Genomic DNA, 92,137 nt, shown 5'->3' with positions numbered 1-92,137 from the left:
GCGGTGACGCGCTTCTGCCCCTCGGCACGCGCCAGCCCGACAGTGTCGCGATCCTCACCATCCAGATCAAGGCGGGTGGGCCTTATCTGGCAGAGAATGCGATCGAGGACATGGCTCTTGCCATGGCCTGATTCGGGCGGGGAGGGTCTGGTTCTTTTTTGAAAAAAAGAACCAAAAAACGTCTTCGACCTTGGCGGCGGAGTCTCCCGGCGAGACTCTGTCGCCAAAAAATCAAAAGTCTTTTTGCTTCTTTTTCTTCAGAAAAAGAAGAACAGCCCCCCTCCCGGTCCTGTCAGGTATCGAAGACGTTTGCGATGGCGGTCTGGGCTTCGATCTGGATGGTTTTCAGATGTTCGGGGCTTTTGAAGCTTTCCGCGTAGATCTTGTAGACGTCCTCGGTGCCGGAGGGGCGGGCGGCGAACCAGCCGTCCTTCGTCGTCACCTTGAGGCCGCCGATGGGCGCGCCGTTGCCGGGGGCTTTGGTGAGCTTGGCGGTAATCTTTTCCCCAGCGAGTTCGTCGAGGGGGAATTGCTCGGGGGAGAGGCGGGCGAGCTTCGTCTTCTGCTCCGCGTTGGCGGGGGCGTCGATCCGCTCGTAATAGGGCGTGCCGAGGCGGGCGGTGATCTCGTGGTAATGCGCGCTGGGGTTCCTGCCGGTTCTGGCCGTGATTTCGGCGGCAAGCAGGCCGAGGATGGGGCCGTCCTTGTCCGTGGTCCAGACGGTGCCGTCCTGACGCAGGAAGGTGGCGCCCGCGCTTTCCTCGCCGCCGAAGCCGAGGGTGCCGTCCATCAGCCCGGGGACGAACCATTTCAGTCCGACCGGCACCTCCACCAGCTTGCGCCCCATCTCGGCGGCGACGCGGTCGATCAACCCGGAGCTGACCAGCGTCTTGCCGACGCCCAGATCGGGCCGCCATCCGGGGCGGTTGCGGAAGAGATAGGAGACGGCGACGGCGAGGTAGTGGTTGGGGTTCATCAGGCCGTCAGGCTCGGCGACGATGCCGTGGCGGTCGGAATCCGTGTCATTGGCGAAGGCGACGTCGAAATCCTTGCCCAGCCCGATGAGGCGGCGCATCGCGTAGGGCGAGGAGCAGTCCATGCGGATCTGGCCGTCCCAGTCCGCCGTCATGAAGCCGAAGCGGGGATCGACGGCGGTGCTGATCACCGTGGCGTTCAGGCCGTAGCGGTCGATGATCGGCTGCCAGTAATCGACGACGGCGCCGCCCAGCGGGTCGATGCCGATCTTCACCTTCGCGTCGCGGATGGCGGCCATGTCGATGACCGATGCGAGATCGGCGACGTAGGGGGTGACGAAATCATATTCCTGCACGCAGGCCGCCTTCACGGCCCGCTCGTAGGGGATGCGTTCGACCTCCTTCAGCCCGTCCTTGAGGAAGCCGTTGGCCATGTCCTGGATGGCCTTCGTGATGTCGGTGTCGGCCGGGCCGCCATTGGGCGGGTTGTATTTGAATCCGCCATCCGTGGGGGGGTTGTGCGAGGGGGTGACGACCACGCCGTCCGCCAGGCCGCTCGTGCGGCCTTTGTTCCAGCCCAGAATGGCGTGGGAGATCACCGGCGTCGGCGTGAAGCCGCCGCCCGCCGCGACGCGCAGCTCGACCCCGTGGGCCGCGAAGACTTCCATCGCGGTGCGCTGCGCCGGGCCGGAGAGGGCGTGGGTGTCGATGCCCATGAAGAGCGGGCCGTCGATCCCCGCCGTCTTGCGGTGGCGGCAGATGCTCTCGCAGATGGCGAGGATATGCGCCTCGTTGAAGCTGGCGTGGAGCGAGGAGCCGCGATGGCCGGAGGTGCCGAAGGAGACGCGCTGGGACGGGACGCCGGGATCGGGCCGGCGGGTGTAATAGGCGTCGATCAGCGCCGGAATGTCGGGCAGGGATTCCGGGTCGAGAATCTTGCCGGCAAGGGGGCTGACAGTGGTGCTGACAGTGGACATGGGGGTTCCAACTTCCTGCGGTTCGTCAGGGTCCGAACGTAGGAGACCTCGCCCGGAGAGGGGAGAAGACCATTCGCGGACGGGTTCGTCCAGCCCCGGACGCGCGGCATCGGGGCGCGGGGGTCATGAGCCGGAGGTCGCGGGCAGCGGGGAGGCGGGCTGCCAGGCGGCCGGGGCCGGGAGGCGGGTGGCGGTGTCCGCCGGTGCCGCGTCTCCGCGGATGACGCCGAGCATGACGGTCGCCAGATCCCGCCAGCTTTGCCGCCAGTCCCGAATCGCGGGGGCGGTCGTCCCGCCCTCGCGGAGTGCCGCCGCCAGGGCCAGAAGCGCCTCCGCGATGGCCGGCGCGGTCGGGGCGCAGAGCATCGCCCCTTCCACGCCGGCGAGTTGCTCCGGCAATCCGCCCACCGCCGTCGCGAGGATGCGCAGCCCGGCCGCCAGCCCCATGACGGCGACGCCGGACTGGCTCGCCTCGCGATAGGGCAGCACCAGCGCGTCCGCCCAGGCGAAGAGCGCGGGGAGTTCCGTCTCCGCGAACCAGCGCGCCTCCACCTGCACATGCCGCATGGCGCGCAGGCGGCGGAGCGCGGCGGAATCCGGTCCTTCCCCGCAGATTCTGATGTCGAACGGCAGGTCGGGGCCGAGCCGTTCGAGCGCGTCCGCCAGGAGGTCCAGCCCCTTATAGGGCAGGAGCCTGCCGAAATGCAGCACTCTGGGCCGCCGGTCCGGCCGCGCCGGAGCTCGGGTGGTTCCGGCGCGTGCGTCGGCGTCGAGGCTCATCTCGACGCCCATATAGGGGAGCCAGAGCTTGGTGAGCGTCTGGCCGGACTGTCCGAATCCGCGTGCCCGCAGGCCGTTTTCCACATGGCCCGACAGGCAGAAGAGGTGCCGGGCCCCGTGCAGGAGATTTTCCTGACCCATGAGACGGAAACGGAACGCGTCGCCCGGATGCGCCTCGGCGTCATGCACGACGACCGCGTAGGGAATGTGCCGCGCCGCGAGGGCGGCCGTCATCGTGCCGTCGAGCAGGGCGGGCATGGCGCAGATCGCGATGTCGGGCGCGAGGATTTCCAGCCGCCGGATCGCCTGCCGGACCCGCATGGGCGCGGTCAGCCGCCGTGCCGCGTAGCCGAGCCGCGTCTCGTAGGTCGGCTCGCGCCAGTCGCAGGGCGGGGCGTCCGGTCCGGCGAGGAGTTCGGCGCGGGCGGCCAGGGACAGGCACGCCTCCTGCCCCGCGATCGCGTTCAGGGCCTCGGTCAGGCGGACCGCGAAGAGAGGTCCGGCTCCGCGTCGGCCCCAATGCCAGACGAGCGGCTTCATGCGACGCCGCTCGCCGCCAGCGCCGCCGCGAAGGGCTCCAGCCCCAGAGTCGCGCGCGCATGGGCCTCTCCGGCGCGCGCCAGCCGGGCGCGGAGCGCGGCGTCGTCCGCCAGACGCCGCAGCCAGTCCGCCGCCGCCTCCACATCGGGCTCGGCCCAGAGCGCGCCGGGCAGGTCGTAGGTTCCGCGCGGATCGTGGGCGGGCACGAGGCGACAGGGGACGAGCGCGCTGCTTCCTTCGGTCATGAAGTCGAGATTGCCCGACCAGCCCGTCGCCACGACGGGACGCCCGAGCAGCAGCGCCGTGGCGGGCACCAGCCCGAACCCCTCGGAGCGGTGCAGGGACAGCACGACGTCGCTCGCCCGGATCAGGCCGCGCAGGCGGGGTTCGGTCCATGTTTCCGTGATCAGCCGGACATTCGCGCCGGCGGCGGCCTCGGCGATCCGCGCGAGATCCTGCCCGTATGCCTCGGCGCCGGTGAGTTTCATCACCAGGAGATGATCCCGGCTCGCGCCGAACGCGGCGCGGAAGGCGGCGATCGCGCCGAGGGGGTTCTTGCGTTCCATCGAGGAGGCGAGGTTGAAGATCACCGTGACGGTGAACACGCCGTCCGGCAGGTCGAAATCCGCCCGATCTCCTTCGACCGGCATGTCCAGCGCCGCGAGAGGGAGCGGCACGCCGCGCACCCGGCCCGGCGCGAGCGGCTCGAATGCCGCCGCAGCGAAAGAGGACGGCGCCCAGATTTCATGCACGAATTTCGCCCCGTCCCGCCATGAGGGCGGCACGGCGGACAATTCCCACGCCCAGAAGCCGATCACGCGCCGTCCGGCGAGGAGGTCGCGCGGCGCTCCCAGCAGGGCCGCGGGCAGCCAGGGCGCGTTCACCGCCGCCAGCAGCGCGGCGCCCGGCGCGTGGGGCGGGCGGTCCCGCGCCACGAGGCCGGGCAGGCCGAGGCGCAGCGTGCCGCGCGCCTTTCCCAGGGTTGCAGCGGCCTGATTCAACAGGCGCGCGGCCTCGCCCAGCCCGTTGGCGCTGTCCATCTCGCCCGCGACGAGGACGCCGTCGCTGCGGGCGGGAGGGTGTTTGTCGGGCTTGCGCGCCAGAACCGCTGAGGCCCCGGCCAATCCGCGCCGTCGGGCGTCGCGGGGAAGCAACCGCCAGACGCGGTGAGCGAGCCGGGTGGCGGAATGAGGAAGCGGCGTCATTATCGTCAGACTATTCCGGCGCGCATTTTATGTTGTCAATGTCGATGTGACATTATTCACGATCGTATAGCTGTTCGGCGTTCGGCATGCGGGGCTGCGTCCTGTGTCGCACTGCGTCCTGCCGCCGGGTCCGGCGGGGTGCTTCGCGAGGAGTTGAGGCGTCCGCGGGCGCTTCGCCTGTCACAACACGGTGAACGAGCGGGGGATGCCATCCCTTTACGCAACGTGAAATGCGTGAAATGCTTGGCAATCCTGCCTTACATTCGGTTTCGACACAGGTTTTTTCTTTTTAATTCAATATATTGTCCCGCCCGCGCCGGTTTTTCGGGGGCAGCCGGGTGATGGGAACGGGAGGGCCGGTCCGGGCGTTTGCGTCTCCCTGGAGCAATAGTCTAACAAACAACAGTTATATGAACCACTGATCCGCGCCGGGTTCGCGCGCCGGGCGGATGGCGGGCGGAGCAGCCAGAGAGTGTCCACATCCCCGATGATCCTCGTCCATTCGGAATTCGACGCCGCCTCGGTCCGGACGGCTCTCGGCGCACCGCAATACAGCTATCATTTCGTCCTGGAGGGGTATGCGCCGATTCTCGGCCGGATCGGCGAGGTCGTGCATGTGGCGTCGCCCGAGGACGAGGTCGATGCGCTGTATGACGCCTGTCTGGCGGAGGGGCGCGCCTGCGTCTTTCTCTGCTTCGCGCCGCCGCATCTCGTGCCCGTCACCCTGCGTTGTCCGACCATTCCTGTCTTCGCCTGGGAGTTTTCCTCCCTGCCCTGCGAGCAATGGAGCGACGATCCCCGCTCCGACTGGCGCGTCGTGCTGCGCCATTGCGGACGCGCCATCACGCTCTCCACCCACACGGCCGATCTGGTCAGGGAGGCGATGGGCGCGGATTTTCCCGTCTTCGCGATTCCGACGCCGAGCTATGACGCGATGGCGCCGCTCTTCGACCAGCGGGCGGAGGGCGGCGGCTTCGAGGAGGAGCGTGTCTTCGCCTTTCGTGGCGCGGTGTGCGACAGCCATGCCGATCCGCTGTTTCGCGGCCCGCTGCCGTGGCCGATGACGCCGCCGCCGCCCGTCGCGGCGGAGGAGCCGCCTCCGGCCGCCGACTCTCAGGCGCCGATGCCCGATCCGGAGGGGGTTCCGCCGCCTTTGCTCCTGCCGGCGCGGCGCGGGGCGCGGGAGAGGGTGTCGCTCAGTCTCGGTTATGCCGAGGCGTGGTATCGCGACGTGCTGTTCGACATGCTCCCCGACCGGCTGCGGGTGATTCTGGCGCGGCTCGCCCGCGTGGGCCGTCGCGTCTATCGCGCGCTCCTCCCGCGCCCCGCCATGCAGGAAACCGCGCCGCCGGAGATGCCGGAGGCCATGCTCGAACCGGAACCCGAGCCGGAGTTGGAGCCGGAGCAGGTCGTGCGTCTCTCGGGGGTCGTCTATACGGCGGTGCTGTCACCGGCGGACGGGCGCAAGAACTGGCTCGATCTGGTCACGGCCTTTCTCTGGGCCTTCCGCGAGGAGCCGCGCGCCACGCTGGTCCTGAAGATGCCGCGCAGCGCGCGGGAGAGCATGCATTCGCATATCTACCACGCGCTCAGCCGGTTCACGCCCTTCGCCTGCCGGGTCGTGCTGGCGTACGGCTTCCTGGAGGACGCCGAATACGCCGCCCTCGTGCGGGCCACGACGTATTACGTCAATGTTTCCCATGGCGAGGGGCTCTGCCTGCCGCTGATGGCGTTCCTCTCCGCCGGGGTGCCGGCCATCGCGCCGGATCATACCGCGATGGCCGATTATGTCAGGCGGGACGCGGCTTTCATTCTCCGCTCCGGGCTCGAACACAATGTCTGGCCGTTCGACCCGCGCGATCTCTTCACGACCATGCGCTACCGGCTGGACTGGTCCTCCATCGAGGAGGCGTTCCGCGCCAGCTTCCGCGTCGCGCTGTCCGGCGACGGCGCCTATGACGCCATGGGGCGGGCGGCGCATGCGGCGATGCGCCGGTACTGCGCGGGCGGGCGGGTGCGGGATCTGCTCGCGGAAGCGCTGGATGTCCGGGGGGAGATGCCGCGGATCGGTCCCGAGCCCGCTCCCGCCTTCGACCCGGATTGCGAGATCGCGGCATGATCTTCCTGATCCATTCGGAAACCACGGACGGCACGATCGACGCCAATCTCGGCCTGCCGGAATACAGCTATTACTTCGTCCTGAGAGCCTTCCGCCCGCTGCTCGAGGAGATGGGGCTGACCGTCGCGGTCGCGGACCCGGAGCGGGAGGTCGATCGTCTGGCCCGCAACGCGCGGCGGCATGGCGAGACCTGCGTCTTCCTGAGCTTCTCGCCGCCGCACCGGACCTATGTGGCGCGCGACTGCCCGACCATTCCCGTCTTCGCCTGGGAATTCGACGCGATTCCCACCGAAAGCTGGGACGACGATCCGCGCAACGACTGGCGCACCGTTCTGGCGGCCACGGGCCGGGCGATCACCCATTCCCGCTTCGCGGCGGAGGCGGTGACGCGGGCCATGGGCGCGTCCTATGACGTCGCGAGCCTGCCCGCGCCGGTCTGGGACGAGTATGCGCCGCTTCATGTCCCGCACGGCGTTCCCGAGCTGGGGCGGGAGCGGACGCTGCGGGTGCGGGGGCGGGTCTATGACAGCCGTTCGATCGATTTCGCGCCCTATGCGCCGCTCCGTTGCCCCAAGCATGTGCATCCGGCGCTTCCGGATCATGCGGGGAGCCGGGAGACCGAGCGGGACATCACGCTGGACGGGGTGATCTACAGCGCGGTCTTCTGCCCGCTCGACGGGCGCAAGAACTGGTTCGACATGATCTGCGCCTTCTGTCTCGCCATGCGGGAGCGGGCGGATGCGACGCTGGTGCTGAAGCTGACCCATCATCGCTGTGACGAGGTGATCGGCGCGATGATGAAGGATCTCGCCAAGCTGCCGCCCTTCGCCTGCCGCGTCGTCATCATCGACGGCTATCTCTGCGACGACTCGTACCGGCGTCTCGCCGCGTCCAGCCATTACACGCTCAACGCCTCGCACGGGGAGGGGCAATGCCTGCCGCTGATGGAGTATATGAGCGCCGGGAAGCCGGCGGTGACGCCGGTTCACAGTTCGATGCGGGATTACGTGACGGAGGAGAACGCGTTCCTCGTCCGGTCGCATCCCGAGCCGACATCCTGGCCGCACGATCCGCGCCAGATGTATCGGACCCTCCGTCACCGGATCGATTTCGAGTCCCTCATGGCGGCGCTGGACGAGAGCTATCGCGTCGCCCGGACGGACCCGGCGCGCTATGCCCGCATGGCGAAGGCCGCGCATGAGGGCCTCCGCCGCCATTGCTCGCGCGCCGCCGTCAGGGATGGTCTGGTGTCTCTTCTGACGGCCCTGCCGTCCGTGGGCTCCGGGCTCGCGAAGGTGCGCGCATGAACATGCTGGCGGCGGAGCGCGCCCCGGCCGGTGAGGCGGGGACGGGCGAGCGGGCGAGCGGGCGCATCGGCGAGATCGAGGTGCTGCGCGCGCTGGCGATCCTGATGGTGCTTGTCGCGCATGTGCCGTTCAACCTCGTTTTCTGGTCCACCCGCCTGGGCGACCTGATCTTTTTTTCGAGCCTGTGGAGCGGGGTCGATCTCTTCTTCGCCATTTCCGGCTTCGTCATCGCGCGCACCCTGCTGCCGAAGCTGGAGGGCGTGCGGGACATCGGCCGTTTCGTGCCGATCGCCACGGTCTTCTGGATCAGGCGGGCCTGGCGGCTTTGGCCCGCCGCCTGGTTCTGGCTGCTCGCGCCGCTGGTGCTGTGTCTGATCTTCAACCGTTCCGGCGCCTATAACAGCCTGCGCGACAACTGGAGCATGGCGGTGGCGGGCTTCACGAACCTCGCCAATTTCTATCTCGCGCATCTGAAGTCGCCCGGCGACAAGGGCACGGCCTTCGTGCAGTGGAGCCTCTCCCTCGAAGAGCAATTCTACATCATCCTGCCCTTTGCGATCTTCTTCCTGCGTCACCGGCTCCGTCTGGTGCTACTCGGGCTGTTTGCCGCGACGTTCTTCCTGCCGATCAATCCGGTGCTTCTCGTGATCCGCGTCGGGGGTCTGTGCGCGGGCGTTCTGCTGGCCATGGCCGCGCGCTCGCCGCTTTATGCGATGTGCGCGCCGGTCTTTCTCGGCACGCGGCGGGTGGCGCGCATCGCGCTTCTCGTGGGGGTCGTGGCGCTGCTTTCGAGCCTCGGCTCCATGACGCTGGACATCGTGCCGTATTTCCAGGGGCCGATCGCGGCGCTTTCCGGGGCGCTGGTCTGGGTGGCGTCCTATGACGGCGGATATCTCTGGCCGCCCGGTCCGGTCCGGCGGCTCGCGGAGCTGATCGCCGCGCGCTCCTACAGCCTTTATCTCGTCCATATTCCCGTTTATTTCGCCATGCACGAACTCTGGTACCGAATTTATGACATGGCTGTTCCCAGCAGGGTCCAGGCGGTGGCGTATCTTACTGTTACCTTGCTGCTGCTCGCCATCGTCACGGAGATGAACTACACCTTTCTGGAGTGCCCGTTGCGCGAGCACGGCAGGATCGCCGCGCGGCGCTTCGCCCGGAACGCGCAGGTCGCGACCCAAGGCGAAATCCGGGCAAGACCTCAGGCTCAGGATGCATGACCGTATCACCTTCTTCAGGCATCACCTCTTCCCGCGACACCCTTCCGACCGGAGCGGCCCCTCGGCCCTTCTCGATCGTCTCCTCGCCGGACAGCCGGTCGCTCGACGGAAAAAAATCCCGGACGCGACTGTGGATCGACGTCGAGGATCTGTTTCAATACGCCTCCAACACCAGCCGCCCGAGCGGCATCCAGCGCCTCGCCTTCGAGGTGCAGAGGGCGCTGGTCGCGCTGGCGCCGGGCGAGGTGCGTTTCGTCCGGCACAGCGGGTCGGGCAAGGATTTCGTCAGCGTCCGCTTCGCCGAGATCGAGGCGCTGTTCGACGGGCTGACCGACGCCGTCACGACGCCTTCCGCGCCGCCGCCGCCGGAAACGCCTGAAGAGGCGGAGGAGGAGACGGCGGCGTACGAGCCGCCGCCGCTCAGTCTCGCGCGCCGCCTGCGCCACCGCATCATGACGCGCCTGCCGCCCGACATCGCGCGGGGGTTGCGCCATTATCGCGTCCATCAGCTCGAGGCGATCCGCTATCTCCGCGACATGATCCGCGACCGCCTCCGGCGGCGGCAGGCGCTCGCCGCCGCGTCGGCCCTTGCCGCGACCGCGTCGGGCGAAGCGGCGTCCGGGCCGTCATCGGCGAGCGCGGAGGCGCATGCCCGGCAGGATACGGACATCCCGTTCCGCACCGGCGTCGCGCCCGGCGACTGGCTCGTCTGCCTCGGATCGCCATGGTTTCTCGACGGTTACGCCGATCTCGTCGCGGGCACATGCGCCCGGCACGACATGCGCTTCGCGCTGCTTCTCTACGACATCATTCCGCTCCGGCGTCCGGAATGGTGCGACCGCAATCTCGTCAGGGCGTTCCGGAACTGGTTCCAGAACGTTCTTCCGCTCGCGGACGTGCTGCTCTCCATCTCCCGCACCACCGCCGGAGATGTGGAGCGTTATGTCGCGGAAACGGGGCTGTCCCTGCGCGACCGCGTGCGGACCATTCCGCTGGGGACCGGCTTCGGCCGGCCGCCGGTTCCCGAATGGACCGGGCGTCTGCCGCCGCGCCGCTCCTTCGCGCTCATCGTCTCGACCATCGAGGCACGCAAGAACCATCTGCTGCTCTTCCGCATCTGGCGCAAGTTGCTGGATGTGATGCCGCGGGAGAAGGTTCCGACGCTCGTCTTCGCCGGGCGGGTGGGGTGGCTGGTCGCCGATCTCATGCAGCAGCTCAAGAACGCCGACTGGCTCGACGGCAAGATTCTCCTCATCGAGGCGCCCAGCGACGGCGAGCTTGCGGCGCTCTACGAGGATTGCCTCTTCACCCTCTATCCCTCGCTGTACGAAGGCTGGGGGCTGCCGGTCACGGAGAGTCTCGCCCATGGCGCGCCCTGTCTGGCGGCCGACAAGACCTCGATTCCCGAGGCGGGGGGCACGCTGGCGCGCTATTTCGATCCCGACAACCTGCATGACGCGCTGCGGGCCGTCCGCGAGATTCTGGACAATCCCGCGACGCTCGAGTTCTGGCGGGTCCAGATCCGCGAGACGTTCCGCGACACGCCCGGCTGGAACGACAGCGCCGCCGCGATTCTCGATCTTCTGCACGGTGCGGGCCTCGACGCCGGGGCGGCCCTCGACGCCAGGACGGAGCCGTGCTGACCCTCGCCCATCGCGCCTGGCGGCTCCTGCCCGAAACGGTCCGGCGGGCGGCCATGGCGCGGGTGGCCTCGGCGGTCGCCGTCGCGCCCGGTCCCGCGCCGGGCCGGAGCGACGGCGCGATCGTCGCCGGCGATCTCGACGGGCGCAACGGCATCGCCGCCAGCGGGCGGCTCTACGGCAGCGCCCTGGCCGCGCGCGGGTTGCTGCGCGGGACGATGCCGCTGGGCCTGCCGAGCGTGGCGGCGGACTACGTCGGCAGTCCCGCGCCGGGCGCCGCCGTCATCGCGGTGGTCAACGCGCCGTTCCTGCCCGTCGGCCTCGCGCGGCTGAAACCGCGCGGCCTGTTGCGCGGGCGGCGGATCATCGGCGTCTGGGCCTGGGAATTGTCCCGCGTGCCGAAGGACTGGGCGATCGGCGCGCGGTTCGTCCATGAAATCTGGGCGCCGACGCGGTTCACGGCGGAGGCTTTCGAGACGGTCGCGCCGGGGCGGGTGCGGCGCGTTCCCTATCCCCTGCTGGCCCGGCTGCCCTTCACGCCCGTGGGCGACAGGGCGGCGTTCGGCCTGCCCGGGGACTGCTTCGTCGTCCTGACCGTGTTCAATCTCTCGTCGAGCTGCGCGCGGAAGAACCCGCAGGGCGCGATCGCGGCGTTCAAGGCGGCTTTCGGGACGCGACGCGATGCGCTGCTCGTCCTCAAGCTGACCGGGGAGAAGGATTATCCGGAGGATTTCGCCGCGATCCGTGCGGCGATCGGGGGGGCGGCCAATATCCGCGTCGTGACGCAGAGTCTGGAAGAGGACGCGTTGCACGGATTGATGGCGGCCAGCGATGTCGTGCTCTCCCTGCATCGGTCCGAAGGGTTCGGCCTCGTGCCCGCCACGGCGGCGCTGCTCGGCATTCCCGTGGTGGCGACCGGCTATTCGGGCACTCTCGATTTCATGGATGCGCGGTCGGGCGCGCTGGTCGGCTATCGTCTCGTCCCGGCCCGCGACGGGCATGACGTCTATGCGCTGCCCGGCGCGGAATGGGCGGAACCGGACACGGAGGAGGCCGCCGACTGGCTTCGCCGTCTCGCGGACGATCCCGCCCTGTGCGCCGCGCTCGGCGCGGCGGGGCGGGCCCATGCGTTGCGCGCGCTGGACGACAGCCAGCTCGACGCCGCGCTCGACGCGAACGGGATCGCATGACATTTTTGCCGCGTCCTGCGTTCCGTCTTCTGTCAGCCGCTTCCGGGCGTCATGGTCCGGCGGGGGTGTTTTTCATTCCGTTCAATGTCCAGAGGTTCTCATGCCCGTCGCTCTCATCACCGGAATCACAGGCCAGGACGGCGCCTATCTGGCTCGGCTGCTGCTCGGGAAGGGCTATCGCGTCGTCGGATTGCTGAGGCGTTCCGCCTCGTCGGACGTCATCGGCGAGCGGCTGCGCTGGCTCGGCGTGCTCGATCAGGTGGAGCTTGTGGACGGCGATCTGATCGACCTCGCCAGTCTCATCCGCGTGCTTCAGAAGGTCCGGCCCGATGAGATCTACAATCTCGCCGCCCAGAGCTTCGTCGCCACCTCGTGGCATCAGCCGCTCCTGACCAGCGAGGTGACGGGGCTCGGCGCGGCCCGGATGCTGGAAGCGATCCGCATCACGGAGAGTGCTGCGCGCTTCTATCAGGCGTCCTCCTCGGAAATGTACGGTCTGATCCAGGAACCGTCGCAGAGCGAGAAGACGCCCTTCTATCCGCGTTCCCCCTATGCCGTCGCCAAGCTTTACGCGCACTGGATGACCGTGAATTACCGCGAGAGCTACGGGCTGCACGCATCCTCGGGCATTCTGTTCAATCACGAGAGTCCGTTGCGCGGCATCGAGTTCGTGACGCGCAAGATCACGGACGGCGTTGCGCGCATCAAGCTCGGCCTTGCCCGCGACCTGTCGCTGGGCAATCTGGACGCCACGCGCGACTGGGGCCATGCGCGGGATTACGTGCGCGCGATGTGGCTGATGCTCCAGCAGGACAAGCCGGACGATTACGTGATCGCGACGGGTCGGACGACCAGCATCCGCGAGTTCTGCCGGATCGCCTTCTCTTATGCCGGGCTGAACTACGAGGATCATGTCGTCTCCCGCTCCGATCTGCTGCGTCCCGCCGAGGTGGATGTGCTGCTCGGCGACGCCTCCAAGGCGCGCGGGACGCTGGGATGGCAGCCGGAAACCTCGCTGGAGGAGATGGTCGCGGAGATGATCGAGGCCGATCTCGTCCGGCACGGGGCGGCGCGCCGTGGCTGAGGGGGGCGCGGCGTCTCTGTCCCTTCCCGGTCCGCTTCTGATCACGGGGGCGGGCGGTTTCGTGGGTCGTCATGTTCTGGCGGCGCTGGCCCGTCTCTCGCCCGGGACGCGGGTCCTGACGCCTGCGACCGACATCACCGATCGCGACGCCGTGCGCGCGCTGTTCGCGGCGGAGCGGCCCGCCGCCTGTCTGCATCTCGCGGCGATCGCGGCCATCGGCGTGGCGCGTGGCGATCCCGCGCTCGCCTGGTCCGTCAATCTGCACGGCACGCTCGCCATCGCCGAGGCGATCCGCGATCTCGCGCCGGCATGCCGGTTGATCTTCGTCTCCTCCTCCGATCTCTACGGCGCGAGTTTCCGCTGTGGCGAAGCTCTGGACGAACAGGCCCTGCCCGCGCCGCTCAACACCTATGCCGCGACCAAGGCGGCCGCCGATCTGGCGCTCGGGGCGATGGCGGCGGAAGGGCTGTCCGTCCTGCGGCTGCGTCCCTTCAACCATACCGGCCCCGGTCAGAGCGATCATTTCGTCGTCCCCGCCTTCGCCCGGCAGATCGCGCTCGCCGAGGCCGGGCGCGGGCCCGCCGTCATACGGGTCGGCGCGCTCGCGCCGGAGCGTGATTTCCTGGATGTGCGCGATGTGGCGCGGGCCTATCTCGCCGCCGTCGCGCAGGCGGAGTCGCTGGCGTCGGGGACGGTTCTCAATATCGCCTCCGGCGTGCCCCGGCGGATCGGCGACGTGCTCTCCTCCCTTTTGGCCCGCGCGGCCGTTCCCATTCAGGTCGAGGAAGACGTCGCCCGTTTGCGGCCCGCCGATATCCCCCGCGCCGTCGGCGATGCGCGTCAGGCACGGGACTGCCTCGGCTGGGCGCCCGCCATCCCCTGGGATGTGACGCTGGGGGATGTTCTGGATGACTGGCGTCTGCGGGTCCGGGGGGATGTTCTTTTTTGAAAAAAAGAACCAAAAAACTTCTTCGCCCTGGCCTGGGAGTTTCCCTGTGACGTTCCGTCGCTAAAGGATCAAAAGTCTTTTTGTTTCTTTTTCTTCAGAAAAAGAAGATCTCTTCCTCAAGGCCGAACGATGATCATGATGACGATCAGGGCCATCAGCAGGGTCGGCACTTCATTGGCGAAGCGATAGAAGCGCTCGGCATGCGGGCGGCGGTCGGCGGCGAAATCGCGGCGCCAGCGGGCGCAGGCGCCGTGGAAGATGAAAAGGCCGAGCACGCCGGCGAGCTTGGCCCACCACCAGGGGGCGGACCAGTCGATCACATGGGGGATGGAGGCCAGGGCGCCGCCGAAGAACAGCGTGGCGAGGGCGGCGGGGGTGGTGATCTGCCGCAGAAGGCGACGTTCCATCAGCTTGAAGCGTTCGCTTTCCGGCGAGCCGGGAACTGTCTGGCAGTGGTAGACGAAGAGTCGCGGCAGGTAGAACAGCCCGGCCATCCACGCGGTGAACGACATGATGTGGAAGGCGAGGAACCAGGGAAAAACGGCGTTCATGACGTCTGTGTCCGTTTCACGCGGGCGAGCAGGGGGACGAGTTCGTCGAGATGGCGGATGTGGACGAGGCCGGGCCAGTCATGCGGCGGCATGGGGCCGTGCGGACGGAGCAGGATGCAGGCCATCCCGGCGTCATGGGCGGCCTGAACGCCGGGATCGGAATCCTCGACCACGACGCATTCCGAAGGGCTGACGCCTTCCTGCGCGGCGGCGTGGAGATAGACATGCGGGTCCGGCTTGGGACGGCCCATCTCGCGGGCCGAGTGGACGCGATCCTCCGGAAAATGCGCCGTGAAGCCGACGCGGCCGAATTTCGCCGTCATCTCGGCGCGGGAGGAGTTGGAGCCGACGCGGAAGGGCAGGCCGAGCGGGCCCATCGCCTCCAGCATGGCGGGCGCGCCGGGAACGGGCTCGGCCTCCTCCCGCATCAGGGCGACGAGATCGTCCTGGATGCGGGCCACCCAGTCCATGCCGAGCGAGACGCCGTATTCCGCCTCCAGCTCGTGCTGGATATGGCCGAGCGCCTTGCCCGCGTGGCGCTCCATGGCCTCCTCGAAGGAGAGCGGTGCGCCCCGCTCGGCGGCGCGGCGGGCGATCAGGCGGATGGCGGGGGCCTCGCTGTCGATCAGCACGCCGTCGCAGTCGAACAGGACGAGGCGCAGCCTGCCCTCCGGATCGAGCGCGTGGGGCTGTGTGTCAGACATCGCGCACGGCCTCGACCAGGGCGGCGACATGCTCGGGCGGCGTGTCCTGCATTACGCCGTGACCGAGATTGAAGACATGTGGCCGTCCGCGCAGGCCGTCGCGGATGGCGCGGGCCTCGCGGCGCAGGGTCTCGCCGCCGGTCTTGAGGATGAACGGATCGAGATTGCCTTGCAGGACCAGCGTGTCCGGCACCATGCGGGCGATCTGGGCCATGTCGGCGCTGGTGTCGCAGGCCAGCGCGTCCACCCCGGTTTCACGCGCATAGGCGGGGGCCATGACGCCCGCGAGGCGGGGGAAGCCGATGATCCGCGTGCCGGGCCGCGCCGTGCGGAGGCGCTCGACGATCCGCCGCGTCGGGGCGATGACGTGCCGGCGGAACTGGGAGGGCGGCAGGAGCCCGGCCCAGCTGTCGAAGAGCATGACGGCCTCCGCCCCGGCGTCGATCTGGCCGATCAGCATCTCGGCGGTCGAGTCCGTCAGCAGGGCGATCAGGCGGCCGAACAGTTCGGGGTCGGTCAAGGCCATCTCGCGCGTGGCGCCGAACTCCCGCGAGCCGCAGCCCTCGACCATGTAGCAGGCGACGGTGAAGGGGCTGCCCGCGAAGCCGAGCAGGGTCGTGGCGGCGGGCAGTTCGCGGGACAGGCGGCGCAGGGTTTCGCGCACCGGCTCCGTGGCCTCGGCGACGCGGGCGGGGTCGAGCCGGGCGAGATCGGCGGCGGAGCGCAGCGGGTCCAGCACCGGGCCGCGCCCTTCCTCGAAGGCGAGGCTCTGGCCGAGCGCCCAAGGGAGGATCAGGATGTCGGAAAACAGGATCGCGCCGTCCATGGCGTAGCGCCGGATGGGCTGGAGCGTCAGCTCCACCGCCATGTCTGGCGTCAGGCAGCGGGTCATGAAGTCCGCCTTGTCGCGCATGGCGCGGAATTCGGGCAGGTAGCGCCCCGCCTGGCGCATCAGCCATACCGGCGGCGGCCAGAGCGCCTCGCCAGCAAGGGCGCGCAGCAACGGCTTGGCGGGCGGCGTCGATGAAGGCGGGACAGCGGACGGAGAGGAGAGATCGCGAACCATGACGCTCACTAACCACGAAAAATAAAAATAAGAAATCCTGTCGGGGTGATTGATGCCTGTGGATGTCGGGGTACCCGTCTTTCCGAAAATGTACCCCGAGTTCCCCACACTGTGTACAACGCGCGACTCGCGGATAGCCGCGGGTCGGAGCGGTTTATCCCGAATCATCCCCCGACAGGCTGTGTACAACCCCCCGGTACGGACGGGCGGCGTACCATCCACGGTACTCGGTACGTCGGCCGGGGGAGAGGCGTACCATCCCCATGTACCCCGGTACTCCCGGTACTCGTCCACAGGTGGGGGAGGGGTGCTGTTCTTTTTTGAAAAAAAGAACCAAAAAACTTTTCCGACCTGGTTACGGAGTCTCCCGGTGACGCTCCGTCGCCAAAGGATCAAAAGTCTTTTTGCTTCTTTTTCTTCAGAAAAAGAAGGTGAACTGCCTCAAAACGAAAAACCGGGAGGGTTCGGTGATGACGCGTCTTGTTCTGGCCAGCGGGTCCGTGACCCGGTTGGCGCTGCTGCGGGAGAGTGGCGTCGCGGTGGAGGCGTGCCCGGCGTTTGTGGATGAGGCCGGGTTGCGGGAGGCTTTCCTGCGGGAGGGGGTCGGAGCCGGGGAGATGGCGTTGCGTCTGGCGCGGGCGAAGGCCGAGGCGGTTGCGCTTTCCGATGGGCTGGTGATTGCCGGGGACCAGATTCTGGTCTGTGACGGCGAGATTTTCGGCAAGGCGGCGACTCGCGCGGCGGCGCGGGGGCAGCTTCTGGCGCTGCGCGGGCGGACTCATACGCTGCCGACGGCGGTGACGCTTTACAGGGACGGGCGGGAAATCTGGTCACATGTCGAGACGCCATGCCTGACGATGAGGGCGTTTTCCGAGGCGTTTCTGGATGACTATCTCGCGGCGGAGGGCGATGCGCTGCTTGCCTGTGTGGGCGCGTATCGCCTGGAAGGGCGGGGGGTGCAGCTTTTCGCGGCGGTCGAGGGGAGTCACGATGCCATTCTGGGCCTGCCCCGGCTGCCCCTGTTCGGCGCGTTGCGTGAGGCGGGGGCGCTGGCGACGTAAAAAATCCCGATTTGCCGCTTGTCAGGACCGGACGGCTTGGCTATACGCCTGCCACGGTTTCACCCCAAGGAAACCATGACGATACGGCGGGGCCATAGCTCAGTTGGGAGAGCGCTTGAATGGCATTCAAGAGGTCGTCGGTTCGATTCCGATTGGCTCCACCAATCTCCCTGCAAGGCTCCATCCCTAAAGCCTCGAAAGTCTTTTTGCTTCTTTTTCTTCAGAAAAAGAAGAAACACCCTCGCAAGAGCGGGGTTCACTCAAATCAAACGCCCTCTGACGCTGCCTTTTTCCTGCTTCTGTGGCTGTCCGCGCCCGTCACGATTCGTGAAACCGTGCCCGGGCTGATGCCGAAGGCTTCCGCGACGGTTTTCAGTGCTTCTCCGTCCTGACGTCTGCGGGTGATTTCATATCTTTGAGCCTCGGTGATGCGGGCCGGACGGCCCATTTTGATTCCCTGCTTCATCGCACGCGCCCGGCCTTCCGACGTTCGTGTGCGGATCAGATCCCGTTCCACATCCGCGAGACCGCCGAGGACGGCCAGCATCAGACGGCCTGTACTGGTCGTGGTGTCTGTCCATGGTTCTGCGAGGGAATAGAACTGAGCGCCTTTCCGGGTGATTTCCTTGACGATCGCGAAGAGGTCGAACGTGCTGCGGGCGAGACGGTCAATCCGGGTGACAATGATGACGTCGCCCTCGGCGAGACTGCGGAGCAATCGGCGAAGCTGGACCCGTTCCGCATCGGCGCCGCTGGCTTTTTCCTGGAAAATCCGTTCGCAGCCATGTGTTCTGAGCGTCTGGATCTGCATATCCAATGTCTGCCCGATTGTACTTACCCGGGCGTAGCCGATCTTCCGCGTCATATTTTGTCGTCATGTCTTATAGTGACAGAATCATATAAAAACCTGGAAAGTATGCGTACTCCATGATTGGCACAAGATCACTAATAACACAGCTTCAAGTTTGTCAATATGAGATTCGTATCCTGCTTTCTGATTCTATTCACGAGCGTCGTGCATCACCTATATCGTTTTTCATGATATAGACAGTTGTGACAGGAGGTAATCCTTCGTTAATACCGACGGAAATTTACGCCAGCCTTGGCGTTGTTCATTGTCGGATCGAACAGGACTTTCAGTGAACCGGGAGGTCTTCGGGGTGGAGTGCGGGGTAAAAAAAAACCGGCCTCGAAGGCCGGTTTTCCCTGGAACGTGATCCGCGCGTGGAGCGGTCAGACGGAGTAGTACATCTCGAACTCGACCGGATGCGGCGTGTGCTCGAACTGGTACACTTCCTTCCACTTCAGCTCGATATAGGCCTCGATCTGATCCTTGGTGAACACGCCGCCCTTGAGCAGGAACTCGTGATCGGCCTCGAGCGACAGCAGGGCCTCGCGCAGCGAACCGCAAACCGTCGGAATCTTCGCCAACTCGTCCTTCGGCAGTTCGTACAGATCCTTGTCGATGGCCTCGCCCGGATGGATCTTGTTCTGAATGCCGTCCAGGCCCGCCATCAGCATGGCCGAGAAGGCCAGATAGGGGTTGGCGGTCGGATCGGGGAAGCGCACCTCGACGCGCTTCGCCTTCGGCCCCGACCCGAACGGGATACGACAGGAAGCGGAACGGTTCGCGGCCGAATAGGCCAGCAGCACCGGCGCCTCGAAGCCCGGGATCAGACGCTTGTAGGAGTTGGTGGAAGGGTTGGTGAACGCGTTCAGCGCCTTGGCGTGCTTGATGATGCCGCCGATATAGAACAGCGCCGTCTCCGACAGCCCCGCATATTCGTCGCCCGCGAAAGTCGGCTTCCCCTTGTTCCAGATCGACTGGTGAACGTGCATGCCCGAGCCGTTATCGCCATAGATCGGCTTCGGCATGAACGTGGCCGTCTTGCCGTAGGCGTGGGCGACGTTATGGACGCAGTATTTATAGATCTGCATCAGGTCGCCGGCATGAACGAGGGTGGAGAATTTGTAGCCCAGCTCATGCTGGGACTGCGCCACCTCGTGATGATGCTTCTCGATCGGCAGGCCCATCTCGCCCATCGTGGACAGCATCTCGGCGCGCAGGTCGCCCTCGCTGTCCACCGGCGCGACCGGGAAATACCCGCCCTTGACCACCGGGCGATGGCCCATATTGCCTTCCGGATAATCCTTCAGCGATGCGCCCGGCCCCTCGATGCTGTCGAGTTCGTAGGTGCCGAAATTCGGACCCGTGCCGAATTTCACGCTGTCGAACACGAAGAATTCCGCCTCGGGGCCGATGAACGCCGTGTCGCCGAGCCCCGTGGTCTTCAGATAGGCCTCGGCCAGCTTCGCCGTCGCGCGCGGATCGCGGTTGTAATATGCGCCGGTGCGCGGCTCGATGATGTCGCAGATCAGGATGAGCTGCGGCTTGGCCGAGAACGGGTCCATCACGGCCGTCGTCGGATCGGGCAGCAGCACCATGTCGGATTCGTTGATGGCCTTCCAGCCGGCGATCGACGATCCGTCGAACATGAAGCCTTCGGTGAAGACCTCTTCCTCGATGGTGGAAACCCACTGCGTCGTGTGCTGCCACTTCCCCTTCGTGTCGGTGAAGCGCAGATCGACGAGTTCGACCGCATGTTCCTGAATCAACTCGAAGACGCGCGCGACGGCTGCGGCGTCCGGTGCGGCGGGCTTCGTCAAATCGCTTGCCGCCGCAGCACGCGAGGGGGATTTCTTCGCCGCCGGAGCTTTCGGGGCCGCGGGTTTTCTCGCCATCTCTCGGATACCTGTCCTTGCCACTGAATCTAACTGACCGAGACGTCCTGTTGACCTGACGCCACCATCGCCGCATCTCTAACGGCTGCAAAACGACTACGGGAGATTTATGGCGTTGTCGAGAGCGGGACGGGGCGGATTCTGCAAATCCCCGCCTCGTCCCGCCCGCCTCTCTCGGAAATGTGCTCCTTCAGAAATGCGCCCGCATGGTGAACATGGCCTGGGCGGGCACGCCGGGAATGCCGTCGCTGAACTGTGTCGAGCAGTTGTAGATGTTGACCGGCTGTCCCGCGAAGCCGTTGAAACCCGGCGGGTTCGACGCGAAATTGCCGCAGCCCGAGCCGTTCGGGGAGATCTGCTTGTATTTATACTGCCAATAGAACGTATTGAAGAGGTTATAGACGTTCATGTTGAAGTCGATGGACTTCAGCGGGCCGAGATTATGGACCGGCAGATGGTAGTCGACGTTGATGCTGAAGATCATGTACGGCGCGATGCCGCCTTTCGGGTCCATCGTCGTGCTGCCCGCGACGGCGTTGTAGTAGTTATAGCTGCCGTACCCGTTGCTAGTGCCGCTCGTCACGCCGGGAAGAGGGCCGACATTCTCGAACCCGCCAAGATCATATGTGGTGTACTGATGCCCCGTATACTGGCCCGTGAACCGCACGTTCAGGTCGTCGTCATTCAGGAAGAGATTGTTCTTGTGGTAATCCACGCCGAAGGTCGAAAGCCAGGACGGAATGCCCGTGACATGCGATCCGCGCGACGCGATGCCGAACTGATCTTCCTGCACCGTGACGAAGGCGAAATAGGTCTTGAGGTAGCGCGCGCTGTTGTAGGACCAGTTGCCGAAAAGCTGCCAGTTCTTGTTGATCTGGTAGATCACGTTCATTTCGACGCCGCGCATCAGGCGCTCGCCGTCATTCGTGTAGAGGCTCTTGCCGTAGAGCGCGGTGTTCGGGGTCTGGTCCGAGAAATAGCCGAAATCCCGGTCCACCTTCTGGTAGTAGTAATCGGCGGAGACCGCGAGCTTGCCGGTGTTGTATTTGATGCCGCCCTCATACATGTGAACGATCGAGGCGCTCGGCGGAGCGGTGGCGAAGGTCGGACCGAAATCCGTCACCGGCGCGTAGAGCGCGGATGTGCCCATGCTGCCATAGGCGGACAGCCCCCGGAGCACGGGAGAAATCTTGTCGAAATCGAAGGTCACGTTCGCGAAAGGCAGCCAGTTGCGGTCCCATTTGCGGGATTTGTAAGGGCCGTAGGAGCAGGAATACTGATTGCAGTAGGCTGAATTGGCGGCGAGATACGAGGCAGGCGGGCTGTCGCCGTCATAGACCCACGGCGTCGTGTAGCCGGACTTCGTCCCCTGAATCGTGAAGCCGCCCGTGATGTGCAGCGAATTATGCAGCAGATCGATACGATCCTGCGCATATCCGGAATAGATATTGCGGAAGGTGCCGCCATAGCCGGGAATCCGGTTCTGCTCGTCATGCGGGATATAGGGTGTGACGCCCGCATAGCTGGCCAGATTGTTCTGCGTTTCGCGGGCGATCAGCGCGCCGACGTGAATGGTGTTGCGGATGCCGAAAATATCCGGCGGCGTGATCGAGATGCGCGGCTGGATTCCGTAAGTATTCGTGTGAATATATTGTTGTTCCGAGTTATATCCGCACGGCGTGGGGGCGCCCGCATATTGCGCCACATAGGACGAGGGGCAGGATGAGGTGTTGTTGTAGAGCGCGTTGCCGTCATAAGTGACGACGCCGGGCTGGTAATAGGGGTTGCCGTAGCCGTAAACCTGCTGATAGGCGAAATTTGCAAGCGTCTGGTTGAACAGCGTCACCCCGTTCATGGAATAGGCCGGCCACTGCCCGGCCGGGGCGAAGGTGTTGATGTTGCTGTAATAATCGGAATAGCTGTTGTTGTAACGATAGAATCCGGAAAGACCGACGGAAATATAGTCGTTGATATAGGTGTCGTTCTTCAGCATGATCGTGAAATAATCGTTACGCGTATAGGCGTATTGCTCGCTCTTGGGGTAATTGAAGTAATTTCCGTATTTCTGCTGATAGATGCTCGGAATCGGCTCCGGAATGTAGTTCGAGCTGCCCGTGTTGTAGAGCACGGTGGCCTGGAACATCGACTGGCCCGAATCATACGGCTTGTCGAACGCCGCCTCCATCGAGTTGAAGCGCGCAGGCGTGTTCTCGATATAGCCCTTCGTCTGCATGTTGGAATATTGCAGCATCAGGCGTGGCGCATCGACGCCGCGGCCGAGCGCGCCGTCCAGACCGCCGGAATCGACCTTGAATCCTTCCTTCCAGGTGCCGAATGATCCGACCCCGCCGAACACGTCGAGCCCCCGCTTCGTCGAAGGCCGCATCGACTTGTAGGCCACCGTGCCGCCGATCGTGCCGAAGGTGGACTGATCGGGGTAGGCGACGCCCGGATAGAGCGAAACGCCGCTGATCTGATCGGTATTGAAATAATATCCCGCGATGCCTTGCAGATAGCTGCCCGATCCGCCGTTCAGCAGATCCTGCATCGGAATGCCGTCGAGCGTCTGCGCGACTTCCATCCCGCGCGTGCCGCGGATGGTGAAGACCGGCTCGTTGTTGCCCGGCCCCTGCTGATAGACATAGACCGAAGGCGCCTGACGCAGCAGCGTCACGATGCTGCCCATCGAGCCGTTCGCGGAGATCTGCTTCGCTCCGAGTTCGGTGACGGCGGAGGGGCTGTCCTTCTCGCGGATCAGGCGGCGCAAGGCCCGGACCTGGATGCTTTCCGGGCTGCTGTTGTCGATCGAGGCCTGGGCCGCGGCGTTGCGCTGTGTCGTGACGGGAGGAAGGGTCGTGGAAGTCTGCGCCGTGGCGGCAGGGGCCGGCGTGGCGGTGACCGGTGCCGCTTTCGCATGGCGGGATTTATGATGTGACGTCGCGGCCTGCGCCGTGACGGGTGGGAGCAACACACAGGAGCCGATCGTCGTGACGCAGGTCAGCAGCGCGCGACGATAGGTCGTTCGTTTCGGGTAAGTCATGAAAAATACCATTACATAATCGGTGTGTTCGGATCGTTATCCGGAATGTTTCGACGCTATTATGTGCATCGGCGGCAACAAATTAAATTGGATTTTAGAACCCCCGATTGGGTCGATATGTGACATCTCGATCACACTTCGTCATGGGCCGGGGATGACAAGGCGGCCGGGCGCGATAGAATTAATTTTAATTCAGCTTCTGCCCTCTTCTCCTTTTTTGTTGTCTGTTTCTCGATCTTTTTTTATCCCGTTCCATCCGCCTTATGCCCCGGAAACACGCCATGCCCGCCCCCAACGCCTATCTCGCCGGTCTGCCGACGACGATCTTCACCGTCATGTCGCAACTCGCCGCCGAGCACGGGGCCATCAATCTGGGCCAGGGCTTTCCCGATACCGAAGGGCCGAGGGAACTCATCGAGGCCGCCGCCGCCGCCTTGGGCGACGACCGCAACCAATACGCTCCCCTGACCGGCCTGCCCGAACTGCGCGAGGCCGTCGCCCGCGGCAATCGGGAGTCCTATGGACTCGCCGTCGATCCGGCCACGGAGGTCGTCGTCACCTCCGGCGCGACGGAAGCCATCGCCGCCTGTCTCATGGCCGTCGTGGAACCCGGCGACGAGGTGGTGCTGATCGAGCCTCTTTATGACACCTATCTGCCGGTGCTGCGCATGATCGGCGCGACGCCTCGCTGCGTCCGTCTGCATCCGCCCGGCTGGTCGCTCGATCCCGCCGAGTTGCGCGCCGCTTTCGGTCCCCGCACCAAGGCGATCCTGCTCAACTCGCCGATGAACCCCAGCGGCAAGGTCTTCACCCGCGAGGAACTCGGCCTCATCGCCGGGCTGGTGACGGCGTTCGATGCCTATGCCATCTGCGACGAGGTGTATGAGCATCTCACCTTCGGCGTGAAGCACATCCCGCTGATGACGCTGCCGGAGATGCGCGAGCGCTGCATGCGGATCGGCAGTGCGGGCAAGAGTTTCTCTCTTACCGGATGGAAGGTCGGCTACGTCACCGCTCCGGCTCCGCTCGCCGCCCTCGTCGCCAAGGCGCATCAGATCCTCGTCTTCTCCACCGCGCCCAACCTCCAGCGCGCCGTCGCCGTAGGGTTGGGACTGGGCGAGAGCTACTTCCGGGCGCTGGCGGAGGAATTGCGCGCCAGGCGCGATCTGCTGGCGGATGGCCTGCATGGTCTCGGCTTCCCGACCCTTCCCGCCGACGGCAGCTATTTCCTCGTGACCGATATTTCCCGCCATGCGAACGGCCGCGACGATGTGACCTTCTGCCGCGATATGGTCAGGCAGGCGGGCGTCGCCGCCATCCCGGTTTCCGCCTTCTACGCCCCTGACGGGCCGGAACCGCCGCGCAACCTCATCCGCTTCGCCTTCTGCAAAAGGCACGACGTGCTGCAGGACGCTCTCATCCGCCTGCGCGCCGCTTTCGGCTGAACGCTCCCAAAAACGTCGGGCGCCGTCGCCAAACCCTTGGCGGCTGTCTCGAAAGTCGTTGGGTCATGGGGGCGGCGCTGCCGGGGCTCTGCCCCGGACCCCGCCAAAGGGCGGTCGCCCTTTGGAAACCCTTTAATTGAATTTGTTGAAATTCATGGGGGGAAGGGCAGAGCCCTGATCGGCGTGGGTCGCGATTTCTGAAACACTCTCTATAAAGGCTGTCTCGAAAGTTGTTGTATCATGAAGGCGACGCTTCCGGGGCTCTGCCCCGGACCCTGCCAAAGGGCGGTCGCCCTTTGGAAACCCTTTAATTGAATTTGTTGAAATTCATGGGGTGAAGGGCAGAGCCCTGATCGGCGTGAGTCGCGATTTCTGAAACACTTTCTTTTAAAAGTCTTTTTGCTTCTTTTTCTTCAGAAAAAGAAGAACACTCCCGAACGGCCCGGGGACTCCCGTCGGCGCCATCGCGCGGTTGCTTCCCCGCCGGGCGGGAGTTACCCTCCGGCCCGGCGCGACACTGCTCTGGCGCGCGACCCGGCCACGGAAGACATCAGGACCGCCATGAAGCTGCGCAGCATCAACGATCACTATGCCGTCTCCCCGCAGATCACGGTGGCGGATCTGCCCGCCGTGAAGGATGCGGGCTTCGCGGGCATCATCTGCTTCCGCCCTGACGGCGAGGACCCGGACCAGCCGACCGCCGCCGAGATCGGCGTCGCGGCGGAGACGCTCGGCCTTCAGTTCGTGCATGTGCCGGTGCGGTCCGGCGGCGAGCCCGACGCCTATGCCCTGCGCGCCACGCGCCGCGCGCTGGAGGACATGCCCGGCAAGGTGCTGGGCTACTGCAAGGGCGGCGGCCGCGCCGAACGCGCCTATATGCTCGCGGCCACCACGCCCGCCGAAGCCCCGGCCGTCCGCCATTTCGACGTGGTGATCGTCGGCGGCGGGGCGGGTGGGATCGCTGCCGCCGCCAGCCTGCTCAAGCGCCGCCCCGGCACCACCATCGGCATCGTCGAGCCGTCGCTCGAACATTATTACCAGCCCGGATGGACGCTCGTCGGCGCGGGCGTCTTCACCCCGGAACAGACGCGCCGCTCCGAGCTGAAGATCATGCCGGCGGGCGCGAACTGGCTCCGAAACGCGGCGAAGACCTTTCATCCCGACACGCACAGCGTCACCCTCGACGACGATACCTCCGTGACCTACAGCGTGCTCGTCGTGGCGCTGGGCATCAAGCTCGACTGGGACGGCATCGAAGGGCTGGCGGACACGCTGGGCCGCAACGGCGTGACCTCCAACTACCGCTACGACCTTGCCCCCTATACCTGGGAGCTGGTGCGGAGCCTGCGGAGCGGTACGGCGCTCTTCACCCAGCCGCCCATGCCCATCAAATGCGCGGGCGCGCCGCAGAAGGCCGCCTATCTCTCCTGCTCCGAATGGGAGCGCCGCGGGGTGAAGCACGCGATCGACGTCGCGTTCGACACCGCCACGCCGGCCCTCTTCGGCGTCGCCGACTACGTTCCCCCGCTGATGGACTATATCCGGAAATACGACATCGCCCTGCATCTCCGGTCGAAGCTGGTCAGGGTCGATGGTGAGCGCCGCATCGCTACTTTCGAGCGCACGACCGGCGCGGGGCCGGAGTCACGCACCGAGACGGTCGAGCGTTCCTTCGACATGCTCCATGTCGTCCCGCCACAGACCGCGCCGGACGTATTGCGCGAGAGCCCGCTGGCCGGGGCGGACGGATTCCTGAGCGTCGATCCCGCCACGCTGCGCCATACCGCCTATGAGGATGTGTATGGTCTCGGCGACTGCATCGGCGCGAGCAACGCCAAGACCGCCGCCGCCGTGCGCAAGCAGGCTCCCGTCGTCGCGCATAACGTCGTCCGCCGCCTGCGCGAGAAGGCCGGTTTCGCGGTGAAGGAGCCGGTCGCCCTGTACAGCGGGTACGGCGCGTGTCCGCTGACGGTCGAGAAGGGGAAGATCGTGCTCGCGGAGTTCGGCTATGGCGGCAAGCTGATGCCCACCTTGCCCGAGTGGATTCTGAAAGGCACGACGCCGACGCGCCTCGCCTGGTTCCTCAAGGAGAAGGTGATGCCGCTGCTCTACTGGTATGGCATGTTCCGGGGACATGAGATCCTCGTGAAGCCCGATTTCCGGCAGGAGGACTGAGCTGGTGAGCGCGCCTTCCGAACGTCTCGCGCCTGAGGACCTCGTCGCCGCCATCGGCTCGGTGGTCGGGAGCGAGCGGGACCTGATCGCCACCATGGCGAATGTGTCCGCGATGATCTACGAGGCGCTTCCCGATCTGAACTGGGCCGGGTTCTATCTCTTCAAGGAGGGCGAACTCGTTCTCGGCCCGTTCCAGGGCCGCCTCGCCTGCACACGCATCCCGCTCGGGCGCGGCGTCTGCGGCACGGCGGCGGCGCGGCGCGAGACGATCGTGGTCGAGGACGTCCACGCCTTTCCCGGCCATATCGCGTGTGACGCCGCCTCCGCCTCGGAGATCGTCGTTCCGGTCATTGCCGGCGAGCGCCTCGTGGGCGTGCTGGATGTGGATAGCCCGCGCAAGGCGCGCTTCGGCGATGCGGAGCGGGAGATGATGGAGGCGATCGCCGCGATCGTGGCGGGGGTGGATCTCTGAACTCGTTCTTTTTTGGAAAAAAGAACCAGAAAACGTCTTTTGGTTGGCGTCGGAGGCTTCGGGTGGGGCGTCGTGCGTGATGACACGCGCCCCGTGCCGGTTACTTCGCCAGCGCGTCCTTGACGTGCTTGGCCGGCGAGAAGGCCAGCTTCTTCGACGCGGCGATCTCGATCGTCTCGCCTGTGCGGGGGTTGCGGCCCTGGCGCGCGGCCGTCTCACGAACCTCGAACTTGCCGAAGCCCGGAATCGAAACCTCATCGCCCTTCACGGCGGCTTCGACGATGCTGCTGAACACCGTGTCCAGAGCAGTCTTGGCGTCAGCCTTGGTGCTGCCGGTGGCTGTGGCGATGCGGTCGATCAAATCGGTGGACTTCATGTCATTCCTCTTTGTGGTGTAACCTCCGCGCAGCCATAGGCGCAGATCGGGGCCGAAACAAGGCGTTAGCGCAGAAAAACGGCGGTGCGTGGCAGATGTCGCCATCGCCTGCTGATTACAGATACTTTAGGAATCTCCCAGCGTAAAGCCCGCGCGCTCAGGCGTCGCTTGCGATCCTGCCGTAAAATTCGATCTGGTCGAAATGCAGGCAGGATCGTCCCGGAATGGTGAGGCGCACGCAGCGCGCCCGGATTCCGGTGACATTGAGCCAGACATAGGGGGAACCGTCCGCACCGCCGAACACGAGGGAATCGTTCTTGATCATGATGGCGAACCATTTCTCGCCGTCCGGCGATGCTTCCAGCCGGAAATTCGCCATGCGATCCAGCGCGTCGTCCAGCCTGTTGAACAGCCGCATCTCATGCACGAAGCAGGTCTGGCCGAAATCGATCATCCACCAGGGATTGTCTTCCAACGCCGTATGGTTCTGCGCCTTGCCGCAAATCGCGCCGTTGATCAGGGCGCGCGCGTCCTCGTCCGTGGTGCGATCGTGAATCGTGGAGGACTGCGTGACCCTGAGGGCGATCCGGCACAGATTGGACCAGCGCGACGGGGGAAAGAGCGCCGCGCGCCAGCCCTGGGCGAGGATCCGCGACCAGTAATCGGCCAGATACGTGTCCTCCACCTCATTGGTGAGGCGGATGAAATTCTGCCGCTCGTCGGAAGACAGGTCGCCCCAGATCGACTGCGAGGCGAAACACCCCGAGAGACTGCGCTTCACGCGCAAATCGAAATCTTCCTCCGATTTGATGTTGTAATGGGCGATGAACGCCTTATCGGCGAGTCTCGTCCGTCTGTCATCCGTGTTCAGGAGCGCCCAGGCGGATTCGGCAAAATTCGTGTAGTAATCCGTCATGTCGTCATAGATGACATTGCACGCCTTGATGGATTTATTCAGGGAAAAGGGATCGTGATTGATGGGGATGTCGTTTCTTACGTAGAAATCCGCATAGCCGATCTTTTCCGTCTTGACGAGGACTTTCGTGAGCGGGCTGGCGCCGATTTCCCGCCGTGTGTAATTCCGCAGAACGCTTCCGCCGGGGCGTGTTCTGTGTCCGTTATTTCCGAAGCAGCACCAGTTGAAATAGACCGCGTCCCAGGCGCGAAAATCGCGCATGAAGCGGCCGATATGATCGACGCCCTTGAGGCACAGGAATTCGTCCACGTCCAGAAACATGACGTATTCCGTCTCCGTGGAGTATCTCCAGAGGAAATGAAAATACATCTGATACTGAAGGCCGATGAAACCATAATGGACGAAGGTGACGTACGGTTCCTTTTCCTTCAGGAACGGCAGCAGGGCCTCGTAAATTTCCGTCGGGTCGTCGTCATTCGAGTAGATATAAATATGGTCGAATCCGATCGACCTATGATAATTGACCCATTCGACGATATAGGGCGTTTCCCATCGCGCGCAGGCGGCGATGGCGTATGTATGGACCGGCGCGGGCCGCTCCCCGTCATTTTCGACAATGGCCCTGGGAGTTGTCGCGAAATTCGAAAGAACACGCTTCTTCTCTTCATTCACGGCGTCGAAAATCGAGGGTTCCATCGGCACTTTCCCTGACATGAGGCACATGGCCCAAATCCCGGGGCAGGCTATCGTCCGGGCCGGATTAGGGCAACCTGAGCGCGCGAAGCGAACCCGGGCGCGCATCAGGGAGTCCTGACGGTGGCGTCCTCCCGTCTCTTGCGCTATCCGGGACAACTCCCTGCCGCTGCAAGTGTCGCCCATGCCCCACGATCACACCCACGATCACGATCATCCGCCCGCGCCCGGCCATCGTCACGATCACGGGCATGATCACGGGCACGAGTCCGGGCACCATCATGGCCATCATCACGTTCCCGCGCGCTTCGGCGCGGCCTTCGCCGTGGGCATGGCGCTCAACACGATCTATATCGTCGGCGAGGTCGTCTGGGGCCTGCGCGCCCATGCGCTCGCCCTCCTCGCCGATGCCGGCCACAACCTCTCCGACGTGCTGGGTCTCGGCGTGGCCTGGCTCACCACCGTCCTCGCGCGCCGCTCTCCCTCCGCCCGCTTCACCTACGGGCTCAAGCGTTCCACCATCCTCTCCGCGCTGGGCAACGCCATTCTCATCCTCCTCGTCACCGGCGGCATCGCCTGGGAGGCGATCCTGCGGCTGCTTCATCCCGCTCCCGTCGCGGGATGGACCGTCACCATCGTCGCCGCGATCGGCATCGCCGTGAACGGCGGCACCGCCCTCCTGCTCATGAGGGGCAGCGAAGACGACATGAATGTGCGCGGCGCCTTCCTCCACATGGTCTATGACGCGCTGCTCGCGCTGGCGGTCGTCCTCACCGGCATCGCGATCGCCCTGACCGGGCGGATGATCCTCGATCCCCTCGTCAGCCTGTTCGTTTCCGCCGTCATCATCGCCGGAACCTGGTCCTTCCTGCGCGGCGCGCTGGGCATGGCGCTGGACGCCGTGCCCGCCGGGATCGACCCTGCCGCCGTCACGACCGCGCTGCTGGGCCTCGACGGCGTGCGCGACGTGCATCACCTGCATATCTGGGCGCTCAGCACCACGGAGACCGCGCTGACGGCCCATATCGTCGCCGATCCCGCGCCCGTGTCCGGAGCAGAGGCCGCAGGGCCGGATTTTCTCCTCAAGAGGGCCGCCGAGATGCTGGCCGCCCGCTTCGACATCGACCATCCCACGTTGCAGATCGAGCGGACCGCCTGCGCCGCCCACATGACCTGTCCGGGCCGGGCCGACGCTCAGGACGGCCCCCCCCTGAACGGCTCCCCATGAGCAGTTCCCCATGAGCAGTTCCAAGAACCGCCTCGGCCTCACCTCGCTCGCGGTCGCCGTCATCGCCTTCGCGCTGAAATATCTCGCCTGGCGCGTCAGCGGCAGCGACGCCCTGCTGTCCGACGCGATGGAGACGGTCATCAACATCGCCGCCGCCATCGGGGCGCTCTGGGCGCTGTCCTTCGCCGATCGGCCGCCCGACGAGAACCACACCTACGGCCACGGCAAGGCCGAATATCTCTCCGCCGTCATGGAGAGCGTGCTCGTCATCCTCACCGCCATCGGCATTGCCGACATCGCCTGGCGCGCCTGGCACGATCCGCATCCCCTGCGCGCGCCCTGGCTGGGCATCGCGCTCAACGCCGCCGCGGGGGGGTGAATCTCGTCTGGGGCCTGACACTCCGGCGGGCCGGACGCCGCCACCGCTCTCCCGCGCTCAGCGCCAGCGGCACGCATGTCCTCTCCGATGTCTGGACCACCGTCGCCCTCGTCACCGGAGTCGCCCTCATTCCCCTCACGGGATGGGAGCGACTCGACTCCGTCCTTTCCGCCCTCGTCGCCTTCAACGTGCTGCGCATGGGGTTCGGCATGACGCGCCAGTCCATCGGCGGGTTGATGGACGAGGCGCCCGACGCCGAGACGGTCGAGCTGGTCCGCGCCGTGATCGCCGAGACGGCGGAGGGCGCGATCGAGGCGCATGATCTCCGCTTCCGCCGCGCCGCCGACACCAGCTTCATCGAGTTCCATCTCGTCGTTCCCGGCGCGATGACCGTCCAGGACGCTCACACGATCTGTGATCGGGTCGAGCACGCCCTGCGCCGCCAGCTTGGCCGCGCGCTCATCCACATCCATGTCGAACCCGAGGAAAAGGCCAAGCATTCCGGCGTCCTCGTGCTTCCCTGAAACCGTCCCGCCTCCGCCATTCCGCCACCATTATTTCGAATTAATCCGCAGCATGCTTGACCCTGGCGCATCCGCGCTGTCAGGAGCGGGGATGCGTGGTCTCCGCGCGCACATTCCCGGTTGAAGGACGACAATGCGCCCCGGAACGGCCCTCCTGCATCAGCACCGACTCGATCACCTCCGCCGCTCCGCGTGGGTGACGACCACACAGTGGCGCCGCGCCCTCACATGGTGGCTCGGCGCCGTGCTCGTCGGCGTCGTCGCGGTCTCCTTCGCCGCGCTTTCCGACAAGGCGGGGCTCCTGTGCGCGCGGATGGTCCACTGGAATCCCTGCGTCATGCTCGCCGTCCTGCCCGCGGGACTCGCCCTGTCCACCTGGCTCACCCGCCGGTTCTTCAAGGGCGCGCAGGGCAGCGGCATCCCCCAGACCATCGCGATGCTGCATATCGACAATTTCGCCGCCGTCGATCGCGTGCTTGCGCTGAAGACCGCCATCGGCAAGATCATCCTCACCATCTTCGGGCTGCTCTGCGGCGCGTCCATCGGCCGCGAGGGGCCGACTGTGCAGATCGGCGCCTCGATCATGCACGCCTTCTCCCGCCTGCTCGGCATCTCCAACGTCACCATGAAGCGCGGGGCCATCCTCGCGGGCGGCGCGGCGGGCGTCTCGGCCGCCTTCAACACGCCGCTTGCCGGAATCGTCTTCGCCATCGAGGAACTCTCCCATTCCTTCGAGCAGCGCACCTCGGGCACCATGCTGGCCGGTGTCGTCCTCTCCGGCGTCACCGCCATCGCGCTGGTCGGCAACTACACCTATTTCGGCCATACGGACGTGGATGTGCCCATCGGCACCGCGTGGATCGCCGTGCTGGCCTGCGCCATCATCGGCGGTGTCGCGGGCGGCTCCTTCTCCGCCATTCTCGTGCGCGCCTCGCGCGGCATTCCGGGCCTGCTGGGGCGCTTCGCCATGCGGCGGCCGGTCGCCTTCGCCGCGAGCTGCGGCCTCGTCCTCGCCCTGATCGGCCTCGCCAGCCATGGCGCGACCTACGGCACCGGATACGGCCAGGCCCGCGCCATCATCGACGGAACCGAGCATTACCCCGCCTCCTTCTTCCTCTATAAATTCGCCGCCACCATCGTGTCCTACCTGTCCGGAATTCCCGGCGGCCTCTTCGCGCCCTCGCTCTCCATCGGCGCGGGAATCGGCGGCTGGATCCAGCAATTCCTGCCGCACAGCACGCCGGGCGCGGTCGTCCTGCTGGGCACCGTCGCCTATTTCTCCGCCGTCGTGCAGGCGCCGCTGACGGCGACCGTCATCGTCATGGAAATGTGCGACAACCAGCAGGTGACGCTCGCGCTGATGGCCACGTCCTTCCTCGCTTTCGGCATTTCCCGCAGCATCTGCCCCCGCCCGCTTTATACCGCCCTGGCGGAGCGCTTCATGGAGGCCGTGGAGCGCGCGCCCGTCACGCGGCGCGAGGAACTCAGGACGGAGATCGAGGAGCGGAGGTAAGGAGGCGCCGCAATATCGGGGGGTCTTGCTTCTCTTCAGACGAACGCCATCCGGTCCACGTCCAGCATGCCCCGGTCGGTGATCTTCAGATGCGGGATCACCGGCAGCGGCAGGAAGGCGAGTTGCAGGAACGGCTCCTCCAGCGTTCCGCCCAGCCCGCGCGCCACGTCGCGCAGCACCACCAGCGCGTCCCGCACCGCCTCGTAGGGCTGGTCGCTCATCAGCCCCGCGACGGGCAGCGGCAGTTCCGCCAGTACCACGCCGTCCCGTACGGCCACGAATCCGCCGCCGATTTCCGCCAGTCGGTTCAGCGCCCGCGCCATGTCCGCGTCATCCAGCCCCACCGCGCAGAGATTATGGCTGTCATGCCCGACGGAGGAGGCCAGCGCCCCGCCCGTCAGCCCGAATCCCTTCACGAATCCCCGGCCGATATTGTCGTTCACCCCATGTCGCGCGACCACCACCACCTTGGCGACATCCGCCGCCGGATCGGGCAGGACGATCCCGTCGCGCTCGGGCAGGTCGATCCGCAGGAACGTCGTGATGATCTGCCCCGGAATCACCCCGATCACCGACCGCGCCGCGCCGGACCCGGTGACGGCGAGATCCTCCGCGACCAGCCTCCGCGCCAGCTTCACGCTCTCCAGCCCTACCGGCGCGATCACCTCCCGCGCGGCGAAGAGCGCATCGTCCACCAGCCGGCCGCCCGCGATCACGTCGGAGACGCGGCACGATTCCAGCGCGTCCAGCAGCACGATATCCGCCCGCCATCCCGGCGCGATCATCCCCCGGTCGCGCAGCCCGAACGCCGTCGCGGCGGAGAGCGACGCCGCCCGATAGGCCGCCACCGGCGCCACGCCGCGCGCGATCGCCGTCCGGATCATGAAATCCAGATGCCCCTCATGCGCGATCTCCAGCGGATTGCGGTCATCCGTGCAGAAACACAGGAACGGCGCCGTCTGCGGCGTCAGGAGCGGGATCAGCGCGCGCAGATCCTTGCAGACGGACCCCTCGCGGATCAGCACGGTCATCCCCTTGCGGATCTTCTCCAGCGCCTCCTCCGCCGAGGTGGCTTCATGATCCGTCCGGATTCCCGCCGCGAGATACCCGTTCAGCGCGGTTCCCCGCAGCAGGGGCGCATGGCCGTCCACATGCCCGCCCGCGAACGCCGCCAGCTTGTCGAGGCATCCGGCATCCCCGCCCAGCACGCCGGGGAAATTCATGAACTCCGCCAGCCCGATCACCTTCGGATGATCGCGGAAGCGCAGCAGATCCGACGCCTCCAGCACGGCGCCGGAGGTCTCCATCGGCGTCGCCGGCACACAGCTCGACAGATTGACCCGCAGATCCATCACCGTCCGCCCGGCGCAGGCGAGGAAATAGTCGAACGCCGCCACCCCCAGCACATTCGCCATCTCGTGCGGATCGCAGATCGCCGTCGTCACCCCGTGCGGCAAGACGCAGCGATCGAACTCGAAGGGCGTGACCAGCGAGGATTCCACATGCAGATGCGTGTCGATGAATCCCGGCACCGCCACGCGCCCGCGCCCGTCGATGACGCGCCGCCCCTCATAGCGCCCGTATGTGCCGACGATCGTGTCCCCGCAGAGCGCGATATCCGTCGGCACCAACTCGCCGGTCACGACATCCAGCAGCCGCACGTCGCGCACGACGCAGTCCGCCGGTTCCAGCCCCTGTCCCTGACGAATGCGTCGCGCGAGCGTCCCGTGCATGAGCGGTCCTTCCTGTTCCGTTTCCGTCATTCTCGCGCCTGCCGCCGGACTTGCCAACGGGATCAGCGTGCTTCTTCAGGAAGGGAAGGACGCTCACGCGCTGGAGCGCCCTCGCAGCAGGTCGATCTGCGCGGTGATCCGGCGGATCGTCTGCGCCAGCCCCTCGATGATCCGGGACAGAAGCCGGATCTTGCGCGCGTTCTCCCGCGGGTTCACACCCGCCAGTTTCCGCGACAGGGCCTCGACCTGCGCCTCCAGATCGTCGATCCGTTTCAGGATCGCCTGAATTTCACACTCATCCACCGGTGCCTCCCTGGACTGAGGCCCCATGATAGGCTGCGCCGCCCCGCGCGCCAACTCGGCGCGCGGGACTGTCTCAGCCGCGCAGCATGCGCGCCGCGCTCACCATGTTGACGATGGCCGGGCGGACTTCCTCCCATTTGCGCGTCTTCAGCCCGCAATCGGGATTGACCCAGATCTGGTCGTCATCCAGCCGTTTCCGCGCCGCCCGCAACAGCGCCACCATCTCCTCGACGTCCGGCACGCGGGGGGAGTGGATGTCATACACGCCCGGCCCGATCTCCGCCGGGTAGGCGTATTCGGCGAACGCATCGAGCAGTTCCATCCTGGAGCGCGCCGTCTCGATGGAGATCACGTCCGCGTCCATCGCCCCGATCGCGGCGATGATGTCGTTGAACTCCGAGTAGCACATATGGGTGTGGATCTGTGTTGCGTCCGCGACGCCCGAGGCCGCGATGCGGAAGCTCTCCACCGCCCAGTCGAGATAATTCCGCCACTCCGCCCGGCGCAGCGGCAGGCCCTCGCGCAGCGCCGCCTCGTCGATCTGGATCATGCGCGCGCCCGCCTTCTCCAGATCGAGCACCTCGTCGCGAATGGCGAAGGCGATCTGCCGGCACGTCACGCTGCGCGGCTGGTCGTCCCGCACGAAAGACCAGTTGAGGATCGTCACCGGGCCGGTCAGCATGCCCTTGAGCGGCCGTTCCGTCAGTGACTGGGCGTAGCGCCACCATTCGACCGTCATCGCCGCGGGGCGCGACACGTCGCCGAAAATGATCGGCGGACGGACGTAGCGCGAGCCGTAGGACTGCACCCAGCCATGCTTGGTGAACACGAATCCGGCCAGTTGCTCGCCGAAATACTGCACCATGTCGTTGCGCTCGAACTCGCCATGCACCAGCGCGTCGAGCCCGACCTCCTCCTGCCAGCGCACCGCCCGCGCCGTTTCCTCGCGCAGGAACGCGGTGTAGGACTCGTCGGAAAGCGCGCCTTTCGCGTGGTCCGCCCGGGCGCGCCGCACTTCCGGCGTCTGCGGGAAGGAGCCGATCGTCGTCGTCGGCCAGGCGGGAAGGCCGAGCGCCGCCCGCTGCGCCTCGCGGCGCGTGCCGAAGGGCGAGGCCCGCCGCGAATCGTGCTCTCCCTGCGTCGCCAGACGGTCCCGCACCGCCGGATCGTGGATCTTCGGCGAGATCCGCCGGGCGTCCCGCGCCCGGTCCGACGCCGCGAGCGCCTCGGTCGCGGCGTCGCGCCCCTCGTTCAGCGCCAGCGCCAGAATGCGCAGCTCCTCGATCTTCTGCACCGCGAAGGCGAGCCAGGACGCCACGTCCGGGTCCAGATCGGTCTCCCGCGCGAGGTCGATCGGCACGTGGATCAGCGAGCAGGACGGCGCGATCACCACATTCCCGCGCGCCTTCACCACCGGCTCCAGCCGGTCCAGCAGCGCCGAGAGATCGGCCCGCCATATGTTGCGGCCGTCGATCACTCCCAGCGACAGCAGCAGGTCGGGCCGCGCGCCCGCCACGACCGCCGCGAGTTGCTCCGGCGCGCGCGCGAGATCGACATGCAGCCCCTGCACCGGCAGCGCCAGCGCGGTGGCGAGATTGTCCCCCAGCGCGCCGAAATAGGTCGCCAGCATCAGCTTCAGCGACGGGGCGGCGCGCGTCAGATGCGTGTAGGCCGCGCCGAACGCCGCCCGCGCTTCCGCCGTCAGGTCGAGCACCAGCGCCGGTTCGTCGATCTGCACCCACTCCGCCCCGGCGTCCGCCAGGCGGCCCAGCACCTCGGCATAGGCCGGCAGCAGCTTCGGCAACAGCGTCAGCGGGTCCGCCCCGTCCCGCGCCTTGCCCAGCAGCAGATAGGTCACGGGTCCGAGCAGCACGGGCCGCGTGACGAGTCCCTGCGCCTTCGCTTCCAGAAACTCGTCCACGATCTTCGTGGAGGCGAGGCGGAACGCCTGACCGGCGGAAAATTCCGGCACGAGATAATGATAGTTCGTGTCGAACCACTTCGTCATCTCGCCCGCCGTCACCCCGGCCGCGCCGCGGGCCATGGCGAAATACGTGTCGAGCCCGACCGTTCCGCCGTCCCAGCCATAGGCCTCCGGCACCACGCCGAACAGTGCGGAATTGTCCAGCACATGATCGTACAGCGAGAAATCGTTGGACGGCACGATGTCCGCCCCGCCCTCCTGCTGGCGTTTCCAGTTCTCCGCCCGCAACGCCGCCGCGGTGTCGAGCAGCGTCTGGCGCGGCGCCTTGCCGGACCAGTAGGATTCGAGGGCCGTTTTCAGTTCCCGGCGCGGCCCGATGCGCGGAAACCCGAGTGTGGCGACGCTGACGCCCATGTCATTCTCTCCCGAAGTGACCGGAGGGGGTTCGAAACGGCCGGACGCTCCCGCCGCCCGGACCCTCCACCGGAGGCATGTCTGTCGTCATGGCAGGTCTCCTGGCTCGCGGGTCGTCATCCTCGCGCCGTCTTCCCGGGCCCTCGCGGACCCAGTGACATCATGGCGCGCGATTCGCCGCTGACAGTTGCGGGGGCAGCGCCGGATTTCCACCGGCTTCCCTCTTGGCCTCACGCCGGAACGGCGCGCGGAACCATGACGACACGCTTCCTAGACCGGGAGGAGAGACGCTGTCAAACAACTTGCGTATATAAGGAAATCATTATATAGATACGTCATGCCCGATCCGCTCAGTCTCTTCCAGTCTCTCGCCGATCCGACCCGCCTGCGCATTCTCGCCCTGCTGCGCCAGATGGAACTCTCCGTCGGCGAGCTTGCCCAGGTGCTCGGCCAGAGCCAGCCCCGCGTCTCCCGCCATCTGCGCGTCATGGTCGAGGCCGGGCTCGTCTCCCGCCGCAAGGAAGGCAACTGGGTGTTCCTTGCCCCCGGCCCGGCGCGGCTCGTCGAACCCGCCTTCGCCGCGATCGACGCCTGGCAGGAGGAGGGCGATCCCCAGGCCGAGGCGGACAGCGCCCGTCTGGCCGCGATCAAATCCCTGCGCGTGACCGAGGCGGAGGATTATTTCGAATCCCATGCCGCCGAATGGGACGCCATCCGCTCCCTCCATGTCGCCGAGGCCGAGGTGGAGGAGGCGATCCTCCGCACCCTCTCCGGCCCGACGCTCGGCACGCTGGCCGATCTCGGCACCGGCACGGGCCGCATGATCCAGCTTCTCGCCCCGCTGGCCGATCGCGCCATCGGCATCGACCGCAGCCCCGCCATGCTCCGCGTCGCCCGCAGCAAGTTCGGCGATCCGTCGGAGCCGGTCGCGGGGCAGCAGATCGCCGGGTCGAAGATCACCTGGCGGCAGGGCGACCTCTCGGCCCTTCCGCTACCGGCCGCCGGCGTGGATACCGCGATCATGCATCAGGTGCTGCATTACGTGACGCATCCCGGCCCGGCCATCGCGGAGGCCGCGCGCATTCTGCGTCCCGGCGGACGTCTGCTGGTGGTCGATTTCGCCGCCCATGACCGGATCGAACTGCGCGACCGCGACGCGCATGCCTGGCTCGGCTTCTCGGACGACCGGATGCGCGGCTGGCTCGCCGAGGCCGGATTCGGCAATATCGCGATTGCGACGCTCGACGGTTCCATCGATGTCCGGCTCTGGCTCGGCACGTTGCGGGGTTAGCGGACAGGGTGTGGGCTGCCTAAATGGCCAAATTTGCCGTTTATGGGCGAATTTCGACCTATAGTAGTGAAAATAGCACAATAAATCCACGTATTTCGATTTGGCACGGCATTTGCATAGGGATAGTCACCCCGGCGCTTCCGCCATGGGGCAGAGTTTCAGGAGAGTCCCATGATCCGCACGTCCTTTTTCGCCGCCATGCTTTTCGCGGCCCTTCCCGTCGCTGCCGTTGCCGCTCCCGCTCCCGCGCCGGATACGGTCAGCACGTCCATCGACATTTCCTCCGTCGATCTGAGCAATGATGCGAACTGGGATCGCGTGAGCGACCAGGTCGCGGCGGCGGCGGCGGAAGTCTGCGAGCGCGTCGTGCCGGAGGACGATCGCTATTTCGATATCGAGAGCTGCGAGAAGCGGGCCCGTCAGGACGCCCATGAGCAGATGAAGGCGGCGCTGGCCCGGCAGGAAACCATGGCGAAAACCCGTTTCGCCGCCACCGCGCATGCGCCGCGTGGATGAGGCGGGATCAGGGCGAGCGCGGCAGGCGAATCACGAAGCGCGCGCCCTGCACCTGTCCGTCGCCGTCCAGGCGGTTCTCCGCGTGGAGCGTGCCGTGCAGCGCCTCGATGATCTGCCGGCTGATCGCCAGACCGAGCCCCGAATGTTGCCCGAAATGTTCCGAATGCGGACGTTCCGAATAGAATCGATCGAAAATATCTTCCAGCTTGCCTTCGGGAATGCCCGGTCCCTCGTCGCTGACGAAAATCTCCACCTGCTGGCTGCCGCGCGCCGTCGCGCCCAGGGTGATGAGGCCGCGTCGCGGCGAAAAGGAGATCGCGTTGCCGATCAGGTTGCGCAGCACCTGGACCAGCCGGTCCTCGACGGCGAAGACGCGCAGGGGCTCGTCTTCCCCGCTGTCCTCCAGTTGCAGGATGGGGGCGTTCACCCCCCGTGTCGTCTGGTGCATCTCGGTCAGCAGGGCGAGGAGGTTGGTCACGTCCACGGGTTCCGGCCGGATGCGTGACATTTCGGCGTCGAGACGGCTGGCATCCGAGATATCGGTGATCAGCCGGTCCATCCGCCGCACGTCGTTGCCGATGATGCCGAGCAGGCGGGTCTGGCGCTCGCGGTTTTCTATGCGGGGCAGCGTCTCGATGGCGGAGCGGATGGAGGAGAGCGGGTTCTTCAGCTCATGGCTGACATCGGCGGCGAAGCGCTCGATCGCGTCCATCCGCGCCCAGAGCGCCAGCACGGAGCCGCGCAGGGCGCGCGCCAGCACGCCGATCTCGTCGCGCCGCGCGAGCAGGTTCTCCGGCACCGCGTCGACGCGGCCGGACTCGTCGCGCATCTGGTGACTTGCGGCGGCCAGGCGGAGCAGCGGGCGGGCGATGGTCAGCGACAGGTACCACGAGAGCAGCACGGTGACGATCAGGGCGACGAGGAACAGCGACAGGATCGAGGACCGGACGGTGAAGAGCGAGCGGTCCACCTCCTGCGCCTGGCGGGTCAACTGGATGACGCCCACGGTCTGCCCGTCATGGATGACGGGTTCGGCCACGGTGATCACGAGCTGGTGGTCCGGTGTGCGGCGGATATAGGGGGCGGCTTCCACGATGCCGGAGGGGGTGACGCTGCTGGCCTGCGGCGCGGGCGGCTCGGGCACGTCCAGCGTCACGATGCCTTCGCGCGAACTCAGCGGCAGGAGGGAGAGCAGCCAGTCATAGGCGATCTCGACGATGTTGTTGCGCGGCGGCGTCCAGGCGGGCGGGATGGGAGGCGGCAGAGGCTCTTCCGTCACGCCGGGTTTCAGGGCGCGCCTGGGCCGGTGGCGCGCGAGTGCCGCTTCCTCCCGGCTGTCGGCGATCAGCTTGCCGTCCGGCCCGACCAGCCGCGCATGGGCGTGCGGGCTCGGCTCCGTCAGCCGCAGGAGCAGCGGCTTGGCGCGGGCCGCGTCGAGCACGTATTCCGCGCCCGGCAGCGGATGCCGTTCCGTCGAGCGTTCCGCGTCGAGCTGGCCGATCGCGTTGGCGTAGATATGCGCCTGTTCGCGCAGGGCGTTCACGTCCGTTTCCAGCAGGCTGTTCTGGAAATCGTTGAGGAAGAGCAGCGTGACCGCGAGCAGCGCGAGGGGCAGCGTGTTGACCAGCAGCAGCCGCCGCATGAGCGGTGAGGCCAGGCGCGGGCGGCGCAGATAGGCGGCGGAGAGGCGCGGCGTGGTCGTGTCCGGGCCGGGATCGAACGCCCCGTTCATGCGGTGACGGCGGCGGGCCAGCCGCTTCCACCGTATCAGCCGGAAAAGATGGCGGAGAAGGCCGAGCGGATCGTCCCAGACGCGCCGTCGCCGTGTCGCCGGCGTGGCGTTCAGGAGCTGTTCGCGCGGCGGCTCCATCGGGGACACGGGCGGTCAGTCTTCCTTGTAGCGGTAGCCGATGCCGTAGAGCGTCTCGATCTGGTTGAAGGCCTCGTCCACCTGGCGGAATTTCTTGCGGACGCGCTTGATATGGCTGTCGATCGTCCGGTCATCGACATAGATGTTGTCGCCATAGGCGGCGTCGATGAGCTGGTCGCGCGATTTGACCATGCCGGGGCGCAGGGCGAGCGCCTTGACCAGCAGGAATTCCGTCACCGTCAGCGGGATGTCCTTCCCGGCCCAGAGGCATTGATGGCGGGTTTCGTCCAGCGTCAGGCTGCCGCGCAACAGGGCGCTCGCCGCGCCGGGGGCGCCGTTGGCCTCGGCGCGGCTGGCTTCCTGCCGCCGGAGCAGCGCGCGGATGCGTTCCAGCAGCAGGCGCTGCGAGAAGGGTTTGGTGATGTAGTCGTCCGCGCCGAGGCGCAGGCCCATGAGCTGGTCCAGCTCCTCGTCCTTCGAGGTGAGGAAGATCACCGGCAGGGCCGAACGGGCGCGGAGTCTTTGCAGGAGTTCCATCCCGTCCATGCGGGGCATCTTGATGTCCAGCACCGCGAGGCTGACCGGGCGCGCGCCGATCCCCTGCAACGCGGCCTCGCCGTCCGTATAGGTGTGGACGATGAAGCCCTCCGCCTCCAGCGCCATCTGCACCGAGGTCAGGATGTTGCGGTCGTCGTCCACGAGAGCGATCGTGTGCCTGGTGGTGGGTTCCATCATCGACTGCCTGTTTTCCATCTTTGCCTCGGAGTCCCGCCGGCGAGACTCCGCAGCCGGACGATCAAAAGTCTTTTTGCTTCTTTTTCTTCAGAAAAAGAAGAGAGGGGTGCGGGCTCCCGGTGAGGCCGCGCCGTCGCATGGAACGGGCCGCTATTTCCGGACCGCCGTGGCCAGGTCCCGCAACTGATGCAGCACCGCCGGGACGGTGTCCTTCGTCGCGCGGCCGTTATCCAGCGTTCCGGCGAGGGTGTGGATCAGCGCGGAGGCGACAACGGCGGCGTCCGCCGTGCGGGAGGCGTGTGCCGCCTGTTCCGGCGTGCGGATGCCGAAGCCGATGGCGACGGGCAGGTCGCTCGCCGCCCGGATGCGCGGGATGGCGGCGGCGAGTTCGTCCGCCGAGGCGCTGCGCGTGCCGGTGATGCCGGTGATGGCGACGTAATAGATGAAGCCGCGCGCCTCGGGCAGGATCTCGCGCAGGCGGGCGTCCGAGGTGTTGGGGGCGACGAGGCGGATGACGTCCAGCCCGTTCGCCGCCGCGTCCGCCGCCAGCAGGTCGGATTCCTCGGGCGGCATGTCCACGACGATGAGCCCGTCCACGCCCGCCGCCGCCGCGTCGGCGCAGAACCGGCGTGGGCCGTAGCTGTCGATCGGGTTGAGATAGCCCATGAGGATGACCGGCGTGTCCCGGTCCTCCTCGCGGAAGCGGCGGACCATCTCCAGCACCTTGCGCAGCGTCGCGCCCGCCGCCAGGCCGCGCAGGGCGGCGGCCTGAATCGTCGGGCCGTCGGCGGCGGGGTCGGAGAAGGGGACGCCGATCTCGATCAGGTCGGCCCCTGCCGCGGGCATGCCGCGCAGGAGGGCGAGGGAGGTCTCGGCGTCGGGGTCGAAGGCCTGGAGATAGGGGATGAGCGCGCCGCGCCCTTCCGACTTCAGCGCGGCGAAGCGCGCGGCGATCCGGCTCACAGGGTCACTCCCAGATGTTGCGCCACGGTGAAGATGTCCTTGTCCCCGCGGCCCGAGAGATTGAGCACGATGATCCGGTCCTGCGGGAGTTTCGGGGCGAGCGTCATGACATGGGCCAGCCCGTGGGCGCATTCGAGCGCCGGGATGATGCCTTCCGTGCGGGTCAGGAGCTGGAACGCGTCCAGCGCCTCCTGGTCCGTCGCGCCGACATAGGTGGCGCGGCCGATCTCGTGCAGCCAGGAATGTTCCGGGCCGATGCCCGGATAGTCCAGCCCGGCGCTGATGGAATGCGCCTCCTCGATCTGGCCGTTTCCGTCCTGAAGCAGGTAGGTGCGGTTGCCGTGCAGCACGCCGGAGCGTCCGCGCGAGATGGAGGCCGCCGTCTTGCCGGACTCCAGCCCCAGCCCGGCCGCCTCGACGCCGATCAGTTTCACCGAGGGCTCGTCGAGGAAGGGGTGGAAGATGCCCATGGCGTTCGAGCCGCCGCCGATCGCCGCCACGATGTAGTCCGGCAGGCGCCCTTCGGCCTCGAGGATCTGTTCGCGCGTTTCCTCGCCGATGATCGACTGGAAATCGCGGACCATGCGCGGGTAGGGGTGCGGTCCGGCGACGGTGCCGACGAGAAAATACGTGTCGGCGACATTGGCGACCCAGTCGCGCATCGCCTCGTTCATCGCGTCCTTGAGCGTGCCCGCCCCCGCCGTGACGGGTTTCACCTCCGCGCCGAGGAGATGCATGCGGAAGACGTTGGGCTTCTGCCGCTCGACATCGGTCGCGCCCATGTAGATCACGCATTTCAGCCCGAACAGCGCGCAGACCGTGGCCGTCGCCACCCCGTGCTGTCCGGCGCCGGTTTCGGCGACGATGCGCGTCTTGCCCATGCGGCGGGCGAGCAGGATCTGGCCCATCACGTTGTTGAGCTTGTGCGAGCCGGTGTGGTTCAGCTCTTCGCGCTTGAGGTAGATTTTCGCGCCGCCGAGCTCCTGCGTCAGGCGTTCCGCGAACCAGAGCGGGCTCGGGCGGCCCACGTAATCGCGGAAATAATAGGCCAGCGTCTCATGGAAGGACGGGTCGTTGCGCGCCGCTTCATAGGCGGTTTCGAGATCCTTGACGAGGGGGATCAGCGTTTCCGCCACGAACTGGCCGCCGAACGTGCCGAACCGCCCGCGCCAGTCCGGCCCGGCGCGCAGGCTGTTGGGCTGGGTCTGGGGGTCGGAAGCTGGCATCGTCGTCCTCTGGTCGTTCTGTGCGGTGCGGAGTCCCGTGATCGCGGGTGTCTGCGATATCAGAGGGGGGCGGACTCGTCTATGACTTCGCGCGGGCACTTCGCGCGGGAGCGGCTGACAGGGTGGCGATCCTGAGGCAAGGTGAGGCGGGTTTCGGAAGGGAGAGCGGCCGATGCGTTATCTGGTTTTGCTGTCGATGCTGATGTTCACGCCTGCGATGGCGGATGAAATCGACGTCCATGCCGCGTATCGGCCTGTCGTGGTGTCCAATCTGCGGCGCATGGCGGCGGCCTGCACGGCAATCGGCCAGGTTGACGGGAAGCCGAGCGGTCTGACGCTGCATGTCTTTGCCCTGCTGGAGCCGGGGGATCGGCGGCCGCAGGATGCGCATGTCTATCTGGCCGCGACGTCGGGGAAAATGCCGCTGCTGCGGGGAGCCGATGCGCAGGGAAATGGGTTGCAGGGGGATGGGGCGGAGATCATGGTGCCGTCCTCTCCGGCATTGCTGGCGGAAAATCCCGATGTGGTGGCGGCGCTGACGCCTGACGAGACATTGACCTTCAAGGCGGTGGCCAGTCTCGATCAGCCGCCCGGCGCGGGGTTCACCGATCGGCAGGCGCGCGGCTGGCTGCATCTGCTCGACGCCAGGATGGCGGCCTGGGCGGGCGTGATCTTCGCGCTCTTCGTGCCGGATGCGCAGGTGGTGACGGTCACCGTGGCGCCGCGCTCGGAACTGGATGTCATGGAAGGCGGCGCGGCGCGGCCTTTGGTGATCAATCATGGCGATGCGCCGTGGCGCTACAGTTTCAGGCCCGCCGATTTTTCCGACGACGCCGTCTTCTCCGCGACGAGGGCGATCATGGCCGTCGATCTGCCCTTGCCCGTGACGTTCAGGAGCTGGAAATGGCGCAAGTAAGGTGCGGGTGAAGTCGGGGCCCCCGGTTTTTCAGCCCTTGCCTTCGAAGAAATCCTTCACGCGGGCGAAGAAGCTGGCGTGTTCCGGGCTGGCCTTGGCGCGGTCCTGCTCGCCGGCCTCGGCCTCGTATTCCTCCAGGAGTTCGCGCTGGCGCTTCGTGAGGTGCTGCGGCGTCTCGACGGCGACGTGGATATACATGTCGCCGCGGGCGGAGGAGCGCAGGACGGAGAAGCCCTTGCCGCGCAGGCGGAGCTGGTCGCCGGACTGGGTGCCGGCGGGGATTTTCAGCATGGCCATGCTGCCGTCGATGACCGGCACCTCGATGTCGGTCCCGAGCGCCGCCTGTGTCATGCGCAGGGGGACGCGCATGTGGATGTGTGCGCCGTCGCGCTCGAACATGTCGTGCCGGGCGATGGCGAGATGGACGTAGAGATCGCCCGGCTGCGCGCCTTTGCCGCCGGATTCGCCCTCGCCGGAGAGGCGGATGCGCGAGCCGTCCTCCACGCCCGCGGGGATGGTGACGCTCAGCGTGCGGGTGGTCTGCTTCGCGCCCGTGCCCTGACAGGCACGGCAGGGATTGCTGACCGTCGTGCCGCTGCCGTGGCAGGTCGGGCAGGGGCGTTCGACGAGGAAGAAGCCCTGCTGCGCGCGGACCTTGCCCGCGCCGTGGCAGGTCGGGCAGGTCGAGGGGCCGGCGTCGGGGTCGGCGGAGCCTGAGCCGCCGCAGACGTCGCAGGTCATGCGGGTGCGGAAGCTGACCTCTTTCGAGACGCCGGAGAAGGCTTCGAACAGGCTGATTTCGACCTGGATCTGGATGTCGGCTCCCGTGTGACGCCCGCCGCTTCGGCGGCCGCCCATCATGTCGCCAAACATCTGCTCGAAGATGTCGCCCAGACCGCCTGCGCCGAACCCGCCGAATCCGCCGCCGCCGCTCCCCATGCCGCCCTGGGTGAACGCCTCATGGCCGAAGCGGTCATAGGCCGCGCGCTTCTGCTCGTCCTTCAGCACGTCATAGGCTACATTGACGGCCTTGAACTTTTCCTCCGCCTCCGCGTCGCCCGGATTGCGGTCGGGGTGCCAGCGCATCGCCTGCTTGCGGTAGGCCTTCTTGAGATCGTCCGGCGAGGCGTCGCGGGAGACTTCGAGGACGGCGTAGAAATCGAGCTGGGTGGCCATGGGCGGTCCGGGCTTCAGAGGGAGGTCTGGGCTTCTTCTTTTTCCGAAGAAAAAGAAGAAAAGAGACTTTCAATCTTTTGACTGCGGAAGCCCGTTATGGACTCCGCAGTCAAAGTCGCAAAAGCCTTCCGGTTCTTTTTTCAAAAAAGAACGAAGAACCTCACTTCTTGTCGTCGATTTCCTCGAAATCGGCATCGACGACGTTGTCGTCCTTCGGCGCGCCGGAGGCGTGAGCCCCGGCCTCGCCGTCCGGCTGGGCGGCGTAGGCGGCCTGACCGACCTTCATCGCCGCCTGCGTCAGGCGCTCGGCGGCGGATTTGACGGCCTCGACATCCGTGCCGTTGAGCGCCTCCCTGACGGCGGCGATGGCGGCCTCGGCCTCGGACCTGTCGGCCGCCGGAACCTTGTCGCCCGCCTCGGAGAGGGACTTCTCGGTCTGGTGGACGAGCGCCTCGGCGCTGTTGCGCTGCTCGACCAGTTCGCGGCGGGCCTTGTCGGCGGCGGCGTTGGCCTCGGCCTCCTTGACCATCCGGTCGATATCCGACTCCGACAGGCCGCCGGAGGCCTGGATCTTGATCTGCTGCTCCTTGCCCGTCGCCTTGTCCTTGGCGGAGACGTTGACGATGCCGTTCGCGTCGATGTCGAACGTGACCTCGATCTGCGGCACGCCGCGCGGGGCGGGGGCGATGCCGGTCAGGTCGAAATTGCCGAGCAGCTTGTTGTCCGCCGCCATCTCGCGCTCGCCCTGATAGACCTTGATGGTCACGGCGTTCTGGTTGTCCTCGGCCGTCGAGAAGGTCTGGCTCTTCTTCGTCGGGATCGTCGTGTTACGGTCGATCAGACGGGTGAACACGCCGCCCAGCGTCTCGATGCCCAGCGAGAGCGGGGTCACGTCGAGCAGCAGGACGTCCTTCACGTCGCCCTTGAGCACCGCGCCCTGGACCGCCGCGCCGATGGCCACCACTTCGTCGGGGTTGACGTTGCGGGCGGGCTCCTTGCCGAAGAACTGCTTCACGGTCTCGACGACCTTGGGCATGCGCGTCTGGCCGCCGACGAGGATGACCTCGTCGATCTGCGCGGCGGAGACGCCCGCATCCTTCAGCGCGGCCTGGCACGGGCCGAGCGTGCGCTGGACCAGATCGTCCACGAGGCTCTCCAGCTTCGCGCGGGACAATTTGACGACGAGGTGCTTCGGCCCGGTGGCGTCCGCCGTGATGAAGGGGAGGTTGATCTCCGTCTCCTTGGCGGAGGAGAGTTCGATCTTCGCCTTCTCGGCGGCTTCCTTCAGGCGCTGGAGGGCGAGCTTGTCGCCGCGCAGGTCGATGCCCTGCTCGCGCTTGAACTCGTCGGCCAGGTAGCCGATCACGCGGTTGTCGAAATCCTCGCCGCCGAGGAAGGTGTCGCCGTTGGTGGACTTCACCTCGATCACGCCGTCGGAAATCTCGAGCACGGAGACGTCGAACGTGCCGCCGCCGAGGTCATAGACCGCGATGGTGCCGGAATCGCGCTTGCCGAGGCCGTAGGCCAGGGCCGCCGCCGTGGGCTCGTTGATGATGCGCAGAACCTCGAGCCCGGCGATGCGGCCGGCGTCGCGCGTGGCCTGACGCTGCGCGTCGTTGAAGTAGGCCGGGACGGTGATGACCGCCTGCGAGACCTTCTCGCCGAGATAGGCCTCGGCGGTCTCCTTCATCTTGCCGAGCACGAAGGCCGAGATCTGGGACGGGGCGAATTTCTCCGGCTTCCCGTCCACCGTGGCCTCGACCCATGCGTCGCCGTTGTCGCCCTTGACGATGGCGTAGGGGACCATCGCCTTGTCCTTCTCGACGGTGGGATCGTCGTAGCGGCGGCCGATCAGGCGCTTGACCGCGTAGAAGGTGTTGGACGGGTTGGTGACGGCCTGACGCTTGGCGGCCTGGCCGACGAGGCGCTCGCCGCCCGGGGTGAAGGCGACCATGGAGGGGGTGGTGCGCGCGCCTTCGCTGTTCTCGATCACGCGGGTTTCGTCGCCCTCGCGGATCGCGACGCAGGAGTTGGTCGTGCCGAGGTCGATACCGATGACTTTGCTCATATTCTCTTTCCTTTCAGCGGCGGAAACCGGCCCTCAGAGGCACCGGAAACCGTCCTATTCGGGGCTCCCTTTCCGGGAGATTCGTTCCGAGTGACGATGTAGGGGAGCGCCGGGCGGGATTCAACTCTCCGCGACGCTTTTCCGCTCATTTCGACTCTTCCGGCCCTTTGGACACGACGACCATGGCGGGTTTGAGCAGGCGTCCGTGCAGCAGCCAGGTCGGCGTCCAGGCCTGGATGACGGTGCCGGCCGGGTGCTCGGCGCTGGGCTGTTCCGCCATGGCCTGATGCAGGTTGGCGTCGAAGCTCTGTCCGGCGGGGTGGCGATGGACGACGCCATGCCGCTCCAGAATGCCGAGCAGGCTGCGTTCCGTGCCCTCGAAACCCTCGCGCAGCTTGACCAGCAACCCGTCTTCGCCCTCGATTTTCGCCGGGAGGGAGGCCAGGCCGCGCTGAAGGTTCTCGGCGGCCTCGACGATGTCGCGCGCGAATTTCTGCACCGCGTACTGGCGCGCGTCGTCCACGTCCCGCTTGGCGCGGGCGCGGAAATTCTGCAACTCCGCCTCGGCGCGCATCCATTTGTCGCGGAATTCCTCGGCCTGCGTTTCCAGCTCGCGAATCCGGGCCGTGGCGGCCTGCATGGTTTCTTCCGCACCGGCATGGGGGGGCGTGTCCGGTGTTTCCGCGCCGGAGGTTTCCTGCGGGACTTCCGTCCGAACGTCCTGTTCCGTCGTCATCTGTGTCGTGCGACCTCTCATGCTCTGGCCCGGCGCCTCGTCATGAGCGCGCCGGGCGGATTTTTCTCCGGGATGGTCTCCCCCGCGAGGGGATGGCCCGGTGGTCCCGGCCTGTCCAGTGACCTGAGGTGGCGGTCAAAACGGCTCAGGCAAGGGGGTGGCGTGAAATTTTGCGGGGCGGCGGGATCTAGCTGCCGAGCGCCCGCTTCGCCGTGAAGCCGAGCGACAGCATCGTGACGCCCGCGAAAATGAGTTCCACGCCGATGAAGGTGCCGATCAGCCAGAGCCCGGACCAGGGCAGCATTGCGTAGATCAGCACGCCGAGCACCACCGAGACCACGCCGCTCAGCAGGGCCAGCCACCATGTCGCCAGATAGCGATGGCCGAAGGCCCAGATCGCGCGCGCAACGCCGGAGATGATCAGCAGCCCCGCGACGAAGGCGGTGAGGAAGATGGAGCCGGTGACGGGTTCGTCGATCAGCAGCAGGCCGGCCACGATATACAGCACGCCGCCCAGCGCCGCGAGCCAGCGATTGCCCGTCGAGGCGCTGGAATGGGCGAAGGATTGCGCGAGCTGGACGATGCCGGCGATCACCAGCAGCATGCCGATCGCCAGGACGCTGGTCAGCGTCAGCAGCCATGCCTCGCCGAGCGCGAGCATGCCGAGCAGGAGGAGGACCACGCCCAGAGCGATGAGCCAGCCCGGTTTCAGGGTGACGGTGGGCAGGGATGGGGAGAAGGATGGGAAGGGGTTCGAGCCGGACATTGGGTCTCTCGCTTCTTGGCGTTTCGATGTAGCGACGTGAAGGGAACATGGCAGAAGAGGCGAGGGAACGCCACCATCCTTCGACTCCCGGCGGCCGCACGCTATTGCGCCCGTTACGCTATTGCGAATGAATATCATATTCAGTATCTCTCCCCTCCGGACAGGAATGGAAGGGGATGTGATGCGGGCGATCCATTATCAGCGGCGCAGGAATCAGTGGCGCCGGGATCAGCGGCGCAAGGCTGCGCTTTGCGTCATCGGGCTGCTCGCCGCCGGTCCGGCAGGAGGGTCTGCGGCGGGCGAAGCGGCGGAGACGCGCTCGGGGGAGAAAGCCGTCCACCGGAACGCCGAACGTCGAGCGGCGCAAATGGAGACGGGCAGGACGGCCGGAAGTGGCACCGTGCCGAAGCCGGTGGCGGAACACATCCGGGTGCAGGGCCACTATGTCTCGACGATGGCGTCCTCGGCCACCAAGTCGGACACGCCGCTGGTGGACACGGCGCAGTCGGTCACGGTCATCACACGCAACGAGATGGACGTGCGCGGGGTGTTGAATCTCAATCAGGCGGTGCGTTACGCGGCGGGCATCACGGCGAATCTGCGCGGCGGCGGAGTCGGCACGCGCTACGACCTGTTCCAGCTGCGCGGCTTCACGGTGCCGACCTTTCTCGACGGGTTGAAGCTGCAACCGAGCCCCACCGGCTATGCGACCGCGCAGACCGACACCTCGCGTCTGGAGCGCGTCGAGATCCTCAAGGGGCCGGCTTCCGCGCTGTACGGCCAGTCCAGCCCCGGCGGGCTGGTGGCGCTGTCGAGCAAGCTGCCGCTGGACAAGAGGTTCTATGGCGGGGTGACGGCGACGGGCGGGAGCTTCGACCTCTATCGCGTGGATGCCGATGCCGGCGGCTATGCGACGGAGAACGGCTTCGTCCGCTATCGCATCTACGGCACGGTCAACGGCCAGCACAGCCAGCTCAGCCGCACGGGGAGTCGCCGCTTCTCCATCAGTCCGGCCGTCACTTTCGGCGGCGGCGGCCCGACGACGCTGACGCTGCTCGGCAATTATCAATACGATCCCGAGAACGGCAGCTATGGCGGCGTTCCGCTGATCGGCTCGCTCAAGCCCGCCGCCTTCGGCTATCTGCCGCGGAACTTCTATGACGGGGACGTGTCCTTCGAGAAGTTCAACCGCAGGCAGGGCGCGATCACCTATCTCTTCGATCATCAGTTCGACAAGGACTGGAGCTTCACCTCGCGCGGGCGCTATGACGATATCAGGACCATCTATCGCAGCGTCTATAACGCGGGGTACTGGAGCGGGCCGTATACGCTCCCGCGCTATGTCTGGGGGGCGAGCGAGCACACGCATAATCTGGCCTTCGACAGTCATTTCAACGGTCATGTCCGCACGGGGCCGTTGAGTCATGCGCTGATGTTCGGCTTTGACTACATGCAGCAGAGCGCGACGAATCTCGAGATTTCCGGCTCGGCGCCGCCGCTGGACGTCCGTGATCCGAACTATGATCAGGCGATCACGAGCTATCCTTATATGCACTACCTGACGCAGCAGCATCAGATCGGCATCTACGCGCAGGACGAGGTCCGCTGGCGCAATCTGATCCTGACCGGCAGCCTGCGCAATGACTGGTACCGGTCGCATCAGGCGGAAACCTTCCAAGGATCCAGCACGAAGGAGACGCCGACGCAGATCACCTGGCGCGCCTCGGGCCTGTATCATTTCGATTTCGGCCTGGCGCCGTATATCAGCTACTCCACGTCCTTCCAGCCGCAGGCGGGCATCGTTTCCAATGACGGCGGCAAGTCCTTCCACCAGGCCGATCCGTCCCTGGGCAAGCAGCTGGAAGGCGGGGTGAAATACCAGATTCCGGGAACGCCGATCCTGCTGACCGCCGCGGCCTTCCATATCGAGCAGACCAACGTGCTCGTTTCCTCGGCCACCAATGCCTACAGCACGCAAAGCGGGCTGGTTCATTCGGACGGCTTCGAGTTCGAGGCCCATATCGATGCCTATAAGAACCTGATGGTCACGGCGGCCTTCAGCACGCAGGACGTCCATGACGATTCGACCGGCAAGCCGTTGATCCAGTCCGGCAAGGGCAATGCCTCGCTCTTCGCCTTCTATACGATGCCATCGGGGTGGATGAAGGGGTTCGGCATTGGCGGCGGGTTGCGCTACGCGGCGCGCGCCTATGGCGGCCAGGCGACCTATGGCGCGGTGAATGTCCCGAGCTATGTGGTGTTCGACGCTTCCGCCTCCTACGATCTCGGCACTCTCGATCCGTCGCTCAAGCGGTGGAAGCTGCGGGCGAGCGTGCGGAATCTCTTCGACAGGAACTACATCGCCAACTGCCTGAGCTATGCGTCCTATAATCAGGAATATTGCTATTACGGCGCGCAGCGGAATGCGCAGGCGAGCATAGGGTATAGCTGGTAAGGGGCGCGAGGCGGCTGGTCATCCGTCCGAAACGGGGTTAGACAACCCGTTTCGGCGTCCGGGCTGGTCCGGGTGTGGCAGGAACGATGTGACGATGAGCTGGCTGACCGAATATGTCCGCCCCAAGATCCGGGGGCTGCTGAAGCGCGAGGTTCCCGACAATCTCTGGACGAGCTGCGAGGCGTGCTCCCAGATGATCCTGAACCGCGATCTCGAGAAATTCCACAAGGTCTGCCCCTATTGCGGTCATCACATGTCGGCGGGCGCGCTGGAGCGGCTGGGCTGGACGTTCGACAACGGCGAGTTCACGCGGATCGAGCTGCCGAAGACGCCGTCCGATCCGCTCGGGTTCCGCGACGGCAAACGGTATACGGACCGGCTCAAGGAGGCGCGCGCCAAGTCGCATCTCGACGATGCGCTGGTGGTCGCGCATGGGAAGATCGGCGGGCATGACGCGGTCGTGGCGGTCATGGCCTTCGAGTTCATGGCGGGGTCGATGGGCACCGCGACGGGCGAGGCGTTTCTGTCCGCCTGCCGTCTGGCGGTCCTGCAGAAGGCGCCGCTGATCGTGTTCACCGCCTCGGGCGGGGCGCGGATGCAGGAGGGGATGCTCTCTCTGATGCAGATGCCGCGCACCACCATCGGCGTGGAGATGCTCAACGATGCGAAACTGCCTTATATCGTGGTGCTGACGCATCCGACGACGGGCGGGGTTTCGGCGTCTTTCGCCATGCTCGGGGACATTCATCTGGCCGAGCCGAATGCGCAGATCGCCTTTGCCGGGCCGCGCGTGATTCAGGACACGGTGCGCGAGAAGCTGCCGGAGGGGTTCCAGCGCGCGGAATATCTGCTGGATCACGGCATGGTGGATCGTGTCGTGCCGCGCGGGGAGCTGACGGGGGAGCTGGCGCGGCTCATCGGGTTGCTGATGAGCGGCACGTCGGCCGCTCTCCCCGCGTTGCCTGTTGCCGAACCCGCCTGACGCTTTTTTCATGAGTGTCATGGGAGCGCCCGCGCGGCTGGCTGATGAATATACGGGCCGCGCGGGAGAGGTTCTGGCGCGGTTGCAGGATCTTTATCCCAAGCTGATCGATCTTTCGCTCGACCGGCTGTGTGTCCTGCTGGAGAAGCTGGGCCATCCCGAGCGGGCGCTGCCGCCGGTGATTCATGTGGCGGGGACGAACGGCAAGGGCAGCACCTGCGCCGTCTTGCGGGCGATCGCGGAGGCGGCGGGATGGCGGGTGCATGTCATGACCAGTCCGCATCTGGTCAGCGTGACGGAGCGGTTCCGCGTCGGCGGGACGCTGGTGACGGAAGAGGCGTTGGTGGCGGCGCTCGAAGAGGTGGTCCGCGTCAATGACGGTGCGCCGATCACGGTGTTCGAGGTGCTGACGGCGGCGGGGTTCCTGATCTTCGCGCGGGAGCCGGCCGATCTGGCGATCATCGAGGTCGGGCTGGGCGGGCGGCTGGACGCGACGAACGTGGTGACGCCCGTGGCCTGTGCGATCGCGTCGATCAGCCTCGATCATCAGGCGTTTCTGGGGGAGACGCTGGCGGCGATCGCGGCGGAGAAGGCCGGGATCATGAAGCCGGGCGTGCCGGTCGTGGCGGCGGCGCAGGCGCCGGAGGTCGAGGCCGTGTTGCGGGAGACGGCGGCGCGTGTCGGCGCGCCGCTCTGGCGGTTCGGGGACTCGGTGCGGGTGGAGGCGGGTCCGGACGGGCTGACATATCGCGATCCGAAGGGGATGCTGGTTCTGCCGTTGCCGGGTCTGGCGGGGCCGCATCAGGTGCGGAACGCGGCGCTGGCGGTGGCGGCGTTGCGGGCGAGCGGGCTGGGCGTGCCGGACCATGCCTGGGCGGGTGTCGCGCGGGCGGAATGGCCCGCGCGGATGCAGCGTTTGCGGGGCGCGCTGGCGGCGCGGTTGCCCGAGGGGTGGGAACTCTGGCTGGATGGCGGCCATAATCCGGGGGCCGGGGAGGCGTTGGCGGAGATGCTGCGCGAGTGGCGGGACCGTCCCTTGCATCTCGTCATCGGCATGAAGCAGAGCAAGGATGCGAGCGGGTTTCTCGATCCGTTGCTGGATCTGGCCGATACGATTCAGGCGGTGGCGGAGACAGGGCAGCATCTGGCCGCGCCGGTGGAGGAGATTCTGGCGGCCGCGCGGGGGCGGGCGGTGGCCGGGCCGGTCGTGGAGGCGGCGCTGGACAGGCTGCGGCAGGACGGCGGCGCGCCGGGGCGGGTGCTGATCTGCGGGAGCCTGTATCTCGCGGGGGTGGTGCTGGCGCGGGACGGCGTGACGCCGGAGTGACGGGGCCGGGCTTTGGGCTTTACTCCACGGCCGCGAGGCCGCGCAGGATCGCCCAGCCGGTCCAGAGCCACCAGGCGGCAGTCATGGCCCAGGGCACGACCATGAGCACGGCGCCCGCGCCGAAGGTGATGGCGGCCAGTCCGGTCACGATCGTGTGGGTCAGCGCGATGGCGAGCGTGGCGAAGAGGCCGGTCCAGAAGATGCGGATCTGCCAATCGAAGCTGGCGCGCAGGAGCGGGCCGTGGCGGAAGCGGTGACGATAGGCGAGGAATGCGCCGATCGGGGCCGTGATCACGGTGAAGAACGCGAAGATGTAGAGCACGTAGATCGTCATGGCCCAGAAGCGGCCCTTGCGGTCGAGCGCCGGGTGCGGTGCCCATCGGCTGGTGGAGAACGTGTCGGTATAGTCGTTTCTCATAGGAACTGATCTTTCAGTCATGGGCGTTGCCAGACTGTAAGCAAAAATCATGCCATGATGGGTTTGGCTGGTTTTTGCAGGGGTGAATGGTCGGGTGCGCCAGTTTGTGGTGCGATTTGTCGGGGGTGTTTCTTCTTTTTCTGAAGAAAAAGAAGCAAAAAGACTTTTGGTTCTTTGGCGACGGAGCTTCACTGGGGACTCCCAGGCAAGGTCGAAAAAGTTTTTTGGTTCTTTTTTCAAAAAAGAACGACACCGAAGCCGGGTGGGGAATGGGGAGGGTCTTCTTTTTCTGAAGAAAAGGAAGCAAAAAGACGTTCGATCGCTTGGGTTCGGGAGTCTCGCCGGGGGATTTCGTCGCCAGGTCGGAAAAGTTTTTGGTTCTTTTTTTCAATAAAGGAACGAAGGCCGGTGCTGTGACGCGTGTTCCCGAGATCGATCCGTTTCATGCCATCACGTTGAGCGCGCTGGCGCATCGCCTGGCGGCGGAGGGGCGGAGCGTCATTCATATGGAGTTCGGCCAGCCTTCGACGGGGGCGCCGCGCGAGGCGATCGCGCGGGCGCATCATGTGCTGGACACCGATCCGATGGGGTATTGGGAGAGCCAGCCGCTCAAGGAGCGGATCGCGCGGCATTATCGGGCGCAATATGGCGTCGATGTCGCGCCGGAGCGGATCGTGCTGACCTGCGGGGCGTCGCCCGCGCTGGTTCTGGCCTTGAGCAGTTGCTTTGCGCCGGGCGCGCGGGTGGCTGTGGCGCGGCCCGGCTATGTGGCGTATCGCAATACGTTGCGGGCGCTGCATATGGAGCCGGTGGAGATCGCCTGCGGGGCGGCGGAGCGTTTTCAGTTGACGGCCGGGGCGGTGGCGGCGCTGGAGCCTGCGCCGGAGGGGCTCATCGTGGCGAGTCCGGCCAATCCGACGGGGACGATCCTGTCCGGCGCGGCGCTGGCGGCGATCGTGGAGGTGTGCCGGGCGCGGAGCATCCGGATCGTTTCGGACGAGATCTATCATGGGCTGAGTTTCGGCGAGCCCGCGCGGTCGGTGCTGGAATTCGATCCGGAGGCGCTGGTGGTGAACAGCTTCTCCAAATATTTCAGCATGGCGCCGTGGCGGCTGGGCTGGCTCGTGGCGCCGGAGGACAGGGTCGCGGCGGCGCGGGCTCGGATGGGCAATCTGTTTCTCACGCCGCCCGCGCTGAGCCAGCATGCGGGGCTTGTGGCGTTCGAGTGCCGCGAGGAGCTGGAGGGGCATCTGGCGGTCTATCGGCGCAATCGCGATCTCATGCTGGAGGCGTTGCCGGGATGGGGGGTGCGGCGGATCGCGCCGCCGGACGGGGCGTTCTATCTCTGGGCGGATATCGGGCATCTGACGGATGACAGCCTTGCATTCTGCGAGGCGTTGCTGCGCGAAACGGGGGTGGCGACCGCGCCGGGGGTGGATTTCGACCCGGTGGAGGGGCGGCGTTTCATGCGCTTCAGCTTCGCCGTCTCGACCGATCGGGTGGAGGAGGCGATCCGGCGGATGACGCCGTGGTTCGCGGCGCGGATGGAGGCGGGGGCGTGACGATTCATGTGTGGTGGCTGTTCGCGGTGACGGTGTTCCTGCTGAGCGCGACGCCGGGGCCGAACATGCTGCATGCGTTGACGCGGAGCGTGCATCTGGGATTCAGGCGGGCGGCGCCGGCATTCGCGGGGTGTCTCTCGGCGGTGTTCTGCGTGCTGGTGCTGTCGGCGGCGGGGGTGGGGACGCTGCTGGCGGCGTTGCCGCGCCTGTTCGACGTGATCCGCTATGCGGGGGCCGGGTATCTGCTGTGGCTGGGGGTTCGGGCCTGGATGGCGCCGGTGCATGACGCGGGCGAGGCGGCGGTCGTCGGGCCGGGGATGACGGGTTGGGGCGTGTATCGGGGCGGATTTCTGACCGGGATCAGCAATCCGAAGCTGTTGCTGTTCGCGGCGGCGTTCTTTCCGCAATTCATCGATCGTCATGCGGCGGTGGCGGGGCAGTTCGCCATTCTGATCGCGACCTTCGTGGGGATCGAGTCCTTCTGGCTGCTGCTGTATGGGTTGGGGGGACGGAAGCTGGCGCGCCTGATCGGCACGCCGCGCATGAAACGGCTGTTCAATCGGGTGACGGGGACGGTGTTTCTGGGGTTCGGGGCTGTGTTGCTGCGCGGGCGATCCTGAACGAACGGCGCCGTGCCGGGGATGGTCAGGCGGTTTGCCAGTTGGGGGAGACCAGCTTGTAGGGGGTCTCGAATTCCTCCACGGCGTCCGAAAAGCGGTCCGGCGGGCTGATGAGCATCGAGAGGGGCTGTGGCGCGCGGATATTGCGATGGATCATGCGGTTGACGGCGCGGTTGAAGATGCCGGGGCCGGTCTTGTAGGCGATGAAGAGATTCCTGTGTTGGTAGCTGTTGCGATAGAGCGAGAGCAGGCAGTCGTTCAGCACCGGGGAGCCGGGAATCGCGCCGAAAAAATCGTTGTGGACGTAGAAATTCGGCGTGATGAAGAACTGGTGTTCGGCGGTCGAGGCCAGGCTGTCGGCCGAGCGGAGGCGGAGATCGGCGTCGAGCCACCAGCCGCCATGCAGGGCGATGGCGTGGACGCGGAAGAAATCGGCGGCCTCGGCGGGGTGTCTGCTTTCGAGGAAGAGGGTGCGGGCTTCGATGCCGTAGGAATCGTAAAGGAGGTCCGCCGCCTCGTCGCGATCGTAGGTCTTGAACCGGGCGAGGCCGTCGAGGGTCTCGTGATAGTCGATATTGTCTTCGATTTCCGGAGGCGGGGCCTTGTCCCAGAACATGTAGAGATGGGGCGGGATGGTGCGCGCCGCAGGGGCGAAGCTGGCATATTTCGTCTGGAGCGCGACTTCGAGATAGCGGCAGTCCGCCTCCTCGCCGGTGTGGAAGGATTCATAGGCGTTGCCGATGAACTGGAGGGCCTGGGCGTGCGCGCCGTTCGTCCAGGCCATGCGGATGCCCGAGATGTAGTCCCCCATCGGGTGGCTGAGGGCGTAGAGTTCGGCCAGTTCGTGTTCCGGCAGGGTGTGGCCTGCCTTCAGCAGGCAGAGCAGGCGGGCCTGAAGGAGCGATTCCGGGCGGGGATATTCGGTCGGGCTGCCGGAGTGGCGGTCGAAGGCGAGGCGGTAGAAACGGCTGGCTTCGAAGGGTTTGCTGTCGGTATGGAGGATGTTGGCCAGCGTAAAAGCCGCCATCAGCGTCGTCATGTCATGATGGGTGACATAATGCCAGGCGCCGGGATCGTGCGCGACATCCGTTTCCGAAATATTAAAATTCAATGCCTGTGAATCAGTAGCCATCTGATGATAATTTCTATAGTGTCTACAGGGTATTTCGGAAAACTCTATATTGGATGCTTAACCTAGTTGGGGTGGAAAGAAAACCCTGATCCCTCTCGTCCGGGCGTGCCGACGGGTGGAGGGCTGACGCCGTGGCTGCCGGTCTGTTTCGGGGCCGGGGCGGCGGCGTATTTTCTCCCGGCGTTCGAGCCTGCGGCGTGGCCCGCGCTGCTGGGGCTCTGTCTCGCGGCGGCGGGTGTTGCGGTGCTGCGCGGACGCGGGGTCGCCGCTGTGCTGCCCGTCCTGCTGCTGCTGGGATCGCTGGGGTTTCTGGATGCGGTATGGAGCGCGCATCGCCGGGAGCCCATGCCGTTCCTGCCGTCCCGGGCGGTGGTTCTCCATGCGGTCGTGGCGGCGACCGAGACGGTGTCGCGCGATGACGGGGAGCCGCGGCGGAGGCTCGTGCTGCGGGACGGGGTGTTCGAGAGCGGGGTGGATATCGGCATGGCGCCGTTGCGGCGGATGCTGCGGGTGATGCAGCGGGCCGACGATCCGGCGCGTCCGGAGGTGGGGGCGCGGGTCAGGCTGCGCGCCCTATTGCGGCCGCCTGCGCCGCCTGCCGTGCCGGGCGGGCGGGATGTCCAGCGGGAGGCGTGGTTCAGCGGTCTGGCGGGGAGCGGGCGGGCGCTGGGGCCGGTGACGCTTTTTTCGCCCGGGTCCGGCGGGGGGCTGGAGAGCCTGCGCGAGGCGGTGGCCGCGCGGGTGGCGGCGGCGCTGCCGGGGCAGGTGGGGGCGATCGCGGCGACGCTGCTCGCGGGAAAAGGTGAGCGGATCGACCGGGCGGTGCGGCAGGATTTCGCGGCGTCAGGGCTCTCGCATCTGCTGGCTGTGGCGGGGCTGCATCTCGGGCTGGTGATGGCGGCGGTGATCGTGACGCTGCGGCTCGGTTTGGCGTTATGGCGGCGGGCGGCGGATCATTGGCCATGCAAGGAGATCGCGGTTTGCGCCGGGTTCGTGGCGGGGGCGGGCTATGTGCTGCTGACGGGTGCGCATCTGCCGGCGGTGCGGGCGCTGGGCATGGCGGCGGTCGGGGTTCTGGCGGTGCTGACGGGGCGGCGGGTGCTGTCCATGCGGGCCTTGGCGCTGGTGGCGCTCGGGGTGTTGGTCGTCGCGCCGGAATCGGTGCTCGACGTGTCGTTTCAGATGTCCTTTGCCGCGGTGATGGGGCTGATTGCCGGGTATGACGCGGTGCGACCGTGGCTGCGCCGGGCGAGGTCGTGGCTCGCGGGGCATGGTCTTGCGCTCGTATTGACGAGTCTGCTGGCGGGGAGTGCGACGCTGCCGGTGAGTCTGGCGCATTTCGGGGTGTTGCAGCCATGGTTCGTACTGGCGAATCTGGTGGCGGTGCCGTTGGCGGCGGTGTGGATCATGCCGTTGGGGCTGGCGGCGTTGTTGCTGATGCCGCTGCATCTGGCCGGTGGGGCGCTGGCGGCGATGGGGGCGGGGATCGCGCTTGTCATGCGGCTGGCGCATGCGGTGGCGGGGCTGCCTCTGGCGCAGACGGCGGTGCCTGCGATGCCGGGATGGGGGATTGGGGCGTATTTCCTCGGGTTGTGTCTGGTGTGTCTCGGGGTGGGGCGGTTGCGGCTGGCGGGGATCGGTCCCGTGCTGCTGGCGCTGGCGTCGCCGTGGCTGGTGGCGCGGCCTGTCGTGCTGGTGGCGCCGGATGCGGGTGTGATGGCTGTGCGGGAGGGGGGCGTTCTGGCCTTCGGGCCGGTTGGCGGGCTGGACCGTGGGGTGGAAGCGGACTGGCTGCGGAGTCTGGCGTTGCCGCGCGGGGTTTTGGCGGGGTGTGAGCAGGGGCTCTGTCGGGTCGGCGGGATCTTGCTGCGGGTTCGCGACCGGTCGGACGGGGATGTTTTGCCGGTATGTGACGGGGTGACGCTGTTTGTCAGCGTGTCGCCGGCGCGGGGGGCCTGTGCGGGGCGTCCCGTGGTGGACCGGTTCTCGGTGTGGAGAGACGGGGCCTATGCCGCGTACAGGGACGGCGACGGGTGGCGGCTGGTGTCCGATCGGTCCTGGAGAGGGGAGCGACTCTGGGTGCCCCCGCCCGGCGGGCGGGGACGGCCGAACCTGCCTTTGGCGCCGGCGGAGTAAGGCCCGGGGCGGCCCTCCTCCGTTGAGATCAGTTGGACGGCATGGGGCCGGGGCTGGCGAGCGGGGTGAGTTTCCGGTTGCCCGCCGCAGTGGCGGCGATCGGGGCGGCGCCGCCGAGATTGTTGAACCGTTCGGGGTGCTGGGACGCGTTCACGTCGCCGATGGGGCTGGGGTGGTGAAGATCGTCATATTGCAGCGGCTCGATGGACAAGGTCTGGTCCATGGTGGGCAGGAGCTTGACGTCCCATCCGCCGCCGAGGGCGCGGACGAGGCTGACATCCGCCTGGAAGAGACGGGTGGCGATCTGGACCTGGTTGATGCGGGTCTCGAGCGTCTGGACCTGTGAGAAGATGGCTTCGAGATAGGTGCCGACGCCGCCCTGATAGAGGGTCATGGTCATCTGCTGGGTTTGCAGCGTTGCGTCCACGGCCTTTTTCAGCGCGTCGTTCTCCCTGTACAGACGGTCGGTCAGGGAGAGGCCGTCCTCCACCTCCTTGAAGGAGGCGAGGACCTTGGAGCGGTAATCGTCCAGCGTCTCGCGATAGGCGGACCAGGAGCGTTGCAGCTCGGCGCGGCGGAGGCCGCCTTCGAAGATCGGCAGCGAGAAGGAGGCGCCGTAGGTCCAGAGCGAGTTCGCCAGATTGGCGAGATCGAACCCGTTCTGGTCGAAGCCGCCGCCGGCCGCGAGTGAGATATGCGGATAGAAGGCGGCGCGGGCGATGCCGATCCGGCGGTTGGCCTGAGCCATTTCGCGCTCGGCGCTGGCGATGTCCGGGCGGCGCTGGAGGAGCGCCGAGGGGATGCCGGTCGGGATATGCGGCTGGCTGAAGCCGAGGATTTCCGTCGGCTGGATATGGAAATTCGACGGCGAGGCGTTGGTCAGGACGGCGATGGCGTGCTCGGTGACCTGACGGGCGGCCTCGATGTCGAGTCTGGCGGCCTGTGTATTGTAGAGCTGGGTCATGGCGCGCATCACGTCCAGACGCGGCGCGGCCTGGTTCTTGAACTGGATGCGGGTGATGTCCAGCGCCTTCTGGTAGTAGCTGATCGACTGCGAGTAGATGGCGATCTGGGCGTCATAGCCGCGAAGCTGGACGTAATCCGAGGCGAGTTCCGCCTGGAGGCTCAGGCGCGACATCGCGTAATCGGCGGCCTTCTCCTGGGCGTACTGTTTCTGGGCGCGGATGTTGTTGCGAATCCGGGACCAGAAGTCGGGCTCCCAACTGGCGAGGCCCTGATAGCTCTCGTCCGTTGCCGTCGTCTCGCCCTTGTAGCGGAAGAGGCGGTCCGCGGATTGTTTGTTGTCCGACGCGCCGGCGGCGAGGCCGAAATGGGGCAGCAACTGGGAGCGGGCCTGCACGACCATGGCACGCGCCTGGATGAAGCGCTCGGCGGCGGCTTGCAGATCCGGGTTGCTCGCGGTCAGCCTGGCTTCCAGATCGTTCAGCGTCGGGTCACGCAGGAGGGTCCACCAGTCTTTCGGCAGGGCGGCGTCCGCCGGCGTGGCCTCGGCGAAGGGGGCCTGGCCGTGCCAGCTGGCGGGGACGATGAAGGTCGGCGGTTTGTAGGCCGGGGCGAGGTCGCAGGCGGACAATCCCGCGAGAGACAGGGCGGAGCCGGCGGACAGGACCTGACGGAGAAGACGGCTGGGGATCATTCTGATTTTCCGAAACCCGACTGGTTGTAGCCGCGGTCGGGCACGACGACGTTGACCTTGTCACCTTCGAGGAGGTCGGCGGGGGGGTTGGCGATGACGCGGTCGCTCGAATCGATGCCGAACTGGATTTCCGTCGAGGTGTCGGCCATGCGGCCCACGACGATATCCTGGAAATGAACGGTGTTGTCCGGCTTCACGAGCACGACCTGCATGCCTTTCTCCTGAAAGACCAGGGCGGAGGTGGGCAGTTCATACAGATGGGAGTGTTCGTTATGGGCCGTGAACGCCACGGAGGCGAAGGTGCCGGGCCAGAGAACCTCGTTGGGGTTGTCCATCGTGAATTCGGTGACGGCGGTGCGGGTGTTGGGGTCGTATCCGCGCGCCGTGGTCAGGAAGTGGGCGTCGAACGTGCGGCCCAGATATGGCGGGACGCTGACCTTGGCGGAGAGATCCGGCTGGAGGATGTAGGAGATGACTTCCGGCACCGAGACGAAGAGGCGGAGCCTGTGGACGTCGGCCACGGTGAAGAGTTCCGAGGCGGAGCCCGCTGAGGTCAGGTTGCCGCCGCCGTTACGCACGTAGTCGCCCACGCTGATTTCACGCGCGGTGACGACGCCGTCGAACGGGGCGACGATGATCTTGAATTTCTCCAGCGCCACGAAGTGATCGACATTGCGCTGGGCGGCGTCGACCTCGGCCTTGGCGGATTGTTCGTTCGCCTGGGCGACGGAGACGGACTGCCCCGAGACGGCGTGGGATTTGCCCATGTTCTGCCAGCGTTGCAGCGTCACGACGGCGAGGTTGTATTTCGCCGTGACCGAGGCGAGGGTCGCCTTGGCCTGTGCGTACTGGGCGTCCAGGGCCGGGGCGTTGATTTCGGCCAGGACGTCGCCGGCCTTCACATGGGCGCCGTAGTCCTTGTACCACATTTTCACGTAGCCCGAGACCTGCGGGTAGATCGGCGCCTGGTACCAGGCGTCGATCGTGCCAGGCAGGGTCAGGGAGACCTTGTCCGGCGATTTGATGGGCGTGACGACCGCCACGTCAGGGATGGCGCTTTCCTCGGTCGTCTGCTTCAGCACGACGGCGGCGCGGCCGCGTTCGACAAAGATATAGCCGACGTAGAACGCGAGGATGCACCCTCCCGCGATGGCGAAGAGTCTGGGAGAGGTGGCCATCAGGCGTGTTCCTTATGACGCGGTGCGCGGTTGTGAAGGATTGCGTAGACGCAGGGGACGAAGAGGAGGGTGGAGAGGGTGGCCACGATCAGCCCGCCGATGACGGCGCGGCCGAGCGGGGCGTTGGTGGAGTTGGAGGTCGCCATCGGGATCATGCCGACGACCATGGCCAGGGCGGTCATGAGGACGGGGCGGATGCGGCCGAAACCGGCCTCGACGGCGGCTTTCAGCGCGTCGCCGTGGATCTCGATGCGTTCGCGGGCGAAGGAGACGACGAGGATCGAGTTGGCGGTCGCGGTGCCCATGCACATGATCGCGCCGGTCAGGGCCGGGACGGAGAGGCGTGTTCCGGTGAGGAAGAGCGCCCAGGCGATGCCGCCGAGGGCGCCCGGCAACGCGGTGATGATGATGAACGGGTCCAGCCACGACTGGAAGTTCACCACGATCAGCAGGTAGATCAGGACGATCGAGATGCAGAGGCCGAAGATGAGCTGGGTATAGGCGCTGGCCATGGTGGTGGCCTGCCCGCGGACGTCCACGGCGGTCGAGCGCGGGACGTTGTGGGCGTCCTTCCTGATCACCTGGCGGACCGCATCCAGCACGGACCCCATATCCGTTCCTTCGATGTTCACGTAGATGTCCATCTCGGACATGGAGTTGTAGTGCGAGACCTCGCCCGGCGTGCCGGTCGCGACCACTTCGGCGATGGCGCCCATGAGCTGGGCATTGTCATGGGGGTCGCCGTCGCCTTTGTCCACCGGGGTGGTCAGCAGGTCGTTGAGATGGGTGAGCTGATCCTGCGATGTGTAGACGTTCAGCGGGAAGGTCACGTGGTCGACCGGATCGAGCCAGAATTGCGGATGGACGACGACCGAGCCGGCGAGGGTCAGCAGTTCGTTGTTGGCGAGATCCGTTTCCGTCATGCCCGTGGCCTGCATGAAGGTGCGCTTGCCGTTCACCAGCAGGGTCGGCGTGGACATGGTCTGCTGGATGTTGACGTCCGCCGTGCCCGGGATGTGGCGGATCAGGCTGATCAGGTGCTTGGCGTATTCGTAGTTGGCCTTCGAATCCGGGCCGGAAAGCTGGATGTCGATCGGCGCGGACGAGCCGAAATTCAGGATCTTGTCCGTCAGGTCGGCGGGCTGGAAGGTGAAGACCGTGCCGGGGAAGCGCCTGGAGAGGTCCTTGCGCAGCAGGGCGCGGTAGTCCCATACGGGCGACTGCTCGTCTTTCAGCGCGACGGTGATGTCGCAATCCTGCGTGCCGACGGTTGGCGAGGGCATGAAGGCCTGGTTGTGCGGGCCTTCCGGCAGGCCGCAATTCGAGATGATGTTATCGGTCTTGTCGGGCAGATCGGCGCGGATGCGATCGACGACCAGGGCGGAAATGCGTCCCGCGACCTCGATACGTGTGCCGAGGGGCGCGCGCATGTGCATCTGGAGCGTGTCGGACTTGACCTCGGGGAAGAAGTCGCGCCCCGCGATCAGATAGAGGCCCATCGAGCCGACGGAGATGAGAAGGAAGACGCCGACGAAGGTCTTTCTGCGCGCCACGCAGTTTTCGAGAACGTGGCCGTACCCGTTGCGGAAGCGGGTGAAGCGGGCCTCGAACCCCTGCTGGAAGCGGCCGAAGATGCTCTTCGGGGGCGGTTTGGCGTGTGAATGGGCCATGTCGACGGCATCGACGGCCTGGTCGTCGATGCCGTGCGGGTCCGGCGCTTCGGCGTGGCCGCCGTGATGGATCTGGCCGGCGAGGAGGTATTTCGCCATCGTCGGCACGAGGGTCCGCGACAGGATGAACGAGGCGATCATCGCGAACATGATGGCCAGCGCCATCGGCATGAACAGATAGCCCGAGACGCCGGACAGCTCGAAGAGCGGCAGCCAGACGATGCAGATGCATGTCGTCGAGACGAAGGTCGGGATGACGATCTGGTTGGCCGCGTCGATGATGGCGAGTTCGAGTTCCTTGCCCATCTCCAGATGGGTGTCGATGTTCTCGATCATGACGGTCGCGTCGTCGACGAGGATGCCGACGGCGAGCGCCAGGCCGCCGAGCGTCATCACGTTGATCGACTGCCCGGCCCATCCGAGGCCGATGATCGAGGAGAGGATCGCAAGCGGGATGGAGGTCGCGATGATGATGGTCGAGCGCCAGGAGCCGAGGAAGAGCAGCACGACGATGCCGGTGAGGAACGAGGCCGTGACCATCTCGCGGACGACGTCCTTGATCTGGTCCTTCACCATGATCGAGGCGTCCTGGAGGACCGAGACGTGGACGTCTTCCGGAAGGATGGCGCGCAGACGGGGGAGAAGCGCCTTGGTGGCGGAGACGACGTCGAGCGTGGAGGCGGTGCCGCCCTTCTGGGTGATGACCTCCACGGCCTGACGTCCCTTCACGAGGACGAGGTTCGTCTGCGGGTGGCCGCCGCGATACACGTCCGCGACGTCGCGGACGTAGATCACGGCGTTGCCGACGCGCTTGACGGGGAGGTTGGCGATATCCTCCATCGACTCGGCGGTGGCGTTCGTCTGCACCATCCAGTCCGTGGCGTCGATTTTCTGGTCGCCGGCGGGAAGGACGATGTTCTGGTCGGTCAGAGCGGCCTGGACGTCGGAGGCGGAGAGGTGGTGCGCGCGGAGCTGCTGCTGGTTGAGCGACACCATCACGAAGCTGTCCATGCCGCCATAGGGATGGGCGACGACGGCGCCGGGGACGGTGGCCAGCAGCGGCCTCACGCGGATGACGCCGAGCTTGAACAGATCCGACGGGGTCTCCTTCTCCGAGGTGATCTGGAGCGAGATGACGGGCACCTGTGACGGATTCAGGGCCACGATCATCGGGGCCGGCACTTTGGGCGGCAGGCCGAGGAGGATGGTCTGGGCGATCGACGTCACTTCCGCCTCGGCGGTGCCGATCGGGGTGCCGGGCTGGAAGTAGATGTCGACGATCGAGCGGCCGTAATAGGAGTTCGACTCCATGTGCTCGATGTTCTGCACCGTCGTGGTGACGGCGAGCTCGAAATTATAGGTGATGCGGCCTGCGAATTGCTCGGGCAGGAGGCCGTTATAGGTCCATACGACGGCGACCACGGGCACCTTGATCTCCGGGAACACGTCCGTTGGAGTCTTGAAGATCGAGAGGACGCCGAAAAGCAGGATCAGAATCGACAGGACGACGAAGGTGAGGGGTCGCCGCAGGGCGGTGACGACAATTGCATTCATCGGTTCTGGTATCCGTTGGCTTTTTTATTTCGGTCCGCCGCAGTTCGTCTTGCGAGTTTGTGACGTGTGTATCGCGTGATTAGGTTCTGCTTTGGCCGCATCTTGCCCGTATTTTTATGTTGCCCCGGTTCAATCGAAAATAGGGGGTGATCGAAGGAAAGTCGCGTAAATGTTATTTTAGGAAGGGCGCGTCTGCAACCACCTCTCCTCGCGACTCGGACGAATGACGCGATGCCATTTTTCCGCCTTGACTTCATGGCTCATTGCCATTAATTTACCGTTAATGGCGGAGAATCCTGTTGGATTTTTTCCGTTATTGGGGACGGGGTGTCGTGATTGGATGTGTGAATCGGGATTGCAATTGTTCTCGTTTTGTTCCAGTTTTGGTTTCGCGAAAATGCGCAAGAAGAAGGCGAAGAGAGGCCAGAATGGGTGATGAAAACGGGACGTCTAATGAAGATCCCCGCCTGGTCTCCTGGGCTGCGCAGGCGTGTCGGAAGGCGTGTTTTTGTCCGTGTGCGGATCTGTGTCTTGTCGCTGGAGCACCAGCTCTGGGTGCAGGGCTGCAAGGCGGAGAGCCAATTCTTCGTCCGTTCGACCGTTCAGTACTCCTTTCAGGAGGAAATCCGTTGATACCCGGAGGCGATTCGATAGAGCGGCAATGAGAAACACACTGGGCGCCCGATCGCCTTTCTCGATCTTGTTCAGGGTCGAGGCGTCCACGCCCAGCAGGCGGGCGCACTCGCTCTGGTTGGGAATCACGAGTTCTCGGGCCCAGGCGATGCGTGTGCCGATAGCGCGCTGTATCGTGGCGAGGGAGTCGGGGCGTTTGTGTTTGGCCATGGCCATTCATAGCAATGGCTCTTTGCCAAATCCAGACTGTTTTTTTAACATTGAATATGGCAAATTGCCATATTGTAACGAGGTTGTTATGAAAGCGCACGGGAATGAGCACGCTTTCGGGCGGCGGAGGGTATCGGCGGAGTCGCTGGCGGCGATGCTGGCTTCCGAGGAGTGGAGGCCGGCCCGGCCGCGTTCCTTGGAAAGGGTCCGGTTTATTTCGGAGCGCGATCGATTCGAGGCGTTGCCCGCGGGGCATCGGGTCAGTTGGGCGGCGGTGTGGGCCGGCGAGGCCGTGCCGCTCTTTCCCGGCTTGCGGCCGATCGGGGCGGTTCTGGGGGACGAGGTGGAATGAGGGATGCTGTGATGGAGCCGACGCCGGAGCGACTGGCGCGGGACGGTTTCCGGCGCGTGGGGGCGACGCATCGCGTGCTGGGCACGGTGCAGGTGCTGCGGGAGGCGGGCGATATCGGCGATGAGGAGGTAGCGGCGGCGGAGCGGTGGAGTCGGGAATATGTCTTCGCGTCGCTGGGGGTGGTGGATCGTCCGGCCGCGCCGCGCCCCGATGCGTTGAAGGGGGATGTGCATAGCTGGATGCTCAATCGCGGGAAATGCGCGGCGCGGTTGAGCCGGATTCGGGAGACGCTCGGGCTGGCGGCGCATGTGCGGCTGGAGATGATGCTGGGGCGCGAGATGTCGTTTTCCGCCATGGCGCGGTGTCTTTATCCGGATCTTTCCGAGGCGCGTGCGCGCATGAAGGTTTCGGCGCAATCGGCGTTTCTTCTTGAGATGCTGGCGCATTTTTACGGAATGCAAAAAAAAGAAGCGGGAATGAAGAATTAAATATTGCGTTCCGCGCGCATTTGATTTATGTTTTTCTCATAATGGAAAAACTGCATTTGAACAAACCGCCCTCGTGGCGGTTTTTTTGTGTCCAGAGGTCCATATGTCTCTGTTCGATTCGGATATTTCTGAAGGCGATGTGATTTTTTCAGGCTGGCAATACATGGTCGTGGTGGGTCGGGAGGGGGAATTCGTTCTCGCGTCGCCCTTCGTGACCACGAGCGAGCCGCGGCACCGGCGGGATGTCGGCGTGTCCTGGACGGAGTTGAGCGAGGCGGGGCTGCCGCATCCGGACATGCGGTTGCGCGGGGTGTTGTGCCGGCGGCGCGGGCGGGCGGTGACGCCCGTGGGGGTTGTCGGCGAGGCGGTGCTGGCGCGGTTGCGTCTTGCGCTGGATGCGGAAATGGCCGCGCGGGCGCGGGAGGTGCCGCATGCGCCGGTCTGGTCCGTGCGGGACGGGAGCGGTGGCCCGGTGAAGCGCCGGGGGGCGGTGCGGTCGATGGTGTTCTGAAGGTGCGGCGGCTCCGGTGTGCGGAAAGGTTCTTGGGGCATGGAGGAGACGGCGAGGATCGGGCCTCTGAAGGATATTCTGATGAGGCGGTCGAAGCGGATTTTTCTCGATCATCTCGCATTGACGGCGAATGTGACGGCGTCCGCCCGTGTGGCGGGGGTCGAGCGGGGGACGATCTATCATTGGCGCGACGCCGATCCCGTCTTTGCGGCGGGGTGGGCGGATGCGCTGGAGGCGGCGACGGATGCGCTGGAGGCGGAGGCGCGGCGGCGGGCAGTCGAGGGGGTGGAGGAGCCGATCCTGTCGGGAGGGAAGGTCGTCGCCGATCCGGCGACGGGGAACCCGCTGATGAGGCGGCGGTACAGCGATGGTCTGATGCGGGTGCTGTTGCGGGCGCATCGGCCGTCGCGGTTCCGGGAGATGGAGGAGAAGGAGGGGCGCAACGGGGAGGTGGTCGTCCGGCTGACGCGGGACGATGACGGGCTTTAGGCTCAATCCCGGGCAGGTGGCGGCGAACGGGCTCCTTGCGGGCGGGGCGCGGCATATTCTGCTTCGGGGGGGATCGCGGTCGGGCAAGACGTTTCTCCTGCTGCGGGCGATGGTGATCCGGGCGTTGAAGGCGGAGGGGAGTCGGCACGGGGTGTTCCGCTATCGATTGGTGGCGTTGCGGGCGAGCATTCTGCTCGACACGTTTCCGAAGGTGATGCGGTTGTGTTTTCCGGGCGTGCCGTACCGGCTCGACCGGGAGGACAATCTCGTGCGGTTTCCCAACGGTTCCTCGATCTTTTTCGGGGGGCTGGACGATGCGCAGCGGACCGAGAAGATTCTCGGGCTGGAATTCGCGACGGTGTTTCTGAACGAGGCCAGTCAGATCAGCTATGGCGCGCGCAATGTTTTGCTGACGCGGCTGGCGCAGCGTTGCGGTCTGGAGGTGCGCGAATATATCGACGCCAATCCGCCCGCGACGGATCACTGGCTTTACGCATTATTCGAGGCGGGTGTCGATCCGAAATCCGGGGAGGCGCTCGCGGACCGGCATTTATATGCGACGATGATTTTGAATCCGGACAGCAACCGGGAGAATTTGAGCGCGCACTATCTGAGTCAGCTGGAGGCTTTGCCGGAGCGGGAACGGCGGCGGTTTCTGCTGGGGGAATATCAGGCCGTGGTGGACGGGGCGCTGTGGCGGATCGAGATGTTCCGCAGGCGCCCCGTCATTTCGGCGGGGTCGCGCGAGGAGGTCGCGCGGTCGATGCGGCGGATCGTCGTTGCGGTCGATCCGTCCGGGGCGTCGGGGCCGGAGGATGTCCGTTCCGATGAGATCGGCATCGTGGTGTGTGGCGTCGATGCGGAAGGGAACGGGCATGTTCTGGAGGATGCGTCCTTGCGGGACGGGCCGGCGGCCTGGGCCGCGCGGGCGCTGAAGGCGTTCGACGAATGGCGGGCCGAGCGCATCGTGGCCGAGCGGAATTTCGGCGGGGCGCTGGTGGAGGCGACGATCCGCGGCGTGCGGGCGGCGGCGCCTGTGCGGAGCGTGGTGGCGGCGCGCGGGAAATCCGCGCGGGCGGAGCCGGTGGCGGCGCTCTACGAGATGGGAAAGGTCTTTCATCATGGACGGTTCGAGGTGTTGGAGGATCAGCTTTGCCGCTTTTCCGCGCAGGGCTATCGCGGGGCGAAATCGCCGGACCGGGCGGATGCCATGGTCTGGGGAGTGAGCACGTTGATGCTGGAGTCTGGCGGTGAGGCGCGCTGGGGCGGGGGAGTGAGTTTCGCCCGGTGACGGGCGGGTGGTTGGGTTTCGTTCTTTTTTGAAAAAAAGAACCAAAAAACTTTTTTGACTTGGCCGCGGAGTTTCGCTGGGGAACTCCGACGCTGAATGATTGAAAGTCTTTTTGCTTCTTTTTCTTCAGAAAAAGAAGAAGAGGGAGAATTTATGGATTGGCTGTCATTGCAGCGTCATTACGTGACGCCTGCGGGTTTGCCTGCGCGCGCGGGGCGATTGCTGGCGCTCGGGCGGGTTCTCGCGGGCACGCAATATGACGTGTTGCCCAATCCGTTCGCGCGGGAGCGGTCCGGGGCGGGGGAGTATATTCCGCTGGCGATGCGGCGTCCGTCCGTGCGGACGAATTTGTGCCGGACGGTGGTGGACGAGTCCGTTTCCCTGCTGTTCGGCGACACGCACTGGCCGGCGGTGATGGCGGAGGATGCACGGACGGTGCGGGCGCTGGGGATGTTCGCCCGGGAGGCGGGGCTGGCCTCGCTCATGACCGAGGCGGCGATCCTGGGTTCGGTGGGGTCCGTCGCGATTCTGGTCGAGCTGGTGGATCATGCGCCGCGTCTGACCGTGCTGGAGACGGCGTATCTGACGCCGGTCCGGGACATGGCGACGGGGGCGTTGCTGTCCGTGACGGAGCGTTATCCGGTGGCGGGGCGTGATCTTGCGGCGCAGGGTTATGCGATCGCGCCGGAGAGGATGGAGACGCGGTTCTGGTGGCAGCGGGTCTGGGACCGGGATGACTGTGCGGTGTTTCTGCCCTGTCCGCTGGGGGAGGAGCCGTCGGCGCGCGATCCTGTCCGTTCGGTCCGGCATGGGCTGGGGTTCGTGCCGCTGGTCTGGATCCGCAATCCGGGCCGGAGCGGGGCGGGCGAGCTGGACGGGGAATGCACGTTCGAGCGGGCGATCGATACCGTCATCGAGGCGGATTATCTCATGTCGCAGGCCGGGCGCGGGCTGAAATACGGCTCCGATCCGACGCTCGTTCTCAAGACCGGGGGATTTCCCGAGGGGGATGCGCGGCAGGGCGGGGCGGCGACGGCGTTGACTCTGCCGCCGGAAGGGGATGCCAAGCTGCTGGAAATCAACGGCAATGCGGCGGGGGCGGTGCTCGCGCATTACCGGGAGTTGCGGCAGCTCGTGCTGGAGCAGTTGCATGGCAACCGGGCGCATGGCGACCGGATCTCGGCCGGGCAGTCCGGGCGGGCAATGGAGATGATGTGCCAGCCGCTGATCTGGCTGGCGGATCGTTTGCGTCATGCTTATGGCGAGGGCGGGCTGGTGCCGCTTTGCCGGATGTTGTGCCGCTTTTCCTCGGTGGTCGAGGAGGGGGTGCGGCTGGGCGGGGGGCTCGTGCGGAATCTCGATCCCGCCGGGTTGGCCCTGCAATGGCCGCCCTGGTTCGCCGCGTCGGAAAACGAGGTGTCGTCGTTGGCCTCCGGGCTGGTGGCGGCGTGCGCGGGCGGCATTCTCAGCCGCGAGACGGCGTCGCGGGTGTTCGCGGCGTCGACGGGCTGTGCCGATCCGGCGGCGGAGTGGGAGCGGATTGGCGCCGGAGCAGGGGATGAGGGGGCGGAATGAGCGAGGACGTTGAGGAATTGCGGCGGGCGCTGGAGTCGGCGCAGGGCGAGTTGTCGGCGATGCGTGACGTGCATGAGGCGGCGCTGGCCAGGGTTCGGGCCGAGGGCGATCAGGCGGTGATTGCCGCGAGCCTGCGGGCCGAAGCCATGCGGTTGGGCGCGCATAATCCGGACGACGTGGTGCGGCTGATGGATCGCAGCGAGGTGGCGCGCGGGGATGACGGCGAGGTGCGTGGCGTCGCCGCGGCGATCGAGCGGTGCCGGCGCGAGCGGGGCTATCTGTTTTCCGCAGGCGGCGTGCCGGGGACGGCGAGCGGGAGCACCTTCGCCGTTGCCGCGCCGCGGCCGGGCGAGGCGCCGCCTTTCGATGCGCGCAAGCTGTCCGACACGGATTATGCGGCGCGGAAGTGGCAGTTTTTGGCCGGGAAATAGGGGTGGGCGTTCTTTTTTGAAAAAAAGAACCAAAAAACTTTTTTGACCTGGCTGTGGAGTTTCTTCGGGGAACTCCGCGGCGGAAGGATCAAAAGTCTTTTTGCTTCTTTTTCTTCAGAAAAAGAAGGTCTTCTCTTTTTTGACTTTTCAGAAAAACATTGGAACGGAACAGATGGGCATCGAGAATTTTCCGGTGCAGCTTCAGGCTGCCATTCAGCAGGGTTTTCTGGCGCGCGAATTCGAGAACGGATTGCGGTCGCGCCTGGGGTTTCGCCAGGTGGCGGATCGCGAGGTGTTTCCCAATGCCATCGGTGAAACGCTGACCAAGACGCGCAAGAGCCTCAAGGCGCCGGTGACGACGCCCATGACGCCGACGACGAATACGAATTTCGACAATGGTCTTTCGCCGAGCGGCTGGTCGATCGAGCAATATACGCTGTCGATCAACCAGTATGGCGACACGATCGACCTGAACATGGTGACGTCGGGGGTCGGCATCGCCTCGCAGTTTCTGGCGAATGCGAACACCAACGGCATTCAGGCGATGCAGTCGCTGGACCGGCTGGCGCGCAATACGCTGTTCGGCGGGGCGTCGAGCGGCGTGGGCGGGTATCTCGGCGGCAATACGCGTGTCGTCACCACGCTGGGTTCGGCGGGGACGAGCGTGGAGGTGGACGATATCCGCGGCTTCCAGAATGTCATCGTCAATGGTCAGGTGGTCAGCGTTTCCGCGACCAACGGCATGACGGTGACGGTGGGATCGGACGTCTACACGCTGGTGGGGACGGAGGCGGATGCGACCAATATGTCCACGGCGCCGGGAGGGATTTCCGGTCAGCTCGTGTTCTCGTCCGGTGTGTCGGTCTCGGACGGGACGGCGGGGAATGCGGTGGTGGCATCGATCGCGCCGCTGGTGATCCGCCCCAACGGGCGTCTGACGACGGCGGCGCTGGCGACGGCGAGTGCGTCGGGTCCGGCGGATACGCTGGGAATCCAGAACGTGCTGGCGGGGGTGGCGGCGCTGCGGCGCAACAACGTGCCGATGATCGACGGGGCGTATCATTGCTATCTCGACGATCTCCAGCTTCTCTCGCTCTTCCGCGACGCGGATTTCAAATATCTCTACCGTGGCGCGTATGGATCGGAAGAGTATCGTTCCGGAAACGTCATAGAGCTTTTGGGCGTGCGCTTCATTCCGACGACGGAAGCGCCGCAGCAGGCCTCTCTGGGGGCTGGTCCGGTCCATCGTGCGTTGTTGGTCGGCCAGGGGGCGCTGGTCGAGGGGGATTGCTCCTTCGTGGGGCATAGCGACATTCCCGAGCTGGACCGTTCGCTGATCGAAATCGTCGACGGGGTGGCGATGGTGACGCGCGAGCCGCTGGACCGTCTGCGGCAGATCATCGCGCAGTCCTGGTACTGGATCGGCGGCTTCGCGCTGCCGACGGACGTGACGGCGAACGTCAACGTCATTCCGACGGCGACGAACGCTTATCTCAAGCGTGGTGTGGTGATCGAGAGCCTGGGCACGGATGCGCTCGGCCTGATCAACTGACGGGGGTGTGGCGTGTCCGGAAGCTCGGCTTTCTCCGATGCGCCGCTTGCCGATGCGGAGAAGACGGATGTGCGCCGGTTCTGCGGCTATCCGGCGATCGGAAGCGTGGCGAGCGGCGAGGATTCGTGGCGGTTCTTTACCGCCTATGGCTCGCTGGAATGGCGGATGAACAATCTGTCTTCCAGCGAACTGATGCAGGTGAGGCTTTATCTTTCGCAGATCTATCCGCTGGAGACGGCGGTGGTCGGGGCTTCGGCCAATCTCGATACCGGGAAGGCGGCGGTCTGGACGCACAACCCGAACGAGGTGCGCGACCGGATGGAGCTTTACGTGCTCTGGCGTCGCCGTCTGTGCGGGTTTCTCGGCGTGCCGCCGGGGCCGGACATGGCGGACGGGTCGCGGATCGTGGTCTGATTTTTTCTGGAGGCATGCGGTGCAGCTTGCGACGATTCAGCAGCGTGTGGAGGCCGGCTATGCGGCGGCGGTGGCGCGGCTGGGGAGCGTGGGGACGCAATATCGGCCGGTCAGCGCGCTGACGCCGCTGGCCGAGGTGCATGCGACGCCGATGATGGCGTTCGACAGCCCGGCGGCGTTCGGGTTTTCCGCGCCGGCCGACTGGGGCGCGCCGATGCGGCATGCGTTGATGGATTCGACGGATGTGCTGGCGGGGGATGTGCTCGTCAGCGGGGCGGACACGTATTTCGTGGCGCGTGTCGAGCCGTTGCGGCCGCCGCTTTGCGTCCTGTGCGACCGGGTGGTTTCGGTGGCCGGGGCCGCCGGGAGCGCGGCGCAGGTGGTGGCGGGTTGTCCGGTCTCGATCATCATGCGGGCGCATGGCGAGCATATGAATACCGGCATGCCGGGATCGCTGCGGCCGGGGGAGTTCCTGATGATCATGCCGGGGCTGCCGGGGGTGGTTCTGACGCCGTACATGGTCGTCACGACCGATCTGGGGACGTCCTATACCGTGGTTGCGGTCGAGGTGTCGCCTTTCGGACTCCGCTGCACCATCGCGACGCAACAGGTGTGAGATGACGGATATTTCCCAGGTGTCGCTGGCGCTGGCTTATGTCTGCGCGCGGGCGATCTATCCGCAGGGTTTGTCGGCGGCATCCGTTACCGGGCGTCAGACGGTGATCCGGCGGGGCTGGCTGCTGCCGAATGACATGTATTCCGCGCAATCGGTGCGGGACAGTGTGGATTACGTCACAGTCACGGCGGCGCTGGAGGGGTTTCGGCCCGTCGCGGAGCCGCTGGGCTGGCCGTGGCGGGAGGGGGCGACGATCGCCCCGACGGTCGGCGTGTCCTGTGCCGGGGCAGTGGCGAATGTGACGGCGCCGTCCTCCGGCGCGGTGTGCGGCGTCGTCGGGCTGCGGTGGGAGACGGGCGCGGCGACGGCGGTGACGGCGGCTTATGCGGCGTCGTCCGGCGATACGGCGGCCAGTATCGCGGCGGGTCTGGCGGCGGGTTTTCCGGGGGCGACGGCGCGGGGGGCTTCGATCGGCGTGGCGTCCGGCGTTTTGACGGGGCAGGTCGCGGGATATGGCCAGTCGGTGCGGGTGACGCGGCGGCAGAGCCAGAAGGTGCGGCTTTCGATCTGGACGGGCAGCGCGATGGCGCGGGATGCGTTGGGAAGCGCGCTGGATACGGCTCTGGCGGGGATGAGCTGGCTCGCCACGCTGGATGGCGGCGAGGCGCTACTCTCCTTCGACGGGGCGGGGGATGTCGATACCTTGCAGGTGCAGTCGCTGTATCGGCGGGATCTCGTTTTCAATGTCCTGTTCGACACGATCGAATCGCAATGGGCGGCGCAGATGCTGTTCGGGGCCGGGGCGTTTTCCGGCCCGGAATTCGAGGTGGCGTTCGGGGATGCGGTGATGGCGGCGGCCGGGCAATCGGGCGCCGCCGCGTTGGCGGCGGAGGCGGCGGCCGTGCAGGGAGTGACGGCGGCGTCGCCCTATGCGGGGTTGTCGGTGGATGCGTTCGGGACTGTGTGCGCGGTGGGGTAGTGGGGTCGTTCTTTTTTGAAAAAAAGAACCAAAAAACTTTTTTGACTTGGCCGCGGAGTTTCGCTGGGGAACTCCGACGCTGAATGATTGAAAGTCTTTTTGCTTCTTTTTCTTCAGAAAAAGAAGGAGCCCCCTTTTTGCCGCGCGCGAAGAAATCAAAGGAAGGGTGAATGTCGCGGATTTATCAGGCGGGGGCGCTGAATACGACGGCGCTTGTGGTGCCCGATCTCTATGTGCAGATCGCGCAGCCGCAGACCCTGGCGCTTTCCGGGGTGGGCTGGGGCGTGATGGGGGTTGTCGGGACGGCGTCCTGGGGGCCGGTGAACATGCCGGTGCCCGTGGGCGGCATGGGGGATTATCTCCAGTCCTTCGGGGCCAAGCAGTCTCTGGTGACGGATGCGGGGCTGGCGGTGGATATCGCGCTCATGCAGGGCGCGTCGTCGTTCCGGATCGTGCGGGTGACGGACGGGACGGATGAGGCGGCGTCCGCCACGCTGGAGGGCGTGACGGTGACGGCGGTTCATACCGGCTCGTCGGGCAACGGCATCGTCGTGACGGCGAGTGCGGCGAATCAGGGCTGGGCGTTGACGGTGGCGCATCCGGTTCTGGGCGCGTCCTATTATGCCGGTGCGAGCTGGACGGCTCTGGCGGCGGCGGTGGCGGCGGATTCGGGCGCGCTGGTGGCGCTGTCCGTGCCGGCGACGGTTCCGGCCGTCGCAGTGGGGACGGTGACGCTGGCGGGCGGCGCGGATGGCGGCGTGCCGTCGAGCGCGGCTTTTCTCGGCTCCGACGCGACGGCGCGGACGGGCATGTATGCCTTGCGGGGACAGGGATGTTCGGTCGCGGTGCTGCACGGAATTTCGGATTCCGCGACCTGGACGGCGCAGGCGGCGTTCGGGCTGGGCGAGGGCGTCTATATGGTGGCCTGCGGGCCGGCGGGGGACACGCTCACCGACGCCGTGGCGGTGAAGGCGGCGGCGGGGCTGGACTCCTGTGCCGTCAAGCTGATGTTCGGCGACTGGATCTGGTGGAACGACGACACGAACGGGCTGATGCTGGTGTCGCCGCAGGGTTTCGCGGCGGGGAAGCTGGCGGCGCTCTCGCCCGAGCAGTCGAGCCTCAACAAGCAGCTTTATGGCGTCGTGGGGAGTCAGAAGGCGGGGCTGACGGGCGGGACGGGGAGTTATTCCTCCGCCGATCTGGCCGTGCTGTTCCAGGCCGGGATCGACGTGATCTGCAATCCGGCGCCGGGGGGATCGTACTGGGCGGTGCGGTGCGGGCATAATACGTCCGGCAGCGTGACGATCCAGGGTGACAACTACACGCGGCTGACGAATTATCTGGCGACGTCTCTGGCGGGCGGCATGGGCGCGTATGTGGGCAGCGTCATCAACGACACGCTCTTCGGCGATATCCGCGCGACGTTGCTCGGGTTCCTGTCCTCTCTGGTGTCGCAGGGAATTCTGGGGGTGCAGGGCGGCGCGCTGCCTTATGCGGTGGTGTGTGATTCCACGAACAATCCGCAGGCGCGGACGGCGCTGGGATATGTGCAGGCGGATATTCAGGTCCGCTACCAGGGCATCAACGAGAAATTCATCGTCAATCTTCAGGGCGGGACGTCCGTGACGGTCACGACGTCCACGTCCGGCGGGAGCGTCTGAGCATGGCCAATCCGTATAGTATCGGGCGGAATTGCCGGGTGACGCTGCTGTGGAACGGGTCGCGCGTCGACATGCGGGATGTGACGTCGTTCCAGGCGTCGCAGGTGACGCGGGCGCAGCGGGCCGATCCGCTCAACAGCGTGCCGGTGGTGTTCAATACGCCGGGCGGCTGGCGCGGATCGTTCGGCGTGGTGCGGGCGGACGCGACGCTGGACAGTCTCGTGGCGGCGGTGGAGGCCGCGTTCTGGAATGGCGGCATTCTCGGCAGCGGGACGATCTACCAGTATATCAGCGAGCCGGACGGCAGCCAGACGACATGGGAATACACCAATGTCACCATGACGCTGGAGACGGATCGCTGGGCGGCGGAGGAGATGATGCATTACACGGTGCAGTTCTTCGCCTCGACGCGGGTGAAGATCTCGTGAGCGCGCTGCCGGTGGAGGTCGTGACGTCGGCGGGGCGCAGGCTGGCGGTGCGGGAGATCGATCCGGGCGACATGCTGGATCTGATCGAGGCGGCGGGCTCGGCCATGAACGGGGCCTCGGCCTCGTCCTGGCTGGCCTATGCGGAGATGGTCTGTTCCGTGACGGCGATCGACGGCGTGCCCGTCCAGATGCCGTTGTCCAAGGACGAGGTGAAGGCGCTGGCGCGGCGGATCGGGACGGACGGGATCGCGGCGCTGCGTCCGCTCTTCGACGCGGAGGATGGCGGGAGCGCGCCGGACGGCCTGGAGAACGCGGCAAAAAACTGAGTCGGCACCCTGTGTTCGGGGAGGTGCTCTATCTCCTGCGTCATGGGGTGCCGTGGGAGGTTGTGCGGGGCTGGTCGCGGGTGCGGCGGATGGCGGCTTGCGTGGCGATCGCCGAGCAGCTCGGGGCGGTCTTCGACTGGGAGGCGATGCGGTATCGCGATGGGTGAGCGTGTGAGGAAACGGGCCGTTCCGGCGGCGGCGCGGCTGGGTTGGGTCGTACGGCTGGCGGGACGGCGGCAGGCGCGGGTCGTGCCGGTTGGGCGGGTTGGGCGGGTTCGGGCGCGGCCGCTGGTGCGCGGGCGGTCCGGTGCGGTTGCGGCGGCCGGGGAGTCCGTTGGGCGCGTCGGGAGCGGGCGGCGGTTCGCGACGCGGGGGCTGCCGGTCGGTGGAATGGAGCGATTTGCCGTCGAGCGGCGGCGGGGCGATGTCGTGGGGGGCGGGGCGTTTCCGTCAGGTGGTTTCTGGCGTGGTCTGGTCGGGGCGGCGGGGGTGGGGCGGAAGAGCTTTCGTCCCGCCGCGGAGAGCGGGCGCATGAGGCGCGGATCGGCGGTGGGAAGGGTTTCAGGCGTGTCCGCGCGGTTGGTGCGGTGGGAAGGGTTTCAGGCGTGTCCGCGCGGTTGGTGCGGATGGCGGGCGTTGCTCTTCCGCCTGTGGCGCGGGCGCGTTCGGCTGTGCCGGTCCGGCGTGATGGTCGGCCTGGAGGCGCGGGGGTTTTGCCGCCATCCCGTCGGCGACGCGCCGTCGTTCCGCCGTGGTCCGGGCGTGACGGGGTGGCCTATGGGTCGGGCCGCGATCCCGGCGTGGCGGAGGACGCGCGGCGGCCGGGGGCGGATCGCGCGGGGCCGGAAGCCGGGACGGCGGCCCGGGTTGATGCGGCGCATGGTCGGCGGTCGGCTCCGGCGTTGGACGGGCTGGGCGCGTTTCATTTGCGGACGTCCTCGGCGGCGTTCGACGAAATCGCCTGGCCGCAATTCGCGGGGGCGAGTGTGGGGTTCTGAGGACGGTGCGGGCGATGAGCGTAAGCTTCACGGAAATCGAGGCGGCGGTGGGGGCGGTCGGGCGCATGGGCGCGACCGCGCCGGTCGTGATCGGCGGGATGGTGCTGACCGGGCTCGAGGTGCCTGACGAGCTGGTGGTGGGCGGGCAGCAGCAGTTGACCGTGCATCGCCTCCTGGGCGGCGGACGGGTGATCGACGTGTTGGGGAACGATCCCGACCGGCTGATCCTGCGCGGCCGGTTCGTCGGGCCGCAGGCGCAGGCGCGGGCGCGGATGGTCGAGCGGATGCGGGCGGCGGGTGCGGCGGTGGCGTTTTCGGCGGCGGGTCTGTCCTGTCAGGTCTGGATCGCGCAGTTCGCCTATTCCTATCAGGCGCGGGGGGCGGTGTGCGCCTATATGCTCGTGCTGGAGCGGGCCGATCTGGCGGCTGCGGCGGCGGAGGATGTCGGGGGCGCGATTTCCGGCGATGTGGGCGGGGCGCTGTCCGGGTTGAGCGCGGTCGTGAGCGATGTGTCCGGCGGCGTCTATACGCTGGCCGGGCAGGTCGGCACGATCGTCGGGCAGGTGACGCCGGTGGCGGCCTTGCTGGGGGCGGGCGGGGCGGTGGCCACGGTGACGAATGCGCTCGCGGCGGTCAATGGCGCGGCGCAGGCGGGCGTCGATCTGGCGGGAGCGCCGTCGGTCGTCAGCACGCTGTTGTCCGGACTTTCGGCGGCGGGGAGCGGGCTTTCCACGCTTCTGGGGCAGACGGGGGCGAATCTCGAAGGGATCGTGCTAAGCGACGGAGCTTCGCTCGGGGCGGCGACGCAGAATGCCGGGCTGGCAAGTGCGGCGGCGGATGCGGCGGGGCTGGTCAATCGTGCGGCGGCCAATGTCGCGCTGGCCGGGGGTGTGACGCCATCCGTGCCGGTCGGATGATGTTTTGGGGACGGGTTTCTTCTGTTTCCGAGGAAGAATGATCGGCTCGCGAAGCGAAGAGGCTTCTGACGATCCGGCGAGAGCGACATTGAAGGCATCGGGGGTATGGGGAACGATGGCGGTGCAGGTCACGGCGGCGGATGTGTCGCTTTATCATGTGGCGGCGGTTCAACTGGGGGATGCGACGCAGTGGTGGCGGATTGCCCAGCTCAACGGAATGACGGACCCTGATCTCACCGTTCTCGCGGCGCCGGTCTTTCTGGAGATGCCGCCGGTGTCCACGGTTCTGACGACGGGCTTGCCGGAGCGTTCGGCGTGAGCGGGACGGCGTCTCGTGTCTGGTCGGTGCGGCTTCTGGTGGCGGGGGCGGTGTCGGCGGGGACGCCGGTGACGGGGTTCGAGATCCGGGCGAGCCGGTATGAACGCTGCGATACGGCGGAGATCGCGCTGGCGGTCGATCAGACGGCGCTGGGCGGAGCCACGCCGTGGTTCGCGGCGGAGACGGCGAGCGGGCTGGATATTTCCGTGCAGGTTCTTCGGGCGGATCGGCCGGGTGCGTCCTGGGTCACGCTGTTCCGGGGCGTGGCGGATGCGGTGGTCTGGCGTCCCGAGGATGGGAGGGCGGTGGTGGCGTGCCGGGATTATCTGTCGCGGCTGCTGGATTTGCGCGTTCAGGAGGCGTGGCTGAATTTCACCGCGCCCGAGCTGGTCGCGGCGATGGCTTCGGCGGCGGGGCTGGGCGCGTCGGTGGATTTCGGCGCGGCGGCGGGAATGACGGGGCAGTTCTGGCAGATCGAGCACAAGCGCATGGCGGTGCTGGCGCAGCATCGCTTCCAGACGGCGTTCGATCTGGCGTTTTTCCTGGCGCGGGAAGCCTGTTGCGATCTTTACGCGGACGGAACCGTTCTGACGGCTTCGCCCATGCTGGCGCCGGATGACGGGACGGCGGTGGTGCATGATCTGTCGGGGCTGGCGATGGCGCATGATGTGCGGCGGGATCTGACGGCGACGCAGGGGCTGGTGGTGCATGTCGCGTCCTGGGACGGGCGGCAGCGGAGCCGGTCGGAGATTTTCTATGACGGGTCGGGCTTTTCGGCCACGGCGCCGGGGAGCGGGCTGGTTCACAGCTTTCGCGTGCCGGGACGGCGGCTGGACGAGGTGAAATCCATTGCGAGATGGAAATATGCACGGATCGCGGCGCATCGTCTGGAGGCGCGGGTGCGGATTCCGGGGAATGAGGCGCTGAGGCCGCGGCATTTCGCGCGGGGCGTTGTGTCGGGGGTATCGGCATTTCCCGGGATTCTGGCGGTGGATGAGGTGGTGTCGCGGATGAAGCCGGAGGAGGGGTTCGTCCAGGAGGTGGTGTTGCGGGATCGGATGGGAGGTTTGGCGTGAGCGAGGCGCGTTTCGTCGCCGCGGCGATGGCGAACCGGGTGGCGCATACGGTGCATGGCATCGTCTCGGCGGTCGATCCGGTCAATCATGCGGTGAAGGTCCGGGTTCAGCCGGAGAATGTGGAGACGGGCTGGATCGCCGATGCGGCGTTCGCGCAGGCCGGGGATTTGCGGATCGCCTGTCCGAGCGCGGTGGGGACGCATGTGGTGTTGCAGCCGCTGGAGGGCGATGGCGAGCATTTCGTTCTGGCGGGGGTGGTGTACGACACGGTGATGGCCGCGCCGGTGTCGCCCTGGACGGGGGCCGTGGCGCAGCCGGGGGAAATTCTGGTCATGGCCGGGTGCGGCGCGCCGCCGGCGGCCGGGAGTGCCGAGGAAAGTGCGGGTGAGGCGACGCCGGGGGCTGGATGGCTGCATGTCACGGCGGGCGGCGTCTTTCTCGGCGCGGGCGGGACGCGGGTGGCGGTGAGCGCGTCTGGTCTTGCTTGCGTGGCGGGGGCGGCGAGCCTGACCTTCGATTCCTCGGGGCTGGTCGTCTCGGGCGGGGATGTGCGGACGGATCTGCATTCGCTCAACGGGCATGTGCATCCGCTGGGCGGTCAGGTGACGGGAGGGCCGCAGGGATGAGCGCCGTTGGGCATGTGATGGGGGCGGATCTGTCGCTCTCGGGCGGCGGGCTGGCGGTCGTGGATGGGGCGGAGGAGGTGCGGCAACGTCTGTTGCGGCGGCTTTGCACCAATCCGGGCGGCTATATCTGGCAGATCGGCTATGGCGCGGGCTTGCCGGCGATGATCGGGAGTCCGGTCGTTTCGGGAACGATCAAAAGTGTCGTTCTGGCCCAGATGGCGCTGGAAAGCGGGGTGGACCAGACGCAGCCGGTGGAGGTGTCGGTGTCCTCCTCGGCGGGCGGCGTGGTCTCCTGTGCGATTTCCTATGTCGATGCCGCGACGCAGGAAATGCAGACGCTGCTGCTGGGCGGGTAGGGGTTTGGAGTTTCTCGCGGGACTTCGCGTTTAAATGGCCAAAAGTCCTTTTGCTTCTTTTTCTTCAGAAAAGGAAGGGAAGGCGAACTGGATACGGACATGTCGATAACTCTTCGATCTTTCGCGACGACCGTGTCCACGGCGGTCGCGACGGCGCAGGCATCCTGCGCGCAATTACTGGACATGGGGATAGGCACGGCGGGCCGCGCGCTGATGGAAAGCGTGGCGGGGCTGGGATTGTGGTTGCAGTATCTGGGGTTGCAGGTGCTGTCGCGGACGCGGCTGGCGACGTCGGCGGGAACGGATTGCGACAGTTTCGTCAATGATTTCGGCATGACGCGGCTGCCGGGCACGGCGGCGACCGGCTATGTGACCATGACCTGTTTTTCGCCCGCCGGACAATCGGCGGTGGTGCCGGCCGGGGTGACGGTGCGGACGGTCGCGGGCGTGACGTTCAGCGTGGTGGAGGACAGCGCGGCGGCGAACTGGTCGGCGGCGCAGGGGGGGTATGTCCGTCCCGCGGGGGCCGCGACGATGTCCGTGCCGGTTCAGGCGCAGGTCGCGGGAAGTTCGGGCAATGTGGCGGCGGGGGCGATCTGCCTCATGGGCACGTCGGTCGCCGGGATCGACACCGTGACCAATCCGGCGGCTTTCGTGAACGGGTCGGACGCGGAGACGGACGCGGCCCTGCGGGCGCGGTTTCCGCTCTGGCTGGCGGCGAAGGCGACGGGCTGTGCTGCGGCCGTTGGCAGTGCGGTGGCGGGTGTGCAGGACGATCTGACCAGTGCGCTGATGGACGGGGCCGCGCCGGACGGGACGGCGCGGGCGGGATATTTCACCGTCGTCGTGAATGACGGCACGGGTGCGCCGTCCGATGCGCTGGTGAGCTCCGTCTATGCGGCGGTGGATGCGGTGCGGGCCTGCGGGATCGGGTTCGCGGTCCAGCGTCCCACGGTGCTGACGCTCGACGTGTCGATGACGGTGACGGTGGCGGAGAGCGCGGATGCGTCGGCCGTGCAGACGGCGCTTCAGGCGGCGATCGCGGCGGATATCGACGCCTGCGCGGTGGGAAGCGGCTACGCCTACAGCCGCCTTTCCTATCTCGCCTATGTCGAGGCGGGGACGCCGGTGCTGTCCGTGACGGATGTGCGGCTCGACGGCGCGCAGGCGGATATTCCCGCGCTTGCGACGCAGGCGATCGTCGCGGGGACGATTTCGGTTCTGGTGGTTCAGGCGTGAAGGTGAGGAAGCAAGATGCCGGCATTCAACAGCTATCCCAGGCTGGCGACGGTCACGGGAGAGGAAGTTCTCGTCGTCGCCGATGCGTCGGGGGTCCAGACGCTCAACGTGACGACGAGCCAGGTGGCGGGCGCGCCCGCCGACGCTCCGGCGACCGGGGAATTCTACGCCGATGCGGGGGCGCGGGTCAGCCGCTACGGGGACCGGCTCTTCATCGGCGCGGCGGCGGCGTATCCGGCGGATACGTCGCGGAACGTGACGCCGGAGGACTGGCTCTCCACGCTCATGGCGACGACCTCGATCGGGCCGTGGGCGATGGAAAGCGCCCAGGGCGCGTCTCTGGCGAATTTCGGCTCGACGGGGTTTCTGGGCGGGTCGCGCACGTCGGACGCCAGAGCGTCGAGCGCGCTGCTCGGCTTCGTGCCGAGTTCGATCGGCGTCGCGTCCTGGGGGGTCGCGGATGACACGAGCTCTCCCACCACCACGACGGCCTATGCCTTCTATGGCGAAGGCTGGCGCATGGCCGGGGTGAATTATCAGCCGACCTTCGCCATGGAGCTGGAGGCGGTCAATCTCGGCGGGGCGGCGTCCGGCCAGTCCACGCCGTTTCATCCGAATTGCGGCGGCGGAACGTATTGCCTTCAGCTCGGCGCGGGCGGCGGGCAGAGCGCGGGTACCTCGGTCGCCGAGGCGGGGATCGTGTTCGTCAACAATCCCGACGCCTTCAATACCGGCATTATTTTCGGCTCCGACGCCCTGCACGGCACGGACGGGACGGATGGCGGATACGGCACGGCGATCGCCATGTCGCGCAATCACGGCATCCAGTGGCAGACGCCGGAGACGGTGCAGAACGTCCAGGGCGTCAATGCGGGGGCGATGATCTATTCGACCGTCGATACGGCGTCGGAAGGATCGCGCATCCAGTTCCTCGATTCCGTCCTGGCCTTCGAGAATGCGAGCGGGAATGCCGTATTCTCGATCGGCATCGGCGCCGAACCGACCAATGTCCTGCAGGTGCAGGCGGGGGCGGGGCAGCAGGCGGCGGGGATCTATGTGCAGGAGGGCGCGGGCGGCTCGCCCAATCTCGGCCTCTTTCCGGCCTCGGGCGGCGAGTTGCAGATCACCTCCCCCGTGACCGAGGCGGGCTCGGCGCTCCCGGCGAGCGTGGGGGGCGGGTTCCTGCATATCAATGTGAACGGGGAGGATTACCGCATTCCTCTCTTCACCGCGACGCAGGCGGGCGGCTGATGACGCTTCTCGATGATGTGGCGCTCGGCAGGGAAGACGCGTCCGACGGCAAGCCGCTCTGGGATACGGGGCCGGTTCCCGGCTCGGCGCAGGATTTCGCGCGGCGGCTGCGTGTTCTTCTGCCGTCCGGGTGGTTTCCCGCGCCGCCGCAGGATCTCCAGACCGAGCAGGCCCCGGTCCTGGCGGCGATGCTGCTTGGGTTCGGCTCCGTGCTGGCGGGGTTCTGGGCGCTGATCGGGGCGGTCGCGGCGCAGACGCGGCTGGCGACGATGGGCGGGCCGTTCCTCGACATGGCGGCGGCGGATTTCTTTGGGGCCGACGATGTGCTGCGTCAGGCGGGCGAGAGCGATGCCGCCTATCGCGCGCGCATCGCGGCGAGTCTGGTGGCGACGCGCAACACGCGGGCGGCGGTGTCGGCGGCGGTGCAGGGCGTGACGGGGATGGCGCCGCGGGTGATCGAGGCGATGAACGCGGCGGATTGTCATGCCTTCGGCGCGGCGAACGCGGCGGCAGCCGGGGGCGGCTATGGCTACGGCGCGGCGGGGCTGCGGTACGGGAGCCTGACGGGCGGTCAGGTCTTCATCGAGGCCGGAGTGGCGTCCGGCACGGAGGCGAGCGTGCAAATGGTCGCCGCCGCCGTGGCGCGGGTGAAGGCGGCGGGTGTGACGGCGTGGATAAGGAGTGACGGCTGATGGATCGGGCGATTGTCTATGCGGGGTCGATTCCGCTGGATACGGATGTTTTGCGCGCCGGGCGCTATGTGAAGGAGGGGGTCGGACGGCTGGCGGAGATGCTGTTCGGCCAGGGGGCGATGGCGGCGAGCGGGTTGGCCTGCACCCCCTCGACGACGGCGCTGTCGGTGACGATCGGGCCGGGTTCGATTCTCGCGCCCGGCGCGCTGGACGCGACCGCGATCGGCGGCGCGGGAGGCGGGCTGGCGGCGGATACGACCGCCATCGCCTGCCAGTATCTCAACGAGGCGGCGCAGGTGGTCGCGATTCCCTCGTCCGGCGTGACCTGCACGATCTATGCCTTGTGCGGCGAGGTGGACACTGACGGGACGGTGCTGCCGTTCTATAACGCCGCCGATCCGGCCCAGACTCTGGCGGGCGTGTCGAATGACGGCGCGGCTCTGCCGACGCGGCGCACGGGGACGATGAGTTTCGTGGCGGCGACGAGCGCGCCCGCCGCGCCCGCGGGCGGTGCGGTGGTGGCGCTCCATACGCTGACGGTTCCGTCGGAGGCCACGACTCTGGCCGGCGTGACGCCCGAGGCGGGTCAGGTCTTCTGGCCGACCATTCCGGAACTGGCGACGCTCACCTTGCTGCGGGCCGCGACCTCGCCCATGGCGCTGATGGCGCAGAGCGGGATGATCGGCATTCCGGCCTGGGCGAGCCGGGTGGAATTGCGCGCCATCGGCGGCGGAGGCGGCGGGTCCGCGTCGAATTCGCAGAGCACGAGCGGTTCGTTTTCCGGGTCCGGCGGCGGCGCGGGCGGCGATGCCTGGGGGGTCTATGCCGTCAACCCGTCCGGTGCTGACGGCTTGCAGGTGACGGTCGGCGCGGGGGGCGCCCAGCAGATGACGGGCGGCACGACGCAGGTCGTCTATCAGGGGCAGACGCTGCTTCAGGCGGCGGGCGGCGTGCCGGGCGCGTTCTATGCGACCCAGGGGTCGGCGGGGGGCATCGGCGGCGCGGCGAGCGGCGGGACGATCTGGAACCTCACCGGCGGCTATGGCGGGGACGGGCAGTGCGGCACCGCGACCTTCGCCGGGTATGGCGGGGATGGTCCCTGGGGCGGCGGTGGCCGCTGTGGCGCGGATGCCGGCATGGCGGGAACGAAATTCGGCGCGGGCGGCGGGGGCGCCTATTCGATCGCCGGTTCGACCTCCGCGGGCGGCGTCTCGACGGGGGGCGCGGGATATCAGGGGTGTGTCCTGTATCGTTTCCTGCCCTGACGCCCCGCCCCCCACACAGACAGGCCCGTTTCGCGCAAATTCAAGCCGGACCGTCTTGCCCGGCTGACTTGCGCGCCGCGATCCTGTAGGAGGGCGGCATGACCGTCTCCATCGTCCTGGGCCGCGGCCGCGACGGCGCGGACGTACCGCTCGACCTGACCGAACTGCTGGCCACGCGCCTTCTGGTGCAGGGCAATTCCGGCTCCGGCAAGTCGCATCTCCTGCGCCGCCTGCTGGAGCAGACGGCGTCGCTCGTGCAGCAGGCGATCATCGACCCCGAGGGCGATTTCGTGACGCTCGCGGAGAAATACGGCCATCTGGTGATCGACGCCGCCGAGCAGACGGAGGCGACGTTGCGCGCGGCGGGCGAGCGGGCGCGGATTCATCGCGCCTCGGTGATCCTCAATCTCGAATCCGTCGATGCCGAGCAGCAGCTGCGCGCGGCGGGATCGTTCCTGAACGGCCTGTTCGAGGCGCCGCGCGAGCACTGGTATCCCGTGCTGGTCGTGGTGGACGAGGCGCAGCTTTTCGCGCCGGTCGCGGGGGGCGACACGTCGGACGAGGCGCGGCGGCTGTCGCTCGGCGCGATGACCAATCTCATGTGCCGCGGGCGCAAGCGCGGGCTGGCGGGGATCATCGCGACCCAGCGCCTCGCCAAGCTGGCCAAGAACGTCGCGGCGGAAGCCTCCAACTTCCTCATGGGGCGGACGTTCCTCGACATCGACATGGCGCGGGCGGCCGATCTGCTGGGCATGGAGCGGCGGGCGGCGGAGGCGTTCCGCGATCTCGGACGCGGGCAGTTCATGGCGCTCGGCCCCGCGCTGAGCCGCCGCCCGCTTCTGGTGTCGATCGGCGCGGTCGAGACGGCGAGCCACGCGACGGGACCGCAACTGACGCCGTTCGAACCCGCGGCGGCGGAGGAAAAGCGCGACCTGATTCGCGACCTGATTCTGGAGCCCGTCGAGACTTTCGCGCCGCGTCCCCGCGAGCGGCGCGCGCCGCCGCCCGATCTGCTGGCGCAACTCGACGCCTTCGCGTCGGAGCAGCGTCCGCCTCCCGCGCGGGAGGCCGTGTCCGCCGGGGAGGCCGATCCGGCGACGCTCTGGCGGCTGATCGCCGATGTCGCGGCGGAGCCGGGTGCGGATTATCGCCCGGCGGCGACGTTGTTTCAGGATTTTCAGCTTCGCGCGCGGATCGAGGGGCTGGGCCGCGACGTGCTGGACATGACGCGCTTCCGCATGTTGCTGGCGACGGTGCGGTCGGGGATCGGCGAGGAGCGCGCGGGGAGTGAGGAATGGCGCGCGGCTGAGGCGATCGCGGCGCGCCTGCCGGAGGATGTGCAGGGTCTCGCCCTGCTCCTGGCCCGCGCGGCGCTGGACGGTCTGGCCTGCCCGGATGACGAGGCCCTGGCGCGCGCCTATGCCACGCATTCGCCCGGCCGCGCGCGGCGTCAACTCGCCTATCTCGAAGAGCAGCAGGTGATCGTGCTCCGCGAGGACGGCGCGGCGCGTCGCGTCGCCTTCGTGGGGCTGGGCTGGCGGACGGCCTGATGCCGTCGCGTCGTGGCGCGCGGACATGGCTTGACCATGGCGCGGGACTCGCCAATCTAATCGCGAGACGCGGGCGCGGCGTGCAAGCTGACGAAATGATAAGTTTTTCATGGCAGGTGGATTGTAGAGAGTGGACGCTTCAGGGTGTGGTGGATGATGCGGAAAGCCATCCGGACGGGAGGGGTGCGGACGTGACGGTCAGGCAAGGGGAGCGCCCGGATCGCGTCGGCCGGAGGGCCGGAACGCCTTTCCGTCACGCGGGCCATCGCGCGGACGTGTGAGGGCGGCGCGTGTCTGGCGGCTCTGCCGCGCCGTCGAAGTCGAGCGCGGGAGCGGCACGGCCATCAGTCTCGTGACGGTCTTCGCGCTGCTTTGCGCCGGAGCGCGGCTGATCTGGACCGATTCGGAGGGATATTCGGCCTTCTGGCCCGCCAATGCGGTGATGACCGTCGCGCTGTTGACCCTCAGGCTGCCGCAGGCCATCGGCGTGCTGCTCTCCTGCTTCGCGCTCAATCTCGCGCTGAACGGGTTGTGCAACCTCTCGCCGGACGAGGCCGTGCTGACGGCGATCCTCAACCAGTTCGTCGCGATCATGACGGCCGTGTTCCTGCGCCGGTATTGCGGGTCGGCGACGAATCTCGCCCGGGCGCGGCGGTTCGGCACCTTCGCCGTGATCGCCGTCCTCGTCTCGGTGCTGGAGGCGGCGATCGGCGTGATGATCGAGGTTCTCTGGCTGGGCGACCCGGCCTTGCCGCTCGCCAATGCCGTTCAATGGGTCATGTGTGACGCGCTCGGGCTCGTCCTGGCCACGCCGCTGCTGATGGACGCCGTGCGCCGTCCCTTCGACATCCTGACGCGGATCTGGTTCAATCCGCTGTCCGGCCTGCTGCTGCTCGTCGGTCTGGCATGGGCGTTCGCGAGTTTCCGCTGGGGCAACACCCCGCTTTTCCTGTTCATCTGCCCCGGCGTCGTTCTTCTGGCCCTTGCCGGATGGACCCGGCTGGCGCTCACGCTCATCTTCGGCGTCGCCCTCATCGCGGCGGCGCTGTCGGCGGCGGGGTATGGGCCGGCCGCGCTGCTGGCGCCCGATGACGCGCTCTGGCGCGAGGAAATCCTGCAATTCTATCTGGTCTCCCTGTGCCTCGTCGTACTGCCGGTCGGCCATGGCGTGACCGAGTGGCGGCGCGCCGTGCGCCGGTTGCAGCAATTGCGGGCGCGGCTGGAATATGCGGCCTCGCATGATGCGCTGACGGGGGTCATGAACCGCGCCAGATTCTCGACCATTCTGACCGGGCAGATGGGCGACGGGAGGCGCGGCGCGCTGCTGCTCGTGGATATCGACCATTTCAAGAAGATCAACGACGAGCTGGGCCATCCGGCGGGGGATGTGTTCCTGCGTCAATTCTGCGCGCGGCTGGCCGCCATCATCGGCCGGCGCGACGCGGTCGTGGCGCGGATCGGCGGGGACGAGTTCGCCATCCTCGTGCCGCATCTCACCCGCGTCGTGGAGGTGGAGCAGCTCTGCGACGTGTTGCTGGCGGGGTTGCGCGCGCCCTGGGGCATCGAGGGCGAGGAGCGGTTCGTGACCGTCAGCATCGGCGCGGTGCTCGCCTCCTCCTTCATCGACGATCCGGCCGCCTGGTCCGGCGGCAATCCTGGCAAGGGGCCCGGCAAGGGGTTGGCTGACGACCCGATCAAGGGGATGGTGCGGGAGGCCGATATCGCGCTCTACGCGGCGAAGGCGGGTGGGCGTGACACCTATGTCCTGTCCCGCCTCGTCTGCCCCGCCTCATAAGGTCGCCTGTCCGGCCGGTTCGACGGATGTTCCACGTGAAACATCTTCAGCCGGCCTGGCTGCCGCGATCCGGTCGCTCCCGCAGAACAGGATCTGGCTGTCCGTCCGCGCGATGGCGAGCACGGTCTGGCCCGCCGCTTCCGCCACGCGCAACGCACGCGCGGTCGGCGCGGAGACGGCCACGACGAGGCCCATGCCGGCGATGGCGGTTTTCTCCGCCATCTCGAACGAGTAGCGGCTGGTCAGCAGGCAGAATCCCTCGGCGAAATCCCGCCCCGCCGCGAAGCGCGCGCCGATGAGCTTGTCCAGCGCGTTATGGCGGCCCACATCCTCGCGCACCAGCACGATCTCGCCATCCGGCAGCGACCATGCGGCGGCGTGGACCATATGCGTCTCGGCATTGAGGCACTGGAATCCGGGCAATGCCGCGAGCGCGCGGCGGATGGCGTCGAGGGTGACGCCGCCCCCTTGGGCGAGGCGGGGCACGGGCTGTTCCAGCGCCGCGATGGTGTCGACGCCGCACAGGCCGCAGCCCGTGCGTCCCGTCATGGCGCGCCGCCCACGATGCAGCAGGCGGCTGAAATCCGCGCCTGTGATGCGGGCGCGGATTTCCATGCCGTTCTCGACCTCATGCACCTCACAGCCGAGGAAATTGCCCGGCGTGGAAACGATGCGCTCGGTGACGGCGAAGCCCCGCGCGAAATCCTCCAGATCCAGCGGCGAGGCCATCATCACGGCATAGGGGTGTAACTCGTTGAAGACGAGGCTGACGGGCACTTCCTCCGCGACGCCCAGCGCCACCCGCCGCACGTCGTCCGCGGCGAGGCGGAGAGCGTCGATCCGCGCGGCGGCCGGGAGCGTCACGCGGCCTCCGTCTTCGTCGCCGTTTCCTCCGCCGCTTCCGTCAGCGGGACGATCCGCACCGGGATCGACTTTGCCGCCGGCGTGCCGCTGATCTCGTCGAAATGGGTGAGCGGCAGGAGCGGATTGAGTTCCGGATAATATCCGGCGACGGAGCCGCGCGGCATCGGATAATCCACGATGGTCAGCCCCTCGACCCGGCGCGTGATTCCGTCGGTCGAGATCGTTTCCAGCGCGACCTTCGCCAGTTCCGGCAGTCCGCGCGCCTCGCGTTCGGCCTTGGAGAGGAAGAGCACCATCCGGTCGTTATAGATGCCGCGATATCGGTCCGAATTGCTGTAGATGGTGGTGTTGTACTGGTCGTGCGAGCGGATGGTGGAGAGGCGCAGCATCGCCGCATCCGTCACGATGTCGTCCACATGCAGCCCGGGAAGGAGAAGGAAGTTGGCCTTGCCCGTGGGGGTGTTCCAGACGCGGCGGCGCGGCGGGATGTCGAGGTGGAACCCCTTGGGGTTCTTGATCTTTTCCGGGAAATCCGCGTAGATTGCCGGATAGATCTCGGCGATCTTCTCGCGGATCAGCCCGTAATCCCCGATATAGCTCTCCCAGGGGATGCGACTCTCCGGCAGAGTCGCGCGGGCGATGCGGCAGACGATCTCGACCTCCGAGCGCAGATCCGGGCTCGCGGGCTCCAGCACGCCGCGTGAGGAGGTCACGTTGGACATGGCGTCCTCGATCGTCACGAACTGTTCGCCGGTCGCCTGCCGGTCGATTTCCGAGCGTGCGATGACGGGCAGGATCAGCGCGTCCCTGCCATGGACGAGATGGCCGCGATTGAGCTTCGTGGCGATGCCCACGGTCAGGTTCAGCCGGCGCATCGCCTCATAGGCGAGCGCGGTCTCGGGGATGGCGTGGATGAAATTGCCGCCGAGGCCGATGAAGACCCTGGCCCGGCCCGCGATCATGGCCTCCACCGACTCCACGACATGATGGCCCCATGCGCGGGGCGGTTCGAAGCCGAACACCTCGCGCACACGG

General features: G+C 66.7%; 79 protein-coding genes, 1 tRNA gene, 1 pseudogene and 1 riboswitch (1 of these 82 cut by a window edge). Of the genes and pseudogenes, 51 read left to right on the top strand and 30 right to left on the bottom strand.

The features are described from left to right. Positions 1-292 precede the first annotated feature (292 nt). From pgm to EDC31_RS08035, 3 genes are all read right to left on the bottom strand, one after another. A complete protein-coding gene (pgm, locus tag EDC31_RS08045; RefSeq protein ID WP_132126987.1) occupies positions 293-1,951 on the bottom strand; it encodes a phosphoglucomutase (alpha-D-glucose-1,6-bisphosphate-dependent) in 1,659 nt (552 codons plus the stop codon). A 123-nt stretch (positions 1,952-2,074) separates the two neighbouring features. Next, a complete protein-coding gene (locus tag EDC31_RS08040) occupies positions 2,075-3,271 on the bottom strand; it encodes a glycosyltransferase family 4 protein (RefSeq protein ID WP_052512649.1) in 1,197 nt (398 codons plus the stop codon). Further along, the gene (locus EDC31_RS08035) at positions 3,268-4,476 is read right to left on the bottom strand and encodes a glycosyltransferase (RefSeq protein ID WP_042062434.1); all 1,209 of its coding nucleotides are present in this window, start codon (positions 4,474-4,476) and stop codon (positions 3,268-3,270) included. Before EDC31_RS08035 ends, EDC31_RS08040 begins: the two co-directional genes overlap by 4 nt. A gap of 472 nt (positions 4,477-4,948) precedes the next feature. On the opposite strand from EDC31_RS08035, the gene EDC31_RS08030 reads away from it, so the two are divergent. The 7 genes from EDC31_RS08030 (at position 4,949) to EDC31_RS08000 (ending at position 13,985) form a co-directional block, all read left to right on the top strand. Beyond that, positions 4,949-6,595 carry a glycosyltransferase gene (locus EDC31_RS08030; protein ID WP_132126986.1) on the top strand — a complete coding sequence of 549 codons (1,647 nt, stop codon included), beginning with the start codon at positions 4,949-4,951 and terminating at the stop codon, positions 6,593-6,595. Further along, positions 6,592-7,902, top strand: coding sequence for a glycosyltransferase (locus EDC31_RS08025; protein ID WP_042062430.1), 1,311 nt, complete (start codon positions 6,592-6,594; stop codon positions 7,900-7,902). Before EDC31_RS08030 ends, EDC31_RS08025 begins: the two co-directional genes overlap by 4 nt. Beyond that, positions 7,899-9,122, top strand: a complete 1,224-nt coding sequence (locus EDC31_RS08020; protein ID WP_052512648.1) for an acyltransferase family protein — start codon at positions 7,899-7,901, stop codon at positions 9,120-9,122. Before EDC31_RS08025 ends, EDC31_RS08020 begins: the two co-directional genes overlap by 4 nt. Next, positions 9,119-10,765 (top strand): glycosyltransferase family 4 protein, encoded by a 1,647-nt coding sequence (locus tag EDC31_RS08015; RefSeq protein ID WP_132126985.1) that lies wholly within the window; start codon positions 9,119-9,121, stop codon positions 10,763-10,765. Before EDC31_RS08020 ends, EDC31_RS08015 begins: the two co-directional genes overlap by 4 nt. Next, on the top strand, positions 10,759-11,952 hold the full coding sequence (locus tag EDC31_RS08010; protein ID WP_243697797.1) for a glycosyltransferase: 1,194 nt from the start codon (positions 10,759-10,761) through the stop codon (positions 11,950-11,952). Before EDC31_RS08015 ends, EDC31_RS08010 begins: the two co-directional genes overlap by 7 nt. A gap of 100 nt (positions 11,953-12,052) precedes the next feature. After that, positions 12,053-13,036 carry a GDP-mannose 4,6-dehydratase gene (gmd, locus tag EDC31_RS08005; RefSeq protein WP_042059757.1) on the top strand — a complete coding sequence of 328 codons (984 nt, stop codon included), beginning with the start codon at positions 12,053-12,055 and terminating at the stop codon, positions 13,034-13,036. Next, positions 13,029-13,985: an NAD-dependent epimerase/dehydratase family protein gene (locus EDC31_RS08000; RefSeq protein ID WP_239641690.1), complete on the top strand. Its 957-nt coding sequence runs from the start codon at positions 13,029-13,031 to the stop codon at positions 13,983-13,985. Before gmd ends, EDC31_RS08000 begins: the two co-directional genes overlap by 8 nt. Positions 13,986-14,101: 116 nt before the next feature. On the opposite strand, the gene hemJ is transcribed toward EDC31_RS08000, so the two are convergent. Genes hemJ through hemE form a run of 3 tightly spaced genes read right to left on the bottom strand, consistent with a single transcriptional unit; the run spans position 14,102 to position 16,306 of the window. Next, positions 14,102-14,536, bottom strand: coding sequence for a protoporphyrinogen oxidase HemJ (gene hemJ / locus EDC31_RS07995; RefSeq protein ID WP_042059756.1), 435 nt, complete (start codon positions 14,534-14,536; stop codon positions 14,102-14,104). Then, on the bottom strand, positions 14,533-15,240 hold the full coding sequence (locus EDC31_RS07990) for an HAD family hydrolase (RefSeq protein WP_132126984.1): 708 nt from the start codon (positions 15,238-15,240) through the stop codon (positions 14,533-14,535). The genes hemJ and EDC31_RS07990 overlap by 4 nt, the downstream gene beginning before the upstream one ends. Further along, complete coding sequence (gene hemE, locus EDC31_RS07985) at positions 15,233-16,306, bottom strand: uroporphyrinogen decarboxylase (protein ID WP_042059751.1); 1,074 nt, start codon at positions 16,304-16,306, stop codon at positions 15,233-15,235. Before hemE ends, EDC31_RS07990 begins: the two co-directional genes overlap by 8 nt. Before the next feature lie 470 nt (positions 16,307-16,776). Between hemE and EDC31_RS07980 the strand changes: the two genes are divergently transcribed. Next, positions 16,777-17,367, top strand: a complete 591-nt coding sequence (locus EDC31_RS07980) for a Maf family protein (protein WP_042061731.1) — start codon at positions 16,777-16,779, stop codon at positions 17,365-17,367. An 88-nt stretch (positions 17,368-17,455) separates the two neighbouring features. Then, a tRNA-Ala gene (locus EDC31_RS07975) sits at positions 17,456-17,531 on the top strand. 101 nt (positions 17,532-17,632) lie between these two features. Here the strand turns inward: EDC31_RS07975 and EDC31_RS07970 are convergent. From EDC31_RS07970 to EDC31_RS07960, 3 genes are all read right to left on the bottom strand, one after another. Beyond that, complete coding sequence (locus tag EDC31_RS07970) at positions 17,633-18,232, bottom strand: recombinase family protein (RefSeq protein ID WP_042061724.1); 600 nt, start codon at positions 18,230-18,232, stop codon at positions 17,633-17,635. A 368-nt stretch (positions 18,233-18,600) separates the two neighbouring features. Then, positions 18,601-20,109 carry a type I glutamate--ammonia ligase gene (glnA, locus tag EDC31_RS07965; protein ID WP_081797882.1) on the bottom strand — a complete coding sequence of 503 codons (1,509 nt, stop codon included), beginning with the start codon at positions 20,107-20,109 and terminating at the stop codon, positions 18,601-18,603. Positions 20,110-20,299: 190 nt separating this feature from the next. Beyond that, positions 20,300-23,149 (bottom strand): TonB-dependent receptor, encoded by a 2,850-nt coding sequence (locus EDC31_RS07960; RefSeq protein ID WP_081797883.1) that lies wholly within the window; start codon positions 23,147-23,149, stop codon positions 20,300-20,302. Positions 23,150-23,430: 281 nt separating this feature from the next. On the opposite strand from EDC31_RS07960, the gene EDC31_RS07955 reads away from it, so the two are divergent. The 3 genes from EDC31_RS07955 to EDC31_RS07945 all read left to right on the top strand — a co-directional run bounded on the left by EDC31_RS07955 (position 23,431) and on the right by EDC31_RS07945 (position 27,241). Then, positions 23,431-24,594 (top strand): aminotransferase, encoded by a 1,164-nt coding sequence (locus EDC31_RS07955; protein WP_042061730.1) that lies wholly within the window; start codon positions 23,431-23,433, stop codon positions 24,592-24,594. Between the two features lie 561 nt (positions 24,595-25,155). Continuing rightward, positions 25,156-26,769: a bifunctional protein tyrosine phosphatase family protein/NAD(P)/FAD-dependent oxidoreductase gene (locus EDC31_RS07950; protein WP_042061111.1), complete on the top strand. Its 1,614-nt coding sequence runs from the start codon at positions 25,156-25,158 to the stop codon at positions 26,767-26,769. Between the two features lie 4 nt (positions 26,770-26,773). Then, positions 26,774-27,241 carry a GAF domain-containing protein gene (locus EDC31_RS07945; protein WP_081797812.1) on the top strand — a complete coding sequence of 156 codons (468 nt, stop codon included), beginning with the start codon at positions 26,774-26,776 and terminating at the stop codon, positions 27,239-27,241. A gap of 100 nt (positions 27,242-27,341) precedes the next feature. Here EDC31_RS07945 and EDC31_RS07940 read toward each other — a convergent pair whose 3' ends face one another. Together EDC31_RS07940 and EDC31_RS07935 are read right to left on the bottom strand one after the other, a co-directional pair. Continuing rightward, positions 27,342-27,617 carry an HU family DNA-binding protein gene (locus tag EDC31_RS07940; protein ID WP_042061107.1) on the bottom strand — a complete coding sequence of 92 codons (276 nt, stop codon included), beginning with the start codon at positions 27,615-27,617 and terminating at the stop codon, positions 27,342-27,344. Positions 27,618-27,774: 157 nt separating this feature from the next. After that, a complete protein-coding gene (locus EDC31_RS07935) occupies positions 27,775-29,229 on the bottom strand; it encodes a glycosyltransferase family 2 protein (RefSeq protein WP_052512153.1) in 1,455 nt (484 codons plus the stop codon). A 181-nt stretch (positions 29,230-29,410) separates the two neighbouring features. On the opposite strand from EDC31_RS07935, the gene EDC31_RS07930 reads away from it, so the two are divergent. From EDC31_RS07930 to EDC31_RS07920, 3 genes and pseudogenes are all read left to right on the top strand, one after another. Beyond that, positions 29,411-30,454, top strand: a complete 1,044-nt coding sequence (locus EDC31_RS07930) for a cation diffusion facilitator family transporter (protein ID WP_042061105.1) — start codon at positions 29,411-29,413, stop codon at positions 30,452-30,454. Between the two features lie 10 nt (positions 30,455-30,464). Further along, positions 30,465-31,357, top strand: a pseudogene (locus EDC31_RS07925) (cation diffusion facilitator family transporter). A gap of 133 nt (positions 31,358-31,490) precedes the next feature. Next, entirely contained in the window at positions 31,491-32,870 is a 1,380-nt protein-coding gene (locus EDC31_RS07920) for a chloride channel protein (RefSeq protein ID WP_042061103.1), read from the top strand. Between the two features lie 35 nt (positions 32,871-32,905). On the opposite strand, the gene ade is transcribed toward EDC31_RS07920, so the two are convergent. The 3 genes from ade to metE form a co-directional block, all read right to left on the bottom strand. Next, entirely contained in the window at positions 32,906-34,603 is a 1,698-nt protein-coding gene (ade, locus tag EDC31_RS07915) for an adenine deaminase (RefSeq protein ID WP_042061122.1), read from the bottom strand. 93 nt (positions 34,604-34,696) lie between these two features. Beyond that, the gene (locus EDC31_RS07910; protein WP_042061102.1) at positions 34,697-34,906 is read right to left on the bottom strand and encodes a hypothetical protein; all 210 of its coding nucleotides are present in this window, start codon (positions 34,904-34,906) and stop codon (positions 34,697-34,699) included. 73 nt (positions 34,907-34,979) lie between these two features. Next, positions 34,980-37,244 (bottom strand): 5-methyltetrahydropteroyltriglutamate--homocysteine S-methyltransferase, encoded by a 2,265-nt coding sequence (gene metE / locus EDC31_RS07905; protein ID WP_042061100.1) that lies wholly within the window; start codon positions 37,242-37,244, stop codon positions 34,980-34,982. 74 nt (positions 37,245-37,318) lie between these two features. Beyond that, positions 37,319-37,517, bottom strand: a riboswitch (cobalamin riboswitch). Between the two features lie 64 nt (positions 37,518-37,581). Here metE and EDC31_RS07900 point away from each other — a divergent pair. Then, complete coding sequence (locus EDC31_RS07900; RefSeq protein WP_042061098.1) at positions 37,582-38,535, top strand: ArsR/SmtB family transcription factor; 954 nt, start codon at positions 37,582-37,584, stop codon at positions 38,533-38,535. A 171-nt stretch (positions 38,536-38,706) separates the two neighbouring features. Continuing rightward, a complete protein-coding gene (locus tag EDC31_RS07895; protein WP_042061096.1) occupies positions 38,707-39,051 on the top strand; it encodes a UrcA family protein in 345 nt (114 codons plus the stop codon). Positions 39,052-39,058: 7 nt separating this feature from the next. On the opposite strand, the gene EDC31_RS07890 is transcribed toward EDC31_RS07895, so the two are convergent. The 4 genes from EDC31_RS07890 to trpB all read right to left on the bottom strand — a co-directional run bounded on the left by EDC31_RS07890 (position 39,059) and on the right by trpB (position 43,845). Beyond that, positions 39,059-40,783, bottom strand: a complete 1,725-nt coding sequence (locus tag EDC31_RS07890) for a stimulus-sensing domain-containing protein (RefSeq protein WP_042061121.1) — start codon at positions 40,781-40,783, stop codon at positions 39,059-39,061. Positions 40,784-40,936: 153 nt separating this feature from the next. After that, a complete protein-coding gene (locus EDC31_RS07885) occupies positions 40,937-41,653 on the bottom strand; it encodes a response regulator transcription factor (RefSeq protein ID WP_042061117.1) in 717 nt (238 codons plus the stop codon). Between the two features lie 153 nt (positions 41,654-41,806). Then, a complete protein-coding gene (gene trpA, locus EDC31_RS07880) occupies positions 41,807-42,619 on the bottom strand; it encodes a tryptophan synthase subunit alpha (RefSeq protein WP_042061094.1) in 813 nt (270 codons plus the stop codon). Beyond that, positions 42,616-43,845 (bottom strand): tryptophan synthase subunit beta, encoded by a 1,230-nt coding sequence (gene trpB / locus EDC31_RS07875; protein ID WP_042061092.1) that lies wholly within the window; start codon positions 43,843-43,845, stop codon positions 42,616-42,618. The genes trpA and trpB overlap by 4 nt, the downstream gene beginning before the upstream one ends. 172 nt (positions 43,846-44,017) lie before the next feature. Between trpB and EDC31_RS07870 the strand changes: the two genes are divergently transcribed. Further along, a complete protein-coding gene (locus EDC31_RS07870) occupies positions 44,018-44,761 on the top strand; it encodes a hypothetical protein (RefSeq protein ID WP_052512151.1) in 744 nt (247 codons plus the stop codon). A 30-nt stretch (positions 44,762-44,791) separates the two neighbouring features. On the opposite strand, the gene dnaJ is transcribed toward EDC31_RS07870, so the two are convergent. The 4 genes from dnaJ to EDC31_RS07850 all read right to left on the bottom strand — a co-directional run bounded on the left by dnaJ (position 44,792) and on the right by EDC31_RS07850 (position 49,507). Next, positions 44,792-45,937 (bottom strand): molecular chaperone DnaJ, encoded by a 1,146-nt coding sequence (gene dnaJ / locus EDC31_RS07865; protein WP_042061090.1) that lies wholly within the window; start codon positions 45,935-45,937, stop codon positions 44,792-44,794. Between the two features lie 160 nt (positions 45,938-46,097). Continuing rightward, positions 46,098-48,005: a molecular chaperone DnaK gene (gene dnaK, locus EDC31_RS07860; RefSeq protein ID WP_042061088.1), complete on the bottom strand. Its 1,908-nt coding sequence runs from the start codon at positions 48,003-48,005 to the stop codon at positions 46,098-46,100. 145 nt (positions 48,006-48,150) lie between these two features. Further along, a complete protein-coding gene (locus EDC31_RS07855; RefSeq protein ID WP_042061086.1) occupies positions 48,151-48,762 on the bottom strand; it encodes a nucleotide exchange factor GrpE in 612 nt (203 codons plus the stop codon). Positions 48,763-48,928: 166 nt separating this feature from the next. Next, a complete protein-coding gene (locus EDC31_RS07850) occupies positions 48,929-49,507 on the bottom strand; it encodes an HdeD family acid-resistance protein (RefSeq protein WP_042061084.1) in 579 nt (192 codons plus the stop codon). 181 nt (positions 49,508-49,688) lie between these two features. Between EDC31_RS07850 and EDC31_RS07845 the strand changes: the two genes are divergently transcribed. The 3 genes from EDC31_RS07845 (at position 49,689) to EDC31_RS07835 (ending at position 54,271) form a co-directional block, all read left to right on the top strand. Next, on the top strand, positions 49,689-51,962 hold the full coding sequence (locus tag EDC31_RS07845) for a TonB-dependent siderophore receptor (protein WP_081797814.1): 2,274 nt from the start codon (positions 49,689-49,691) through the stop codon (positions 51,960-51,962). 94 nt (positions 51,963-52,056) lie between these two features. After that, positions 52,057-52,944 carry an acetyl-CoA carboxylase, carboxyltransferase subunit beta gene (gene accD / locus EDC31_RS07840; protein WP_042061082.1) on the top strand — a complete coding sequence of 296 codons (888 nt, stop codon included), beginning with the start codon at positions 52,057-52,059 and terminating at the stop codon, positions 52,942-52,944. A 19-nt stretch (positions 52,945-52,963) separates the two neighbouring features. After that, entirely contained in the window at positions 52,964-54,271 is a 1,308-nt protein-coding gene (locus tag EDC31_RS07835) for a bifunctional folylpolyglutamate synthase/dihydrofolate synthase (RefSeq protein WP_132126989.1), read from the top strand. 19 nt (positions 54,272-54,290) lie between these two features. Here the strand turns inward: EDC31_RS07835 and EDC31_RS07830 are convergent, their stop codons facing one another. Then, a complete protein-coding gene (locus tag EDC31_RS07830) occupies positions 54,291-54,689 on the bottom strand; it encodes a hypothetical protein (protein WP_186819999.1) in 399 nt (132 codons plus the stop codon). Positions 54,690-55,102: 413 nt separating this feature from the next. Between EDC31_RS07830 and EDC31_RS07825 the strand changes: the two genes are divergently transcribed. Together EDC31_RS07825 and EDC31_RS07820 are read left to right on the top strand one after the other, a co-directional pair. Then, complete coding sequence (locus EDC31_RS07825; protein WP_042060633.1) at positions 55,103-56,251, top strand: pyridoxal phosphate-dependent aminotransferase; 1,149 nt, start codon at positions 55,103-55,105, stop codon at positions 56,249-56,251. Next, positions 56,248-56,871: a LysE family translocator gene (locus tag EDC31_RS07820; RefSeq protein WP_042060631.1), complete on the top strand. Its 624-nt coding sequence runs from the start codon at positions 56,248-56,250 to the stop codon at positions 56,869-56,871. Before EDC31_RS07825 ends, EDC31_RS07820 begins: the two co-directional genes overlap by 4 nt. A 25-nt stretch (positions 56,872-56,896) precedes the next feature. Here EDC31_RS07820 and EDC31_RS07815 read toward each other — a convergent pair whose 3' ends face one another. Continuing rightward, positions 56,897-58,003: a glycosyltransferase family 32 protein gene (locus EDC31_RS07815; protein WP_042060629.1), complete on the bottom strand. Its 1,107-nt coding sequence runs from the start codon at positions 58,001-58,003 to the stop codon at positions 56,897-56,899. Positions 58,004-58,108: 105 nt separating this feature from the next. On the opposite strand from EDC31_RS07815, the gene EDC31_RS07810 reads away from it, so the two are divergent. Continuing rightward, on the top strand, positions 58,109-60,139 hold the full coding sequence (locus tag EDC31_RS07810; RefSeq protein ID WP_132126983.1) for a ComEC/Rec2 family competence protein: 2,031 nt from the start codon (positions 58,109-58,111) through the stop codon (positions 60,137-60,139). A gap of 28 nt (positions 60,140-60,167) precedes the next feature. Here EDC31_RS07810 and EDC31_RS07805 read toward each other — a convergent pair whose 3' ends face one another. The 4 genes from EDC31_RS07805 to EDC31_RS07790 all read right to left on the bottom strand — a co-directional run bounded on the left by EDC31_RS07805 (position 60,168) and on the right by EDC31_RS07790 (position 67,047). Further along, entirely contained in the window at positions 60,168-61,796 is a 1,629-nt protein-coding gene (locus EDC31_RS07805) for an efflux transporter outer membrane subunit (RefSeq protein ID WP_081797816.1), read from the bottom strand. Then, positions 61,793-62,974, bottom strand: coding sequence for an efflux RND transporter periplasmic adaptor subunit (locus EDC31_RS07800; protein WP_132126982.1), 1,182 nt, complete (start codon positions 62,972-62,974; stop codon positions 61,793-61,795). Before EDC31_RS07800 ends, EDC31_RS07805 begins: the two co-directional genes overlap by 4 nt. After that, entirely contained in the window at positions 62,974-66,198 is a 3,225-nt protein-coding gene (locus tag EDC31_RS07795; protein ID WP_132126981.1) for an efflux RND transporter permease subunit, read from the bottom strand. Before EDC31_RS07795 ends, EDC31_RS07800 begins: the two co-directional genes overlap by 1 nt. Before the next feature lie 450 nt (positions 66,199-66,648). Further along, positions 66,649-67,047 (bottom strand): helix-turn-helix domain-containing protein, encoded by a 399-nt coding sequence (locus EDC31_RS07790; RefSeq protein ID WP_239641715.1) that lies wholly within the window; start codon positions 67,045-67,047, stop codon positions 66,649-66,651. A 342-nt stretch (positions 67,048-67,389) separates the two neighbouring features. Between EDC31_RS07790 and EDC31_RS07780 the strand changes: the two genes are divergently transcribed. From EDC31_RS07780 to EDC31_RS07655, 27 genes are all read left to right on the top strand, one after another. Further along, a complete protein-coding gene (locus EDC31_RS07780; protein WP_239641716.1) occupies positions 67,390-67,881 on the top strand; it encodes a hypothetical protein in 492 nt (163 codons plus the stop codon). Between the two features lie 103 nt (positions 67,882-67,984). Then, a complete protein-coding gene (locus tag EDC31_RS07775; RefSeq protein ID WP_042060408.1) occupies positions 67,985-68,392 on the top strand; it encodes a hypothetical protein in 408 nt (135 codons plus the stop codon). Positions 68,393-68,473: 81 nt separating this feature from the next. Beyond that, entirely contained in the window at positions 68,474-68,881 is a 408-nt protein-coding gene (locus tag EDC31_RS07770) for a hypothetical protein (RefSeq protein ID WP_239641717.1), read from the top strand. Next, entirely contained in the window at positions 68,868-70,172 is a 1,305-nt protein-coding gene (locus EDC31_RS07765; RefSeq protein WP_042060412.1) for a phage terminase large subunit, read from the top strand. Before EDC31_RS07770 ends, EDC31_RS07765 begins: the two co-directional genes overlap by 14 nt. A gap of 153 nt (positions 70,173-70,325) precedes the next feature. After that, on the top strand, positions 70,326-71,747 hold the full coding sequence (locus tag EDC31_RS07760) for a portal protein (RefSeq protein WP_042061394.1): 1,422 nt from the start codon (positions 70,326-70,328) through the stop codon (positions 71,745-71,747). Continuing rightward, positions 71,744-72,178, top strand: coding sequence for a phage scaffolding protein (locus tag EDC31_RS07755; protein ID WP_042061392.1), 435 nt, complete (start codon positions 71,744-71,746; stop codon positions 72,176-72,178). The genes EDC31_RS07760 and EDC31_RS07755 overlap by 4 nt, the downstream gene beginning before the upstream one ends. 172 nt (positions 72,179-72,350) lie before the next feature. Then, the gene (locus tag EDC31_RS07750; RefSeq protein WP_042062927.1) at positions 72,351-73,730 is read left to right on the top strand and encodes a hypothetical protein; all 1,380 of its coding nucleotides are present in this window, start codon (positions 72,351-72,353) and stop codon (positions 73,728-73,730) included. Positions 73,731-73,742: 12 nt separating this feature from the next. Then, positions 73,743-74,144, top strand: coding sequence for a hypothetical protein (locus tag EDC31_RS07745; protein ID WP_042062926.1), 402 nt, complete (start codon positions 73,743-73,745; stop codon positions 74,142-74,144). A gap of 19 nt (positions 74,145-74,163) precedes the next feature. Further along, positions 74,164-74,760 (top strand): hypothetical protein, encoded by a 597-nt coding sequence (locus tag EDC31_RS07740; RefSeq protein WP_042062925.1) that lies wholly within the window; start codon positions 74,164-74,166, stop codon positions 74,758-74,760. Position 74,761: 1 nt separating this feature from the next. Then, the gene (locus EDC31_RS07735) at positions 74,762-75,739 is read left to right on the top strand and encodes a hypothetical protein (RefSeq protein ID WP_042062923.1); all 978 of its coding nucleotides are present in this window, start codon (positions 74,762-74,764) and stop codon (positions 75,737-75,739) included. Between the two features lie 170 nt (positions 75,740-75,909). Further along, the gene (locus EDC31_RS07730; protein ID WP_042058769.1) at positions 75,910-77,400 is read left to right on the top strand and encodes a phage tail sheath protein; all 1,491 of its coding nucleotides are present in this window, start codon (positions 75,910-75,912) and stop codon (positions 77,398-77,400) included. Positions 77,401-77,402: 2 nt separating this feature from the next. Next, positions 77,403-77,828, top strand: coding sequence for a hypothetical protein (locus tag EDC31_RS07725; RefSeq protein WP_042058766.1), 426 nt, complete (start codon positions 77,403-77,405; stop codon positions 77,826-77,828). Next, positions 77,825-78,154 carry a hypothetical protein gene (locus tag EDC31_RS07720; protein ID WP_042058764.1) on the top strand — a complete coding sequence of 110 codons (330 nt, stop codon included), beginning with the start codon at positions 77,825-77,827 and terminating at the stop codon, positions 78,152-78,154. Before EDC31_RS07725 ends, EDC31_RS07720 begins: the two co-directional genes overlap by 4 nt. An 11-nt stretch (positions 78,155-78,165) precedes the next feature. Then, a complete protein-coding gene (locus EDC31_RS17685; RefSeq protein ID WP_164468402.1) occupies positions 78,166-78,321 on the top strand; it encodes a hypothetical protein in 156 nt (51 codons plus the stop codon). A 438-nt stretch (positions 78,322-78,759) separates the two neighbouring features. Further along, positions 78,760-79,152 carry a hypothetical protein gene (locus tag EDC31_RS07715; RefSeq protein ID WP_132126980.1) on the top strand — a complete coding sequence of 131 codons (393 nt, stop codon included), beginning with the start codon at positions 78,760-78,762 and terminating at the stop codon, positions 79,150-79,152. Between the two features lie 14 nt (positions 79,153-79,166). Continuing rightward, positions 79,167-80,069 (top strand): hypothetical protein, encoded by a 903-nt coding sequence (locus tag EDC31_RS07710; protein ID WP_042056162.1) that lies wholly within the window; start codon positions 79,167-79,169, stop codon positions 80,067-80,069. Between the two features lie 37 nt (positions 80,070-80,106). Further along, on the top strand, positions 80,107-80,388 hold the full coding sequence (locus tag EDC31_RS07705) for a hypothetical protein (protein ID WP_306310138.1): 282 nt from the start codon (positions 80,107-80,109) through the stop codon (positions 80,386-80,388). Continuing rightward, complete coding sequence (locus EDC31_RS07700; protein ID WP_052511612.1) at positions 80,385-81,464, top strand: hypothetical protein; 1,080 nt, start codon at positions 80,385-80,387, stop codon at positions 81,462-81,464. The genes EDC31_RS07705 and EDC31_RS07700 overlap by 4 nt, the downstream gene beginning before the upstream one ends. After that, a complete protein-coding gene (locus tag EDC31_RS07695; RefSeq protein ID WP_042056168.1) occupies positions 81,461-82,090 on the top strand; it encodes a baseplate assembly protein in 630 nt (209 codons plus the stop codon). Before EDC31_RS07700 ends, EDC31_RS07695 begins: the two co-directional genes overlap by 4 nt. Further along, positions 82,087-82,446, top strand: a complete 360-nt coding sequence (locus EDC31_RS07690; protein ID WP_042056171.1) for a hypothetical protein — start codon at positions 82,087-82,089, stop codon at positions 82,444-82,446. Before EDC31_RS07695 ends, EDC31_RS07690 begins: the two co-directional genes overlap by 4 nt. A gap of 99 nt (positions 82,447-82,545) precedes the next feature. Continuing rightward, positions 82,546-83,685, top strand: a complete 1,140-nt coding sequence (locus EDC31_RS07685) for a baseplate J/gp47 family protein (protein ID WP_042056173.1) — start codon at positions 82,546-82,548, stop codon at positions 83,683-83,685. A gap of 15 nt (positions 83,686-83,700) precedes the next feature. Further along, on the top strand, positions 83,701-84,936 hold the full coding sequence (locus tag EDC31_RS07680) for a hypothetical protein (RefSeq protein ID WP_042056176.1): 1,236 nt from the start codon (positions 83,701-83,703) through the stop codon (positions 84,934-84,936). Further along, positions 84,936-85,628, top strand: a complete 693-nt coding sequence (locus tag EDC31_RS07675; protein WP_052511615.1) for a hypothetical protein — start codon at positions 84,936-84,938, stop codon at positions 85,626-85,628. Before EDC31_RS07680 ends, EDC31_RS07675 begins: the two co-directional genes overlap by 1 nt. Beyond that, entirely contained in the window at positions 85,628-86,893 is a 1,266-nt protein-coding gene (locus EDC31_RS07670) for a glycine-rich domain-containing protein (protein ID WP_042056179.1), read from the top strand. Before EDC31_RS07675 ends, EDC31_RS07670 begins: the two co-directional genes overlap by 1 nt. Positions 86,894-86,991: 98 nt before the next feature. Continuing rightward, a complete protein-coding gene (locus EDC31_RS07665) occupies positions 86,992-88,443 on the top strand; it encodes an ATP-binding protein (protein ID WP_042056181.1) in 1,452 nt (483 codons plus the stop codon). Continuing rightward, the gene (locus tag EDC31_RS07660) at positions 88,443-88,724 is read left to right on the top strand and encodes a hypothetical protein (protein WP_132126979.1); all 282 of its coding nucleotides are present in this window, start codon (positions 88,443-88,445) and stop codon (positions 88,722-88,724) included. The genes EDC31_RS07665 and EDC31_RS07660 overlap by 1 nt, the downstream gene beginning before the upstream one ends. Continuing rightward, on the top strand, positions 88,721-90,238 hold the full coding sequence (locus tag EDC31_RS07655; protein ID WP_042056184.1) for a diguanylate cyclase domain-containing protein: 1,518 nt from the start codon (positions 88,721-88,723) through the stop codon (positions 90,236-90,238). The genes EDC31_RS07660 and EDC31_RS07655 overlap by 4 nt, the downstream gene beginning before the upstream one ends. On the opposite strand, the gene fdhD is transcribed toward EDC31_RS07655, so the two are convergent. Further along, the gene (fdhD, locus tag EDC31_RS07650; RefSeq protein WP_239641533.1) at positions 90,233-91,102 is read right to left on the bottom strand and encodes a formate dehydrogenase accessory sulfurtransferase FdhD; all 870 of its coding nucleotides are present in this window, start codon (positions 91,100-91,102) and stop codon (positions 90,233-90,235) included. The two genes, EDC31_RS07655 and fdhD, sit on opposite strands and share 6 nt — an antisense overlap. Beyond that, on the bottom strand, positions 91,099-92,137 hold the end of the coding sequence (locus tag EDC31_RS07645) for an FdhF/YdeP family oxidoreductase (RefSeq protein WP_042056187.1). It continues 1,304 nt past the right edge of the window; 1,039 of the gene's 2,343 nt are visible here — the last part of the coding sequence; the start codon falls outside the window, past its right edge; its stop codon occupies positions 91,099-91,101. Before EDC31_RS07645 ends, fdhD begins: the two co-directional genes overlap by 4 nt.

It is taken from the genome of Acidomonas methanolica (genome assembly GCF_004346035.1).
Classification (GTDB): domain Bacteria; phylum Pseudomonadota; class Alphaproteobacteria; order Acetobacterales; family Acetobacteraceae; genus Acidomonas; species Acidomonas methanolica.
This window is presented reverse-complemented; position numbering and strand designations above follow the sequence as displayed.

Bases quoted from the DNA above. Each gene is read 5' to 3' on its own strand.
- EDC31_RS07665 (WP_042056181.1), top strand. From the start codon at position 86,992: ATGACCGTCTCCATCGTCCTGGGCCGCGGCCGCGACGGCGCGGACGTA.
- metE (WP_042061100.1), bottom strand. From the start codon at position 37,244: ATGGGCGTCAGCGTCGCCACACTCGGGTTTCCGCGCATCGGGCCGCGC.
- EDC31_RS07725 (WP_042058766.1), top strand. From the start codon at position 77,403: ATGGCCAATCCGTATAGTATCGGGCGGAATTGCCGGGTGACGCTGCTG.
- EDC31_RS07795 (WP_132126981.1), bottom strand. From the start codon at position 66,198: ATGAATGCAATTGTCGTCACCGCCCTGCGGCGACCCCTCACCTTCGTC.
- dnaJ (WP_042061090.1), bottom strand. From the start codon at position 45,937: ATGGCCACCCAGCTCGATTTCTACGCCGTCCTCGAAGTCTCCCGCGAC.
- EDC31_RS07835 (WP_132126989.1), top strand. From the start codon at position 52,964: ATGGGAGCGCCCGCGCGGCTGGCTGATGAATATACGGGCCGCGCGGGA.
- EDC31_RS07735 (WP_042062923.1), top strand. From the start codon at position 74,762: ATGACGGATATTTCCCAGGTGTCGCTGGCGCTGGCTTATGTCTGCGCG.
- glnA (WP_081797882.1), bottom strand. From the start codon at position 20,109: ATGGCGAGAAAACCCGCGGCCCCGAAAGCTCCGGCGGCGAAGAAATCC.
- EDC31_RS08035 (WP_042062434.1), bottom strand. From the start codon at position 4,476: ATGACGCCGCTTCCTCATTCCGCCACCCGGCTCGCTCACCGCGTCTGG.
- EDC31_RS07770 (WP_239641717.1), top strand. From the start codon at position 68,474: ATGAGGCGGTCGAAGCGGATTTTTCTCGATCATCTCGCATTGACGGCG.
- EDC31_RS07790 (WP_239641715.1), bottom strand. From the start codon at position 67,047: ATGGCCATGGCCAAACACAAACGCCCCGACTCCCTCGCCACGATACAG.
- EDC31_RS07775 (WP_042060408.1), top strand. From the start codon at position 67,985: ATGTCTCTGTTCGATTCGGATATTTCTGAAGGCGATGTGATTTTTTCA.
- EDC31_RS07755 (WP_042061392.1), top strand. From the start codon at position 71,744: ATGAGCGAGGACGTTGAGGAATTGCGGCGGGCGCTGGAGTCGGCGCAG.
- EDC31_RS07710 (WP_042056162.1), top strand. From the start codon at position 79,167: ATGAGCGTAAGCTTCACGGAAATCGAGGCGGCGGTGGGGGCGGTCGGG.
- EDC31_RS08020 (WP_052512648.1), top strand. From the start codon at position 7,899: ATGAACATGCTGGCGGCGGAGCGCGCCCCGGCCGGTGAGGCGGGGACG.
- EDC31_RS07885 (WP_042061117.1), bottom strand. From the start codon at position 41,653: ATGGAACCCACCACCAGGCACACGATCGCTCTCGTGGACGACGACCGC.
- accD (WP_042061082.1), top strand. From the start codon at position 52,057: ATGAGCTGGCTGACCGAATATGTCCGCCCCAAGATCCGGGGGCTGCTG.
- EDC31_RS08040 (WP_052512649.1), bottom strand. From the start codon at position 3,271: ATGAAGCCGCTCGTCTGGCATTGGGGCCGACGCGGAGCCGGACCTCTC.
- EDC31_RS07845 (WP_081797814.1), top strand. From the start codon at position 49,689: ATGCGGGCGATCCATTATCAGCGGCGCAGGAATCAGTGGCGCCGGGAT.
- ade (WP_042061122.1), bottom strand. From the start codon at position 34,603: ATGCACGGGACGCTCGCGCGACGCATTCGTCAGGGACAGGGGCTGGAA.
- EDC31_RS07940 (WP_042061107.1), bottom strand. From the start codon at position 27,617: ATGAAGTCCACCGATTTGATCGACCGCATCGCCACAGCCACCGGCAGC.
- EDC31_RS07815 (WP_042060629.1), bottom strand. From the start codon at position 58,003: ATGGCTACTGATTCACAGGCATTGAATTTTAATATTTCGGAAACGGAT.
- dnaK (WP_042061088.1), bottom strand. From the start codon at position 48,005: ATGAGCAAAGTCATCGGTATCGACCTCGGCACGACCAACTCCTGCGTC.
- EDC31_RS07900 (WP_042061098.1), top strand. From the start codon at position 37,582: ATGCCCGATCCGCTCAGTCTCTTCCAGTCTCTCGCCGATCCGACCCGC.
- EDC31_RS07760 (WP_042061394.1), top strand. From the start codon at position 70,326: ATGGATTGGCTGTCATTGCAGCGTCATTACGTGACGCCTGCGGGTTTG.
- EDC31_RS07960 (WP_081797883.1), bottom strand. From the start codon at position 23,149: ATGACTTACCCGAAACGAACGACCTATCGTCGCGCGCTGCTGACCTGC.
- EDC31_RS07850 (WP_042061084.1), bottom strand. From the start codon at position 49,507: ATGTCCGGCTCGAACCCCTTCCCATCCTTCTCCCCATCCCTGCCCACC.
- EDC31_RS07870 (WP_052512151.1), top strand. From the start codon at position 44,018: ATGCGTTATCTGGTTTTGCTGTCGATGCTGATGTTCACGCCTGCGATG.
- EDC31_RS07920 (WP_042061103.1), top strand. From the start codon at position 31,491: ATGCGCCCCGGAACGGCCCTCCTGCATCAGCACCGACTCGATCACCTC.
- EDC31_RS07950 (WP_042061111.1), top strand. From the start codon at position 25,156: ATGAAGCTGCGCAGCATCAACGATCACTATGCCGTCTCCCCGCAGATC.
- EDC31_RS07955 (WP_042061730.1), top strand. From the start codon at position 23,431: ATGCCCGCCCCCAACGCCTATCTCGCCGGTCTGCCGACGACGATCTTC.
- EDC31_RS07675 (WP_052511615.1), top strand. From the start codon at position 84,936: ATGACGCTTCTCGATGATGTGGCGCTCGGCAGGGAAGACGCGTCCGAC.
- gmd (WP_042059757.1), top strand. From the start codon at position 12,053: ATGCCCGTCGCTCTCATCACCGGAATCACAGGCCAGGACGGCGCCTAT.
- hemE (WP_042059751.1), bottom strand. From the start codon at position 16,306: ATGGTTCGCGATCTCTCCTCTCCGTCCGCTGTCCCGCCTTCATCGACG.
- EDC31_RS07685 (WP_042056173.1), top strand. From the start codon at position 82,546: ATGTCGATAACTCTTCGATCTTTCGCGACGACCGTGTCCACGGCGGTC.
- EDC31_RS07660 (WP_132126979.1), top strand. From the start codon at position 88,443: ATGCCGTCGCGTCGTGGCGCGCGGACATGGCTTGACCATGGCGCGGGA.
- EDC31_RS07680 (WP_042056176.1), top strand. From the start codon at position 83,701: ATGCCGGCATTCAACAGCTATCCCAGGCTGGCGACGGTCACGGGAGAG.
- EDC31_RS07935 (WP_052512153.1), bottom strand. From the start codon at position 29,229: ATGGAACCCTCGATTTTCGACGCCGTGAATGAAGAGAAGAAGCGTGTT.
- hemJ (WP_042059756.1), bottom strand. From the start codon at position 14,536: ATGAACGCCGTTTTTCCCTGGTTCCTCGCCTTCCACATCATGTCGTTC.
- EDC31_RS07730 (WP_042058769.1), top strand. From the start codon at position 75,910: ATGTCGCGGATTTATCAGGCGGGGGCGCTGAATACGACGGCGCTTGTG.
- EDC31_RS07690 (WP_042056171.1), top strand. From the start codon at position 82,087: ATGAGCGCCGTTGGGCATGTGATGGGGGCGGATCTGTCGCTCTCGGGC.
- EDC31_RS07800 (WP_132126982.1), bottom strand. From the start codon at position 62,974: ATGGCCACCTCTCCCAGACTCTTCGCCATCGCGGGAGGGTGCATCCTC.
- EDC31_RS07780 (WP_239641716.1), top strand. From the start codon at position 67,390: ATGAGGGATGCTGTGATGGAGCCGACGCCGGAGCGACTGGCGCGGGAC.
- EDC31_RS07765 (WP_042060412.1), top strand. From the start codon at position 68,868: ATGACGGGCTTTAGGCTCAATCCCGGGCAGGTGGCGGCGAACGGGCTC.
- EDC31_RS07670 (WP_042056179.1), top strand. From the start codon at position 85,628: ATGGATCGGGCGATTGTCTATGCGGGGTCGATTCCGCTGGATACGGAT.
- EDC31_RS07990 (WP_132126984.1), bottom strand. From the start codon at position 15,240: ATGTCTGACACACAGCCCCACGCGCTCGATCCGGAGGGCAGGCTGCGC.
- EDC31_RS07895 (WP_042061096.1), top strand. From the start codon at position 38,707: ATGATCCGCACGTCCTTTTTCGCCGCCATGCTTTTCGCGGCCCTTCCC.
- EDC31_RS07855 (WP_042061086.1), bottom strand. From the start codon at position 48,762: ATGAGAGGTCGCACGACACAGATGACGACGGAACAGGACGTTCGGACG.
- EDC31_RS07705 (WP_306310138.1), top strand. From the start codon at position 80,107: ATGATCGGCTCGCGAAGCGAAGAGGCTTCTGACGATCCGGCGAGAGCG.
- EDC31_RS07970 (WP_042061724.1), bottom strand. From the start codon at position 18,232: ATGACGCGGAAGATCGGCTACGCCCGGGTAAGTACAATCGGGCAGACA.
- trpB (WP_042061092.1), bottom strand. From the start codon at position 43,845: ATGCCAGCTTCCGACCCCCAGACCCAGCCCAACAGCCTGCGCGCCGGG.
- pgm (WP_132126987.1), bottom strand. From the start codon at position 1,951: ATGTCCACTGTCAGCACCACTGTCAGCCCCCTTGCCGGCAAGATTCTC.
- EDC31_RS07890 (WP_042061121.1), bottom strand. From the start codon at position 40,783: ATGAACGGGGCGTTCGATCCCGGCCCGGACACGACCACGCCGCGCCTC.
- EDC31_RS08015 (WP_132126985.1), top strand. From the start codon at position 9,119: ATGACCGTATCACCTTCTTCAGGCATCACCTCTTCCCGCGACACCCTT.
- EDC31_RS07830 (WP_186819999.1), bottom strand. From the start codon at position 54,689: ATGAGAAACGACTATACCGACACGTTCTCCACCAGCCGATGGGCACCG.
- EDC31_RS07930 (WP_042061105.1), top strand. From the start codon at position 29,411: ATGCCCCACGATCACACCCACGATCACGATCATCCGCCCGCGCCCGGC.
- EDC31_RS08025 (WP_042062430.1), top strand. From the start codon at position 6,592: ATGATCTTCCTGATCCATTCGGAAACCACGGACGGCACGATCGACGCC.
- EDC31_RS07750 (WP_042062927.1), top strand. From the start codon at position 72,351: ATGGGCATCGAGAATTTTCCGGTGCAGCTTCAGGCTGCCATTCAGCAG.
- EDC31_RS07805 (WP_081797816.1), bottom strand. From the start codon at position 61,796: ATGATCCCCAGCCGTCTTCTCCGTCAGGTCCTGTCCGCCGGCTCCGCC.
- EDC31_RS07980 (WP_042061731.1), top strand. From the start codon at position 16,777: ATGACGCGTCTTGTTCTGGCCAGCGGGTCCGTGACCCGGTTGGCGCTG.